Raw genomic sequence first — 115,343 nt, 5'->3', positions numbered from 1 at the left:
GTCAACTTCGAGGTGTTCGGGCAGTTCAACAGGGTGGTCGAGAACCGCGAGGTGTTCTTCCGCCACGCGGCGCACGGGCTCGCCCACCACGTGGGACTGACGGGCGTACTTCGCGGGGAGTAGCCGGGACCACCTCGCTCGGCCGACGTCGTGCCCGGTGGGCGGCGTCTAGCGTGGCCGGTATGGCGGAGCAGGGTGTGGACACGGTCGGCCTCGGGCCGGCACGGCGACGGTGGCACGGGGGCGGGCCCCCGTGGTGGAACCGGGCGGACGGCGACGAGACGCGCCCCCGCCTGCCATGGAGCTCCACCCTCGCGCTCACCGTCGTCGTCATGGTCGGATCCGCCGCGGCCGCCGAGCTCCAGCAGGGCGAACGCGCCGCGCTCGACCCCTTCGCGCGCGTCCTGCTGCTGCTGGGCAGCGTGATGCTGTTGTGGCGGTGGCGGCACCCGGTGCTCGTGGCGTTCGGGACGGCCGCGACCGCCATGGTGTACCTGGGCGCCGGGTATCCGTACGGGCCGGTGTTCCTCACCGTGGCCGTCGGCTGCTTCAGCGCGATCGTCGCCGGGCACCGCCGGGCCGCCTGGACGGCGATGGGCGCGCTGTGGGCCGGGCACGTCCTGGTGGCGCACTGGCTGTACCGGTGGCTGCCGCCGGACGGGGACGACGCCGCGAGCTGGGGACAGGAGATCGTCGTCGTGGCCTGGGGCGTGGCGATCGTCGCGCTCTCCGAGCTGGCCCGGACCCGGCGCGAGCAGTGGGTCCGGGAGCGGGCCGAACGCGCCCGGGCCGCCCGGCGGCGGGCCGACGAGGAACGGCTGCGGATCGCCCGTGAACTGCACGACGTCCTCGCCCACAGCATCTCGGTGATCAACGTCCAGGCGGGCGTGGGGCTGGCGCTCCTCGACTCCGACCCGGAGCAGGCCCGCACCGCCCTCAGCACCATCAAGGCGGCGAGCAAGGAGGCCCTGGGCGAGGTCCGCCAGGTGCTCGACACGCTCCGGACACCCGGCGACGCCCCGCGCGCCCCCGCCCCGGGCCTCGACCGGCTCCCCGAACTCGTCGAGCAGGCGGCCGGCGCGGGCCTGACCGTCGCGGTCGAGGGCGAGCCGCCCGACCTGCCGCCGGGCACCGATCTCGCCGCCTTCCGCATCGTCCAGGAGGCCCTCACCAACGTCGTACGGCACTCGGGATCGCGCCACGCGCGGGTGGGCCTCGACCTCGACCGTGACCGTCGCGCGCTGCGGCTGCGGATCGACGACGACGGGCCCGCGACCTCCGCCGAGGCGGGCGGCGGTGGCAACGGACTCGTCGGGATGCGGGAGCGGGCCGCCGCGCTCGGTGGCACGATCGAGGCGGGCCCGCGCGCCGACGGGGGCTTCCGGGTGCTCGCCGTACTGCCGGTGCGGGCCTCCCGTGAGGTCGAGGAGGACCGGTGATCCGCGTACTGCTGGCCGACGACCAGGCGCTGGTGAGGGCCGGGTTCAGGGCGCTGCTCGACGCGCAGCCCGACATCGAGGTGGCCGGGGAGGCCGCCGACGGCGAGGAGGCACTGCGCGGCGTGCGTGAACTCCGCCCCGACGTCGTCCTGATGGACATCCGCATGCCCCTGCTCGACGGGCTCGCCGCGACACGGCGCATCACCGACGACCCCGGCCTGGCCGGGGTGAAGGTCGTCATGCTGACCACCTTCGAACTCGACGAGTACGTCTTCGAGGCCATCCGTGCCGGCGCGTCAGGCTTTCTGGTCAAGGACACCGAACCCGAGGAACTCGTGCGCGCGGTACGGGCGGTGGTCGAGGGCGACGCGCTGCTGTCGCCCGGTGTGACCCGGCGGCTGATCGCCGAGTTCGCCGCCCGGTCCAAGGAGCCCTCGGCCCTCTCCTCGCTCGACGGACTGACCGAGCGGGAACGGGAGGTGATGGCTCTGGTCGGTATCGGTCTGACCAACGAGGAGATCGCCCGCCGGCTCGTCGTCAGTCCGCTCACGGCCAAGACGCACGTCAGCCGCACGATGGTGAAGCTGGGCGCCCGCGACCGCGCCCAACTCGTCGTCCTCGCCTACGAGTCCGGGTTGGTGCGGCCGGGCTGGCTGGGCTGAGCCGCGCCCGGCCCGCCGGGCGGCGCGGGGGCCTGCCGACCCGCTCGCAGGGCATGCCTGAAGCGGGTCAGCACGATCGAGACGACCGCGACGAACACCACCAGGGTGGTGGAGGCCGCGAGGTGGCGGAGCAGATCCGACCGGCCGCGCAGGGGGCCGACTACGTCCGGCAGGAACTCGGTCACGCCGAAATAGGCCGCGCCCGCCATCACCGCCCCCGCGAAGAGCGCGAACCCGATCTCCGTGGTCATCGCGTCCCGTTCGGCCTGCGTCCGTCTCCCCATGGACCGAGTGTGAGGGCGTGGGACCTGTCGGACAAGAAGGCCGGCGCGCCCGTCGGCCCCGTCTCAGATGCCCGAGGACTCCCGCCACAGCTCGGCGAGTTCGGGGTCGCCGGTGACCGCGGGGAAGGGGATGCGGTTCCACAGGGCCAGGTACAGCCGGGACGCCGGGCCCGTGATCTCGCATTCGGCGTCCGGGGCCTGCGCCGGGTCCGTGCGTTCCGCCGCCGGCGGTTCTGACGACAGCCGTACGGTCCAGACGGCGTCCGTGTCCGTCGCGCGCACCCGCAGGACACGCGGCGTCCCGGTGCGCACCCGGCTCCTGGGGCGGGCGTGGAAACCGAGCAGCAGTTCGTCGATGCCGTCGACGGCGAAGTCCACGGCGAGGCTCGTGCTGAAGTCCGGTACCGGGAAGCCGGACGCGGCGCCGAGTGCGGACTCCGCGTCGGCTCGGTGCACGGCTGTCTCGTGGGCCTGGCGGCGGGCCCAGAAGGCGCGGGGGGAGGGGGCGGGCAGGAAGGTCCAGCAGTCGAGGTCGGCGGGGGCGGCGCGCAGGGTGTCGAGGAGGCGCCGGTGGCCGTCCTCGAACCAGGTCAGCAGGGCGTCCCCGTCCAGTTCCCCCGGTCCGTCAGGGAGGGGGCGGGGCACGGGGTGCCCCTCGGCGACGAAGGCCGTGGCCCAGCGGTGCACCGCTCCCGTGTGGCGTACCAGGTCCCGCACCCGCCACGACGGACAGGTCGGCACCTCCGCGTCCGTACCGGCCTTCCTGGCGGCCGTGGCGAGCAGCCGGCCTTCCTCGTCCAGGGCTCTGATGTGCTCAGCGGTCTCCATGGAAGGAGTCTGCCGGACAGGGCGTGGCCGGGGCGCCCACACGGCCGGACGCGTCCGGCCGACCCGAGCGCCGTACGCGGATACGCCCGCCCGACCCGGAGCGCCAGCCCGACCCGGAGCGCCCGCCCAGGTCGGGCGGGCGCTCGGGGCGCGGCGAAGCCACCGGTGGCGTCAGGGGGCCGCGCGGATCCGGTCGGGGTGGCGTGTGCTCGCCCCCGGTTCGCCCGCGGCCAGCCACTCGGCGACGCTGTGCGCGATCGGCTGGCCGGTGTCCATCTCCACGAACCCGAACTGACCGGACTGGTTGCACTCCAGGAACCACCAGGTCCCGTCCGCGTCCTCCGCGAAGTCGAAGGCACCGTAGGCGAGTTCGGCGTCCCGCAGATAGGCGCGCACCGCAGCGGCGGTGCGCGCCGGGACCTCCACCGGCTGCCAGGGCGCGGTGGAGGGGGCGAAGCGGACGTCGACCTCGTCGGGGTGCGCGTCCGGGGCGACCGCCTTGCGGGCGGCCAGCATGCGGTCACCGACGGCGGTGAGCCGGATGTCCGCGGCCTTGGCGATCCGGCGCTGCAACAGCGTCGGCCCGAAGGCCACGGCGGTGAAGTCGGTGCCGGGCGCGACACGGCTCGTGGGGACCGTGCGGGCCGGCTCCTGCGGATGGGTGCCGGAGACCGGCTTCACCACCAGATCCGGGAAGCGCTCGGCGAACTCCCGTGCGGCCTGCGGGAACGTGGTGATGAGCGTGGCCGGTACGGGGAGCCCGCAGCGTTGGGCGTGCCGGAGCTGCCACGGCTTGTGGCGGGCCCGCCGGGCCGCGTCCGGGTCGTTCATCCAGCGGGCCCCCGTGCCGCGCAGCATGCCGTACAGCGCCTGCGAGGACTCCTCGGTCAGCCAGGCGGACGGCTCGCCCACGCGGCTGGCCGGGACCCCCGGCCGCCGCAGCCAGACGGAGCGCAGTCCGCTCATGCTCACCAGGCGCCCGCCGGCGGACAGATGGCCGCGGAAGGCACCATGGACGTACTCCCCGGAGAGAGCCACCCCGCCGGGCAGGTCGGCGGGGTCCAGGCGGACCACCGGGACACCGGTCCTGTTCAGTTGTGCCACCACCAGGTCCGCTGTCACATCCTGTTCACTGGTGAGGATCAGCACCGTCATCGTCGCCGGTCCGCGTTCAGTCGTCGAAATGGGTCTTCGAACCCGCGGTGGACGTCGTCGCCCCCAATTCCCGCATAAGGCCCTGGTCGTGAGCGGCTATCCGACCATCGGCGAGCACGTTCAACTGCAGCCCGGAGTCGTAGGTGTACGGAGCGCTGAACTCCAACTGCTCAGCGGAGCGAGCGTAGTTGAGCACGAACAGTCGCATCGTTTCTCCTTGTTCGGGACCATCCGGAAAAGCGGATGGTGACGCTCCGGCCGCACTCTGTTCGGCCGGGTCGCAGTGTCTCCAGGGAGTTATACGAATCGAACGACTGATTGGTTGCCTCATGTTCTCGGAGGGCTGACTTCCTGCACCGCGAGAGGTCAAGAGGCAACCCTGAGTGGTCATTTCGCGGCTGAGTGACGGGTGACGAAGGCGATGACGGAGGCGAACGCGGCGAGTACCGCGACGCTGGTGAGCGCGGTGGGCAGGGAGAACCACTCGGCCATGAAACCGATCGCGGGCGGGCCGAGGAGCATGCCGAGATAGCCGAGCGTGGAGGCGGTCGCGACACCGCCCGGACCGGCCAGGGCGCCGGCCCGTTCGATGGCCACCGGGAAGATGTTGGCGAGACCGAGACCGGTGATCGCGAAGCCGAGCAGGGTCGCCCAGACCGACGGGGCGAGGGAGCCGAGCACCATGCCGGCCGTCGCGGTGGCCCCGCCGGCCACGAGCACCGTGGTCCTGCCCAGGCGTTCGAGCAGGGTCGTTCCGGTCAGCCGGCCGACCGTCATGGCGAGCGCGAAACACGAGTAACCGATCGCCGCGATGCCGGGTGAGGCGTCCAGGTCCGCCTCCAGATGCAGGGCGCCCCAGTCGGCCAGCGCCCCCTCGCCGTACGCCGTGCACCCGGCGATGAGGCCGAGGACGATCACCAGCGCGCGTGTACGGCTGTCCAGGCGGCCGGGTGCGGGTGCGGGTGCGGGGCCGGAGCCGGAGCCGGAGGCGGGCGCGGAATCGGCGTCGGGGTCGGGGTCGGTGGCGGCGGGGGATCGCGGGCCGCCGGTCTCCCGGGTGGGCTCCCCGGGGGTGCGGTCGAGGGGTGGCGGGGGCTCGTGGCGCAGCAGGGCGGGCGCGGCGAGGGCGGTCACCAGGAGGCCGATCAGGGTGATGCCGAGCAGGTGGCGGGTCGGGGAGAGCGAGCCCGCGACGAGGCTGCCGAGCCCGGCCCCGACCATGCCGCCGAGGCTGAACGCGGCGTGGAATCCGGGCATGATGGGCCGCCCCAGCGCGGCGACCAGGTCCACCGCCGCGCTGTTGAAGGCGACGTTGATCCCGCCGAAGGCCGCGCCGAACACCAGGAGCACCGCGCCCAGGGCGAGCGCGGAGTGGGTGAGTGGCGGCAGGGCCACGCTGAGGGACAGCAGCACGGCGCAGGCGACCGTCACCGGGTGGCTGCCGAAGCGGCGGCAGAGGCGGCCGGTGAGCATCATCGTGACCACCGCTCCGGCGGACACACCCAGCAGGGCGAGCCCCAGGGCGCCGGGCGAGGCCCCGGTCTGCTCCTTGATCGCGGGGATCCTGACCACCCAGCCGGCGAAGACGAAGCCGTCGAGGGCGAAGAAGGCGGTGATGGCGATACGGAGGGTTCGCAGGTGCGAGGGGTCGGTGGGGTGGCCCGGCACGACGGTGTGCGATCGGGTTTTGTTTATTCGCGGCACAAACCCAGGCTAAGTGGGGGCCGAGGCGGGGGCAAGGTCCCGCCGCCCGGGGCGGGAGTCGCAGGTGGTGAGGGGAGGGCAGCCGTCACGCGGGGCCGACGGCGGGACTCGCGGCGCGGGGCGCGGGGCGTCGGCTCCCGCGTCAGAAGCCCCGGATCTGGGGGGGCGCCCTGCCGTTTGAGGGGCGCCGATGTGGCCCCGTCCTGCCGTACGAGAGGCCCGGCGGTGAGCCGTGCCCTGTGCTGCTCGCGGGAGGCGTGGGGACTCGACCGGGCGCATGCCCTGCGCCGTGCGGGCGACTGCCCGGCCATGACTCCCGCCGACGCCGGCGGACGCGCCGTCATGGTCCTGTGGCACCGCCATGACCGGTGGTGCCGTCATGTTCGTGGCGTCGCCATGGCCGGTGGTGCCGTCATGGCCGATGGTGCCGCCATGCCGGTGGCGCCGCACCCGCGGCGTCCAGGCCCCTGCCCGAGGAGATACCGATGCCCCGTCTTCGCCCGTTGCCCGTCGTCGCGGTGGTCACCGCCGCCGTCGCCCTGCTCGCCGCGGCACCCCGCCGGACGGTGAGCCGACCGTGTCCCGTCCGCGTGTGGTCGCCCACTTCGACATCACCCGCGGGATGACACCGGAGAACATCGCCCTCGAACCCGACGGCTCCGCCGACCTGACCTTCTCGGCCGCCCGCCAGGTCGTCCACATCACCAAGCAGGGACACACCCGCGTCCTCGCCACCCTGCCCGCCGAGCCGAACCCGCAGCTCCAACTCAGACCGGCAGACGCCCCTGCGCGTCCCTGCCCGCCGGGACGGCTCGGCGGGCAGGATCAGACCAGGGCGACGGGACTCGCCGGAGTCGACGACTTCGCCTTCGCCGGGCACGGCGACACCGTTCTCGCCGCCCTGATCTTCAGCAACCAGGTCGCCCTTGTCCGCCCGGACGGCACCCACGCCGTCGTCCTCCAGGACGACGGACTCTCCAACCGTTCCTGTGGGCTGAGTGGGAGTGAGTCCGTTCAGCCGCGCGCCCCGAACGGTCTTGGGCGAGCTGGTCCCCGGCGTACTCGACCCCGGGTGGCGACACGCATCCTGTGCGTGGTCCTGGCCCGGGAGGCCGGTTCCCTACGCGACCTGGCCAGGTGGATACGGCCAGAGGCGACGGGGAGGCCCTGTTCCATCCTCTGGTGGAACAGGGGCCCCGCACGCTGACGCCGTACCCGGTGTCCCAGGTCGCACAGCCACGCTAATCCAAACAGCCCAACGCACCGCAAGCCCGAAAGCCGACCCTCACACGATCGAGCTAACTCGACCTCGCACCCACTCCATGCCGAGCAGCTCCAACCCCACCTCCGCGGCCGTACGCCACCGGACGGTCTACGTCCCGAGCGGCGCCTTCTTCACCCTGCGGGACCCGAACCTGCTGCTCGCCCGGCCCGACGGCCATCACGCTCAGTGATCGTCCGCGTCGAATTCGATCAACGTTCCTGACGGCTTTCCGACGACCGGAGTCGGGAATTCGCCAAGGGCGCCGGTATTCAAAAGCGATCACCCGAGGCGGCCTCTGTGATTTACGGCACAGTTCCGGGATATCCGGCCCCGATGAACCGGAACCGGAAATTCGCCGGTGTTTTCGTCGAACGACCGCGGGCGGTGGGGCGAATCGCTCCGCCGCCCCGCTGGCCCCGGCCTCGGCGAATTGGCGAAGGTCACCAATTCACCGAGGCCGGGGCCGGGTGGGGAACGGCCGCGCGACCCGGGCCGGTTGATTCAGTCGGCCGCCCGGAACGTCCGCAGCCGCAGGGAGTTGCCGACGACGAAGACCGAGGAGAAGGCCATGGCCGCCCCCGCGATCATCGGGTTGAGCAGGCCGGCCGCCGCGAGCGGCAGCGCGGCCACGTTGTAGGCGAAGGCCCAGAACAGGTTGGACCGGATCGTGCCGAGGGTCCGGCGGGCGAGGCGGACGGCGTCGGCCGCCGCGCGCAGATCTCCTCGTACGAGGGTCAGGTCGCCGGCCTCGATCGCGGCGTCCGTGCCCGTGCCCATGGCCAGTCCCAGGTCGGCCTGGGCGAGGGCCGCCGCGTCGTTGACACCGTCACCGACCATCGCCACCGAACGCCCCTCGGCCTGCAGCCGCTCGACGACGGCGACCTTGTCCTGCGGCAGCACCTCCGCGATCACGTCCTCGGCCGCGATCCCGACCTCGCGGGCGACGGACTCGGCCACGGCCCGGTTGTCGCCGGTCAGCAGGATCGGGGTGAGACCGAGCGCGCGCAGCCGCACGATCGCCTCGGCGCTGGTCTCCTTCACCGCGTCGGCGACTTCGAGGACGGCGCGGGCCTCGCCGTCCCAGGCGACCACGACGGCCGTGCGGCCGGCCGCCTCGGCCCGGTCCCGCGCCCGCCGCAGGTCCACCGGCAGTTCCATGGCCCGGTCGGCGAGGAGCCGTTCGCGGCCGACGAGTACCGCGTGACCGTCCACGACACCCTGCACGCCGAGGCCGGGCACGTTCGCGAAGTCCTCCGGTGCGGGCAGCGAGCCGAGCCGGGCCAGGGCGCCCTCGGCGACGGCGCGGGCGACCGGGTGCTCGGAGGCGTGCTCCAACGCGCCCGCCAGGCGCAGCACTTCGGTCTCGTCGGTGCCGTCGGCGGGACGCACGGCCAGCAGGGTCATCCGGCCGGTGGTGACGGTGCCGGTCTTGTCGAGGACGACGGTGTCGACCGCGCGCGTGGACTCCAGCACCTCCGGGCCCTTGATCAGGATGCCCAGCTGGGCGCCTCGCCCGGTGCCGACCAGCAGCGCGGTCGGCGTGGCGAGCCCCAGGGCGCAGGGGCAGGCGATGATCAGTACGGCGACCGCCGCGGTGAACGCGGCCGTGAGCCCGGCGCCGTTGCCGAGCCAGAAGCCGAGGGTGCCCAGGGCGAGGGCGATCACGATCGGCACGAACACGGCGGAGATCCGGTCGGCGAGCCGCTGGGCGGACGCCTTGCCGTTCTGCGCGTCCTCCACCAGCCGTGCCATCCGGGCCAGTTGGGTGTCGGCGCCGATCCTGGTGGCCTCGACGACGAGACGCCCGCCCGCGTTCACGGTGGCGCCGGTGACCGCGTCGCCGACCGTGACCTCCACGGGCACGGACTCGCCGGTCAGCATGGACGCGTCCACGGCGGACGAGCCCTCGACGACGGCCCCGTCGGTGGCGATCTTCTCTCCGGGGCGCACCAGGAAGCGGTCGCCGACCCGCAACTCGGCGACGGGAACCGTGCGTTCGCCGCCCTCCTCGGGAAGCACGGTGACGTCCTTCGCGCCCAGCTCCAGCAGCGCCCGCAGGGCGGCGCCCGCCTTCCGCTTGGAGCGTGCCTCGAAGTAGCGCCCGGCGAGGATGAAGGCGGTCACCCCGGCCGCCGCCTCCAGATAGATCGAGCCGGCGCCGTCTCCCCGGACGATGGTCAGCTCGAAGGGGTGCGTCATGCCCGGTGTGCCCGCCGTGCCGAGGAACAGCGCCCACAGCGACCAGCCGAACGCGGCCAGGGTGCCGATGGAGATGAGGGTGTCCATGGTGGCGGCGCCGTGCCGGGCGTTCGTCCAGGCGGCGCGGTGGAAGGGCCACCCCGCGTACGTCACCACCGGCGCCGCCAACGTCAGGGACAGCCACTGCCAGTACTCGAACTGCAGCGCGGGGATCATGGCCATCGCGACGACGGGGACGGCCAGGACCACGGCGGTGGTCAGGCGCTGCCGGAGCGGCCGCAGCTCTTCGTCCGCCGCCTCGTCGGAACCGTCGGAACCGTCGGAACCGTCGGGGCCGTCGGCCTCGGCCTGGGTGGGCGGGGTGGGCGGAGCGGGCTCGCGTGCCGTGTAGCCGGTCGCCTCCACGGTGGTGATCAGGTCCCGCACCGAGACCTCGTCGGTGTAACTGACCTTGGCCTTCTCGGTGGCGTAGTTGACCGTCGCGGTGACGCCCTCCATGCGGTTCAGCTTCTTCTCGACGCGGGCGGCACAGGAGGCGCAGGTCATACCGCCGATGGCGAGCTCCACCTCCGCGGCGGCTGCGGTCCCGGTCCTGGTGACGGTCATGGCTGCTCCCTCGTCGATCGTTCGCGGCGATCTTCACGGATACAGGGTGGGGGTATCCTTGCCACTGCTGCCTGTATACCCCTCAGGGGTATCTATGGCAAGTTGCTCGCAGTGCTTGACTCGATACCCCCTAGGGGTATGGTGAGCTGTGTGAAGACCCGGACCGCGAAGGAGACGGCCATGAACACCGGACTGAGGATCACCGCGTTCGCCGCCGCGCTGGCCGCGACGTTCGGCGCCGCCTACGGCGTGGGCAAGGGCGTCGAACCCGTCGTCTCGTCGGACACCGCCGGCAGCGAGCCCGCGCGCCACGACGACCACACCGAGGAGTCACCGGACCCCGGCAAGGACTCCGGCGCACACGCGTCCGCCCCGGCCGGCGGACTGCAGATCTCCGAGGGCGGCTACACCCTCGACCTGCGCACCCCGAGCGTCACCGCCGGGGACCGCGCCGACCTGCGCTTCGTCATCCGGGACGCGGCGGGGCGCGCCGTCACGGCGTACCAGCGCGAGCACGACAAGGAACTCCACCTCATCCTCGCCTCACGCGACCTGCTCACCTACCGTCATCTGCACCCCACCCGTGCCGCCGACGGCACCTGGAGCACCCCCGTCGACCTGCCCGAGGCAGGCGACTACCGCGTCTTCGCCGACTTCACCCCCGCCGGGGACGACGCCGAGAACCTCACCCTCGGCGCCGACCTCGCGGCCTCGGGGACGTACAAGCCGCACAAGCTCCCGGCGCAGGACACCACCGCCGAGGTCAACGGCTACGACGTCGAACTGGACGGCGGCCTGCGCCCGGGCGCCGCGAGCGAACTGAAACTGAAGGTCTCCCGCGACGGCAGGCCCGTCACCGACCTCCAGCCCTACCTGGGCGCGTACGGCCACCTGGTCGCCCTGCGCTCCGGCGACCTCGCCTACCTGCACGTCCATCCGAACGGCGAGCCCGGCGACGGCACGACCGAGCCCGGCCCGGACATCTCCTTCACGGCCACCGCCCCCAGCGCCGGCACCTACCGTCTCTTCCTCGACTTCAAGCACGACGGCGAGGTCCACACGGCGACGTTCACGGTCCACGCCGGGGAGGCGGCGGAGCCGGGCCCGGCTCAGGAGCCCCCGGCCGGACACACGCACTGACGGCGGCAGTCGGGCCCTCAGCCGGCGCCCGTCACGACCGGCGGCCGCCGCTCCCCGACCCGCGTCGCCCGCTCGAAGGCGTACCCGGCCTTCAGCACCGACCAGTCCCGCCGGTGCGGGCCGACGAGCTGGAGCCCGACGGGCAGTCCCCCCGGAGTGAACCCGGCCGGGACGGACAGGGCGGGACAGCCCGTGACGGAGATCAGATACGCCGAGCGCATCCAGTCGAGGTAGGTCTCCATCGGCGTGCCGTCCACGACCGTCGGGTAGGCCAGGTCGATGTGGAAGGGCGCGACCTGACTGACCGGCAGCAGCAACAGGTCGTACCGCTCGAAGAACTCGCGGACCCGGTGGAAGAGCGCGCCGTGCAGCACCTGGGCACGCCCGAGGTCGGGGCCGCCGAGCCTGCGGCCCTCCTCGATGTTCCAGACGACGTCCGGGGCCAGGAGGTCGCGGTGCTCGTCCAGCAGTGCCCCGTAGGACAGTTCCACCTGCCAGGCGCGCTGGGCGAGGAACACCTCGTCCGCGCCGGCGAGGTCCGGGCAGGCCTCCTCGACCTCGCAGCCCAGCGCGGCGAACACCTCCGGCGCCTGCCGCAGCGCCTCCCGCACCTCCGGGTCGACGGGCACGGCCCCGCCCAGGTCGGGCGAGAAGGCGACCCGCAACCCCCGCAGATCGCCGTCGAGCTGCCAGGCGAAGGTGGAGCCGGGTGTCTGCAGGGAGCGCGGATCGCGGGGATCGGGGCCCGCCAGCACCGACAGGGTCAGCGCGACGTCCGCCACGGTCCGGGCCATCGGCCCCTTCACCGACAGCTGCCCCCAGGGCGCCTTGTCGGGCCAGGACGGCACCCGGCCCGGCGACGGGCGCAGCCCGACCACGTTGTTGAAGGAGGCGGGGTTGCGCAGCGAGCCGCCGGTGTCGCTGCCGTCGGCGATGGGCTGCATCCCGCACGCCAGGGCCGCCGCCGCCCCACCACTGCTGCCACCCGCGCTGCGGGAGAGGTCGTAGGGGTTGCGGGTGGCGCCGAAGACGGGGTTGACGGTGTGTGAACCCAGCCCCAGCTCGGGGACGTTGGTCTTCCCCAGCGTGATCGCGCCCGCCTTCCGCAGCCGCTCGACGACCAGATGGTCACGGTCGGGCACCCGCTCGGCGAAGACCGGTGAACCGGCCGTCGTCCGGATGCCGGCCGTGTCGTGCAGGTCCTTGTGAGCGACCGGCAGCCCGTGCAACGGACCGACGGGCTCCCCGGCCGCCATCCGGTCGTCCGCCGCGGCCGCCTGCTCCAGCGCCCGGTCGGCGACCAGCGTTACGATCGCGTTCACCGCCGGATCGACGCGATCGATCCGCTCCAGATGGGCCGTCACCACCTCCCGCGCCGAGATCTCACGCCGGGCCAGGGCGACGGCGAGTTCGTACGCGGTCCAGAAGCACAGGTCGTCCGGCGGGTCCGCGTCGCCCGTCGGGTTCACGGGGTACTTGGCGGGCTGGTCGACGAGTTGACGCACGAGGTGGTTCACGCCCCTCCCAGGGACTCCTTGAGCTGGACGGCCGCGAGCACTCCGAAGAGCACGAAGGAACCGCCCAGCAGCGTGTTCGAGATGGTCCGGTTGCGCAGCGCCGGCTCCACGCCCCGGCGGTTGAGCAGCACCAGCAGCGCGCCGGAGAGCAACGGCAGGATCAGTGAGCCGACGGCGGCGTAGGTGAGCACCAGGGGCACCGGCCGGCCCAGGAAGACGACGGCGACCGAGGTGGCGGCGCAGTACAGGAGGAACAGCCGGAAGGGGCGGCCGTTCTGCGCGATGTGCGGCTCCGCCTCGGCGTCCGGGACGCCGCGCAGCGTCCGCAGCGAGTCGGCCAGCAGGTAGCACAGACCGTTGAAGCCACCGACCAGCGCGCTCAGCGTCACCAGGAAGAAGGTGCTCAGGAACAGCACCCGGGCCACCGACCCCAGATCGGCGCCGAGCGGATCGGCGAGCGCGGCCAGCCCGTCGCCGCCGGTGATGCTGCCGCCCGTGCCGTACAGCAGGCCCGTGCCCACCACCGTCGTGCACAGCACGAACAGCAGGGTGACGCCGTAACTCACCGCCGAGTCCGTACGCATCAGCCGCAGCCGGCTCCGGTCCGACCAGCCCTTCTCCCGCACCCAGTAGCCGTACGAGGCGATGCCTGCCGTGCCGCCCACGCCGCCGACGAGCGCCAGCACCGTCACCACGTCGCCCTCCGGCAGCCTCGGGCGCAGGGTGCCGAGCAGGCCGGACAGATCGTCGGCGGTGGCGAGGGTGATCACCGCCAGGACGGCCATGCCGAGGAACTTGGCGAGCATGAAGACACTCATCACGCGCTCGAACACCGCGTACCGCCCGACGTGCACGATCGTCGCCGCCGCGAGCGCGACGGCGACGGCCACGGGCCTGACGGGCAGCACGGGGAAGAGCGTGGACAGCGCCAGGGACGCCACCGAGCCGAGCGCCGCCCCGTACAGCAGCCCGATGACCAGGACGAAGAGCATGAACGCCGCCGGGAGCCAGCGGGCGGCCGACTTCAGTCCGGCGATCACGGTCTGCCCGGTGGCCAGGTACAGCCGCCCCACCGCCTCGGTGAGCGCGTACTTCAGGACGACACCGATGACGAGGGCCCACATCAGCGCCATCCCGTACCCGGCCGCGCCCGCGAGCGACGTCACCATGTCCCCTGCACCCACACTGGCGGCCGCCAGCACCAGCCCGGGGCCCAGGAGGGCCGGTCGGGCGCGGCGGGCCCGCGCCGGGTGGAGCGGCACCGGCGTGGGGGCGTGGGCCGCCGGGGAACGCGGGGGACCGCCGGGAGTCACGGTCACGTCGACCATCTCCGTAGATCGGGGAGTCACGGGAGTCATGGGTGCGCGCTGCGCGTGCGGGCCGAGGGGGACGGGGCGCGGTCGCGCACGGCGGGGAGACCGTGCGGGACCGTGCGATTCCACTTCACGGCAGGCTGGGCCACAACGACGGAAGGGAACAAGAAGGCCTGCGGAGTTGACGGAATCCGCCATACTCTGGGGCCGATGGACGCAACCCGGACCGGCCCCGTGACGGATTCACTGGACCGGCGCATCATCAGCGCGCTGCAGATCGACGGCCGGGCCGCCTGGCACCGCATCGCGGCGGCCCTCGGCGAGCCCGAACGCACCGTCGTCCGCCGCGGCACCCGCCTCCTGGAGTCCGGCCTCGTGCGGATCGGGGCGATGGCGATGCGTGGCCGCAGTGTGGTGGTCGGCGTCCGCTGTTCCCCCGGCCGCGCCCGGATCACCGCCACCGCGCTGGCCCGCAGGCCCGACTGCGTGTTCGCCCACGTCCTCACCGGCACCCCGGACTGCCTCGCGGAACTGCGCTGGCCCCGGGAACGGCTGGCGGGACTGGTGCTCGACGAACTCGCCGGTCTGCCGGGTGTGGAGGAGACCCGCACCCTGCCCGTCCTGCGCCACGTCCGCACGATCCGGGAGTGGCACGCGGGCCTCCTCACCGAGGCCGAGATCGCCGCCCTGAAGGGCTCCGACCAGGCCGACGCCGGGTCGGCCCCGGTGACCGATCCGCTGCCGGCCGGCGAGACACCCCCCGAACTCTCCCGCGCCGACCGCCTGTTGCTGCACGCCCTCGCAGACGACGGGCGCCGCACCTACGACGAACTCGCGCGTGTCTCGGGCGTGTCGGAGGCCACGGCGCGTCGACGCCTCGGCGCGCTGCGGCGCGAGGGCAAGGTCCGCATCCGTGCCGTGATCGAGCCCGCGGTGCTCGGACTGCCCGTCGAGGCGGTCCTCTGGGTGCACACTCCACCGGCCCGGGTCGACACCGTGACGGCGGCCCTCGCCGAGTCCGCCCATGTCCGCTACGCCAGCTTCGTCACCGGCGCACGCCAACTCCTCGTCCTCACCGCGTTCCCCGACGAGAACGCCCTGCACGACTTCGTCACCCGCTCCCCGTGGCTCCCCGAGGTGGCGTCGATCGACGTCTCCCTCGTCCTCACCACCCTGAAGCGCGGCGGCATGCCGGCGCCCTGGCTCCAGGACTGACCGGCAGCCCTGGCTCCAGGACCGGCCGGCACCCCGCCGACTCGGGCCGGCGGGCCTCAGACGGCGACGACCCGCACGCCGGACTCCTCGAACCGCCGCAGCGTCCCGGGTGCGGCGGCCGCGTCCGTGACCAGCGTGTCCACCGCCTCCGTCGCGCAGATCCAGGCGAAGGCCCGCCGGCCCAGCTTGCTGGAGTCGGCCGCGACGACGACCCGCTCGGCCCGCTCGCACAGCAGCCGGTTGACGGCGGCCTCCGCCTCGTCGTGCGCGGCGGCGCCATGGGTGACGTCGAGCGCGACGACACCGAGCACGGCCACGTCCAGGGTGATCCGGTCCAGCACCCCGTCGGCGAGCGGACCGACCAGCTCGTACGACTGGGCGCGGGCCACCCCGCCCGTCACCACGATCTTGAACTGGGGCCGGACCGCCAGCTCGCTCGCGATGTTCAGCGCGTTCGTGACGACCGTCAGCGCGGGCGCGCCGGACGCCAGATCCTCCCGCACGGCCAGCGCCCGGGCCACCTCGGTGGTCGTGGTGCCGCCGGTCAGCCCCACCGCCTCGCCCGGCGCGACGAGCTCCGCCACCGCCGTCGCGATGCGCTGCTTCTCCGTGGCCCGGCGGGCCGTCTTGTAGCGCAGCGGCAGCTCGTACGAGACACCGTGCACGACCGCCCCGCCCCGGGTGCGGACGAGCATCTGCTGTTCCGCGAGGCGGTCGAGGTCACGCCGGATCGTCGCGGCGGACACCCCCAGCTCGACGGCCGCCTCCTCGACGTCCAGCCGACCCCGTTCGACGAGCAGTTCGAGCAGGGTCTGCCAGCGTTCGTCGCGGGACATCCGTCTCCTCGTGCTTGAAGTTGCGCGAAAGGCGACTCTATCTTGCAGGAGTAAGCATGAGCCTCGCGTATCCCGGGGAGGGTTTCCGTATGACCCATGTCGAGGACGAGCTGAACAGCCAGCCCGAGTGCTGGGCCCGCGTCGCAGCCGCCGCGCCGGAACACGCCGGGGTCCTGCCGAGGCCGGGGGAGCGGGTGGCGCTCGTCGGCTGCGGAACGTCGTACTTCATGGCGCGGGCCGCCGCCGGCCTGCGCGAGCGGGCCGGGCAGGGGGAGACCGACGCCTTCGCGGCCTCGGAGTTCCCCCACGGGCGCTCCTACGACCGGGTCGTCGCCCTCACCCGCTCCGGCACCACCACCGAGGTGCTGGACCTGCTGGGCGCGCTGCGCGGCCGCACCCGGACGACGGCGATCACCGCCGACCCGGACACCCCCGTCATGACGGCCGCGGACGACCTCGTGGTGCTGGACTTCGCCGACGAGAAGTCCGTCGTCCAGACGCGCTTCGCCACCACCGCCCTCACCCTCCTGAGCGCTCACCTCGGTCTGTCCGCCGAGACCGCCGTCACCGACGCGCGCGCCGCGTTGGAGGCGCCGCTGCCCGAAGGGCTCGTCGGGAGCACCCAGTTCACCTTCCTCGGCCGGGGCTGGACCGTGGGCCTCGCCCAGGAGGCCGCGCTGAAGATGCGCGAGGCCGCCCTGGCGTGGAGCGAGGCCTATCCGGCGATGGAGTACCGGCACGGCCCGATCAGCGTCAGCACCCGGTCCACGGCGACCTGGATGCTCGGCGAGGCGCCGGAGGGTCTGGCCGAGCAGGTGGGGCGGACCGGCGCGACCTGGGTGCCCGGCGTGCTCCACCCGCTCGCCGAACTGGTCCGCGCCCAGCGCCTCGCCGTCGCCGTGGCCGCCGCCCGCGGCCTCGACCCCGACCGTCCCCGCCATCTGACGCGCTCGGTGATCCTCGACGCCGACGCCAGCCGGACCGCCCCGAGCCACGACGACCACTGAAGCAGGAGGAGCCGTGCCCCTCACGACGACCGGTGCGCTGATCACCGAGGCCGCCGCCGCGCGCTCCGCCGTGGCCGCCTTCAACGTCATCACCCTGGAGCACGTCGAGGCGATCGTCGCCGGCGCCGAGTCCGCCGCCGCGCCGGTGGTCCTCCAGGTCAGCGAGAACGCCGTCGGGTACCACGACGGGGACCTGCTTCCGCTGGCCCGCGCCGCGTCCGCCGCCGCCGAGCGGGCGGCCGTGCCCGTCGCGCTCCACCTCGACCACATCCGCGACGACGACCTGCTGCGCCGGGCGGCCGACGCCGGCTTCAGCTCCGTGATGTACGACGCCTCGCGCCTGCCCTACCTGGACAACCTCGCCGCGACCCACGCCGCCGTGCAGTGGGCGCACAGTCAAGGGCTTTGGATCGAGGCCGAGTTGGGGCAGGTCGGCGGCAAGGACGGCGCGCCTGTGCTCGACGCGCACGCGCCCGGCGCCCGTACTGACCCCGAGGAGGCACGGGCCTTCGTGGCCGACTCGGGCGTGGACGCGCTCGCGGTCGCCATCGGCAGCTCCCACGCGATGACCACGCGCACCGCCGCCCTCGACCACGTCCTGCTGAAGCGGCTGGCGGCCGCCCTGGACGTCCCCCTCGTCCTGCACGGCTCCTCCGGAGTCCCGGACGACGAACTGCGCGCGGCCGTGGCGGGCGGCATCGCCAAGGTCAACATCGGCACCGCACTCAACATCGCCCTGACCGGCGCGGTCCGGGACCACCTCGCCGCCCGCCCCGACGCGGTGGACCCGCGCACCTACCTCGCGGCCGGCCGGACGGCGATGGCGGGGACGGTGGCCCGGCTGATCGGCGTCCTGCGCACGGAGGAGCCCCTTCCGCCCACGTAGAAGGCCCGTACGCGCCCGTCCCGCGTGGGAATGTGACCGTCTCGCCGAGCACGGCCCCCGGGAGCGGAGTGTGACGCCCGTCACTGATACGTTTCCGGTCATGCGGGAGACGGAGATCCACCTCGGTGAGCCGCCGTACGTCGCCCTCATCGGCGTCGGCGTGCACGGCGTCGCGAGCCGCACGGACGTGTTCCGGCTGCCGGAGCTGTGGCAGCTGCACCTCTACCAGTACGAGGCCGAACTGACCGTCGGCGGCACCACCCACACCATCCGCCCCGGCCGGGTCAGCCTCGTCCCGCCAGGCACCACCGTCCGCTACCGCTACCGGGGCCGCTCCGAACACCTCTTCGCCCATCTGCGCGTCCCCCCGTCCGGACCACCCCGCACGGTTCCGGTGGTCCAGGACACCGGCCCCGAACTGCCCGCGCTCACCGGCCTGTTGCTCCAGGCGGTGGCCGCCGCGCCCAGCGAGCCGGACCGCACCCGGGCCGAACTGTGGACCGCCCTGTGGCGGGTGGCCCAGCTGACCCCGCCGGTCACGGCCGCCCCCGGACCGCACCCGGCGGTCACCGCCGCCATCGCCCACATCGAGGCCCACCTGGCCGCACCCCTCACCATCCCGGAGGTGGCGCGCGTGGCCGGCGTCTCCCACAACCATCTGACCCGGCTGTTCCACACCGAGACCGGCGGCACGGTCGTCGCCTACATCCGGCGCCGCAGACTCGAACGCGCCCACCATCTGCTCCGCGCCTCGACCCTCTCCATCCCCGCCGTGGCCGCCTCCGTCGGCATCCCCGACCTCCAGGCCTTCAACAAGGCCTGCCGCCGGGAACTGGGCGCCTCCCCGCGCGCCCTGCGCGGGGCCGGCCTCCCGGCGGGTGTCGCTAACTCCGCCTGACCGCCCTCAGCACCACGAACTTGGCGTCGCTCGCGACGAGTTCGCTGTTGCCGAAGATCCGCCGCAGCGTCACGTGATAGCCCAGATGACGGTTCCCGACCACCCAGAGCTCACCACCGGGCCGCAACGCCCGCCGCGCGCCGGTGAACATCCGCCGCGCCGTGGCGTCGGTCGTCGCCTGGTGGGAGTGGAACGGCGGATTGTTCAGGACGAGATCGACACTCCCCGGCGCGAACCCCTCCAGCCCGTCACCGACCCGGAACTCGGCCGCACCGGCTGCCGTCCCGTCGGTCTCCGGGCGGTTCGCCCGGTACGTGGCCTCCGCCGATGCCACCGCCTGGTACGACTCGTCGACGAACACCACCTCGGCGTCCGGGTCGGCCAGCGCGACCGCCGTGCCGACCACGCCGTTGCCGCACCCCAGATCGACGACCCGCCCGCCGCGCGGGACCTTCGGCAGCTGTCGCAGGAAGAACCGGGTCCCGATGTCGAGCCGGTCGGCACAGAACACGCCCGCGTGGTTGACGACGCTCCGGCCGGCCGCCACGCCGATGTCGTCCGGCAGCCGGTAGGTGTACGGCCACGGGTCGTCCCCCCTGGCCTTGAGGGTCCCCGCGTCCGGGGCGCAGTGGATCAGGCGGGCCTTCTGCCGGGCGAGCGAGGTGCGGGTCGGGCCGAGGATCCGCTCGAAGAGCCTCAGCGTCGAGGTGTGGATCTCCTTGACCATCCCGGTGCCGATCACCACCGTGCCCTCGTGCGCGGCGGGCGCGAGCCGGTGCAGCTGGTCCTCCAGGAGCGCGAGGCTCTTGGGGACCCGCACCAGGAGCACGTCGACACGGTCCGGGGGCGTGTCCCGGGTGGTGAGCAGCCGTACGGAGCCCTCCTCCACGCCGTTGCGTTCCAGGTTGGCCCGCGTCGCCTCCCGGCTCAGGAAGGAGTCGGTGATCTGCGTCGGCCGGTGCGCGGCGAGCGCGGTGGTCAGCGCGCCCCAGCGGTCCCCGACGACCACGAGCGTCCCGTCCAGCGGTGTCCCGCTCTCCGCGAGGTGGCGCAGCAGATACGCGTCGGACGCGTCCCAGGCGCGCAGCAGGTCACGGGGGTCCTCGGGAAAGCGGGCCAGGGCGTACTCGCCCCCGGGCACGGTCATACGGTCGCTCATCGTGCGCCCAGGCTAACCGAGCACGGCCCCGCCCCCGTCCGCCGAGCAACCGAGCACAGCCCCGTCCCAGTCCGCCGAGCGGCCGTGCGGGACGATGGGGGCATGGACGCCGAGCTGTTCCCCCGGGACCGGACGGAGATCGCGCCCGGCGCGGTCCACGTGCCGGACTGGCTGGACGCGGAGCAGCAGCGGCACCTCCTGGACGCCTGTCGTGCGTGGGCGAGGCCGCCCGCCGGGCTCCGCACGGTCCGCACCCCGGGCGGCGGCACGATGACCGCCCGGCAGGTCTGCCTCGGCCGGCACTGGTACCCGTACGGCTACGCCCCTACCGCCGTCGACGGCGACGGCGCGCCCGTGAAGCCGTTCCCGCACTGGCTGGGGGAGCTGGGCCGGCGGGCGGTCGCGGACACCCTCGGCGCGCAGGCGGCGACCGACCCGTACGACATCGCCCTCGTCAACTTCTACGACGGCGACGCGCGCATGGGGATGCACCGCGACGCCGACGAGAAGTCGGACGCGCCGGTGGTGTCGCTGAGCCTCGGTGACAGCTGTGTCTTCCGCTTCGGCAACACCCGGACCCGGACGCGGCCGTACACGGACGTGGAGCTGCGCAGTGGTGATCTCTTCGTGTTCGGCGGCCCGGCACGCTCCGCCCACCACGGGGTGCCCCGGGTGCACCCGGGGACCGCGCCGCCCTGGCTGGGGCTGACCGGGAGGCTGAACATCACCCTGCGGGTCGGCGGCCTCGACGACTGCTGAGGCCCCTCGCACGGGGTCCGGCGCCGAGCGGATCATGGGAGACTCGCCCTCATGGACGGGAAGGCGGCCCCCAAGGCGGCGGGCGAAGGGACGACGGCGCGGGCTCGGCTGGACCGGGGGAGGGGCGCGCTCGGTCCGGCGCTGGAACTGGTGCACACCGGCCGTGCTCCGACCAGGGCCGTGCTCACCGCCGAACTGGGCGTCACCCGCGCCACGGCCGGTGCCGTGGCCGCCGAACTGGAGGCGCTGGGGCTGATCCGGGTCGACGCGCACCCGGGGGCCGCCGCCGGCTCCCAGGGCCGGCCCTCCCACCGCCTCGACGTCGCCGAGGAGGGGCCCGTCGCGCTCGCCGCGCAGGTGCACTCCGACGGCTGGCGTGCCGCGCTGGTCGGGCTGGGCGGGCGGATCGTCGCCACCACGCCCGCCTGCGAGATCGTGGACGCCGACCCGGCGAAGGTGCTCGGCTCGGTCGTCGACGCGGGCGCCGAGCTGCTGGCGCGGACCGGGCGGCGGTGTGTCGGGTCGGGCCTGGCCGTGCCGTCGGCCGTCGCCGAACCGGCGGGGCTGGCGCTGAACCCGCTGCACCTGGCCTGGCCCGCCGGGGCGCCGGTCCGGGAGATCTTCGCCGAGCGGGTCCGTGCGGCCGGGATCGCGGGGCCCGCGTTCGCGGCGAACGACGTCAACCTCGCCGCCCTCGCCGAGCACCGGCACGGCGCCGGGCGCGGCTCCCGCGATCTGCTGTGCGTGGCGACCGGCCACCGGGGCGTCGGTGGCGCGCTGGTCCTCGACGGGCGGCTGCACATGGGCAGTTCGGGCCTGGCCCTGGAGGTCGGCCATCTGACCGTGAACCCCGAGGGCCGCCCCTGCCACTGCGGCAGCCGCGGCTGTCTCGACGTCGAGGCCGACCCGCGGGCCTTCCTCACCGCCGTGGGCCGCGACCCGGGCCCCGAGGGTTCGCTGCTGCAACAGGCGAACGAACTGATCCGCACCCGGTACGACGACCCGGGCGTCCGCACGGCCGCCGAGGCCATCATCGACCGCCTCGGCCTCGGGCTCGCGGGCCTGGTGAACATCCTCAACCCGGACCGCATCATCCTCGGCGGCATGCACCGCGCCCTGCTCGACGCCGACCCCGACCGGCTGCGGGCCGTCGTCGCCGATCGCAGCCTCTGGGGCCGGCACAGCGGGGTCGCCCCGATCCTGGCCTGCACCCTGGACCACAACAGCCTGGTGGGAGCGGCCGAGCTGGCCTGGCAGCCGGTGCTCGACGACCCGCTGGGCGCGCTGGTCTGACGAGGCTCACCCGGTCCGGGGACCCCGCAGCATGATCGCGCGGGACACCAGGAAGGTCACCGGGATCGCCGCCCCCGACGCCAGCAGGGGCGCGAACCGGTTGCCCGCGTGCAGCACGTCCACGACGACGTACACACCGGCCGTCGTGACCAGGAAATTGGTGGCGTTCGTCAGCGGGAACAGCAGGAATTTACGCCAGGTCGGACGGATGCGATAAGTGAAGCGCGCGTTCAGGAAGAACGAGCCCGTCATACTCAGCGCGAACGCGAGAATATGCGCGGCGAGATAAGGAAGCACCTGGAGGAACAAGAGGTACAGGCCGTAATAGACCCCGGTGTTGACCACCCCGACCAGGGCGAAGTTGATGAGCTGTCCCGATATGCGCCGCTCCGGCGCCGGGCGTCCCGCGGGGCGCGGCTCGGTACGTGTCGCCGTCCCCATCAGCGCATGAGGTCCTTCGTCGTGCCGCACGCGGCGTGCCCCTCCGTCTGTTCCGCATTGGTCGCCTGCACCAGGAAGTGCGGGCGGCCCTTCACCTCGTAGTAGATCCGGCCGGTGTACTCCCCGATCACCCCGAGCATGATCATCTGTACTCCGGCGAGGGCGGTGACGGCCACGACGATGGTGACATAGCCCGGTGTCTCCACGCCGTTGACGAGTGCGTCGCCCACGATCCAGGCCGTGTAGAGCCCCGCGCACACCAGCAGGCACAGGCCGAGGTGGAGGGCGGCCCGCAGCGGACGGTTGTTGAAGGAGAGGAGCCCGTCCAGCCCGTAGTCGAGCAGCGCCCGGAAACTCCAGGAGCTGCGGCCGTGTTCGCGCACGGCGTTCTCGTACTCGAAGGTCGTAGCGGGGAAACCGACCCAGGCGAAGAGCCCCTTGGAGAAGCGGTTGTACTCCGTCAGGTCCAGGACCGCGTCGACGACCCGGCGTGACAGCAGCCTGAAGTCCCCCACGCCGTCGACGAGTTCCACGTCGACGAGCCGGTTGACCAGCCGGTAGTACAGGCGGGCGGTGGCCGTGCGCAGCAGACCGTCGCCGGCCCGGGTACGGCGGGCGATGACCTGGTCGTAGCCCTGTTCGCGCAGGTCGACCATGCGGCGGATCAGTTCCGGCGGGTGCTGCAGGTCGGCGTCCATGACGATCACGGCGTCGCCCGAGGCGTGCCGCAGACCCGCGAGCAGCGCCGCCTCCTTGCCGAAGTTGCGGCTGAACGACACGTACCGGACGCGTGCGTCGAACTCCGCCAGCTGTCTCAGGACGGCGAGCGTACGGTCCCGGCTGCCGTCGTCGACGTACACGAACTCCATGTCGTGGCCGAGCGGCAGCAGTTCCTCCGCGACCTTCTGGATCTCCTCGTGGAAGCGCGCGAGGACGGCTTCCTCGTTGTGGCAGGGTGCGACGATCGAGATGAGCATGGAACTCCCCCAGGGGTGCGGTTCACGGAGCGGTGGTCACGCGCTCGCGTACGGTCGGGTCGTCCGGCGCGGGTGGTGCGGTGGCGGAGGTCACGGGGACGGGCCTGTCCCGTGCCCGGCGGCGGAGCCGGCCCGCCGCCGCGAGCGCGAGGACGGCGGTGAGCGAGAGCGCCCCGACCGCCGTGCCCAGGCGCAGTCCGGGCGGATGGAACGTGCAGGTCACACTGCTGACCGAGCCGTACAGCGGTACGGCGATCAGGCCGTGGTGGCTCTTGGCGGGCAGAGCGGGGGCGTTTCCGGCGGCACAGCGCCAACCGGAGATCCGGGGCGCGGCGACGACCGCGATCCCCGTGCTGTGGGCGGGCAGTTCGGCCCGTACGGTGCCGTCGTCCACGCTCACGCGGGTGGCGCCGGTGGCCCTCAGCTCTGCCACGGCGTGGCGCAGCCGCGCGGTGTCCAGACAGCCGACCGCTCCCTCCGGGACCAGGCTCGTCCTGTTCGGTGACAGCTCGACGCGGAACCGTCCGGAATGCCCGACCGTGCCCAGCCGCTGCATCGGGGCGATCTTGGTGACGGGCTGGTCGGAGCGGTACCGCCCGGTCGGCTCCACACCGGGCCCGATCCCGGAGGGGGCGCCGTCGGCGAGCCGCGCGGTGCCCGACAGGTGCGGCGCCCACAGGAACAGCTCGGACCCGGCCGGACAGCTGCCCGTGATCGTCGGCTTCAGCGGCGCGCTCGCGTAGGGCAGCGGGCCCACCCGCACCCCCGGCCGCCCGTCGTCGCTCGGCGACGGCGGCCTCCCGGCGGCGGTGCGCACGGTGAGCCGGGGCACGGTGTACACCCTCGACCCCAGCAGCAGCTCCTGGTTGCGGTACGGCGACGGCCCGAAACCGGAGAGGTCCGTGGGGCCGTCGGCGCGGTCGGGGTGCGGCCGCACCGTGACCAGCGGCGGTACGTCCTGCCGGGTCACGGTCACCCCGCTGCCGTCCTGCGGGAACCAGTTCTGGTGCGGGTCGGGCGGGGAGTGCACCCGGGCGCCGACCGAGAAGATCGCGTCCGTGACCGGGTTGTCCAGGCTCTGCACACTGCGGCCGCGCGAGGTCCAGCCGCCCCCGAAGGCGGTCAGCGTCCGGCTGAGCACGTCCGAGGTGAGACTGCTGTAGTACTGGGCGCCCTGCCCGCCCACCAGCAACGGGTCGTTGCCGACCGTCTGTTCGCGGCCCGGGTCGGTCCGGTGGCGCGGCCAGCCGTCGGCCCCGGCGATCGCGGCCGCCTGCTCCCGCTGCCGCGCGCCCCAGGGCGCGTAGTCGTCCAGGTGCCCGAGCCGCAGCCGGGTGTCGGCGGCCGAGGTGACGGCCGACTCGCCGAACTGCGTGCACACGAGAAGCGCCACGGCGAGCACGGCGAGGGGCCGGCCGTTCCTCCGCCTCCGCCCGAGCAGCAGCAGACCGCCCAGCGCTCCGACGGCGGCGAGCAGGGCGAGCGGCAGGGTGAAGGCGCGGGTGGTCCGCTCGCTGCCGCTCGCGACCACGATCACCAGCGCGAGCAGCACCCCCGCCGCGCCCAGCGCGCGCGGGCCCGGAACGCCGTACGACAGGGCGTGCCAGGCGGCGATCACCAGCAGCGCGCAGAGCACGAAGGCCTGACGGTAGGAGCTGCCCTGCGGGGTGGCGAAGGCGTGCCAGAGCAGATGCGTCGGGCCCCACTGCATCGACAGGGCCACCGCCACGACCAGCAGCGTCCACCCGGCGCGCACCCGTGCCGGGGCCGCCCGGTGGAAGGGCAGGGCGAGCGCCAGCAGCAACGCGGTGGTGCCCACGAACACGGCCGGGGTCCCGTAGCTGTAGGTCCCCGGCAGCAGCCGGGCGAGCAGGTCCTCGGTGGGGACGGGCGTGAACTGCCGGACCCGGCCCGGGTGGGCGTGCCGGGTGCCGAAGTACACGACGGTCACCAGGGGCGCGGCCAGACCCATGCCGAGGACGGTGATCAGGGCCGCTCGCCCGGCGGCCCGGGTCCGCTGCCGGCGTGTGAGGTCGCCGAGCCACAGCCGGAGCAGGAGCACCAGACCCGCGGCGAGGGTGGCCATGTACGCGGTGTAGAAGTTGGCGGTCCAGGCGAGCGCCACGATCAGCACTCCGAGGAACGGCCGCCGCCCCCGCCGCGCCCACTCGCCGACCAGGCAGAGCAGCGGCAGGAAGACCAGACCGTCGAGCCACATCGGGTTGGGGACCGCGTCCGCCAGGGTCCAGCCGCACAGCGCGTACGACGAGCCGAGCAGCCCCGCCGCCCACCAGCGCCCGGGACGCAGCGCGAGCAGCAGCCAGGCCGCCGCGGCGGCGGCCGACGCCACCTTCAGCAGGGTGACCACGTACACCGCGAGGTCGATCTCGTCGCGCGGGAACACCGCCACGAGCGGGGCGAAGGGGCTGCTGAGGTACGTGCCGAGGTCGGGCAGGAAGCTGGAGCCGTAGCCCGACCGCCAGTTGACGTACAGCCCGCCGTCCGCCCTGCCGTGCAGCAGGTCCCACAGGTGCGCGTGGAACGGTACGTACTGGTTGCCGAGGTCGTTGACGCTCCGCGTGCGCGGGCCGAAGGGCCGGCTGCGGGCCATGACGTCGCCGGCGCAGAGCACGGCGACCGTGAACGCGGCGGCGAACAGCGCGGCCTTTCCCTGCGGCCGGATCCCCGCCACGGAACGGGTAGTCGGATTCACACCCGGTCCCTGTCCGTTCTGCACACCGAGTTCCGTTGTACTGCCTGCTTCATTTTCGACGGTCCCCCCATTTCGGTTCGCCGAATTAGAGGCCCGGGACTCGTTGAAGGTTGTGCCGCCCACAAGAAATGAAAGCGCCAATTCCGAATAGCGCGGGAGAAGGCGAAGAGGTAATTGCCGGGGGCGGTACGGAAGTCGTCCTCAGGGTGATCGGAAGGTGAACTCCGCCGTCAGGCTCCACAGGGCCGCCACATGAGGTCGCCGCAGATCCGCCCTGCGCACGCACAGCCCGATCGGGAACGGCGGCGGAGGGTGCTCGGTGGGGATCACCGTGAGCCGGTCGCGGACGGCGCTGTGGTCGAGGACCAGCCGGGGGACCACCCCCGTGCCGCAGCCGAGTGCGACGAGGGTCAGCAGAGCCTCGTGGCCCTCCGGTTCGGCCGCCGGGTCGGGGGAGAGTCCGTGGGAGCGGAACCAGCGGTCGGCGGCGTCACGGACCAGGCCCCGGTGGGGGAGGACGAAGGGGCCGTCGAGCCCGGGGTCGGGGCGTTCGCGGGCGGTGACGAACACCAGGTCCGTGGTGGCCACCGTCCGGCTGACCAGCGACTCCGGCAGCCGCGCCGGGACGCCCGCCACCGCCACGTCCGCCTCGCCCTCGTCCAGCCGGGCCAGCGCGGCCGCCGCGTCACCGGTGCGCAGATCGATGCGGACCTGGGGATGGGCCGCGCGCAACGGCGCCAGCAGCGTGGGCAGCAACGCCTGACACGCGGTCACAGTCGCGAACACGGCCAGCCGCCCGGTGAGTTCGGCCGGGTCCGGATGCTCCTCGCGGTAGGCCTGCCACAGCTCCAGGGCCTCGGCGGCATAGGCACGGAAGCGGTGCCCCTCGGCCGTCAGGGCCACACCCCGCGGCCCCCGGTCGAGCAGCCGGTGCCCCAGCTCCGCCTCCAGCCGCTGCACCGTCCGCGTCAGGGTCGCCGGGCTGACATGGCACTCCAGGCTGGTCCGGCCGAAGTTCAGCGTCCCGGCCAGATGGAGAAACAGCCGCAGGTCGCGGTGATCGTCCCGCATGGTCGCCCACCAGGGCCTTTCTGCTCCTGCAACGCTCCGCTGCAAAGGTTGCGCTTGTCGCAACGCTCGCCCGGACCCTACAACTCCTCCATGACCACCACTTCCACGGCCGCCTCCACCGTCTTCGCCCTCGAACCCCTGGACATGCCCGGCGGCACCGAGACCGTCCTGCGCGGCGGCCGCCATCTCTTCCCGCTGCTCCCCGAGGCCTTCGCCGGGGTGCGTCGCATCGGGGTCGTCGGCTGGGGACCGCAGGGCCGGGCCCAGGCCCGCAACCTGCGCGACTCCCTCGCCGGCACCGGCATCACGGTCGCCGTCGGACTGCGCCCCGGCTCCGCCTCGGCCGCCGACGCCCGCGCCCACGGCTTCACCGAGGCGGACGGCACCCTCGGCGACTGGCTCGCCGTCACCGCCGAGAGCGACCTCGTCATCCTCCTGATCGCCGACGCGGCCCTCGCCGCCCACCACCGGGAGATCTTCGCCGCCCTGAAGCCCGGCGCCACCATCGGTCTCTCCCACGGCTTCCTCCTCGGCCATCTCCGGGAGACCGGCGGCGACTTCCCGCCCGGCCACGGTGTGATCGCCGTCTGCCCGAAGGGGATGGGCGACTCGGTCCGCCGCCTCTACGAACAGGGCGCCGAGATCAACGGCGCCGGGATCAACAGCAGTTACGCCGTCCACGCCGACCCCGACGGCCGTGCGACCGACCGCGCCCTCGCCTGGTCGGTCGCCCTCGGCTCCCCGTACACCTTCCGCACCACTCTGCGTGGCGAGTACCTCTCCGACATCGTCGGCGAGCGCGCCATCCTGCTCGGCGCGGTCCACGGCATCGTCGAGAGCCTCCACACCCGCCGCCGCCTCGCCGGTGACGACGAGGTGACCGCGTACGAGCGGTCCTGCGAGAACATCACCGGCCCGATCGCCCGCACCGTCTCCCGCGCCGGACTCCGCGCGGTCCGCGAGGAACTCGACGCGGCGGGGCGGGACGTCTTCGACCGCGCCTTCACGGCCACCTACGCACCCGCCCGTGAGATCGTCGCGGAGATCTACGACGAGGTCGCCGACGGCACCGAACTGCGCAGCGTCGTCCTGGCCGAACGCCGGCTCGGCGCGCGCCCGATGAGCGGCATCGGCGGCTCGCCGATGTGGTCGGTCAGCGCCCGTGCGCACGCCCGCCGGGGCGACCGCGACCTGCCCGTCGACCCGTTCGCGGCGGGAGTCTTCGTCGCCACCATGACCGCGCAGATCGACGAGTTCGTCGAGCGCGGCCACCCCTGGTCGGAGATCGTCAACGAGTCCGTCATCGAGGCCGTCGACTCCCTGCTGCCCTATATGCACGCCCGGGACGTGGCGTACATGGTCGACAACTGCTCCCGCACGGCACGCCTCGGCGCCCGCCGTTGGGGCCCCCGTTTCCAGGCCGCGTACGAGCAGATCGCCTACCCGGCCGCCGAACGCCCGGCCGACCGGGAGCTGTTGGCGTCCTTCGCCGCCCACCCCGTGCACGAGGCCCTGGCGGCGGCTGCGAAGCTGCGGCCGCCGGTGGACATCTCGGTGGGCTGACCCCGTTCGTCCGGGGCGGGCCCGGTGGGAGGGTCACCGCCCGGTCAGCCTGCGACGGCGGACCGGGCGGGAGCGTGTTCGGACCTGCGCCCGCGCACGGCGGGCCTGCGTCCGGTGTCGTACGGCTGTGCGGTTTCGAGCGTCAGGCCGGTGTCGTACGGCGAGATCTTCGGCACCGCGGCCGAGGAGGCGGGCAGGGTGAACCACACGACCTTCCCGGTCTCGCCGTGCGGCCGCACACCCCAGCTCTCGCTGACCGCGGCGACCATCGCGAGCCCTCGGCCGCAGGTGGCGAACGGGTCCGCGTCCTGGACGACCGGGAGACGGGGGTCGTGGTCGTGCACCGAGACCGTGAGCCGGCCGAGGAGCAACTCCATCTCCACGGTGCACATCTTGTCCGGTTCCGCGTGCCGGTGGACGTTGGACAGCAGCTCGGTCACCCCGAGTGCGGCCCGCTCTATCAACGGATCCAGATGCCAGTAGCGCAATTGCGCAGATACGATTCTGCGGACCTGGCCGATCCGCGACGGCAGGGCTTGGAGCTCCACCGTGCAGTGCCTGCTTTGCTGGCTGATCACGGCTGCGACTCCCCGAAGTTGAGTCCGGAAGAAGATCGGAGTACGGATCCAGCGAGGTGGCTGGGCGAAAAACGCCGCCTGCTGTGGTGCGGCCGCCTACGACTGCCGCCTGTGGGCGGAGGCCGGAGCCGCCGCCTGCTCGTGGGGTGGCTGTCGGCGACCGCCGCCCGCTGACGTGGCCGGCGGGCTGGTTCGCAGCGTTATCGCCGGTAAACCCAGAGTGACGTGAGACCAGAGTGACCCAGGGGGCCCGGTCCCGCAACTCGCGATTCGTCAGCCGCCGCGACCGGCCGCCCTGCGCACCGCCTCTATGAACCGGCGCGCGGAGGGTGGACCGGGCTTCCCCGGAGCGGGGTCGTGCTCGTTCAGTGTGAGCGTGTAGCGGGTGCCGTTGACGTCGGCCAACGCCCGGTCCTCGTTGGCGAACCAGGGCCTGGAGGCCCGGACCGCCTGGACCGGCGCGCTGTCGATCTCGCTGCCATAGCTGGTGAGCAACTGCAGGCGGCCGTCCTCGATCCGGACCTGCCCCGCCCGGGTGAGCTGCCGCAACCTCTTCCCGATCCGCACGCCCGTGGCCGTGAACTCCGGCTCGGCCATGTACCCCGCCCCCTAGTGCGCTTCGGCTGTGCCCTGTCGTCTGATCCGTCGCGGACCGTGATCCAGTGTGCCCGAGGTCGCCTTCCCCTGGACGGCCCCGGCGGTGTCGACTCGGCCCGTGCGGTGAAGTCTGCCCGTCCCCCGCGTCGAGCACCAGTGCGCACGGTGGACCGGGGGCGGGGTTCCGGCGCATGCGCGGCATGCGCCCCCCATGCGCCCCGCGCATCCTCGCCACAGGAGAGTCTTTGAGGGGCCCAAAGGCATGTTTATGCAGGTGAGAAGCGTGCGGAAGGTGTCTATCATCGGGACGTCCGACGCCGCGATCCGCCGTCGGCGCGATGCGTGAGGAGCACGCCGTGAGCACCGCCCGCCCCACCCGTCCTGGCGCCACCCTCGACGTCGATCACAGCGACACCGAGTACCGCGGCTGGCTCAAGGAAGCCGTGCGCAAGGTCCAGGCCGACGCCAACCGCTCCGCGGACACCCACCTGCTGCGCTTCCCGCTGCCCGAGAGTTGGGGCATCGACCTGTACCTGAAGGACGAGTCGACCCATCCCACCGGCAGCCTGAAGCACCGTCTGGCCCGCTCCCTCTTCCTCTACGGCCTGTGCAACGGCTGGATCCGGCCGGACCGCCCCGTCATCGAGGCCTCCAGTGGCTCCACGGCCGTCTCCGAGGCGTACTTCGCCAAGCTGATCGGCGTCCCCTTCATCGCCGTCATGCCCCGCACGACCAGCGCCGAGAAGATCCGCCTGATCGAGTTCCACGGCGGCAGCTGCCACTTCGTCGACGACTCACGGAAGATGTACGAGGAGTCGGCCCGGCTCGCGGTGGAGACCGGCGGCCACTACATGGACCAGTTCACCTACGCCGAGCGGGCCACGGACTGGCGCGGCAACAACAACATCGCCGAGTCCGTCTTCCGCCAACTCCGCCTGGAGCGCTTCCCCGAGCCGGCCTGGATCGTCGCCACCGCCGGCACCGGCGGCACCTCCGCGACCATCGCCCGCTACGTCCACTACATGCAGTACGACACCCGTATCTGTGTCGCCGACCCGGAGAACTCCTGCTTCTTCGAGGGCTGGACCACCGGCGACCCCGACGTCACCTGCGACTGCGGCTCCCGTATCGAGGGCATCGGCCGGCCCCGTATGGAGCCCAGCTTCGTCCCCGGGGCCGTCGACCGGATGATGAAGGTCCCGGACGCCGCCAGCGTCGCCGCCGTCAGAGCCCTGGAGAACGCGATCGGCCGCAAGGCCGGCGGCTCCACCGGCACGGGCCTGTGGAGCGCCCTCAAGATCGTTGCCGAGATGGTCGCCGAGGGACGCCAGGGCAGCGTGGTCACCCTCCTGTGCGACCCGGGCGACCGCTACCTCGACAAGTACTACTCGGACGAGTGGCTGAGCCGGCAGGGCCTGGCCATCGAGCCGTACGCGACGGCGATCGAGAGGCTCCTGACGACGGGCGAGTGGACGGACTGAGAGCGCGTTCCCACCGCTGGGCCCCGCAGCGCCCCTTCAGGGGCGCGGGGCTGTGTCGCTATGCGGCTCCGCCGCGTGGGCGCGACCAGCCACCATCAACCCGCAGCCGAAAGCCGTCCCCGCACACAACGCGCTCAGTCGTCCGAGCCGTCGTCGAAGTCTTCCCCCGCCACCACCAACCGTCGCAGATGCTCGGAGATCTCCGCCCGCGCCTGCGCGGGCAACCCCGCGTCGGTCACCAACGTGTCCACCTGCTCCAGCGCGGCGAACGAACTCAGGCCCACCGTCCCCCACTTGGTGTGGTCGGCCACCACCACGACCCGTCGCGCCGACTGCACGAGGCGCCGGTTCGTCTCGGCCTCCGCCAGGTTCGGCGTCGACAGGCCCGCCTCGACCGATATCCCGTGCACACCCAGGAAGAGCACATCGAAGTGGAGCGCCGCGATCGCCTGGTCGGCCACCGGCCCCACCAGCGAGTCGGACGGCGTCCGCACCCCACCGGTGAGCACGACGGTCGCCGCACCCTGCCGGGGGCCCGTCGTGCGCTGAGCGGCATGGAAGACGTCGGCGACCCGCACCGAGTTGGTGACCACGGTCAGATCCGGCACGTCCACGAGACGGTGCGCCAGCGCGTACGTCGTCGTACCGCCCGACAGCGCGATCGCCGAGCCCGGCGCCACCAGCTCGGCCGCCGCCCGCGCGATGTCCTCCTTGGCGGTCAGCTCCAGCCCGGACTTCGCCTCGAAACCCGGCTCGTGCGTGCTCGCCTCGGCCACCGGCACCGCGCCGCCGTGCACCTTCTCCACCGCGCCCTGCCGGGCCAGCGCGTCCAGATCGCGACGCACGGTCATGTCCGACACACCGAGTTTGCGTGTCAGCTCGTTGACCCGGACCCCGCCCCGTCGTCGTACCTCGTCGAGGATCAGGGCTCGGCGCTGCTCCGCGAGGAGGTTCTGGTTCTCACTCACGCTCGCTCCGGTCCTCTCGCCCCATCACGCCCGACACGCCTTCCCTACCCCCTCCGACATGGACATTCCCCCGTCCCCGGTCCCGGGGACGACCCATATTCGCACGCCACGCCACCGGCGACGCCATTCCCCGCACAGTCGCGCGCACGTCACGCTCCGTTCCTCGCGCCCGCCACTATCACATGGATCGGGGAGATTCGGTGATCACAGGTGTATGACGTCCGATCAGGGGCGATCATCTCTGCCTGCGCATCACATCTGACTTGCGGAGCGTCTCGGGGGAAGCGGAACAGTGGATCGTGCGAGGGAACATACGGCACATACGGAACCCAGGGAACAGCCGGCGCCGCGCGACGGCGGCCCGCCCCCTGATTCCGGCCGTTCCACGACCGACGCGCCCGCCCTCGAACTGCTGGTCCACGGCGTCGGCGGCACCACCCCCGAACGCATGCTCGACGATCCGCGCACGGTCCGTGTCACCGGCGACGACACCGCCGCGGTCTTCCGGCGCATCGACGACGCCGACGCGGAGACACGTCCCGCCGACTACCGGGGCAAGCCCGTCCCCGAGGCCTACGTCTGGTGCAACCTCACCTCCGGGAACAGCTCGCGTGCCCTGTGGCTGTTGCTGCTGCCGTTCATGGTCGTCAACCTCGCGCACTGGATGCGTCCCACCGCCCGCGGTCGCCGCGGCACGGTACGTCTCTACGGACTCCTCGTCCGCCTGGCCGGACTGACCCTGACCGTGCTGCTCGTCGCGGCGGCCTGTGAGGTCGCGCTCGACCTGACCGCCTGGCAGTGCGCCGGCGCACGCGCGTGCGCGCAGGCGCACACCTGGCTCGGTTTCCTCTCCCCGGCCGTCTCCGACGGCGGCTGGTGGAGCCAGCCGGGCCGCCGCCTCGCCGTGGCGGCCGTGGTCCCCACCGCGCTGACCGGCCTGCTGTGGTACCTCTCCCACCGCACCTGGAGCGAGTACGAGTCCCAGCGCCCCATGGACCGCGACGACGGCCGCCCCGACGACGCGAAGGCGACACCCGAGGCACCCGGCGTACCCGATGCACCCGGCGCATCCGGCAGTGGTGCCGCGCCGCGCCTCGCGCCCGACGTCGAGGACACGGCCCGTGTCGCCCTCGGCCGGCCCGGCTTCTGGTACGGCCGCCGGCTCGTCGCCAGGCTCCGCGCCGCCCACGCGGCGGCCGGGTTCCTCACCGTCGCGGCGGCCGTCGGCACCTCGGCGGCCCGCCACGACCGCCGGGCGGGCGGACCGGCCCTCCTGGAGCTCCTGGGCTGGCTGCTGAACTCGGCCCTCGTGCTGCTGGCGGTGGCCGTGGTCTGGGTGGTCTGCCGCCGGGGCCGCAGCGAGCGCCGCCTCGACAAGGGCCTCGACGAGAACCTGGTCCGCCGCCTGCCCGCCTGCGCCGTCGCCGTGCTCGTCCTGGCCGTGGTGTACGCGGGTTGGTCGCGCCCCGGCTGGAGGTCGACGGGCCGGCTCCCCGGCGACCTGACCTTCGGCGGGATCACCCTGGTGCAGGGCCTGCTCGTGGTCGCGCTCGGCGTGGTCGCCCACACCCTCCACCGCTCCCGCCCCGACGCACGCACCGCCATGTACGGTCTGGCCGGCCCCGCCGTCGCGATGCTCGCCTGCGCGCTCGGCGGGGTGATGTCCGCCGGTGTCGCCCAGCGGGTCGCCGACTGGCTGGGCGGCACCGACGACGCCCTCGCCGGCCCGCCCGTCCTCCTGACCTGGCAGGCCTCCGTCATCCCGCCCCTCCTCCTGGTCCTCCTCGGGCTCCTCGGCTGGCTCACCCGCCGCACCCTGGTGCTGCGCCGGGCGGAGACGGAGGCGGTGGAGCGGGAGTACGGCCTGACAGGAGAGGAACCGCACCAGCACGGGGAGGGACTGCCGAGCCGGCAGGGGCTGCCGGGCTCGGAGGGATTGGCGGGCCGGGAGGGACTGCCGGGCCGGGAGGGGCTGGCGGGTCGGGAAGGAAAGTCGCACGCGACGAGGCCATCGGGCCCGGAGTGGGCGCCGGGATCCGGGGCGTCGTCCGGCTCGGGAGGGCCCTCGGAGCCGGTGACGTCGCCGGGCCCGGGCCGAGCGTCGGACTCGGTGGCAGGGCCGGGCCCGTGTGAAGCGGCCGTGCCCGGGGATTCCGGTGTGCCGGGGGACGAGGAGCGCGAGGCACGGGACTCCGGGCGTACGCGGCGCATCGCGCGTACGCGCGCCATGGCGGCCCTCACCGACCGGGCACCCCGCATCGTCGCCGTCATCTCCACCGTGACGCTGCTGCTCGGTGCCGCCGCCCTCACCGGCGCCCTGGTGACGGGGGAGACCCCGGCGCGGGCGGCGCAGGGCTCGTACGACTTCGTCGAGGGAGCCGCCCAGACCGCGCAGGCGCTGGGGTCCTGGCTGATCGGCGTGGGCTTCCTGCTGTTCGTCACCTGGGGCCGACGGGCCTACAAGGACGCCTCCGCGCGGCGCACGATCGGCATCCTCTGGGACGTGGGCACCTTCTGGCCCCGCGCCGCACACCCGTTCGCACCGCCCTGCTATGCCGAGCGGGCCGTCCCCGACCTGACCTGGCGCATGGCCACCTGGACCCGCACCACCGGCGGCCGGCTCGTCCTCTCCGGCCACTCCCAGGGCAGCGTCCTCGCGGCGGCCGCCGCCTGGCAGCTGACCCCGTCGGTCCGCAGCCGCGTCGCACTGCTCACCTACGGCTCACCGCTGGAGCGGCTGTACGGCCGCTGGTTCCCCGCCCACTTCGGCCCCGAGCCCCTCGCCGCCCTGCACCGCGAGGTCGACTGCTGGCGCAATCTGTACCGCCGCACCGATCCCATCGGCGGCCCCGTTCGGCTGACGAGCCGGCACGGTCCGCAGGTCGACGCCGAGCCGTTCAGCGACCCCCTCGCCTACGGCCGCACCGGCGCCCACCCCCTGCCCGCCCCGATCCTCGGCCACTCCGACTACCAGGCGGACCCGGCCTTCGTGGCCGAACGCAGACACCTGCTGGACCGGCTCGGCACCGAGCTACCGGGCCCGCGGGCCTCGCCCTAGTCCGGACACGTGACATCCCTCGCGGGACGCTCGCCCGTGGTCAGGAACGTGGTCACGGCGCGGTCGCCGCAGGCGTTGCCCGTGCCCAGGTAGACACCGTGACCGCCCCGCTCGACCGTGACGAGCCGCGCCCGGTCACCGAAGGCGCGCCGCATCCGCAACGCGCCGACGTACGGGGTGGCCGGGTCGCGCCGGTTCTGGATCATCAGGATGTTGGACGGGCCCCGGTCGGTGAGCCTGGTCGGCTTCTCGGCGGGGGTGTCCTTCCAGAAGGCGCAGGGGAAGACGTTCCCCGGCAGGCCGGCCGTGAGCGGATAGCGCGCCCGGTTCGCGGCCACCGCCCGCTCGTACCCGGCCACCGAACGCGGCCAGCGCACGTCGTTGCAGATCACGGCCATCGTGACGGCCGCGTCCTCGTCGCCGAGCGGCCCGGCGACCTCCGGCGGCAGCACGGGGGTCGCGCCCGGCGTCATGGCCGCCCGCATCAGCCCCGCCAGCCGGGGGAAGGCGGCGTCGTTGTAGAGGGAGTCGTACATGACCTGCCTCAGCACGTTGCCGGTGAGCGGCACACCCGGTGTCGTCGACTCCCTCGGCGCGTGGTCCAGCTCCGCCGCCAGGGAGAGGAACAGCGGCCGGATCTCCTCGGCCCGCCGGGCGAGCCGTAGACCGTCCACGTCCCGGGCCGGATCGGCGGCCCAGGCCGCGAAGTCCGGGAACCGGTCCTCCGCGCCGACCGCCATGTTCACCACCCAGGCCCGTTCCACCCGCCGGGGATCGGGGTCGTCGTTGCTGTCCAGAACCCAGCGGTCGGTGCGCTCCGGGTACTTCTGCGCGTACACGGCACCGACGTAGGACCCGTACGAGATGCCGTACGCCGACAGCTTCTCCTCGCCCAGGGCCTGCCGCAGACGGTCGATGTCGCGTACCTCGTTGGCGGTGCTGAAGCTGCGCAGCACCGCACCGCCGTTGCGGGCGCACGACTCGGCGGTGCGGCGGGAGCGGGCGACGTTCTCCGCGATGCCGCCGTCCGGCGCGGGCCAGGGCCGAAGGGTCACCAAGTATCGGTCGGCAGCGGGGAGTTGACACGACGCCCGGGTGCTGGCGCCGACGCCGCGCGGATCGAGGCTCACGATGTCGTAGGTGGCGCCGAGCTCCCGGCGCAGTGCCTCGCCCTGCCGGGTGAGCCGGGCGATGCCGGAGCCGCCGGGCCCGCCGGGGAGCACGAGCAGGGTGCCCCGCCGGGCCTCGGGGCGCTCACTGGGCAGCCTGGACACCGCGAGGCTCAACCGGGGGCCGTCGGGGTTCCGGTGGTCGACCGGTACGGCCAACTCGGCGCACTCCTGCCCGGCCGGACCGCCCGGCTGGGCACAGGGGCGCCAGGAGAGCGCGGGTAAGGACGAGGAGGCGAGGGCCTGGGTCGTGGCCGTCAGCGCGGTGCCGACGACCGAGGCGGTCAGTGCGAGGACCAGGACGTTTCGTGTGCGAACTGTCATGGCCCCATCGTGTCCGAGGGGCCACTGCCGCCCCATCCGGCAGCCCGGTCACCCGGGGGTGGGGATTGCCCCCGGCCCGCACGCCCGCCGGCCCCCGACCTCGCCTACGGCAGCTGCGGCAGGTCCTCCGCGAACAGCAACGTCAGGTCGTCCGTGCTCGGTTCGTCGACCTGGGCGACCCGGCTCGCGTGCCGCTCGACCATCGCCTCGAAGGTCTGCCGCGCGGTCCGGCCGTTGCCGAAGGCCGGGCCCTTGGGGAGGGCGGTGAAGTACGTCAGCAGGGCGTCGCCCGCGCCCGGCGCCAGCCGGTACTCGTGCTCCTCGGCCTGCTGCTCCACGATCCGCAACAGCTCGTCCGGGACGTAGTCGTCGAAGGTGATGGTCCGTGAGAAGCGGGACGCCACACCGGGGTTGACGGTGAGGAAGCGCTCCATCTCGGCCGTGTAGCCCGCGACGATCACCACGACCGCGTCGCGGTGGTCCTCCATCAGCTTCACCAGCGTGTCGATGGCCTCCTTGCCGAAGTCCCTCCCGGAGTCCTCCGGCGACAGCGCGTACGCCTCGTCGATGAACAGCACACCGCCATGGGCCCGTTGGAAGGCTTCCTGGGTGCGGATCGCGGTGGAGCCGATGTGCTCGCCGACCAGGTCCACCCGGGACACCTCGACGAGGTGCCCCTTCTCCAGGACGCCGAGAGAGGCCAGGATCTCGCCGTAGAGGCGGGCCACCGTGGTCTTGCCGGTGCCGGGGGAGCCCGTGAACACCAGGTGCCGTTTGACCGACGCCGCCTTGAGGCCGGCCTGCTGGCGGCGACGGCCCACCTCGATCATGTCGGTGAGGGCGCGGACCTCGCGCTTGACGCTGTCCAGGCCGACCAGCGCGTCGAGTTCACCGAGGACGGCCTTCGAGGTCCGTGCCGGCGGCTCGGGCTCGGCGGCGGGAACGGCGGCCGGCGGCTGTTCGGTGGTGCGCTGCCCGGGGATCGAGCCCAGCAGACCGGGCGACGGGGCCGCGGTCTGGGTGGCCGTCTCCCGGGATACCGGGGGGCGTACGCCCGCGCTCTCGTCGCTCGCGCAGTCCTCGACCACCGGGCCGCCGCCGACGGCGCCGGTGCCGCCGTCCGCGAACTCGTAACCACCGCGCGCGCAGCGCTCCGTACGGCATTTACGCAAGGTCGCCCGGCAGCCGTCGATGATGTGGAAGCCGTAGCCGCCGCTGCCGGTGACCCGGCAGTCGAGGAAGCTGCCGCGGCCCTCGGCGGAGACGTAGAAGCCCGCCTCGGCGGGCGAGGTCACCGTGCAGCGCTCGATGGTCGGGTCGGCGCCCTTGGTGACGATCACGCCGGTCTGGGTGCCGTCCACCGTGCAGCCGTTGAGGGTGCCGCCGCTGCCGTGGTCGCGGAACCAGGCGCCCGTGGCGGCGTCCCTGATGCGGCAGTCGTCGAGCTGCGCGGTGGCGCCGTCGCTCACGGACACCGCCGTGTTGCGCACCTGCGACAGGTCGCTGTCGACGACGTCCGCGCGCGAGCCCCGGTCCAGGACGAACAGCGCGTCCGGCACGTCGTGCACCCGGCAGGACTCCAGCACTGCCGTCGCGCCGTCGCTGACCCAGACCGCCGGGTAGTCACCGGTGCTGTCGAAGATCTCGCACTGGTTGGCGTCCACCCGGGTGCCCGGGTCCCACACCGACAGGCCGTTGCGCCCGAACTGCCGGACCGAGGTGCGGGTCAGGGTGAGGACGGAGCGCGAGCGGAGGTCGACCGCGTTCTCCGGGATGTCGTGGATGCGGCAGTCCGCGAGGGTGAGCACGGCGTCCGTGTCCAGGGTGACCCCGTCGGCGGTGGTCCGGTGCACGTCGCAGTCGGTGAGATGGGCCGTGGCACGGCCGGTGATCTGCACGCCGCTGCCGCGGACCTCGTAGACCTCGCAACCGACCGCCTCCAGGGAGGAGTTCTCCCCGGTCGCCGTCAGGCCCGAGCCGGAGGTGTGGTGCACCCGGCACCGCTCCAGCCGCGGACGGCCGCCGCCGCGCACCGCGACACCGGCCTGGCCGGCCGCGACGACCTCGCACTCCTCGAACACACCGCCACCGCCGTCGACCACGGCGATGCCGATGCCGGCCGGGTTGTCGACGGTGCAGCGGCGGACCGTGGGGCGGGCGCCGCCGCGCACCTCGATACCGGCCGCGGAGCGGGTGACGATCCGCAGATCCAGCAGCTCGGGGGTGCCGTCCTCGACGAGCAGCGCGGGCGCCGCCGCGTCCTGCCCCTCCACATGCAGGTCCTGCACGACGGCCGAGGCGGCGACGGTCAGCGGTACGCCGTCGGCGGGCGCGATGCGCACCGAGCCGGGCGAGCCCTCCGGGCCGCGCAGCGTGACTCCGCGCCGCACCACGAGGTTCTCCCGGTACGTGCCCGGAGCGACGATGAGCACGTCGCCGTCGCTCGCGGCCTCCAGGGCCGCGGCGAGCGACGAGTACTCACCCGTGCGGCGCCGCCACCGCGATGTACCGGTGTGCGTCACCTGGACCGTGCCCTGTGCCATGGCGTTGCTGTGCCCCCACCTCGTGGAACGCGGGTCGATGCCGAACAGTTCGGCTGGTCGGTCCACCGTAGCGTGCGCGGGCAGGGGGAGTTGACCGGAGTGGGAAGGCGGTCAGCTGCCCGTGCCCGTCCTGCCCCAGTCCGGCCCGGCCTTGTCCCATGCCTGGTCCCAACGGGTGTAGCGGTGGCGGACCATGCGCCAGACGATCAAGCGTCTGGCGCCCTCGACGAGTCCCGCGGCGAGCACGGTGGCGCCGAATCCGGCCAGCACCGCGTGGGTCGTGGCGGTGGCGGTGTCCAGGGGACGTCCCACCGTCCGGCCCTGGTCGTCCGTCCACAGGGTGAAGTGGTCGCCGGGCTGCGGGGTCTTGAGGTTCGCCATGACCGTGCCGTGGCGCGGCGTGCCGTCCGGGCCGGTCCAGTCGGCGACGACGCGGCTCTGCCGGTCGCGGGTCGTCGCGGTCTCCGGATCCGGGTCCAGCGGGGAGCCGTCGACCTTCTTGACGACCGTGGCCGTGACCCGGTGGCGGCTGTGCTGCTGGTCGCGCACGGCCTGCTGCAGGGCGCTCTGGGCGGCGCCGCCGACGACGGCGCCGATCAGCGGCGCGGCGACGAGGATCAGCACGAGGGCCGCGAACGCCAGCCAGGCCTCGACCAGATCGGTCGTCCGCCGCAGCGGGTTGTGACGCCAGCGCCACAGGCCACCGAACGCCCGCAGTCCACCGATTGCCCGCACCGCCCCACACCCCCTTACGCGTCCGTGATAGCCCCGGGCGGAACCGTCCACGCGCAGTTCCGGTCGAGAGAGAGGGAAATCACCCTCCCGCCGGCCTTCTCATGAAGTTCTCACACAAAGACCCAACGGCCGGACCCGGGGCGTGTGTTCCCTGGACACGGACCGAATCGTAGGAGATTGAATTTTCAAGGGCGAGCGGGGGGTTCTCCCAGGACCGCTCAGAACTCGTCGGGACCGAACTCGCTATTCGAGCACCCGGACCGGATCGCCGACCCGTACCGTGCCCGCGGATTCCGGGACGAGGTTCTGCCCGAAGACCAGCTTGTCGCCGAAACGGCGGTGGCGGGCGAGGGTGCGCAGCGGCTCACGACCGCGCTCGGCGGTGTCCTGGTCGGTGGTGGTCACCACGCACCGGCCGCACATCTTGGCCACCCGGAAGCTCACTTCGCCGATGGCGACGCGTCGCCAGCCGTCCTCGGCCCAGGCGTCCGTGCCGTCGACGACCACGTTGGGCCGGAAGCGGCTCATGGGCAGGGGGCTCTCCTCGGCGTGGTCGCCCCGCGCGACGAGGTCGTTGAGCGCGGCCAGTGAGGCGAGCGTGGTGAGCAGCAGCGGATAGCCGTCGGCGAAGCTGACGGTCTCGCCGGGGCGGGCGTACTCGGGGTCGATCGGGCGCCGGGTCGCCGGGTCGTCGAGATGCACCAGGCGCACCGGGAGGCCCAGGTAGTCACTGAACCAGGTGTGCGCCGCGTCGTCGGCGGGGACCGCCTCCACCTTGTCCCGCCAGATCTCCACGGTGGTCGTGCCGGTGGGCGCGGGCACCGGGACGGTGAGCGGCTCGCGGCCGGGCGCGGACAGCACGAGACCGCCGCCGGGCAGCAGCCCGGCGGCGGCCAACGCCATACGCGGATGCGGACGTTGAGTGATGACCTTGCCCGAGTCGTCGACCAGCACCCAACGGCGGTCGCCCGCCAGCCCCCAGGGCTCCACGACGGCCTCGTCGGGGGCGAAGCCCCGGGCCGCCTTCAGCGGGTGGACGTGGATCGAGTGCAGTGACGGATTCCCCATGGGGTCATCCTGCCAGCAGGCTGTGACAACCCCACGCGAAACGTTCCAGAAGCCTCAGTACCCGCGGTACTGCTGGCCGTTGTACGGGTCCTGCTGGTACGGGGCCGCGGGGGCCGGGCGGGGTGCCGCCGGGCGCATGGCCTCGTAGCCCGCCATGGGGCGTTGCTGCTGCTGCTGCGGCTGGGCGCCCGGGTAGCCGCGCGGACCCGCGGACTGCTGCGGGATGTACGCGTTCGGCGCCTGCTGGAGCGGCGAAGGCTGCTGGGCCTGCGGATAACCGTAGGCGGGCTGGGAGGGACCGGCCGGCAGCGCGGGCAGCGCCGACGGGAGCGCGGGCAGGTTGCTGCCCGGGATGTCGTACGCGGCGGGTACCCGGATCGGGGCGATCTGAGGGGTGCCCCGCTCGGCGACGAGAGAGTCGTAGATCGGGGTGTCCGCGAAGGACGAGGCGGAGTAGTAACCGCCGCCGTAGGTGGAGCGGGGGGAGGTCATGGCACATAAGTTAAGCCCACGATGTGCTGGTTGGGGAGACCGATAAGAGGGTTGTTTTCCGTGTCGGCAGTGACGCTGGATCCCCAATGCGAGCGAACTCGGCGAAAAAGGGCAGCAAAGAGTCTTCTGATCGTGTAAAGGCCGAGTTCCTGGCGGGTTACCGGCGGTTGGCCGAGGATCTTTCGGTACGGGTTCTGGGGGTTCGGGGGGCCGGGGGAATAGGTTGGGCCGACAACGGACCCGGCCGGATCCGACGGACAGCGCGGGACGCGGCCCGGTGACGACCTTCTGGATGACCTTCTGATGGGGGCGGACATGTCAATGCCGAAAGGATCGAACACCGCGGTACCGACGGCCGCGCTGCGCGTCGAACTGGGCTGGCGCTCCGGACCGGGCGTGCCCGACGCGGACGCCTCGGCGCTGCTGCTCGTCGGCGGAAAGGTGCGCTCGGACGCCGACTTCGTCTTCTACAACCAGCCCGCGCACTCCTCCGGCGCGGTCCGCCACGAGGGCAAGCGCGACGCCGCGGGACAGGTCACCGACTCGCTCCTCGTCGACCTCGCGCGCGTGGAGCCCGCCATCGAGACCGTCGTGGTGGTCGCCTCGGCGGACGGCGGCACCTTCGGGCAGGTGCCCGGACTGTACATCCGGGTGCTCGACGAGCGGGCGGGCACGGAGGTCGCCCGCTACGACAGCGCGGACGCCGGCGTCGAAACCGCTTTCGTCCTCGGTGAGTTCTACCGCCGCCAGGGCGCCTGGAAGTTCCGCGCCGTCGGCCAGGGCTACAGCACCGGCCTCGAAGGCCTCGCCACCGACTACGGCATCACGGTGGACGAGCCCCAGCAGGCGGCGCCGCCGGTGGCCGCGCCCGCCCCCGTCGCCCCGCCCGTCACCGTGCCGCCGCCGGTGACGACCGCCCCGCCGCCGCCTCCCGCCCCGCCCGCGGCGGCCCCGGCCCCCGTCCGCCTCACCAAGGTGACGCTCACCAAGGAGGCCCCGGCGGTCTCCCTGACCAAACAGGGCGGCACATCCGGCGCCATGCGTGTGAACCTCAACTGGGAGGTGCGCAAGCAGTTCAAGGGCTGGGGCAGCAAACTGGGCCGGGCCGTCGCCATGCACGCGGACCTCGACCTCGACCTGTGCGCCCTGTTCGAACTCTCCGACGGCAGCAAGGGCGTCGTCCAGGCACTCGGGAACGCCTTCGGCTCACTGGGGCAGCCGCCGTTCATCCATCTCGACGGCGACGACCGCACCGGCGCCGTCAGCAGCGGCGAGAACCTCACCGTCAACCTCGACCACAAGCAGTACTTCCGGCGCATCCTCATCTTCGTCACCATCTACGAGGGCGCCCGCTCCTTCGCCGACCTGCACGCCACGGTCACCCTCCAGCCGCAGCACGGCGCAGCCATCGACTTCTCGCTCGACGAGTGCACGGTCCCCTCCACCGTCTGCGCCCTCGCCCTCATCACCAACCAGGGCGGCGACCTCATCGTCCAGCGCGAGGCCCGCTACCTCGTCCCCGAGCGCGGAGTGAGCCCGCAGCGCACGGTCGACTACGCCTACGGGTGGGGCATGAACTGGACCCCCGGCCGGAAATAACCGGCCCCGCGGCACTAGCTCTCGTCCGGGACCGCCTCCGGGCGGGCGTAGGTGCGGCCCTTCCAGGCCGCACCGCGCCCCCGGTGGTGCCGCACCGCCGAGTCGACCGTCATCAGGAGGTACAGCGACGCGGTGAACGGCAGCAGGGGAGCGAGACCCGGCGGCAGACCGTAGTGGCGGAGCATCGGCACGTAGGTCGCCGCCATCAGCAGCCAGGCGAGCCCGCCGAGCAGCGCCGCCGCCGGGTCGGCCGTGACCAGGCCCGCGACGAGCGCGACCGGCGGGACCAGGTAGACCAGGGCCAGGCCGAGGACCGTGCCGACGAGCAGCAGCGGGCTGTGCAGCAACTGGGCGTAGGCGCTGCGGGCGACCATGTGCCACAGGTCGCCCAGCCGGGGGTAGGGCCGCACGCTGTCCACGCGCTCCGCCAGCCCCAGCCAGATGTGGCCGCCGCTCCTCTTGACCGCCCCGGCCAGTGCCACGTCGTCGATGACGGACTGCCGGATCGCGTCCGGGATCCGCGCCCGCTCGGCGGCCTCGACGCTCAGCAGCACACAGCCGCCCGCCGCTGCCGCCGTGCGCGCGCCCCGTACAGCGATCCGCCGGAACGGATAGAGCTGGGCGAAGAAGTAGACGAAGGCGGGCACGACCAGCTTCTCCCACCCGCTCTCCACCCGCAGCCGCGCCATCTGGGAGACCAGGTCGAAGCCGCCGGTGCGCGCGGCCGCCACCAGCGCGCGCAGGCTGTCGTGGCGATGCGCGATGTCCGCGTCCGTCAGCAGCAGGAACTCGGGTCCACGCGCGCGTGCCAGCGTGATGCCGTGCCGGACGGCCCAGAGCTTGCCGGTCCAGCCCGCGGGCGGCTCCCCGGGCGAGGACACGGTGAGGGGGAGGCCGCCGAACCGGCGGGACAGCTCACGGGCCAGGTCGCCGGTCCCGTCCGAGCTGCCGTCGTCGACCAGGAAGACCTCGGCCCGCCCCGGATAGTCCTGGGCCAGCAGCGACGGCAGGCTGTCCGGCAGTACGGCGGCCTCGTCACGGGCGGGGACGACGACACAGACGTCCGGCCAGTCCGCGGGGTCCCGGCGGGGTGGCAGACGCACATCCGTGCGCCAGAAGAAGCCCTGGCCGAGCAGCAGCCACAACCAGGCGGCGAGTGATCCGGCGGCGGTCCACGCGATGGCGCTCACGTCCGCAGTCTGCCCCACGGCGGCGGCCCTACCGAGGCCATCGTCTATCGTGGCCGGGTGAAGATCGCGCTCATGGACTCCGGTATCGGTCTGCTCCCCGCCGCCGCCGCGGTACGGCGGCTGCGGCCCGACGCGGATCTCGTGATCTCCTCGGACCCCGACGGCATGCCCTGGGGCCCGCGCACGCCCGAGGATCTGACCGAGCGTGCTCTCGCCGTCGCCGAGGCGGCGGCGGTCCACTCGCCCGACGCGCTGATCGTCGGCTGCAACACCGCCTCCGTGCACGCCCTGCCCGCCCTGCGGGCCCTCCTCGAACCGGGCCTGCCGGTGATCGGCACGGTCCCGGCGATCAAGCCGGCCGCGTCCGGCGGCGGCCCCTTCACCATCTGGGCGACACCCGCCACCACCGGCAGCCCCTACCAGCGCGGCCTCATCGAGGAGTTCGCCGACGGTGTCCCGGTCACCGAGGTGCCCTGCTGGGGACTGGCCGAAGCGGTGGAGCACGCCGACGACGCGGCGATCGACGCCACCATCGCCGCGGCCGCCGCGCTGACGCCCGACGACGTGACGACCGTCGTCCTGGGCTGCACCCACTACGAACTCGTCGCCGAACGCATCCGCGCGGCCGTTCAGCAGCCGGGCCGGCCGCCCCTCGTCCTGCACGGCTCCGCCGGAGCCGTGGCCGCGCAGGCGCTGCGCCGCATCGGTGAACTGCCGAAGCCCGAGGCCGACTGGACCGGGTCGACGCTGACCGTCCTGCTCAGCGGCCGTGAGGGCCCGCTGCCCGCGCCGGCCCTGGCCTACGAGGAGGGCCGGCTGCTCGCGACGGCCGGTGCCGCGCCGGCCCTCAGGGCGGATCGGTAACGCTCCGCGACCAGGTGCCCGCGCAGCGGAACATGAGTAGTCTCAAAGCCATGAGGGACCACCCCCACGGCGAGACGGGCACCCCCGAAGGCCCGCACCCCGAGGTATGGACCGGCCGTGCGACCAACCGCGGCCAGTGGCTGCTCGCCCTCGGCGGCGCCGCCTGCATGGCACTGGGCATCGAACTCGCGGTCGACTCCGCGTGGGCGTCCGGTGTCGCCCCGCTCGTCATGTCCGTCGTCGGCTGCATCGCGGCCGGGCTGCTCGTCCTCTTCGGCACGCTCGCGTTCGTGCATGTCTCGGTGAAGGTCGACGAGGACTTCCTGGAGGTCCGCTGCGGCCACATCGGTGTGCCGCGCCGCCGCATCCCCCTGTCCCAGGTCGCCGACGCCGCCTTCGCGCCGTGCGTCACACCCCATCAATGGGGCGGCTGGGGCTACCGCTGGCGGCCCGAGAAGGGCACCGCCGTCGTCGTACGCCGGGGTGAGGCGGTGGTGCTGCGCCTCTGGGACGGGCACACCTTCACGATCACCGTGGACAACGCCGAGACCGCCGTGAGCGTCATCCGCGCCCGGCTGACCCCGAAGGCGTCCGACGCCGCGCGCTGACCCCCTCGGCGTCGGCCGGTCCCGTCCGGCCGACCGCGTGGACAGGCCCTGGCTAGCCGTCGCCGAGGTCCGGCGCCGTCTCGCTCTCCCCATCCGTCAGGGGCCATGCCGTCGCCATCCCCGCGAGCAGACCCGCGCCCGCCGTCACCGTGGTGAAGCTCAGCGCGTTGCCCACGGCGGCGATCGCGGCCATCGCGGTCAGGGCCGCGCCCGCGGTGAGGACCACCGGAGTGGAGCGCGGGGTCCGCCACAGGACATAGAGGACCCAGCCGAACACGGCCGCGAGCAGGGCGACACCGGCGAGGCCCTGTTCGGCGGCCAGCTGCAGCGGCGCCGAGTGGGGACGGTCGTCGGCCGACAGCGACTCGGCGACCGTCGGGCTCAGCTCCCCGAAGCGGCCCGGTCCCGCGCCGAGCAGCGGTTCGTCGTGGACCAGACCGAGCGCGTCGTGCCACAGCAGGATCCGGTGCGGGGTGAGCTGCCCCTCCAGCGAGTCGGTGAGTCCGGCCGGCAGGGCGTTCTCGGCGACCGCCCAGACCGTCGTCGTCACCAGGCCCGTGGCGAGGGCCAGCCCCACGAGGCCCGGGCCGCGGCGCATCCGGGCCGCCGCGAGCGAGCACAGCAGCACCCCGGCGCACGCGGCGAAGCCGGTGATCGAGCCGAGCGCCGCCGCGGTCACGGCGATCCCGCAGGCCAGCAGCCGCAGGGCCAGCCTCGGGCCGGGCGCACGGGCCGCCCAGGCGGCACAGCAGGCGGCGCCGGCGGACAGCACCAGCAGCGCGGCGGTCGCACCGGTGTGCCCGAGCGGCGAGACCAGCGGCGAGCCCGTCATCGTGTGCGGGTCGGTGACCGCCAGACCCAGACCGGCCAGCGCCCCGGCGGACGGAGCCACCACCGGCAGCACGGCCCCGCAGATCCGGCCCGCCGCGTAACCGGCCGCCACCGCGAGAACCGCCAGCAGCACACCCTCCGGGCGGCCGCCGCGCGCCGCCGCCGTGATCAACGACCAGGCCGCGCACGCCCCGAGCAGGAGCACTCCCGTGACATCGGAGACGTTCCGTCTCTCGTGCGAGGCCGACGCTCCGGCCGCGGACTCCGTCCCCGTGGACCCCAAGGTGTCGCCCCCCGACTGTGCCGGGCCTCGACCGCCCGGACGACATCTCGCCGCACGTCAGAGGCTCGCGCACACCGTAACGGGTGATGCGCCGGTTTGTGGACGAGTTATGCAGGAACGATGCGTCAGGTGTGCGACAAAAGCCTCACCCGGGACGCGTGGACCGCGCTGTCGGCGCCGGGGTGACGCGCCGTACACTCCCGGAGTGACCGTCACCGCCACTCCCGTAGACGAGCCGGAACAGCTCGAACCCCAGGCCACGCCCGTCTCCCGGGCGTCCCGATGGGTCGCTCGACTGCTGCCGGCCGCCGCCGCGGCCCTCTCCGGGGTGCTGCTCTACGTCAGCTTCCCGCCCCGCACCCTGTGGTGGCTGGCCCTGCCGGCCTTCGCGGTCTTCGGCTGGGTGCTACGCGGACGCGGCTGGAAGGCGGGCCTCGGTCTCGGCTACCTGTTCGGCCTCGGATTCCTGCTGCCGCTGCTGGTGTGGACCGGCGTGGAGGTCGGCCCCGCCCCGTGGCTCGCGCTCGTCGCGATCGAGGCGGTGTTCGTGGCCCTCGTCGGCGCGGGCGTCGCCGCCGTCTCCAAGCTGCCCGGCTGGCCCGTGTGGGCCGCCGCCCTGTGGATCGCCGGCGAGGCGGCACGCGCGCGTGCCCCGTTCAGCGGTTTCCCCTGGGGCAAGATCGCCTTCGGCCAGGCGGATGGTGTCTTCCTGCCGCTGGCCGCTCTCGGCGGCACACCGGTCCTCGGCTTCGCGGTCGTACTGTGCGGCTTCGGGCTGTACGAGGCGGTCCGGCTGCTCGTGGCGAACCGCCGCACCGGCGAGGCCGTACGCCGGGGCACCGCGGCCGTGGCCGCGCTCTCCGTGGCCGTCCCCCTGGTGGGCGCGTTCGCGTCCCGCGCGCTGGTGAGCGACGAGGCCGAGGCCGGCACCGCCACCGTGGCCGTCATCCAGGGCAACGTCCCCCGCCTGGGGCTCGACTTCAACGCCCAGCGGCGGGCCGTGCTCGACTACCACGCCAGGGAGACCGAGCGGCTGGCCGCCGAGGTCGCGGCCGGCAAGGTCGCCCGGCCCGACCTCGTGCTCTGGCCGGAGAACTCCTCCGACATCGACCCCTTCGCCAACGCCGACGCCCGCACGGTGATCGAGCAGGCCGCCACGGCCATCGGTGCCCCCATCTCCGTCGGCGGCGTGGTGGAGCGGGACGGCAAGCTCTACAACGAGCAGATCCTGTGGGACCCCGAGAAGGGTCCCGTCGACACCTACGACAAGCGGCAGATCCAGCCGTTCGGCGAGTACCTGCCGCTGCGGTCGCTGATCGGGGCCATCAACAGCGAGTGGACCTCCATGGTCCGCCAGGACTTCAGCCGGGGCACCGAGCCCGGCGTTTTCACCATGGCCGGGGCGAAGGTCGGACTCGTCACCTGCTACGAGGCGGCCTTCGACTGGGCCGTGCGCTCGGAGGTCACCGACGGCGCACAGCTGATCTCGGTGCCGAGCAACAACGCCACCTTCGACCGCAGCGAGATGACCTACCAGCAGCTCGCCATGTCCCGGGTGCGCGCCGTCGAGCACAGCCGCACCGTCACCGTCCCGGTGACCAGCGGCGTCAGTGCGATCATCATGCCGGACGGCAGGATCACCCAGAAGACCGGAATGTTCGTCCCGGACTCGCTGGTGCAGAAGGTGCCGCTGCGCACCTCCGAGACGCCCGCCACCCGGGTCGGTATCGCGCCCGAGATGCTGTTGGTGCTGGTCGCGGCAGGTGGCCTCGGCTGGGCGATCGCGGCCGGTGTGCGCGGGAGGCGCGCCGGTGGCGTGTAGCCGTACGCCTCGCGTGCGCGCCTGGATGAGGCGGGGTTGAGGAGACCGGCCCGTTAGGGTCGGCTCCATGGCTACCCCTGATTTCATCCGCACACTCCGTGCGTCCGCCGGCAAGCAGCTCCTCTGGCTCCCCGGAGTCACCGCCCTCGTCTTCGACGACGAGGGCAGAGTGCTGCTGGGCCGTCGGTCCGACAACGGCAAGTGGTCGCTGATCGGCGGCATCCCGGACCCGGGGGAGCAGCCGGCGGCCTGTGCCGTGCGGGAGGTCGAGGAGGAGACGGCGGTCCGGTGCGTGGCCGAACGGGTCGTCCTCGTACAGGCGTTGGAACCGGTCCGGTACGACAACGGGGACGTGTGCCAGTACATGGACATCACGTTCTACTGCCGGGCCGTGGGCGGAGAGGCCCGGGTCAACGACGACGAGTCCCTGGACGTCGGCTGGTTCTCGCTGGACGCCCTGCCGGACCTGAGCGAGTTCGCGCTGTTCCGCATCAAGCAGGCCATGTCCGACTCGGTGACGTGGTTCGACCCGACGGTCTGAGAACCGGGACGGGCGGCTGAGCCCGTGTGCGCCGAGTGGGCGGGTGCGGGTGCGGGTGCGGGTGCGGGCGTGTGCGGGGAGCGCGCGCTCCCCGCGCCGGTGTGCGGCGCCGACCGGCTCCGTCGCCCCGCCGACCGTCGGCGTTGACGTGATCGACAAGCGCCCCCTACGGTTGCCGGAACGTTCCGGCATGGAGTGGTGGAGTCCCCGATGAGCCATCCCCCGCGCTGTCCCGTGGTCGCCGAGGCGGAGTTGACCGCCTTCCTCGCCACCCGGTTCGGAGTACGCGGCGCCCTCAAGGACCTGGGAAGTCAGCAGGACCGCAACTACCGGGTCCGGACCGACACCGGCGACCGGGTGCTCAAGATCGCCCACCCCGCGACGGACGCCGCGCTGCTCGGGGCCCAGGACGCGGCGGTCGACCATCTGGCCGGAGTGCTCCCGGACGTGCGGCTGCCCCGGGCCCGGACCGGAGTGGACGGCGCGGCGGTGCAGTGGCTCACCGCGGACGGGGTGGAACTGGCCTGTCGGCTGCTGGACTTCGTCCCCGGCGAACCGATCATGGACAGCCGCTATCTGGCCCCGGACGTCGTCGCCCGGCTCGGCGGACTCGCCGGACGGGTCGCGGCCGGGCTCGCCGGTTTCGAGCGCGCCGGTCTGGAGGCGGCCGCCCCGGACCCGACCCGGATGTGGGACCTGCGCAACGCGCCCGCCGTCATCGAGGCACTGGCCCCGCACCTGCCCGACCGGGCGCGCGCCCGGCGGATCCTGCGGGCGTCCCGCGCCGCGCACGCCCTGGTGGAGCCTTACGCCGACCGGCTGCCGACGCAGATCGTGCACGGGGACGTGACCGACAACAACGTGGTCTGCGAGACGGCCGGCGACGGGCGGCCCGTCCCGGTCGGCGTCATCGACTTCGGTGATCTGGGTCCCGGCTGGACGGTCGCGGAACTGGCGGTCACCTGCACCTCCGTGCTCCACCACCACGGCGCGGGCCCCGCGTCGGTGCTGCCCGCCGTACGGGCCTTCGACGCGGCCCGGCCGCTCGGGGACGAGGAGGTGGCCGTGCTGTGGCCGCTCGTCGTGCTGCGGTCGGCCGTCATGGTGGTCAGCGGGCAGTACGACACCCTGCTCGACCCGGACAACCGGTACGCCACGGCCGCGCTGGACCGCGAGTGGGCGATGTTCGAGGCCGCCGTGTCGGTACCGGCGCAGGTGATGACGGCTCTCTTCCGGCAGGGACTCGCCCGCCCGGCAGCCCGGTCCGGATCCGCCGCCGGACCGCTCCTGCCCGCGAACCGGCTGCTGCCCGCGAACCGGCTGCTGCCCGCGCTGACGGGCGAGGTGCGCCTGCTCGATCTGTCGGTGGGGAGCGACGATCTGCACACCGGACGCTGGCTGGACCCCGGCATCGAACGCGCTCTCGCGACGGAGGCGTTGGAGGCGGGGCGGACGGCCGTACGGACCCGGCACGGTGAGTTCCGGCTGACCCGGGCGTCCGTCGCCGGCGGGGGCGTCGCCGAAACCTGTGCGCTCGGGGTCGAGCTGTACCTCACCGGGCCGCTGGAGGTCCACGCGCCTTGGGCCGGCACGGTCACCAGGACTCCGGGCGGCACGCTGACCCTGAGCACCGGCGACGGGGTCGACCTGATCCTTGACGGTGTCAGGGGCGGGGTCGGTGGCGGGGTCGAGGCCGCCGACGCGGAGGAGTCCCCCGCTCCCGTCGAGGCGGGCCGGTCGCTCGGCACGGTGGCCGAGGACGACGGGGTGTACGTGCTGGGCGTCCAGCTCTCCGCGCTGCCCGGTGCCGCGCGTCCGCCGAGGTTCACCACACCCGAACTCGCCGTCGGGTGGCTGTCGTTGTGCCCCGACCCGGGCCCTCTGCTCGGCGACGGAACACCCGAACCCGTGGGCGAGGGCCGGGACGGGCTCGGTTCGGTCGCCGTCGACGCGGAGTTGCTGGAGCGGCGCGAGAACTCCTTCGCCACCGTCCAGGAGCACTACTTCGAGGAGCCGCCGCGCATCGAGCGCGGCTGGCGGCACCACCTGGTCGACACCCGGGGCCGCGTCTACCTCGACATGCTCAACAACGTGACCGTGCTCGGCCACGGCCACCCCGCGCTGAGCGACGCCGTCCACCGGCAGTGGCGGCGCCTCAACACCAACTCCCGTTTCCACTACGCGTCGGTGGTCGAACTGTCGGAACGGCTCACCCAGTCGCTCCCCGACGGCCTGGACACCGTCTTCCTGGTGAACAGCGGCTCCGAGGCCGTCGACCTCGCGCTGCGGCTCGCCTGGGCGACGACCGGTCGGCAGGACGTGGTCGCCGTCGAGGAGGCGTACCACGGCTGGACGTACGCGAGCGACGCCGTCTCCACCTCCGTCGCCGACAACCCGGGCGCCCTCGCCTCACGCCCGCCGTGGGTGCACACGGTCGCCGCGCCCAACTCCTACCGTGGCCGGCACCGGGGAACCGAGGCCCGGCGGTACGGTCCCGAGGCCGCCGAGCGGATCGCCGAACTCGCGGCGCGCGGCAGCCCGCCGGCCGCGTTCCTGTGCGAGCCGTTCTACGGCAACGCCGGCGGCATGCCCCTGCCGGACGGCTACCTCGCACAGGTCTACGCCGCCACCCGGGCCGTCGGCGGACTCTGCCTCGCGGACGAGGTGCAGGTCGGCTACGGCCGGCTCGGCACCCACTTCTGGGGGTTCGAGCAGCAGGGCGTGGTACCGGACGTGGTGACCGTCGCCAAGGCGATGGGCAACGGGCATCCGCTGGGCGCGGTGGTCACCCGGCGCGAGATCGCCGAGGCCTACCGCGGCCAGGGCTACTTCTTCTCGTCCGCCGGCGGCAGCCCGGTCAGCTCGGTGGTCGGGCTCGCCGTCCTCGACGCACTGCGCGACGAGGAACTCCAGGCCAACGCCCGGGACGTGGGCCGCCACCTGAAGCACCGGCTCCATGAACTGGCCCACCGGCACGAGCTGATCGGCGCGGTGCACGGCTCCGGTCTCTATCTGGGCGTGGAGTTCGTGCGCGACCGTACGACGCTGGAGCCGGCCACCGAGGAGACGGCCGCGATCTGTGAGCGGCTGCGCGAACTCGGTGTGATCATGCAGCCGACCTCCGACCGGCAGTGCGTGCTGAAGATCAAGCCGCCGCTGTGTCTGACCAGGGACGGCGCTGACGGCTTCGTCGCCGCCCTGGACGACGTCCTGACGCACGGCTGGTGACCTCGGGGATCACGCGGGTGTGTCCGCCCGTGTGCTCCGCAGGCTCGGGAACAGGGCCTGGACACGGGCGGGGTCGGGCGTGACGAAGACACCGTCCGCCGTCACCGCGGGGGCCGCCGGGTCCGCCTCGGCACCGATCGAGCCGTGCACGAGGATCTTGCGGCCCTCGGTGCCGGTGACCCGGGCGAAGAGCCGCAGCGGCGTCTCCAGCGGGACGGGCCGGTGGTAGTGGATCTGGAGGGAGACGGTCATGGCGTGCAGCCCTGCCGCGCCGCAGGCCCGGCCCATCAGCTCGTCGAGCAGCATCGCGCTCATCCCGCCGTGCCCGTAGCCGGGCGGCCCCTCGTGGGTGACGCCGAGGGTGCACCGGCCGACGAGGCCGCGGTCCGCCGGCGCCACCCGCAGGGGCGGGGCGAAGGGGCTGCCGACGCCCGTGACGGGGCTGAACATCCGGGTGCCGCCCGGGAATTCGTCCACGTCCGGGATCTCCGCCCTGCGCCGGAGTCGACCGGTCAGCCGCCCGGTGATCCGGCGGACCTCGTCCGCCACCGCGTGCAGGACCTGCGCGGGGGCCGTCGTGCGGACCGCCGTCTCCACCAGGGCCCGTGGTTCCAGGCCGAGTGCGGCGGTCGCCGCCCGGCGGTGTTCGAGCTCTGCCGCGTCGTGCGGGGGAGGGCCACCTGGGAGCGGCGGCGTGGGCGGGGGACGGGGATCAGGTGTCGGCGCGGACGAAGACCGGCTTGAGGTGCTTCTCGGGGAGCGCGTCGGGAAGCTGCTCCCAGTCGAGGACGTGCGAGACGACGCGCGCCGGGTCGACCTTCCCCGAGCCGGCCAGGGCGAGGGCGTCGGGGATGTGGGCGCGGACGTTGTCGCGGGCGACGCGCAGGGTGACACCGGTGAGGTACATGTCGAGCAGGGGCAGTTCGCCGGGGCGGAAGTGGTTGCCCGCGGACTCGCAGACGCCTTCCGGGGCGAGGCACTTGACCGCGAGGGCGAGCTGGTCGACCCGGCCGGTGGCCTCGACGGCGATGTCGAAGCCGTGCGGGACGGGCTCGACCGCCTCGGCGGTACGGGCACCGAAGCCCTCGGCGAGCCGCCGGTGCGCGGGGTCGGGGTCGACGTACAGCACGTCGGAGGCGCCGAGCGCGCGGGCGATGTCGCACACGTACAGGCCGATGCTGCCCCGGGCGACGACCAGGACGCGGGCGCCGGGACGGTTCGCGAGGTGGGGTGCGACCAGGCGCCAGGACAGGGGCCAGTTGTCGCTCGCGGAGGCCATGGCGACGGGGTCGAGGCCGGCGGGCAGGGGCACCAGCATGGCCTCCGCGTACGGCACGCGGACCAGGTCGGAGAAGAGTCCGCCCCAGGTGCCGCCGATCGGAGCCCCGTACATCGCCATGTGCGGGACGGCCGTGCAGTGCGCCGTGAGCCCGGCCCGGCAGTGGTCGCAGGCGCCGCAGTTGACGGACCAGGGGACGACGACCAGGTCGCCGGGGGACACCGTGGTGACGGCGTCGCCGGTCTCCACGACGCGGGCCACGCATTCGTGTCCCAGGGCGAACGGCGGCTCGACGAAGCCGTGACCGGCGAGGATCGCGGAGTCCACGTCGCAGGGGGTGGCGGCCACCGGGGCGACGATCGCCTCCGCGTCGGAGCGGAGGCGCGGGTCGGGGGCCTCGCGCCACTCGACGGTGCGGCGGGCCACGTAGGTCAGTTCACGCATCGGTCCGCTGCCCCTTCGCCAGGGCCACGAGGTCGGCGAAGCGCACGACGGAGCCGCCGGCGCCCCAGGTGCCGTCGGGTTGCTCGTGCACCAGCACCCACACCCGCGGGGCCTCGGCCGGGGGCAGCCCGGCGGCTTCGAGGACGGTCCTGGTGGCGTCCTCGACCAGCCCGGCCCGGCGCCGCTCGGACAGCGCCCCCTGCGGAACGGTCACCTCCACGAGATAGCGCGGCGCGTCGTCCTCGGCCGTGGTCTGTGCCCCTGCGGGCAGCTCGATCAGATAGCTCCACGCCTGGGCGCGGAAGAACGCGGTGTCGGGCGCGCCCTCCCAGCGCAGCAGCACGGCGGCGAGTTCGCGCTGGACCTTCTCGCGGCCCGCGTCGGTCAGCGAACCGGTCGGGGCGGTGAGCCGGATCATCGGCATGGCGAAGTCCCTTCGGGGGTCGGGTCGTCGGGATGGATCGAGACCTGCGCACGGTCCACGACGAGGGCCGTGACGAGGTCTATGACGATCGTTATAAGCGGAGGTCACGCTAGACTATGACGAGCGATATAGCCAGAGGGGAGCACGGTCTTGGCGCAGGAGGGCACACCGTCGCGGGAACGCATCGTGGCCGGGGCGGCCGATCTGATCAGCAGGCGCGGGTTGAACGCCGCGAGCATCCGTAACCTGGCCAAGCACGCCCGGGCGCCCCTCGGCTCGACCTACCACTACTTCCCCGAGGGCAAGGGGCAACTGGCCACCGAAGCCGTGCGCCACGCCGACGCGGCCATCGCCCGCAGGCTGGGCAAGGCGCTGGAGGCGGGCCCCGTCGCCGGGCTGCGCGCGTTCCTGGCCCTGTGGCGCGGCGTCGTCCTCGACAGCGAGTTCCGTGCCGGCTGCCCCGTGCTCGCGGTGTCCGTGGAGGAGCCTCCGGCCGACGAGATCCCGTCGGCCCTCATCGCCGCCGCCGAGGCCTTCGACGGCTGGGAGCGCCTGCTCGCCGACGCGCTGCGCGACCACGGTGTCGACCCGGAGCGGGCCTCCGGCCTCGCCGCGCTCGTCGTGGCGTCGGTCGAGGGCGCCATCGCCATGTGCCGTGCCAAGCGCGGCATCCAGCCCCTCGACCGGGTGGCGGAGCAGTTGGAGGCGCTGATCGCCGGGGCGGTCGCGCAGCGGCCCTGAGGGAGACCGGGCTCAGTCCGTCCGCCCGAGCACCGTCTCGACAAGCTCCCGCCGGTAGGCCGTGTACGCGGTCCGCAACGCGGGTCCCGGCCAGTTCGCCGGAAGCAGGTCGGCCGGCAGGACGGGGTCGGCGAGCAGATGGCGTACGGCCGCCGCGAGCGCGGTGAAACGGTCCGCGGGCTCGCGGGTCCGCTCGATGTGGCCGAGCAGCGCCTCGGCGGTGCCCGCCCAGTCGTCCAGCGGCCACAGGCTCGCCGCCAGGTCTGCCGCGGGCTGCTCGGGGCGGCTGTCGAAGTGCTGGACCGTGGGGCCGAGGCCCGGCGGCCGGGTGTGCCGCAGATTGGCCGGGCGGAGCCAGACGCCCTCCCGGAGCTCGGCGAGCCGCAGCGCCGTCAGCCGCGCGCGCAGATCGGCGCGCTCGGCGGGGCTGCGGCCCGTCGCGGTGACCACGACCATCTCCCAGTCGCCCCGCCATGGCCGGGTCTCGGGGTGCACCGACTCGTCCTGGCGTCGCTGACGGTCCAGGAGTCGGTCGCTGAGCCGGTACACGGCGTCCGAGCGCCGCAGGTCCCCGGCCGCCACCATCCGGCTGAGCGCGGCCCGCAGCGTGGACCCGGCGACCCCGAACGCCTCCACGTGGCGCACCAGTTCGCGCACCGGCAGCTCGGGTGGATGCATGCCCAGCAGCAGGCTCAGGACCACCGACCGCGCGGAGAGCGGCCGCAGTTCCAGCTCGGCGGGCCGCCCCGGCGCGTTCGTCTGCATGACCCGTACTGTACGGGGCGTTCGATCATTGTTACGTCATAGCTGCGACCGTAGAAATAGTGTAATACTCGCGGCATGGTCTCGATACTCGCGCACACGCGGCCGCGCTCCGCCGGCGCCACCCACGACGTCACCAACCAGCCTCCGCCGCTCGTCCCCTACGACGCCTCCGAGGACGCGGCCCTGCTGGAGGGGCTGCGCAGGGAGGGCGCGGAGTGGGCCGAGAAGGACGTCCGGCGGCTCGGGACGGTCGCCGGTGGTGCCGAGGTGCAGGAATGGGCCGAACAGGCCAACCGGTACGAGCCGGAACTGCGCACCCACGACCGCTACGGCAACCGGATCGACGAGGTCGACTTCCACCCCGGCTGGCATCAGCTGATGCGGACCGCCGTGCGTGCGGGTCTGGCGGGCGCGGCCTGGGCGGACGACCGGCCCGGCGCCCATGTCGCGCGCATCGCCGGAGCCCTCGTGTGGGGGCACACGGAGGCCGGACACACCTGCCCGACCTCGATGACGTACGCCGTCGTGCCCGCGCTGCGCCGGCAGCCGGAGCTGGCCGCCGTGTACGAACCCCTGCTGACCGGACGGGAGTACGACCCGGTCCTGCGGGTGCCCACCGAGAAGCCCGGGCTGCTCGCCGGGATGGGCATGACCGAGAAGCAGGGCGGCAGCGACGTACGGGCCAACACCACGACGGCCACGCCGAGTTCCGAGCCCGGTGTGTACACCCTGCGGGGGCACAAGTGGTTCACGTCGGCGCCCATGTGCGATCTGTTCCTGGTGCTGGCCCAGGCGCCCGGCGGGCTGAGCTGTTTCCTGGTGCCGCGTGTCCTGCCCGACGGCAGCCGCAACCCCTTCCGGATCCAGCGGCTCAAGGACAAGCTCGGCAACCGTTCCAACGCCTCCTCGGAGCCCGAGTTCGACGGCACCGTCGCCTGGCGGGTCGGGCCCGAGGGGCAGGGCGTGAAGACCATCATCGAGATGGTCAACTGCACCCGCCTGGACTGTGTGATGGGCTCCGCGGCCCTGATGCGCAGGACACTCGTCGAGGCGGGCCACCACGCGCGGCACCGCAGCGCCTTCGGGGCGCGGCTGCTCGACCAGCCGCTGATGCGCAACGTCCTGGCCGACCTCGCGCTGGAGTCCGAGGCGGCCACGGCACTCACCCTGCGGCTGGCCGGCGCCGCCGACCGCGCGATGCGCGGGGACGAGGGCGAGCGGAGGCTGCGCCGGATCGCCACCGCCGTCGGCAAGTACTGGGTGACCAAGCGCGGCCCGGCCTTCGCGGCCGAGGCGCTGGAGTGCCTGGGCGGCAACGGCTACGTGGAGGACTCGGGCATGCCCCGGCACTACCGTGAGGCGCCGCTGCTGTCCATCTGGGAGGGCTCGGGCAATGTCAACGCCCTCGACGTGCTGCGGGCGTTGACCCGCGACCCCGACACCGCGGAGGCCCTGTTCGCCGAACTCGCCCTGGCCCGGGGCGCGGACGCCCGGCTCGATACGGCCGCCGCCGGGCTGAAGGACGCGGTGCGCGTGGCCGGCCAGGCGGGTGCCCGGCGGCTGGTGGAGCGCATGGCCCTCACCCTCCAGGCGTCCCTGCTGGTCCGGCACGCGCCGGGCGCGATCGCGGACGCCTTCTGCGCGACCCGGCTCGCCGGGGACTGGGGGCATGCCTACGGCACGCTCCCGAACTCCGCCGACCTCGACGCCATCCTGAACCGGTCCCTGCCGGCCGGCTGAACAGGTGCGGGTCGAGGCGGGGGCGTGTGTCGAGGCGCGGGCGCGGACCGAGGCGCGGAGCTCGGGCGTGGTGGCGGAGGCGGGGTCCTCGGGTTTCTCAGGCGCCGAGGGCCGTGCGGATCGCCTCGGCCTTCTCCCGTGTGAACACTCCGCTGTCGAGCAGGGAGAGGACCGACAGCACCCCGCCGCCGGAGCCCCAGCTGCCCTCGTCGACGACCCGGAAGGTGACCCACCACGACGGCGAGGGCCGCGCGACACCGCACGCCTCGGCCAGCGCGGCCAGGATCCGTTCGACGACCTCGGCCCGGACCTCTCGACGCCAGTCGCCGTCCATCACGGTCACATCGACCACCATGACGTCGGCCGCCTGCTCGGCGTCCACCAGCAGCCGCCCGCCGATCGCCATCATGTCGGCGGCCCGCTCCGTGAAGTGGACCTGGAAGCCGGCCCGCGCGGCCGGGGCGAACTGTCCGACCTCGGGCACGAGGACCGCGTCCGTCAGGGTCTCGGCCAGCGTCCGACGCTGTTCGAGGCTCAGACGGCCCTGCGGGGTGTTCACGGTGATGACGGTCATGACGGCCTCCTATGGCGATCGTTATAGAAGGACGGTACACGGGGCTATGACGACTGTTCTAATCGACGGCGAGCGCGTCCAGCAGTACGTCCGCCCCGAACGGCACGGCCAGGGCCCGGTCCCCCAGGTCGGCCGGAACTTCCGGACGGGCGGGGTTCACCCGCACCAGGCGGGCCCCGGGGGTGTGCCGGACGAGGTTCTCCACGGGCCACCGGATCACGCCGGGTGTGTTGAAGCCGGCCCCGATCTCCAGCACGAGCAGGCGGGCGGTGCCGGGCGCCTCGCCCAGCCAGCGGTTCAGCCGGTCCCCCGCGGGCATGTGGGCGGCGTCGACGAACTCAGGACCCACCCGCACGTTCGGGAACACGTCCGCCCCGCAGTTCGGGCAGACGGGCAGGGCGGCCGCATCGGTCACCCGCCCCGTCTCCCGGTCGTAGGCGGCGAGGACGCGATCGAGGAACGGGCGCGCCGCCCAGGTCTCCTGGACGCACGGCACGGTGCACTGCAGACGGCCGTAGTCGCCCTGGGGCGCGAAGACCCGGTCCGGGGCGAAGCCGTTGCGGGCGAACAGCGCGTCCACGTTCGACGTCATCACCCAGTGGTCGCGGTCCCCGATCAGGGAACGCAGCCGCCGGTACAGCGGGTTGGGCTCGGAACCGAAGCGGATGTCGTCGATGTGCACGGCCCAGTAGCCCCACATCATGTCCGCCGGCAGCGGCACGCCCAGTAGATACCGGGAACGCAGGCCCAGCCCGTACAGCGCCGGGAGCAGCTCCTTGAGGCGTGCGGTGTCGCCGTAGTCGTACCCGGCGGCCGCGCTCAGCCCCGCGCCGGCGGCGACCAGCACACGGTCCGCCTCGTCGAGCCAGGTGCGCAGGGCCTGGGCGGCGGCCGTGAGGGAGGCGGGTGACGTCACGTCGTCCGTGGCGCCGTTATGGACGGTCATCTCCAGGGGTCCTTTCGAGCGTCCCGCCCACCGTAGGGCGGGGACCCGACGGGGCCAGGGTCGGATCGGGACCGCTGATGGTCCGAATCCGACAGACGCCGCCCCGGCGGCCCCCCCTCGGGCCCCGTCATTCGTTGTGCAGCACCTGCGCGATCGTCAGCCCGGCCGCGCGCCGGGCCGGTACGTACGCGCCCAGGACGGCGATCAGCACGCCCGCGAGAGCCGGCCCGGCCAGGGCCGGGGCGCTCCAGACGTCCGTCATGTACGACGGCAGGGTCATGTCCACCGCGTCCGCCATACGCGGGACGACCAGCTGGTGGCCCGCCATGCCGAGCGGGATGCCCAGGAGCGAGCCGAGGGCGCCGAGCAGCGCCATCGAGGCCACCGTCATCGCCGTGACCTGGCGTGGTGTCATGCCGATGGACTTGAGCATGCCGAGGTCGCGGCGACGGTCACGGGTGTTCAGGACGACGGTGTTGAAGACGCCGAGCGATGCGACGACGGCGAGCAGGAGAGTGAGCGCGGTGGCGGAGCCGACGATGGTCCGGGTGACGGTATTGGCGCCGGTCGCGGACGGGCTCAGCCCCGGATCCGCGGCTTCGGTGGCGCGGGCGTAGGCTCCCGCGTCGGCCCCGTCGCGGAGCTTGACGTGGTAGGCGATGGGTTTCTCCTCCGGTGCCACTGCCCGCATGGTCGCCCAGTCCGTGACGACGGCACGGGCGTTCGTCTCCATGTACTCCCCGACGACGACCACGTCCGCGCCGCGATCCCCCTTCTCGATCCGGACGCGGTCGCCGACGTCCAGGCCGTGGCCGCGCAGGAAGGCCGATCCCGCCACCACCTCACCGGTGCCCCGCAGCCACCTGCCCTCGGTGAGCACACTGCCCATCACAGGGCGGTCGCCGCGCCGCGCTTCCAGCCACAGCTTCTCCGTGGACCCCGCGAGCCGGACCTCGGTGTCCGCCCTGGCGGTGACCTCGCGGGCGTCCGGCAGCGAGCGCAGCAGGGCGTGCAGGGCCAGGTCGTCGTGGACGGGCTTGATCTCCTTGCCGTCGCGGTACTTCCCCACGTAGACCGTGACCTGGTAGGCGTCGCGACCCGCGTTGCCCACCCGGTCCATCGTCGTGGCCAGGCCCGTCGCGAACGTCACGGTGGTCACACCGAGGACCACGGCCGCGAGCGTGAGGGCGCTGCGCCCCGGCCGGGCGAACGGCAGGCCCAGCCCGAGGCTCACCGAGCGCGGCAGCCGGCTGCCCGCCAGCCGGCGCTGGACGCCGAGCGCCCGGCCGGCGCGCGGTGCGCTGCCCGCGCTGATCGCCCGCGCGGCGGACAGCCGGTGGGCGCGCACCGAGGGCGCGAGCGCGGCGAGGAGGCACACGGCCGGCATCCCGGCCAGAGCGAGGACGTTGACCCAGGGTGCGAGCGAGACGGTGTCGTGGAACACTCCCGCGTCCGGCCCCGTGAACGCGAACCGCAGCAGGGGCCGTGCCGCGAGATTGCCGGCCACCGTCCCGAGGACACAGCCCAGCACGGCCGGGACGGAGATCATCACGAGGTACACGGCCACCACCTGCCCCGGCGTGAACCCCAGCGCCTTGAGGATGCCGATGTGCCGGAAGCCGGAGATCACCGCGCCGCTGACCACATTGGCGACGATGAGCACGGACACGAGGACGCCGAGGATCCCGAAGGCGAGCAGATAGGGCGCGTACGCCCGCGCCGCACTGCCTATCTGCTCCTTGAGGGTGAGGTACGACCGCGAGCCGGCGAGCGCGCCCGACGGCAACTCCCGCGTCACCGCGGCGAGTCGGGAGCGCAGCACACGGTCCGACGAGGCGTCCGTGAAGCGGAACAGCACCTGCGTGGCCTTGGGGTGCAGGGCCTCGATGTGCCCGGGGGCGACCCAGGCGTCGGCGGTGCGGCTCAGATCGAAGGCGAAGCCGACGACGGTGAGTACGGGCCCGGAGGGCAGCCGCAGCTTCTTGCCCAGGTCGTCCGCCGTCCAGTCGGACTGCCGGTTGAGGACGACCTCACCGGGCCCGGTGGCCCAGCGGCCCGCCCACAGGTCCAACCGGCCCACCGGCCCCCCGGGGCCGGGCCGGCCCACGACGGTGAGTTCACTGCCGAGGCCGTAGTCCATGACCGCTCTCGGCAGCTCGACGGTGGCCTGGGGGAAGGGACCCGCGGTCGCCGCGACCCCGGACTGCCGGGCCGCCCGCTCCAGTTCACCGTCCGCGACCTTCGCGCGGTCGAAGGCGGCGACCACATGCGGCCCGCGCTGCCGCGCGAAGGCCTTGTCGAACGGCGACGAGGCCGCGTCGACCAGACCGAGCGCCACCACGATCGCCGTCGTCGAGGTCAGTGTGACCAGCGCGATCACCAGCGTCTGGAGCCTGCGCCGTCGTACCGCCGCACGCGCCGTCCGCCACACGGCCCTCATACGGACGGCTCCAGGGTGTGTTCGCCGCGCACCCGGCCGTCGGCGAACTCGACCAGCCGGCTGGCGCAGCGCCGGGCGAGACGCTCGTCGTGCGTCACCATGATCAGCGTCTGGCCGATCTGGTTGAGGTCGAGCAGCAGGTCCATCACCTGCTCCCCGGCGCGGCTGTCCAGCGCCCCGGTCGGCTCGTCCGCCAGCAGCAGCGCCGGACGGTTCATCAACGCCCGTGCCACGGCGACCCGTTGACGTTCGCCGCCGCTGAGCACCGCCGGATAGGCATGGCGCCGGTCGGCGATGCCCAGCTCGTCGAACAGCTCCAGCGCACGACGGCGGGCCTGCCGGGCCGGAGTGCCCGTCAACTGAGCCGCCAGTGCCACGTTGTCGAGCGCCGACAGGTCGTCGATGAGGTTGAAGAACTGGAAGATCATGCCGATGCGGCGCCGCCGGTACAGGGCGAGCCCCTTCTCGGTCAGTTCCCCCACGTTCTCGCCGTGCACCACCACCGTGCCGTCCGACGGACGGTCCAGTCCGGCGATCATGTTCAGCAGCGTGGACTTGCCGCACCCCGACGGACCCATCACCGCGACCGCCTCACCGGCCCGGATCTCCAGCGACACCCCGTCCAGAGCCGTCGTCTCCCCGTACTCCTTGCGCACACCGTCGAGTCGTACGACGGCCTCCGCGCTGTTGTTCTCGTTCTCCTCGGTGACCATGCACCGGACGCTAGGCGAGTGGCGCCGCCGGGACATCCCTCCCCGGACGGCACCGTGGCCCGCGTCTCATCCCGCAGATGCAGGGGACCGCATCCGGGGGTGGATGCGCGGCGGCCGGCCGGTCTGCGAAGGTGAACCCCATGTGGGAGTGGGGGATGAACGGGCCGGTGGCGGCGCTGGGGGTGGTGACGGCGGTCGCGGGGGGTCTCGCGGTGGCCCTGGTGCGCACCCGGCGCCGGTGGCGGAGGGCGCTGGGGGAGCGCGGCTGGTTGCTCGAACGGGAGCGGGAGAGCGCCGCGCGGGCCGCGATCGCGGCCGAACGCGACCGTATCGCCCGGGAGTTGCACGACATCGTCAGCCACAACGTCAGTCTCATGGTGGTCCAGGCGGGGGCGGCGCGCGAGGTGCTGGGCACCATGCCGGACGAGGCGGCGGCGGCCCTGCTGGCCGTCGAGGACGCGGGCCGCGGCGCGATGACCGACCTACGGCATCTGCTGGGGCTGCTGGCGCCGTCGCAGAACGGGGAGGAACCGGAGGAGGACCCGGACGCGCGGGAGACGTCGGGCGCGCAGGAGGGTGCGGACCGGGATGCGGACATGGCGGGTGCGGACGCGGCGGACGCGGGTGCGCCTGTGAGTGCGGAGGCGGTTGCGGGGGCCGGGTCCCGGGCCGAGGGTGGGGTCGGGGCCGGCCGTGGGGCGAAGGGCGGGGCTGTGGACGAAGCGGGGTGCGTGGAGCGAGGGGCGTGGCCGGAGTCGGCGGAGCTGACGCCCCAGCCCGGGCTCGACCGGCTGGGGCCGCTCGTCGACCGGGTCTCGTTCGCCGGCCTGCCCGTCGAGGTACGGATCTCCGGCGAACCCCGTCCGTTGCCGCAGGGCATCGACGTGACCGCGTACCGGATCGTCCAGGAGGCACTGACCAACGCGCTCAGACACGGTGACGGCGGCAGGGCCGAGGTCACCGTGCGCTACGCCGACCGCGCGCTGCGCGTGGAGGTGCTGAACACCGGCCCCAGCGTGCTGACCGGCGCCGCCCCCGCCCCGTCGCCCCCCACGCGTCCCGCCCCGCGCCACCCGCGCGGCACCGGGCGCGGACTGCTGGGCCTGCGTGAGCGTGTCGCGGTGTACGGCGGCGACCTGGACGCCCGGCGCCGCCTCGGCGGTGGCTACCGGGTCCGCGCCCGCATCCCGCTGGACCGACCGTGACGCCGGCCGGGACGCAGGCCGCGCCGCGCGTGCTCGTGGTCGACGACCAGACGCTGATCCGGACCGGGTTCCGGCTGATCCTCACCGCCCGGGGCATCGAGGTGGTGGGCGAGGCCGCCGACGGCGCGGAAGCGGTGACGATGGCACGCGACCTGGCACCGGACGTCGTGCTGATGGACATCCGGATGCCGAACATGGACGGGCTGGAGGCCACCCGACGCATCCTGGCCGCGAACCCGGAGTGCCGGGTGCTGATGCTCACCACGTTCGACCTCGACCGCTATGTCTACGCGGCCCTGTCGATCGGTGCCAGCGGCTTCCTGCTGAAGGACGTCACCCCGCAGCACCTCGCGGCCGCCGTACGCCTGGTCGACACCGGCGACGCGCTGCTGGCCCCCTCCATCACCCGGCGACTGGTGGAACGCTTCGCCACGGAAGCCGCCGGGCCGCCCGCCGTCTCCGCCGACCTCCAGGTGCTGACCCCCCGCGAACTCGAGGTCCTGACCCTCCTCGGCCGTGGCCTGTCCAACACGGAACTCGCGGCCGAGCTGATCCTGAGCGAGGCCACCGTGAAGTCGCACGTGGCCCGTATCTTCGCCAAGCTCCACCTGCGCGACCGCTCCCAGGCCGTCGTGGTCGCGTATGAGAAGGGGCTGGTCAGAGCCAGGGAGTCCTGACGCGGCGGGCGGCGCCGCGCCGGCTGCGGGGTGATCGCGATCGGGAACGAAGATCCGGTCGGAATCGTTCACGAGTCGCACGCCGATCGAAGGAGCAAGCCCTTGTCCGCCAGACCGACGGACCCTCCGAGCAGACCCTCGGATCCCCCGAGCAGACGCTCGCAGCCGAGGAGCGGGCCGGCCGACTCCGGGAGCGCCCCCTCGCACTTCACGAGCACGCCCGCTGTTTCCGTGAGCGCCCCCTCGGACTCCGCGAGGTCTTGGCGATGAGCGTCCTCAGCGCCGTGCTCGGAGTGCTGGCCGTGCTGGTCCTCACCGCCGGTACCGGCTATTTCGTCGCCCAGGAGTTCGCCTACGTCTCCGCCGACCGCCTCGCCCTCGCCCGTGAGGCGGAGGCGGGCGACCGGAGGGCGGCCCGGGCCCTGAAGGTGCTGGGGCGGCTGTCGTTCATGCTCTCCGGCGCCCAGCTCGGCATCACCGTCACCGGCCTGATCGTCGGCTTCATCGCCGAGCCGTCCGTCTCCGCCCTCCTCGAACCCGCCCTGACCGGTGTCGGCGTCCCCGAGGGCGCGGTCGGCGGCATCTCCGTGGTCGTGGCCTTCGTCGCGGCCACCGTCGTCCAGATGGTCTTCGGCGAGCTGGCCCCGAAGAACCTCGCGCTCGCCGTCCCCGAGCGGCTGGCCAAGTCACTGGCCGCCTCCACGCTCGCGTATCTGAAGGTCGTGGGCCCCGTCGTCCACATCTTCGACGGCGCCGCGAACAAGCTGCTGCGCAAGGTGGGTGTGGAGCCCGTCGAGGAACTGCACCACGGCGCGACCCTGGAGGAGCTGGGCCACCTCATCGGTGAGTCCCACGAACAGGGCGAGCTGCCCACGGACACCGCCGAACTCCTCGACCACGCCCTGGAGTTCTCCGAGCGGACCCTGGACGAGGTCATGGTGCCGCGCGCGGGCGCCGTCTTCGTCCACAAGGACGCCTCCGCCGCCGAGGCGGTCGAACTGATCGCACGCCACGGCCACTCGAACTACCCGGTGCTCGGCGACCACCCGGACGACGTCGCCGGAGTGCTCGGCGTGCGCGAACTGATGCGGCTGCCCGCGCAGCCCCTCACCGCCACCACCGCGGGTGCCCTCGCCCGTCGCCCGCTGCTGCTGCCGGACACCCTGCCGCTGCCGGACGCCGTGACCCGGATGCGGGAGCGCGACGACGAGTTCGCCGTCGTCCTGGACGAACACGGCGGGGTCGCCGGCATCGTCACCTACGAGGACATCGCCGAGGAACTCGTGGGCGACATCGCCGACGAGTCCGACACCGTCGTCGAACTCGCCGTCCCCGACGGGACCGGCTGGCTGGTGGACGCCGGGCGCCGCCTCGACGAGGTCGCCGACGCCACCGGTGTCGCCCTGCCCGAGGAGGAGGACTACGACACCGTCGCCGGCCTGGTCGTCGACCGGCTCGGCCGCTTCCCGGCCATCGGCGACCGGCTCACCGTCGACCTGCCCGACGGGGGGAGCGCGGTCATCGACGTACGCACCCTCGACCGCCACGTACCGGACACGGTCCGGCTGGAGCGGCTGCCCGCGCGCGAGCGCGAGGAGGAACAGGCATGAGCTTCCCCATGGCCCTCTTCGTCACCGTCCTGCTGCTGATCGGGAGCGGCTTCTTCGTCGCCGCCGAGTTCGCGCTCGTCGCCGCCCGACGCCACCGTGTGGAACAGGCCGCCGCCTCGGGCCGGAGGGGCGCCCACGCCGCCCTGGCCGGCATGCGGGAACTGTCCCTGATGCTCGCCGGCGCCCAACTCGGCATCACCGTCTGCACCCTGGGCCTGGGCGCCGTCTCCAAGCCCGCCATCTCCCATGAACTCGACCCCCTGCTGCACGACCTGGGCCTGCCCAGTGCCCTCAGCTACGGCGTGGCCTTCATGGTCGCCATGGTCGTCGTGGTGTTCCTGCACATGGTCGTCGGCGAGATGGCCCCCAAGTCCTGGGCCATCGCCCACCCCGAGCGATCCGCGATGCTGCTGTCCCCGCCCTTCCGGGCCGTGGTCCGCACCGTCCGCCCGCTGATCGGGCTGCTCAACCGGGTCAGCAACGCCCTGGTACGACTGTGCCGGGTCACCCCGCGCGACGAACTCGCGTCCGTCCACAACCGCGAGCAGCTCACCCACCTCGTCGAGGAGTCGCAGCGTCTCGGCCTGATCAGCGCGGCCGACTCCGAGCTGATCACGCGTTCGCTGACGGAGCCCGAGACCCCGGTGCGCGACCTCGCGGTCCCGGCCGCCGAGATCACCTCGGTGGACGCGGACGCCGATGTCGAGGCCGTCCTCCGGGCCGCCGCCGACCACGACCGCACCCGCCTCCTCGTCCGCGCCCCGGACGAGACGGTCCTCGGCTCCGTCCACGCCCGTGACGCCCTGGTCGCCCGGACGAGGGGCCGCGCGGTCACGGCCCGGGCCCTCGCCCGTCCCGTACCCGTGCTGGGGCACGACGCGACCGTGGCCGACGCCATCGACGTCCTGCGCCGGCACCGCGCCACACTCGCCGTCGTCCACGACACCACGGGCCGCCTCACCGGCCTGGTCAGCCTGGACGATCTGCTGGCCCGCTATCTGCAACCGAGGCGGGTCTGACACGGGGCGGACAGCCGAGGGGCCCAGGGGCCGGTGGGCGCCAAGCGGTGCCGGGCGGGCCGGTCGTGGGCGGGGTGTGTCGAGGCGATGTGCGACCGTCGCCGGTCGTGTTCAGGCGGTGTGCGACGGGTGCCGCCATGTGGACTGGATCAGGGCGCGTTCGGTACCGGTCAGGTAGATCGCGGTGGCCAGCCACGCGCGGGCGTAGCGGTCCGGGTCGGGGTCGGTGATGCGGCCGAAGACGTCCCGGGAGCGGCGGTCCGCCTCCGTGGCGAGCGCGGCCGCCAGGTCGGCACCGGCCCGGAACCCGCTGCGGCGCAGGGCCGCGCCCCCTCCGTCGCGGTCCCCGTCCCGAGCCGGCTCGGCGACCGCGCGGCGGCCTCCGGAGACGGCGACCTCGACCAGTCGGCGCAGCCGCCACAGCGGCGCCTCGGCGAGCGGGTCGGCCGGAACCCCGCCGGGACCGTCGACCGCCGGCAGGGCGTCCGGCGGCGGGAAGTGCGCGCCCTGGAGGCGGTCGTAGCCCATGTCGGCGTGGCCCTGCCACTCGTCCGGGAGCCGCAGGGTCGCCTCCGTACCAGGGACCGGGCCGATCGCGAGCGGGCGGAGGGTCGCGGCCCGATCGGGTTCCAGGCGTCCGAGCACCCGTATCCGCAGCCCGGGACGGGCGGCCAGCTGACGGAAGTTGGCGGTGTGGGCCAGATCGGGGTGGCCGCCCGCCGGGGTCAGCCGGACGAGGAGACCGCCCTCGGCCGACTCCCCGGTACCGGACACCTCGCGGGCGTACAGATGGTCGCCCGCCGCGCCGACGAGGACGAGGTCGCAGCCGATCGGTCTGCGCGCCTCCTGCTGCACCTGCTCGGGGTCGGCGCCGGGGCCGCTCATGAGCCGTTCCGCGACCGCCTCCGCCAGGGGACGTGCGAACAGGGCGGCGAGCGGGCCCGACGTCCAGGAGAGACCGGCGAGCGGAGTGGCGCGCACGCCCTTGCCGGAGCCGAGGCGGCCGTCCGGCGAGACGGTGGCGCCGGAGATCAGCAGTCCGCCACGGGAGAGCTGAGCGTGGTCGAGGGTCCCGGAGCCGAGGGCGACCGGGGCCCGGGCGGCACCCTTGGCACGGGCCGGACCGCCCGGCTTGACGTCGGCGATCGAGTACCAGCTCCCGTCGTCGGAGACGAGATGGGTGACGACACCGCCGTACCCGGTGGCCGAGATCACCGGTTCCCGGCACACCCCGTGCACCCGCAGACTCCCGCCCGGCCGGTAGGCGCGCCGCGCCGTGCCGACGAGGGCGGGGTCGGGGTCGGCCGCCGACAACTGGCCGGTGGTGAGCAGCAGTTCGCGCACGCCGGCGACGAGGTCGGCCAGCCGGTGGCCGTCGTGCCGGGCGCGGGCCCCACGCAGTCCGCGTACGACCCGCAGGGCCGCCGCCTCGGCGCGGTGCAGTCCGGCGAGCCGGGCGGTGTGCGCGGCCCGCAGCAACTCCGCCTGCGGCACGGCTCCCGCCGCCGGGACTCCGGCGGCGAGCACGGCCGCGGTGGCCGCCCAGAGACCGGCCGCGGCGGCGACCTGGGCGGGGGTGGGCGCCTTGCCGCCGTCGCCGAGGCCTCCGGTCTTGCCGGTGGGGTTGGCGGGGCCGGTGGTGTCGCTGATACCCGCGCTGCCGGTGTCGCCGCTGCCGCCGTCGGCCCCGGCCGGTGCTGTCGCGCCGGCGGCGGTGGTGGTGCCCGGGGCGGAGCCGTCGGCTCCGGACGGGACGGGACCGTCACCCGCCGCCGAAACGGCTTCGCCCACCGTGCCGGACGGACCGGCCTCCGGCTCGGTCGCGGTCGCGGGCATGGCCTCGGCGTCGGCCACCGGGCAGGCGCTCAGGACGGCGGCGCGGTGCAGACAGCGGGGTGCGAGCAGGCATCCGCACACCGCCCGCTCGGCGTCGGTCACCGCGCCCGAGGGTCCGGGCGTCAGCGTGACCTCGGCGTCCTCGCCGCACCGGACGCGCACGGCACCGCCGTCGACCGTGACGGGCAGGGCCGCGTACGTCTCGACCGCGGCGTCCAGCTTCTTGCGCAGCCGGGAGGTGAGGCTCTCGACGGCGGCGGCCACCACGTCGGGTGCCACCGGGGGCAGTTCGGCGTTCATCGGTTCTCTCCGCGGAGGCGGTCCCCCACCCAGCGGGCGAGGGCGAGGGGACTGAGGGCGGCGACCGGCATGCCGGCCGCGACGAGCTGCTGGGCGACGGGCACCGAGTAGCGGGGCGTGCCCGTGTCGTCGAGGGCTGCACAGCCCATCAGGTGCACCCCGGAACTCGCGAGGGCCCGTACCTCGCCGAGGAGTCCGCCCAGCGAGTAGCCCTCCTCGAAGTCGCTCACGACGACCACGAGGGTCCGGCTGGGCACGGTCACCAGGGAACGGGCGTGCGCGAGCCCCGCCGCGATGTGCGTGCCGCCGCCGACCCGGACCTCCAGCAGCAGCGACAAGGGGTCGTCCACCCGGTCGGTCAGGTCGATCACCTCGGTCGAGAACGCCAGGAAGTGCGTCGACAGCGTGGGCACGCCGCCCAGGACGGCAGCGGTCAGCGCCGACCAGATGACGGAGGCCTCCATCGACCCGGACACGTCGACGACCAGGATCAGCCGCCAGTCCGCCTCCTTGCGGGACCGGGTGCTGAACACCGGCCGCTCCGGTACGACCATGGTCCGGCCGTCCGCCGTACGGTGGGTGCTCGCCAGGTTGGCCCGCAGGGTGCGCGGCAGGTCGAGCCGGCCGCCGGGGCGACGGGTCGGCCGCGGGGTGGCCAGGCCGGTGAGCGCGGGGCGCATCCGGGTGGCGAGCTCCTTGGCCAGTTCGTCGACCAGCCGCCGTACCAGCGGGCGCAGTCTGGCCAGTTGCTGTTCGGGCATGCCGCCGGCGAGGTTCAGCACGGAGGTCAGCAGATCGACCGAGGGGCGGACGGCCTCGGGGTCCAGCTCGGCCAGTACGTCCGTACGGCCCCGGTCGGCGGCCCGGGCCAGCACCTCCTCGCGGACCTCGGCGCCGAACAGGGCGTCCAGTTCCTCGCCCCACTCCCGGGCCGTGGGGAAGGACGCGTCCTGACTCCCGCCCTGACCCGGGGCGCCCCGGCCGAGGTCCGAGGAACCCTCGCCCCGGCCGGTGCCGTACAACTCGTCCAGGGCGTGTGCGTATCGCCGGGCGTCCTGCGGGAGCTTCTCGCTCTCCCGCCCGAGGAGCAGCCGCCAGCGGTCGGTGGGGGAGAGGTGGAGCAGGGAGACCGGCGCCCGGCCGTCGGAGTGGGGCGTGGCGGCGGGCACGGGAGCGCGGGTGGCCTCGGTCGCGGACCGGGCGCGGGTGGTGTCGGCCCGTCCCGCGGCCCCGGGTGCCGTCCGGGTGACCGGGAGGGCGGTCGAGGCCTGAGGCCCGGCCTCGGGTGCCGTCCGGGTGACCGGGAGAGCGGTGGTGGCCCGCGGTCCGTCCTCGGGTGCCGGGGGCCGTGCGGTGGCGTTGGCCTCGGGGGACTCCGCCGGTGCCGTGCCGAGCGACAGCCGGAGGGAGTCGACCGCGGTCAGGCCCGCCGTGTCCGCCGCCGTCCACAGCGCGAGGAGCTCCGGGGAGGCGGTGAGGGACAGATCGAGGCGGTCGCCGAGGCGTTCGGTGACCGTACCGAGCAGCCGGTCGCGACCGGCCGGGGTGAGCGTGTCGAAGCCGCCGCGCAGGGCGGGCAGCCGGTCCAGGAACCCCTGGTCCGTCAGCGTGTCGATGCGGTCGAGCAGCGGGTCCAGCGCGGTCGGCGCGGACTGCAGCAGCGGGGCCGCGCCGCTGAGCAGACCGGTGAGGCGACGGGCGAGACCGAGGCGGCTGTCGGGACCGGTGGCCGTGTCGATCCACCCGGCCGCACGCGCCCCGACGGTGTCGGCGCCGTCCAGGTCGAGCAGGACCCGGGCGGCGAGGGCGGCGCCCTGGATCAGCGGGGAACCGGAGAGGGCGAGCGTACCCAGGGCGTCGTCCATGCGCAGACCGAGGCGGTGTTCACCGGCCCGGGAGGCGAGCGCGACGAGCGCGGCCGCGTCCTCCGGCTCGTCGCTGCCCGCGAGACCGGGCAGCGCGCGGACCGCCGCCTCCAGGAGGTCCACGGCCAGGTCGGCGGCCGACGACCTGCCCTCGGGTGTGGTGCCGGGCAGATGGCCCCGGCGCAACGCCTCCAACAGGTCGAGCGCTTCGAGCAGTTCGGGCAGGGTGGCGGCGGCCGGGAGCACGGCGGCGGCGTCCGCCAGCCGGTCGGCGACCAGTGCGGGCAGGTCGCAGCGGGCCGCCGCCCGGAGCCCGGCGAGGACCAGGGCACAGGTGGGCCCGCCGTCCGCCGACTCCCGCCGGAAGGTCTCCCGCAGCGTGCCCTCGGCGGCCAGGGCCGCGGTCACCCCGCGTATCCCGGCCAGGTCGAGCCGGACGGGCACCGCCGGGCTCCACGACACCCGCCATCGGGTGGTGAGCGCCGTGCCGTCGCCCGTGCCGGCCACCTCCACGGACTCGCCGTAGCCCGCACCGCACACCGCGAGACGCTGGAGCAGGATCTCGCGGCGGCCGTCGAGGGCGGAGCGCAGCGGGTCGAGCCGGAGTTCGCGCGAGGCGGGGTCCTCCGGGCCGGGCAGCCGCACCGCGGCCAGTTCCGCTTCCACGGACGGGCCGAGACCCGAACGCGGGGTGCCCGGTGCGATCCGGCCCCGGTCGGTGCCGACCAGCACCACTTCGAGCGCGCGGGCGAGGGCGCGACCACGGCCGAGCGGCTCGCCCTGCCCCATCACCGTCGTCAGCGCCTCCAGGACCTCGCCCCGGCCGGGGGCCGCGAGCCCCCGGATACTGGCCAGGTCGCCCGCCATCCGCAGGGTCTCGGTGGCCTCGCCCGTGCCCGCGGTGTGCCCGGCCGCGCGCAGCTCCCGGCACACATCGGTGATCGCCCGCGCGGCGGCGCCGTGCAGTTGCCCGGGGTCGCCCCCGGCTGTGAACACCGCCTGCTGCCAGCGCGGGTCACGGATGCCCGCCGGGTAACCGGAGCGGGAGTCCAGCAGGTCGAAGGCGTACGGGACGAGCGAGGTGACGACCGGCGGGTGCTCCCCGACGAGGCCCGCTCCCCGCGCCCCGGCCGGGTCGGTGTCCCCGTCGGCCGGGTCCGTCAGCGCCGGGGCGTGGAAGGCGCCGATCACGGCCGCGACCCGGCGTCCGCCCGCGGCGGCGTGGGCGATCGTGTCGCGCATGTGCGCCTCACGGGCCAGGTCGACCGACGGCACACCACCCGCCGACTCGGCGTCGCGACGCAACGCCCACCCCACGCCGAGAGCCGCGCGACGGATCGCCTCCGGCGTGCAGCCGGGAGCGAGCACCTCCACGCACCGGTCCCACAGGTCGTCACCGTCCCGACCGGTGCCGGCGGCGGTGAGCGCCGCCGCGAAGGCGGTCGGTGAGACGAGGGCCGTCGACCTCGGGGCGTCCGCGCCCGTCTCCGCCCGGTCCGCGTCCGTCGGCCCGGAGCCGGCCGCGCCCGTCTCCGCCCGGTCCGCGTCCGTCGGCCCGGAGCCGGCCGGGTTCATCTCCGCCCGGTCCGCGTCCGTCGGCCCGGAGCCCGCCGGTTCCATCTCCGCCCGGTCCGCGCTCCACGCCGGATGCGACATCGGCAGGTCGCAGCACACCACTTCCTTGCCCCGCTCCCGGGCCCAGCGGAGGGCGGCGAGCTCGGGGGAGAAGTCGGCGAACGGATAGAAGCCGAGGCGGCCGCCCTCGCTCGCCCCGGCCAGGGCGACCGGCGCCAGGGTGCCCGGGGCGGCGAGATGGGGAAGCCAGTGCTGGAAGTCGGCCGGCAGCTCCACGCAGACGACGTCGGCGCCGGAGGCGTCCAGCAGGGCGGGCACGGCCGCGGCCAGGGCCGGGCTGTGGTGCCGTACCCCCAGCAGGTACGGCACCGCCGAGTCGGCGAGGGCCGTGACGGCGGCCCGCGGGTCCTGAGTGGTCGTCACCGAAGGTTCTCCCGCAGGTCCCAGAGGCGGCGCCACATCGCCGAGCCGTCCTCGGCGCGACGGCGCACCGGGCCGTCCCAGTAGCCGAGCAGCCGGGCGTGGTCGGCCGGGTCGTCCTTGCGGACCACGCCCAGCAGGTGCCCGGGGACGAGGTCGAGCGCGTCCCCACCGGGCAGATAGGCGGCGGCCACCCCGAGCGAGGCAGCCACCGACACCGCCTCGGCGGTGGACATCACCGTGCCCGGACGCTCCACGTCCCAGCCCTCGGCGGAACGCCCCGCGCGCAGATCACGGAAGACGGTGACCAGCACGTCGAGCACCGCGTCGTCCACGCCGAAGGCCGCGCCGGCCCGCTGCACCGCCGCCTCCGCCTGCCGCCGGACCAGCGCCGTCTCGGCCTCGACGTCGGCGATGGGGTGCACGGTCTCGAAGTTGAAGCGGCGCTTGAGCGCGGCGGACATCTCCGAGACACCCCGGTCGCGCAGGTTGGCCGTGGCGATGACCGTGAAGCCGGGCGCGGCCGGGACCTGGGCGTCGTCCGTGCCGGACAGCTCGGGCACGCTCACCCGGCGGTCGGACAGGATCGACACCAGCGCGTCCTGCACCTCGGGCAGACAGCGGGTGATCTCCTCGACCCGCGCCACCCGGCCGGAGCGCATCGCGCCGAGCACCGGCGAGTCGACCAGCGCCTGCGGGGTCGGGCCCTGGGCGAGCAGCAGGGCGTAGTTCCAGCCGTAGCGGAAGGCGTCCTCGGTGGTGCCGGCGGTGCCCTGCACGGTGAGCGCGCTGGTGCCGCACACGGCGGCCGACAGCAGCTCGGAGAGCATCGACTTGGCGGTGCCGGGCTCGCCGACGAGCAGCAGGCCGCGCTCACCGGCGAGGGTGACCACGCACCGCTCGACCAGGGCGCGTTCGCCGACGAACTTGGGCGCGATCACCAGCTTGTCCGGCAGCGTCTCGTGCGGCTTGGGCAGCTTCAGCGCCTCGCCGCCGCTGCCGCAGACGAAGGTGACCACGGCACGTGGCGTCAGGCGCCAGCCGGGCGGGCGCGGGCCCTCGTCATGAGCGGCGAGGAAGTCGAGTTCGGTGGCGTGGCGCTCCTCGGCGGGCAGGATCTGCCGGGCCGGAAGGGCCGTCGCCGTGTCGGTCGGGGTCATGAACGTCCTTGCTCAGTAGGGCAGTTGGTCAGTCAGAAGTCAGAAGTCAGGAGTCAGGAGTCAGGAGTCAGGCGGCGGCAGGCAGGCGGCGTGTGCAGGTCTCGCGGGGTGACGCGAGGCCGGGGGTGCCCGGTGGCCGGGGCGCCCGGACCGACTGCTCGCGGTCCGGGCGCCCCCTGCCCCTGCCGTCCGCTCAGCGGCGGCGGCCCCGCCGTACCTTCAGCTCCTCGAACCGGGGCATGTCGCCGTCCTGGATCCGCTGCCAGGCCCTGCGGTACAGCTCGGCGGCCGGTTCGGACGGCACGATCACGCCGAACGTGGCGTGCTCGTCGGTCATCAGGCTGTCGAACAGCGGCAGCTTCCACCGCTCCAGCGGCAGCCGCGGGGCCTTCGGGTCGACCCACGCGCCCGGCAGGAAGAGCGAACGCCCGGCCCTGGCGCGGCTGGCCTCCACCACCAGCTCGCCCCCGGCCAGTTCGGCGCGGGCCGCCTTGAGTCGGGCCGGCTTCCAGCCCGTCCAGCGGGCCGTCGTCCGGTCCGTCGGGTCGGGCATGGCGAGCAGCATCAGATAGAGCGTGGCGGCGTCCTCACCGATGCCGTACTCCTTCGCCACCTCCGTGACCAGCTCGGGCACCGAACGGCTCGGGTCCTGCGGCCACCAGGTGCCGTCCTTGCCGCGCTCGCCCGCCACGGGGTCGCCCGGGTCGGCCAACAGCGCGGCGTACGGCGCGGAACGGGCCAGGCGCAGCGCCACCTCGGCGGCGTAGGGCCGCTGGGCGTCGACGCGCAGCGCCGGCAGGTACGGGTCGTGGCCGGCCTCGTCGAGCAGCGCCACCCGGATGCCGGGCGACGGCTGGTCGTCGTGGGTGGCCAGGATGACGGCGCCGTACCGCTCGAAGCCCTCGCCGACCTCGGTCGGGGTGCCCGCGGTCTTGCGGAACTGCGGCAGGCCGATGTACCTGTCGAGGTCCAGGACGAGCCCGGGGTGCGCGAGCCGCTCGCGCACGGCGGTGAGCGCGGCGGGCAGCGCGGCCCGCAGCGGGTCGCCGGCGGGCAGCCGGTGGGCGAGCCAGGCGGCCAGGCCGACCGAGCCGACGAGGGTGTCCGCCGTGAACCCGACCGCGCCGTCGTCGACGGGCCGGACCCGGTCGCCCTTGACGGCCCATTCCAGGTCCTGGGTGAGCCGGGGTTCACCGGCCGGGTGCAGCAGCGCGGGCAGGGCGCCGCGGAGCTCCCACGGGGAGTGCTTGACGGCGCGGTTCGCGTCCGCGAGCAGCTCCTCGGGAACGGCCGTGCGCCTGCCCACCTTGCTGTTCCAGACCTCGGCCGCGGCCGCCGCGTCGGGCCCGTCGGTCCACAGCCGGGCCGGGTCGGCTGGCAGCAGCGCGGCCACCACCGCGGCGCGGATGTCGCCGTCGACGCCGCGCAGTTCGTCCTTGGCGACGGCGGCGGGTGCCAGCTTCACACCGATGGCGTCGCGGGCCTCCGTGGACAGGAAGGAGCGCTGGTAGACGTCGACCTGGGGAAGGCCTGCGACGATCAGCCGGGACATCGTCTCGGTGACACCGGTGCGACGCGCGAACTCCTCGGCGGCCTCCGGGAACCAGGGGGCGGGTCCGCGCGCGTCCAGCTCCGCGAGGAACGCCCCGAGCCGGGCCGCGTGCCTCGCCCCGGTCACCGGGCAGGACTCGCGCAGCGTGTACGGCTCGGGAACCTCGAAGCGTTCCGCCGGGTCGTGGAAGAAGGCGGTGAAGACGGCGCCGTCGTCGTTCAGGGACAGGCGTCCCACGATCGCGAGGAAGGCGTCGTCGCCCAGCGGCAGCACACCGTTCCACGAGCCCGATCGCCACTCGCCCGACGTGGTGCGCAGCTGGTCGGCCGACAGGCTCACGATCACTCCGCGCCACCGCTCGGCATGGGCACCGATCCCCAGCCCCAGCGTCTCGAACCGGTCGAGCAGGGTGCGCAGCGCCTCCCGGTGCTCCGGCGAGGTGGTGGCGGCCGTGGCGCGGAGGACGACGGCGCTCGTGCGGTCGGCGAGCGACCACAGATCCGGCTGCCCGGTGGGCAGTTCGGGCCCGTCGAGGTGGAGACGTACGGCCGGTGCCTTCGGGGCGGCGCCTGCGGGGAGGAGTCCGGCGGCCCTGCTCAGCGTACGCAGCGAACGGAAGACGGTGTCGGCCTCCTCGTCGCGGTTCCACCAGTGGTTCGCCGGCTGGCCGAGGCCGCTCAGCGCGCCCTGGAGGACGGTGTCGGCGGGGCCCGCGGGCCCCGCCGGCTCGTCCACTCCCTCGTCGAGCGCCCGGGTGAGCCGGGCCGCCGCGGCGTCGAGGACGGCCTGCTGGCCGGCGGCGTGGCGGACGACGCCGGCGATGCCCGCGACGAGGGCGTCGTGCGTGACCGGCAGCAGCGCGCGGATCGCGTCGGGCAGCGCGTCCTTGTCCTTCTGGGCGGCGGCGGCCAGCAGGGCCGTCGACGTGGCCGCGTCGATGCGGCGCAGCGCGGCGGAGCCCTCCGGGTCGCGCGGTGTCATGCACTCCCAGAACTGCACCGGAGGCAGCAGCAGGGTGCCCTCGCCGTAGATGCCCGGGGTGCGGTCCGTCTTCGCGACGGAGGTGACCACGCCGTCGTGGTCGACGATCTCCAGCTGCCAGCCGTTGCGGACGACGGCGCGGGCCCGGTCGTCGCCCGGGAAGACGACGAGCGCGGACGGCCTGCCCCGGCCGGCGGGCAGGGTGACGGTGTGTCCGGCGAGGTCCTGGGAGCGCCAGGAGCCGTCGGGCAGTTGGACCGTGCGGATGCCGACCACGCCGTCCACGGGGGCCGAGGCCGGTGCGTGGCCGACGGTCGGGGAGGGGCCGAGCCAGCCGCTGTCGTAGACGCTGCCCTCGGGGGCGTCGCGCAGCGCGTCGGCGAGGAAGGCGGGCATGCTCATGCGCCCGCGCTTGTCCGTCGCCGGGTCGTACTCGTAGAACCCGTGGGTGTCCCGCTCGCCCTCCGCGTGCCAGACCCAGTACGAGGCGCCGTCGAAGAGCAGCCACCGCTCGCCGGGGATCGTGGTGTCCCCGGCGTGCAGCACACCCGCGCCGGTGGCCCGGCCGCCGCCCGGCAGGGGCAGGGTGAGCCTCAGGTCGGCCTTGTACCAGTCCATCTCGGTGCCCCGGGTGCCGCCCGGGCCCTCCATGCTCTGGGGGCTGTCGGCCCGGGTGTGCCAGTAGCCGCGCAGGCCGCTGTCGCGGGACCGCCAGTAGACGAGCAGCTCGCCGTCCACGTGGTGGAAGCCCGGGTCGCCCCACTTGTCGTCCGCGGGGATGCGCAGGTCGTGGGTGAGGAGGGTGCCCTCCGCGCCGATCACGCGGGCCTGGGCGGCGCCCGCCACGACGAGGTGCGGCCAGGCGTCGGCGACGATGATGTCCTCGACGTCGTCCTTCGGGACGAGCGTGGCGGTCGCGTCCTCCCAGGCGGGCCAGCCGAGTTCGTCGAAGAGGCCGGCGCGCAGGGTGCGCGTGAGCACCGGGGCCAGGTCGGTGGAGACGGCGGAGCGCACCTCGTCCTCGGCGAGCGCCAGCGCCTCGGCCGGCAGCCACTTCAGACGGGTGAGCGCGTCGGGCAGCTGGGGCAGACCCACGGCGGCGAACCGCCGGACGACCCCGCGCACCCACTCGGCCAGCAGCGGTCGCCCGCCCGGCGAGGCGGCCAGCACCCGGATGGCGCGTCGCCCCGAGTCGTCGTCGCCGAACCGGTCCGCGCCGCGGCGGAACGCCTCGTGGAAGCGGGCGTCGGCGGCCAGCGACAGCAGCTCGCGGTGTCCCTCGCCCGGGGCCCACTGCTCCAGCGGCAGCGACCCGTCCTTCATCGGGGCGGCCACGGGCACGTCCAGGGACAGCAGCAGATCCATCAGATCGACGTCGTGCGTGACCCTCAACTCACGTCCGGCGGTGGCCAGTTCGGCGCGGAGCCGGTCCGCCGTCCGCTCGACCAGCGGATACATCTCGGGCATCCGGGTGGAGCCGCGCCAGGACCGGGCCCGCTCCCGGTAGGTGAGGAAGCGCTCCAGCCAGCCCGCCGTGCCGTCGTGCGGACGCTGATTCTCGGGCAGGGAGTCGTCCCACAGCCCGGCCGTGGCGCCGGACGCCTCCAGCATGTCCAGCCACATCGCGGGCGTCTCGTCGTCGTGGGACGCGGGAAGCATGTCCAGCAGGGTGCCCCGCACCTCGGGCGCCCGTGCCGCCAGCGCCACCAACGCCGCACGGTGCCCCTTCCACCAGCCCGCGGCGGCACGTGCCGTGGACGGCAGGGCCAGCAGCTCGGCCAGATAGTCCTGCTCGGTCAGACCCGCGTCCCGGCCTGCCGCCCGTGCCAGCCGCCGCAGGTCGTTCGCCATCTGCGCCGAGGGCGGCAGACCGCCCGCCGTGCGGCGCAGGCACAGCTTGGTGAAACGCCCGAGCGCCTCCTCGGCCGGGACCCGCGCGGCCAGCTCCTTCGCGTACGCCGACAGCACCTTCACCGGGAGCGCCCCGGCCAGCGCGAACTCCAGGAACACGGCGTCCAGCCGGTCCTCCTCCACGACCAGCCCGTGCTCCGCCTCGGCCTTGCGGGCGCGGGTGAACAACTGGGCCGCGTACGTGGCGTTCTCCTCCGCGAGGAACACCCGGCCGGCCTGCTCGAAGAAGGTCGGCAGGAAGTGCGGCACCGACGCCGCCAGCCGCTCGCCCAGCTCCAGATAGGCGTCCATGGCCGTCTTGGGCTTCGACTTCGCCTGCCGTGCGGCCCGCTCCAGGTCCGGCACGATGCCCAGCGCGTGGTGCCCGTCCGCCGGGTGGTGCACCAGCACCCACTCGGGGAAGCCCAGCGACTGCCGCAGTCCCAGCCCCACGACGGCCGGTTCCGCGTCCTGCTCCAGGCCGAGGAACCCGGCGGCCAGATCCTCCGCCGCGCCCAGCTCCCCGGCGACCAGCCGCACCACCACCCGGTCCTCCAGGCCCGGATGACGATACGTCCGCGCGGTCAGCGGCACCGCCCGCTCCCCGGCGTCCTCGGTGTCCGGCGGCAGCACCCCGCCCGCTGCCAGCACGTCCTCGTACGACACCCGCGTCCCCCCGCTCATGCGTCCTTGCCTTCCTCGATCACGCGCCCGGCGTACAGCGCCGCGGCCATCCGCATTCCCTCCGACCACGCCACCGGGCCCACCTCGCCGAGCGGCAGGGCGCGGCCGTCCTGGTCCTGCCAGGTGAGACCGCCGGTCTCCACCTCGTCGTCCCAGTACGGTTCTCCGATCCACACGCAGGCCTCGACGGTGCGCCCGCCGTCCCGGACCCGGGCGGTGGCATGACCGCCGGAGACGCGGTACCCCAGGGAGGTGGCGCGCGCGGCGAGAGCGAAGCGGGAGCGGTACTGGCCGCCGGTGAACTCCCGCACCTGGGTGGCCTTGGCGGCCAGGTCGTCCGGTCGCCGCCAGGTGGCCCGGTGTATCTGCTCGACGCGCTGGACGATGCCGAGCTCCGCCGCGAACTCCCGGATGTCGTCCAGGTCCGGCAGCAGAACCGGGTGCGGCAGCGTCACCGTGCGCGGGGAGAGGCGGACCGTCTCACCGTCCAGGTTCACCACCCGCAGTTCGCCGGCGTCCGTGGCGCCCCGCAGGAAGCCGACCTCGTCCGGGTCGTCACCGACCACCGCGAGGTCGCGCAGCGCGGCCTGCCACGCCTCGTCCGGCCACACCCGGGCCAGCAGACCGGTGGGCACGGGCAGTGACGACACCATCCAGGCGTCCACCTGTTCGACGCACGCCGTCGCGTGCCGATCCAGCCACTCGGCGAACCGGCGCAGCCGGTCCACCTCGGGGTGGTCCTTCAGCGCCTTCGGCAGCGACTTCAACTGCCGCCCCGCAGCCCTGCCCGAGGTGGCCCGAGCGGCCACCCGCCCCTCCACAAGAGCGACTTCGTACCCGTCGCCCGCCGACAGCCAACCCACTAACCCCAGCCCCTAGCGTCAGATCCACACGAAGAAAGCACAGTTCAGCCGGGGAATCCCGGCCCAAGTGCGACCATGTGCGGAACGCTAGCGGCAGCCACTGACAATCGGTCCGGCGCCTCCCCACGAAGCCCCCTCCGGCACGTCGGGAACCCCGACGGCACGGCGGGCACGCGGGACGACCCCTCCGGCGTCCGGCAAGCCAATCGAAGCGAACAGGGGCGGCGCATCCGTAGACCTACGTAACCGGAGTACGTATTACCGGCCAGTCGCCGTAGGCGGCCCCGCGCCGGCGCGGCGCTCACCCTCCGCAGTGACACGTGCCCGCCCGCCGGCCGGCCCGGCACCGCCCCTGTCCGCCTCGGACTGATCCCCCTAGCGCGTCGTCGCCCCGGCCGAACGCGCCGCGGCCCCGCAGCTTCCGGCCGGGCGGGCGCGCGTCACCACGTCGCTGACACCGGTGGTGGAGTCGAGCCAGACCACCCGGGTGCCGGCGGCCGCAGCGGCGGACAACTGCTCGCCGCGGTTGCACGAGACGCGGGCGCGCCGTCCCGTGTCACCGGGGAACTGCCAGAGCTTGGCCAGGGACTCGTTGCGGATCGCGGTGTCGCCGGTGCGGGCCGTCGCGGTGACCGTGTCCTCGGACGCCGTCACGTCGGAGACGTTCAGGGAGGTCGGGCCGCTCTCCGGGCTCAGGTCCACCACACCGGAACCGTCCAGGGCGGAGCGCCTCAGCAGTGTCCTGCCGTCGCCCCGGACCTCGTTGGCGAGCCAGTAGGCGTACCGGCCGTTCACGGCGGTCGGGCCGAGGCTCGTGGTCGCCTCCGACCCGTGCAGCAGCGTGTCCTCACCGGTCGCGACGTCGATGATCCGCGTGGAGTACGCGTACGACGTCCGTACGCGCCGGTAGTCCTGGTAGACGACCCGTCCGTCGCTCAGCGAAGGGAAGGACGCCCGGCGGTAGGTGCCGCCGCCGATGGAGACCTTGGCCGCCGGGTCCTTCAGACTCAGATACGTCACGCCCCGGCGCCCGCCGTGGTTGTGGTGCTCGAAGGTCACGGTGTCGCCCTCGACGTCGATCGAGGAGCCCACACCCCGGCCGGACCACAGCTTGCGGACGGGACCGCCCGCGATCGGCCGGGCGAGGACCTCCACGGGGCCGGAGCCGTAGGCCGTCCACACCACCGTCCTGCCGTCCGTCGCCGGATCGACGTGGTAGCGGCCGTCGTTGGGACTCATCAGCTTCAGCCGGCCGGAACCGTCGGTGCGCCCGGCCCACACCGAGTACGCCTCGGTGCCCGACTCGTTCGACTGCGAGGCCACCCACCAGTCACCGCCCGCGCCCAGGCGGGAGTCGGTGGTGTTGACGCGCTCCAGCAGCGGATCGGAGTCGACGCCCAGGGCGAGCTCCCAGTTGGCCACGATGCCATGGGCGTTGAAGGCCCGCTGCACCGCGGTGAGGTCCTGCCCCTGCACGCCGAGGGCCCTGGCGGCGGCGACCACCGCGTCCCGGCCCTGGGTGAACCCGTCGAGCGGAGTGAGGTACTCGGTGAGCGCCTTGTACACGACCCGGTCGGCCAGCGTGGCGCCGAGGTCCTCGCGGATGTCCCACAACGCCCCGGAGAAGATGGTGGAGTTGAGGTGGACACCGCCGTTGTCCGTGCCGAATCCGACCCCGAGGAAGGACTTGGCCGTGGTCCGCCCGTCGTTCAGGTCGCGCACCGCGCACTCGGCGGGCGCCTTGGTACGGCACAGCCGCTCGCCCAGGAGCCCGGCGTCCGGGTCGTCCATGGGCACGCCGTACACGTCCGTCTCGATGGCGTTGCCGAAGTAGTCCGCGATCGCCTCGTTCAGGGCGCCGGACTGGCCGGCGTAGACGAGGTCGGCCGAGTGGTCGACGACGCCGTGGGTCATCTCGTGCCCGACGACGTCCAGCCCGGCGGAGAGCGGCCGATACTCGGCGTCGCCGGTGCCGTACACCATCTTCGTGCCGTCCCAGAAGGCGTTGACGTACGGCTCCCCGTAGTTCGTCACGCCCACCAGGGAGTCGACCGACATGCCGCGCCCGTCGAGGCTGTTCCGGCCGTGCCTGCCCTTGAACCAGTCGAAGACCTGCCCGGCGGCCCAGTGCGCGTCCACCGCGCCCGCCTCGGTCGCCTCCGTCCCGAAGTCGGCGGTGGGCGAGGCGAACTGCGCCAGGTCCGGGGGCCAGGCGCCCGCCACGTCGGTGACCTGTCTGCCGCGCGCGTCCCAGGTCGTGAGGACGGGACGCCCGGTCTCCTCGTCGACCCGGGAGGTGTCGTGCAGGACGTGCGTGCCACGGACCTCGTCGAGGGTGACCTCCAGGGCCACGGTCCGACCGTCCAGCCTGACGCCGGAGCCCGCCGCGGCGGCCCGCCCGGAGAGCCGTCCGGCCGCGACGGCCCGCCCCGAGGACCGACCCTCCGCCTTCGGCACCGCGTCCGGTCCGGAGGTCGCCCCGGGCGCGCCGAACGTCCTGATCCCGCTGTACTGCAGGACCGGATACCCGGCGTCGGCGTCGACGTAGACCTCGCGCAGCACCGGCTCTCCGCCCACCGGGCTCTCGCCCCGGACGGTGATGTGCCGGGTCAGCACACCGGTGCCGGCGGGCAGGACGACCAGGCCGTTCGAGGTGCCGGTGAGCGGATGCAGGGCCTCCGCGCTGCCCTCCTCGCCGCTGTCCTCGCCGCTCTCCCCGCCGTTTTCCCCGTACGCGGTGAAGTCCCGCTCACGCAGCTCGGTCAGTACGGCGTCGACGGCCCGTTCGACGGCGAGCGCGTCGTCCACCGCGGGGGCGGCGGTGTCGGCCCGCAGACCCGTGAAGTACCTGCCGGACGTGCCGGTGACGACCCGTTCGCCGTCCCGCTTCTCCATGCGGACGACGTACTGGCCGCCCAGCACCGGCACCCCGCGGTGCTCCTGCCGCAGCCGTACGATCTCGTGCCCGTCACCCGTCGTGAGGGTGCCCGCCGCCTCGAGGTCGCGCCCCGGATCCGCGATCCGGTAGCGGTCCTCCTGTTCGGCGAGGTGGGCGCGGGCCGCGGCCACCGCGTTCGGGGCGTCCGGGGCCCGCTCCTCAAGGCCCTCCACCAGTGCCGGTGTCGCCGTCCGCTGCCCCGGTATCAGCTCTCCCGGGCTCGGTGGCGGTGCCGTCGCCCCCGTCGCCGCGCCGGCCGGCGCGGCCGGCACGGCCGACACGACGAGTGCGGCGACGCCGATCAGCGCCGCCGCACCCGGCCTGCCGTACCTGCGTGCCCCCGGTAACCCCGACCGTCTCTCCGAACTCGCTCTGGAACGGCCCACGGTGCCCCCATTTCCCCAAGAATCGGAAACCGGCGGTGGTCGACCGCCGGGCACGGCCATGGAACAGGCGATGCTCCGACTCATCAACGGGGCGGCGGTTTCCACAGATGACTTCCGGCCCCGTGACCGCCGGCGGAGGGACCGGGGGCCGGAAATCGGCGGATGGCCGAGATCTCGCGCACCGCGCGGTGGCGGGGGAGCGGGCCGCGAGGTGCGATACGCGCCAATGCCGTCCCCTCCGTGTGGTGGCCAGCGCGTGCCGTCACTACACCGCCCGCACCCCCTGTCACATCGCGGTTACCGTGCGCTGACGCGGGCCTGCGGGTCGCCGTCACGGGTCCACCGCATCGCCTTCACCCTGCGCACACTTTTGGCCGGGCGGCGGTCGGCCGCCGCTCGTCGGGGCAGACTTCGCGGCGGTCGGATGCCTAGCCTCCCGGCCCATGCGATCACCACTGATGAGACGCTTCGGCCTCGGTGCCGTACTGGCCCTCGCCCTCGCCGTGTTCGGCATGGCCCCCGGCGCGAGCGCGGCGCCCGCGGCATCCGCCGACCTGACGTTCGCCACCGACAGCGCCACCACCACGCCCGGCGGCACGGTCAACCTGTCGATGACGATCAAGAACAACCACACCTACGACGTCTGGTTCGTGTACCAGACCATCGAGCCCACCTGGCTGACCAACCAGCGCCCCGACCTCAAGTACTCCTTCACCGGTTGCAGCCTCGCCACGGCCGCCGGCGCCGCCCCCTGCTCCGGGACCGGCCCCGCCAACCTGGGCGCCAACTACGGCGCCACGATCCCGCCCGGTCAGAGCCGTACCGTCACGCTGACGCTCCAGGTCGCCGGCGACTCGGGCTGCAACGGGAACATCGGCTTCTACTCGTACTACTACTCCGAGTTCAGCGACAGCACCAGCGTCAGCGGCGGTCCGGTGTTCACCCCCGAGACCCGGGTGCTCTGCGCCTGACGGCCCGTCGACGAGGTGGGCGGTCGTGACGGGAGTGACCTGAAATGATCTGCGATCAGGCTTCCGTCATGGTCTGAACCACTGGCGAACGGTCGGACGGGTCCGAACGGTTCACCGACGCACCCCGCAGGGCCCGGACCAGCGCTCCGGGCCCTCGCGGTCGCTGCGGGTCCCCTTCGGGGGTGGATGAGAAAACGTTCAATTCGGTTCCAGGTTCGCCCAGTTGGACACCTGCACTTTTCCGTCATGTTTCGCAGCATGACCACGAAAGCCACACACAGACACCACTATGTGACGCGACGGATGCGTCGACGACTGGGTTCTGAGGGGGACGCCGGCGTCACGCAAGGGGGTGCGTCCGCTCCAGGAGAGGCGTGCTCACCCCTGCCCGGGGAGGGGACTTCACCGCATGAAGCGGACTTTACGCACCACCGTGCTCACGGTGGGCGCGCTCATCGCCGCGCTCGGCCTGCCGGCCGGCCCGGTCCACGCCGACGACACCGCGCCCCGCGTCGATCTGCGGGTCCTGGTGGTCAGCGACGGCGGCCCGTCGACCGACGCGATAGCCGCCGAACTCACCACCGTCGGCACTCCGTACACCGAGATCGACCTGACGAGCGCCGACCGGCCGGTCATCGACGCCGGCTTCCTCGCGGACACCGTCGACGGCCGCCCGCGCGCCAAGTACCAGGCGGTCGTGCTGCCCAACGACAACCCGTTCCCGGCCGGCTCCGCCGAGATGACGGCGCTCGCGGAGTACGAGCGCACCTACGCGATCCCCCAGGTCGACGCCTACACCTACGCGCGTCCGGAAGCCGGTCTGCAGTACCCGGTGTACGGCGGCTACTCCGGCAGCCTCGACGGCGCCGAGGCCCGGGTGACCGACGCCGGGAAGGCCGGCCACTTCGGCTACCTCGACGGCGCGGTGCCCTTCGAGGACAACGACCCCGCCATCGGCGAGAGTTACGCCTACCTGTCGAGGCCCGTCGCGGGAGCCGACTTCACCCCCTACGTCGACGCGGCCGTCCCCGGCCAGTCCACCCGCGGCACACTCGTCGGCGAGTACCGGCACGACGGGCGCCGCGAGCTCGTCGTCACGTTCGTCTACAACCGGTACCAGCAGCAGTTCCGGCTGCTGGCCCGAGGCATCGTCGAGTGGATGACCGGCGGGGTGCACCTGGGCGCCTCACGGAACTACTTCGCCGTGCACGTCGACGACGTGTTCGCCGCCGACGACCGCTGGAACACCCAGCTGAACTGCACCCCCGGCGACGTCGACTGCGCCGACCCGAACATCGAGCCCGACCCCATCCGTATGACCCCGGCCGACGTCGACCACGCCACCGCCTGGCAGACCGAGAAGAACTTCACCCTCGACCTCGCCTACAACGGCGCCGGCAGCGTCGACCACCGCGAGGACAACAACGGCGACGACGCCCTCGCCGACAAGTTCATCGCGGACCGGAACCAGTTCCGCTGGATCAACCACACCTACTCCCACCCCTTCCTCGGCTGCGTCCAGGACACCAGCGTGGTCCCCTGGAGATGCGCGACCGACGCCGCCGGCTCCACCCGCTGGGTGAGCCGCAACGACATCTCCGACGAGATCGCCACCAACCGCGTCTGGGGCGAGAGGGCCGGACTCCCCCTGGAGAACGGCGAGTTGGTCACCGGTGAACACTCCGGCATGAAGGTGCTGCCGCAACAGCCCGAGGACAACCCCAACCTGGCGCTCGCCCTCGACGACAACGACACCACTTGGCTCGGCTCCGACAACTCCCGCGAGCCCGCCCAGCGTCAGGTCGGCCCCGCCACCACCGTGCCCCGCCACCCGATGAACGTCTTCTACAACGCGGGACGCGCGGCCGAACAGGTCGACGAGTACAACTGGATCTACACCAGCCGCGCCCAGGGCGGCAGCGGCATCTGCGAGGACAACCCCGCCACCACCACCTGCCTCACCGCGCCGCTGGACACGGCCACCGGGTACGCGGAGGTCATCGTGCCGCTGGAGAAGCGGATCGCCCTCGGCCACGTCCTCGCGGGCGACCCGAAGCCGCACTTCATCCACCAGTCGAACCTGGCCGAGGACCGCATCGCCTACCCGGTGCTCGACGGCGTCCTCGACGACTACGCGGCCCTGTTCGCCGAGAACACCCCCGTGGTCAACCTGCGGATGAAGGACATCGGCGCCGAACTCCGCCGCAGGGCCCTCTGGCAGGCCGCCCTCCAGGCCGGCGAGGTCACCGCCCACCGCATCGGCAGCGCCGTGACCGTCGAGGCACCGGACGGCCTCGCGGTCACCGTCACCGCGCCCACCGGCACCACCCTGGCCGGTGCCGCCTTCGGCGACGCCTACGCCGGCGCGGTCTCCGGCTGGACCCCCTCCACGGGAGCTCCCCTCGCCCTCGCCCTGCCCACGCCGGCCGGTTCCCCGGCGGCCGACGCCACCGGATCCGTCGAGACCACGGACCCCGCGCCGGACACCCGTGTCCCCGCGGGCGTGAGCGAGAGAGTGCCGTACACCGCGGACACCGACTCGACGGACACCGACACCGCGGACGACTGAGCCGCGGAACCCGCCCATCGAGCCGTCCCGGCCGCGTCACCCGCGGCCGGGACCGGCCGGAACCACCCCACACCACGGCCGTGGAGCACACCGATGCCCGTTCCCCACGACGCGCGCCGACTCGGCGCGACGCGCGTCACCCTCCTCACCGAAGGCACCTATCCCCACAGTCACGGCGGCGTCAGCGTCTGGTGCGACCAACTCGTCCAGGGCATGCCGGACCTCGACTTCGACGTCATCGCCGTGACCGGCACCGGACGCGAACCCCTCGTCTGGGACCTGCCCGCCCACGTCTGTCGTGTGCTGTCCGTCCCCATGTGGGGCGACCCGCCCGAGGGCCGCGCGCCCCGGGGCCGCGCCCGTCACCGCCTCGCCACCGCCTACGAACGGTTCCTCACCGCCCTGCTCGACCCGGGCGCCGAGGACGGCTTCGCGCCCGCCCTGTACGAGCTGGCCCGGGCGGCGGCGGACGGCACACTCAGCCCCTTCCTGCGCTCGGACCGGGCGATCGCCCAGCTGGCCGCCGTCTGGAACCGCCCCGGACTCGCCGTCCGCGAGGCCCGGCCCACCCTGCACGACGCGCTCACCGCGACCTCCCTGCTCGAACACGCCCTGCGCCCGCTCGCCGCGCCGGCACCCGAGACCGGCGTCGCGCACGCGGTCAGCGGCGGTGTCGCCGTCCTCCCGGGCCTCGCCGCCCTCGAACGACACGGCGTCCCCCTGCTGCTGACCGAACACGGCGTCTATCTGCGCGAGCGCTACCTCGGCTACCGCACCGCCCCCTACCGCTGGCCCGTCAAGGCGGTCGTCCTCGGCTTCTTCCGCCTGCTCGCCGAGGAGACCTACCGCCGGGCCGCCCTGATCACCCCCGGCAACCGCTACAACCGGCTCTGGGAGGAACAGGGCGGCGCCGACCCCGAGTCGATCCGCACGGTCTACAACGGCGTCGACCCCGCCGCGTTCCCGCCCGCCGGGCCCGAGCCGGAGACGCTCACCCTCAGCTGGGCGGGCCGCGTCGACCCCATCAAGGACCTGGAGACCCTCATCCGGGCGTTCGCCCTCGTCAGGGCCGAACTCCCGCACGCGCGACTGCGGTTGTTCGGCGGGACACCACGCGGCGGCGAGGCCTACCGGGAACGCTGCGAGGCCCTCGCCGCCGAACTGGGCCACGGCGACGCCGTCACCTTCGAGGGCCGGGTCGACGACATCAAGGACGCCTACGCGGCCGGCAACGTCGTGATGCTCTCCAGCATCAGCGAGGGCTTCCCGTTCACCCTCATCGAGGCCATGTCCTGCGGGCGGGCCACCGTCTCCACCGATGTGGGCGGGGTGCGCGAGGCCGTCGGCGACACCGGGCTCGTGGTGCCGCCGCGCGACCCGGAGGCGATGGCCCGGGCCGCGCTGGAACTGCTGGGCGACCCGGCACGCCGCCGGGCGATGGGGGAGGCGGCCCGGCTCAGGGTGATCGAACAGTTCACCCTCCGCCGGACCATCGACACCTTCCGCGCCATCTACCTCGAACTGCCCACGCTGCGGCAGCGGCCGGCGACCGTCGAGATCCCGGCGCCCGCGCCCGCCCCGATCAGCACGGTGGCCGGATGAGCGGCCCCCTGTCACTCGAACCCGGCGGCGCCGAACAGGACACCCTCGCCATCCGGCTGGCCGACCGGCGCCGCCCGCGCCGCCGCCCCAGCTGGGCCCTCGGCGACGACACCACCCTCACCATCCGCCTCCCGCACCGGGGCCCGGACGAGGAGGCGGTCAACGAACTCGCCGCCGAACTCGCCGACCGCGTCGGCCCGGCCGTCCACCCGTACGAAGTGGCCGCCCTGCTGGAGGCGGAGGGCCTGTCCGCCTCCCTCATCAAGGAACGCTACGGCCATCCCAGCCTGTTCTCGCTCGCCGCCGCCCTGTACGAACGCGTACCGAGGACGTTCCCCGAACCCGCGCGGGGCGCCGACCCCTGGCGCCCGGACACCGTGCGCTGCCTGCTGCGAGGCGTCCTCTTCGCCCTGCCCGGCCTCGCCTACCTGCTGACCGCCCCGCTGTGGAACCCCGGCGCGCACGCGCCGGCCCTGATCGTGGCGGGACTCGTCTCCTGGGCCTGGGGCCAGGCCCTCGGCCACCGCGCCCACCTGCGGATGGCGACCGGGCGGCACGAGGCCGGCCGTACGCTCCTGACCGGCGCCCCCGTCGGAGCGCTCGTCGCCACGGCGAGCGCGGCACTGCCCGCGGGCGGCGGACCTGTGACCCTGGTGGCGGCCGCCCAGTCGCTGTACCTGGGGGCGGCCGGCATCCTGCTGGTCCTCGGCAAGGAGCGCCAACTGCTCGCCGCGCTCAGCCCGTTGATCGCCGGAGCCGCCGTGCTGCCCTGGTGGGAACCGGGCCCGTGGCCCCGCGCCGGACTGCCTCTGCTCGCGCTGCTCGCCACCCTCGCCGTCACCGGCCGGACCCTGCGGGACGTCCTCGCCACCCCGGCCGTCCCCGACGCCCGCCGCCCCCGCCCGCTGTGGTCCCTGCCGTACGGCCTTTTCGGCCTGGCAGCCGGTGTGCTGGTACTGCTGGAGGGCCGGCAGGAGCCGTACGCGGTGATCGTGCTGACGGTGAGCATGGGCCCGGCGGAATGGCTGCTCTACCGCTACCGGGGACTGTCCGTCGCCGCGCTGCGCGCCGCCGCCACCCCCGCCGGGTTCCTGCTGCGCTCGGCCGGGATCCTCGGCCTCTGCCTGCTCGTCTATCTGCTGCCGCTGCTGCCCGCGGCCCTGCTCACCGGCGCCGCCCCCGCCCCGCTGCTGCTGCTCGCCGCCGTCCTGTGGACCGCGCTGCTGCTGCAGGCCTTCGGGGCGGCCTGGCCGTCCGCCGCGATCTGCCTGGCGGCGGCCGGCGGCGCCGGAGCGATCACCCTGCTGCGCCTGCCACCGGGCGACCTGGCGCTGCCCCTGTGCTGCGCCGCCGCCGCGCTCTGTCTGGTGGCGTGCGCGCTGCGGCTGCTCGGCCGGCCCGCGCCACACGCCTGAGCCCCGTGCCCACCCGACCACCGCACACCCCCCACGTGCCACCCCCCACACCACCGACCGGAAGGACACACCAGTTGACCTCCGCACCGCTCGCCGCCGTCACCGGAGCCGAGGGTTTCATCGGCTCCCACCTGACCGAGGCGCTCGTCGCCTCCGGACACCGGGTCCGGGCCATGGCCCAGTACAACTCCTTCTCCTCCTACGGCTGGCTGGAGACCCTGCACCCCGACGTCCTCGACCAGGTCGAGATCGTCCTCGGCGACGTCCGAGACCCCGGCTCGGTCCGCGGTCTCCTCGACGGCGCCGACACCGCCTACCACCTGGCCGCCCTCATCGCGATCCCGTACTCCTACCAGGCACCCCACAGCTACGTGGACACCAATGTCACCGGCACCCTCAACGTCCTGGAGGCCGTCCGCGCCCTCGGCACGCCCCGTCTGGTCCACACCTCCACCAGCGAGACCTACGGCACCGCCCGGACCGTGCCGATCACCGAGGACCACCCCATCAACACCCAGTCCCCGTACGCCGCCTCCAAGGCCGGCGGCGACCGGCTCGCCGACAGCTACCACGCGAGCTTCGAAACCCCCGTCGTGACCCTGAGACCCTTCAACACCTTCGGGCCCCGCCAGTCGATGCGCGCGGTGATCCCCACGGTCATCGGCCAGGTCGCCGCGGGGGAGCGCACCATCACCCTCGGCGATCTGCGCCCCACCCGGGACTTCACCTTCGTCAAGGACACCGCGCAGGCGTTCCTCACCGTCGGCACCGCGCCCGCCGAGCAGGTCGTCGGCCGCACCTTCAACGCCGGCACCGGCGGCGAGATCTCCGTCGGCGACCTCGTCGCGCTGATCGGCAAGGTCATGGACAGCGAACTCGACGTCCGTGAGGACGAGGCCCGCATCCGGCCCGCGAACTCCGAGGTGATGCGGCTCGTCGCGGACGCGAGCCGACTGACCGCCGCCACCGGCTGGCAGCCCGCACACACCCTGGAGCAAGGCCTCGCGCACACCGTGGAGTTCTTCCGTGACCCGGCCAACCTCGCCCGCTACAAGACCGGCATCTACAACATCTGACTCCCGTCCGGCAGAAGCACATCGACCAAGGAGGAGCACCATGCACGCAGTGATCCTGGCGGGAGGCAAGGGCGTCCGGCTGCGGCCCTACACGACCGCGCTGCCGAAGCCGCTCGTCCCCATCGGCGACCAGCACGCCATCCTGGAGATCGTGCTGCGCCAGCTCTCCACGGCCGGCTTCACCCATGCCACCATCGCCATCGGCCACCTCGGCGAGATCATCCGCGCCTACGTCGGCGACGGCTCCCAGTGGGACCTGACCGTCGACTACGCCCCCGAGGAGAGCCCCCTCGGCACCATGGGCCCGCTGCTCAACCTGCGCGAGAAGCTGCCCGAGTCGTTCCTCGTGATGAACGGCGACATCCTCACCGACCTCGACTACGCCGACGTCCTGCACCGGCACCGGGAGTCCGGGGCGCCGCTCACCATCGCCACCTACGCCCGCAAGGTCCACATCGACTTCGGTGTCCTGACCACCGACGACACCAAGGTCGTCGCCTTCACCGAGAAGCCGAGCATGGACTACCGCGTCTCCATGGGCGTCTACGGCGTGTCCCGCTCGACCCTGGAGGGCTACACCCCCGGACTGCCGCTGGGCTTCGACGAGTTGGTGCTCGACCTGATACGGGCCCGGAACCAGCCGCACGCCTACGACTTCGACGGGTACTGGCTGGACATAGGCCGTCCGGACGACTACGACCGGGCCAACGCCGAGTTCACCACCCGCAAGTCGCTTCTGCTCAAGGGAGCCTGAGCACCGCATGCGCATTCTCGTCCTGGGTTTCACCGGCTATCTGGGCGCCCATGTCGTCGAGGGGCTGCGTGCCCTGCCGGGCGCGCTGGTCCTCGGCGGCGGCCGTGCGCCCACCGCCGACCACACCGTCGACCTCGCCACCGTCCGCCCCGCGGACCTGGCGAAGACGCTGGCGTCGGCCGCGCCCGACACCGTGGTCAACTGCGCGGGCGCGACCGGCGGCGATCCCGTCACCCTCGCCGAGGTCAACGCCCGGGGCCCGGCCGTCCTGTGCGCGGCGCTCCGGGAGGCCGCCCCCGGCGCACGGCTGGTGCACCTGGGGTCGGCCGCCGAGTACGGGCCCGGCGTCCCGGACGTCCGGGTGACGGAAGCGGCGGCCACCCGTCCGCTCGCCCCCTACGGCGCGACCAAGCTCGCGGGCACGGTCGCCGTCACCACCTCCGGCCTGGACGCGGTGGTCCTGCGGATCGGCAACCCGGTCGGCCCCGGTGCACCGCGCACCAGCCTGCCCGGCCGTATCGCCGCCCTGCTCCGCACCGCGGGCCGGGACCCCGAGGCCGTGCTTCCGCTCGGCGACCTCTCCGCGTACCGCGACTTCGTCGACGTACGCGATGTCACCCGGGCGGTCGTCCTCGCCGCCACGGCCCCCGGCCCCCTGCCACCCGTCCTGAACATCTCCGGCGGCCGCGCCGTCCCGGTCCGCGAGCTGGTCCGCCTCCTGACCGACAAGGCGGGCTTCCGAGGCCGGATCACGGAGAACGCGACGGGGACGAGGGTTTCGGCGACGAGACCGTCGGACGCGAGGACATCAGGGGACGGGGGCACGGTTGTGGGCGCGGGCCCGGATGCGGTCGAGGCCGGGCGGGGGGCCGGTGGGGCCCGGGCGGGCGGGTCGGTCCGGTCGGCGGATGTGTCGTGGCAGTGTTCCGACATCACCGCCGCGGAGGCGGCCCTCGGCTGGCGGCCGGCCCACAGCCTGGACGACGCGCTCACCGCGCTGTGGGAGAGCGGCTCGGACGACGCCGGACACGGGGGCGACGAGGAAGGTGCCCGTACGCCGTGAGTCTGCTGATCCCGCTGTACGTCCACCCGGCCGAGGACCCGGGCGCCTGGCACCGTCTGATCCGGGCGGCGCCCCGTACCTACGCCGTCGTCCTCAACCCGGCGAACGGCCCCGGCGACGTCCCCGACCCCGCGTTCACCGCGGCGGCCGGGGCGCTGCGCGCGGCCGGGGCCCGGCTGCTCGGCTACGTCGACACCGACTACGGGGTGCGCGACCGCGCCGAGATCGCCGACGACGTACGCCGTCACCAGGAGTGGTACGCGGCCGACGGCTGCTTCCTCGACCAGGTGACGGCCACCCCGGACGGCCTGCCCGCCTGCCGCAGGCTCGTCCGGGCCCTCCGCCGGCTCGGCGCCGCCACCGTCGTCCTCAACCCCGGGGTCCACCCGGCCCCGGGGTACGCCCGCCTCGCCGACCTGACCGTCACCTTCGAGGGCCACTGGTCGACGTACGTGTCGGCGTTCAGCAGACCCGCCTGGGCCGAGCGCCACCCGCCCGAACGGCTCTGCCACCTCGTCTACGGCGTCCCCGAGGCACTCGTACCGCTCGCCGTGCGCACCGCGCACGACCGGGGCGCCGCCGTCTGCGGCCCGGTGACCGGTGAACCACCCAACCCCTGGGCCCAGTTGACGCCCGCGCTCACCGGGACGGGCCGATGAGGAGGCCGACGCTCGGGTACGCGGCGCTGCTGGCCGCCCTGCTGGCCTCGACCCTGGTGGGCTGCGGCGGCGACCCCGCCCCGGATCCCGACCCCAGGTCCGGGCCGCGTTGGCGACCCCGGCCCGGTCTCGCCTGGCAGTGGCAGCTGGACGGGAAGGTCGACCCCTCGGCGGACGTGCCCGTCTACGACATCGACGGCTTCGAGAACTCCGCGCGGGACGTGGCCCGGCTGCACCGGGACGGCCGCAAGGTGATCTGCTACATCAACGTCGGTGCCTGGGAGGACTTCCGGCCCGACAAGGACGACTTCCCACGCGCCCTGCTCGGCGAGAAGAACGGCTGGGCGGGTGAACGCTGGCTGGACATAAGGCAGTTGGACGTCCTGCGGCCCCTCATGGAACGCCGCTTCGACATGTGCCGGGACAAGGGCTTCGACGCGGTGGAACCCGACCTGATGGAGGGCTACGGCGACGACACCGGCTTCCCGCTCACCGCGCGCGATCAGCTCACCTACAACCGCATGATCGCGGACATCGCCCACGAGCGTGGCCTGGCGGTGGGCCTGAAGAACGACCTGCCCCAGATTCCCCAACTGCTTGCCGACTTCGACTTCGCCGTCAACGAGGAGTGCGCCCAGTACGACGAGTGCGCGCGGCTCTCGCCCTTCATCGAGGCCGGCAAGGCCGTGTTCCACGTGGAGTACACCGAACCCAGGAGCAGCTTCTGCGCCGAGTCGCGCCGGCTGAGGCTCTCGTCGATGGTCAAACGACTGGAGCTGGGAGTGTGGCGACAGCCATGCTGAGCGGCGGCCCCGCACGGCCGCGTACGCCACGCGGACCGGCGCCACCGCGACGAACTCCTCACCCTGCGTGACCCGGCTCCGGTGGCTCCCGCCGGACCCGCGACGCTGTGTCCCCATGCACACAACAGTGCGTGACCCGGCCTTTTTCCTGAACACGGAACCGCGCCCGTGTGCCTCCGGGATCCTATGGTGGAGATCACAGCACGACGGACGCTGAGGCGGCGACCATGGCGGATACGGCGAACGACTACGCGGCGGTGTTCCAGGCGCTGCCGGGCATGGTGGCGCTGCTGACACCCGATCTGGTGTACGCGGACGCGAACGAGGAGTTCCTGCGGATGTCGGGACGCACCCGCGAGCAGGTGGTCGGCCGGTATCTCTTCGATGTGTTCCCCGACAATCCCGATGACCCGTCCGCGAACGGGATGCGGAACCTGGCGGCCTCCCTCGGCAGGGTGGTGGAGACCGGCGAGCGGGACGCGATGGCGTTGCAGCGCTACGACGTGGAGTCGGTGCAGTGCCCGGGGGAGTGGGAGGAGCGGTACTGGAGCCCGGTGAACGCGCCGGTCCTCGGCCCCGACGGGAAGGTGGTGCTGCTGATCCACAAGGTTGAGGAGGTCACCGAGCTGATCCGGGCCCGCGAGCGCGCGCCGGGCGACCGGGCCCGCGTGCTGGAGGCCGAGCTCTACACCCGCGCCCGGGAGCTGCAGGAGGTCAACGAACGGCTGCGTGAGGCGCACGCCCACGAACGGGAGGTGGCGCTCGCTCTGCAGAAGGCGATGCTGCCCGCGCCCAACCCGCTCGGACACCACCGGGCGGCCGTCCGCTACCAGCCGGCGACGGAGGCGCTGAACGTGTGCGGCGACTGGTACGACCTGGTCGACCTGGAGGGTGTGGACCGTATCGGGATCGCCGTCGGTGACGTGGTCGGGCACGGGCTGGCCGCCGCCTGCGTGATGGGCAAGCTCCGCAGCGCGCTGAGCGCCGCGTCCCTGGTGGCCGACGGTCCCGCCCAGGCACTGGACGCGCTCGGCCTGTACGCCCGCTCCGTCGAAGGCGCCGAGAACACCACCGCCGTGCAGACCTGCGTCGACTTCGACAGCCACACGATCACCTACAGCAGCGCCGGCCATCTGCCGCCCGCGCTGCTGCGCCGCGACGGCTCGGTCGTCTTCCTCGACGGCGCCACCGATCCGCCGCTCGGCGCCCGTCCCGAGCACACCCTCCGCCCGGAGGCCACCGTCGGCTTCACGGGGGGCGACACCCTCGTCCTCTACACGGACGGTCTGATCGAACGCCGAGACGAGGACATCGACGTCAGCCTCGGCCGGCTGGCCGAGGCGCTCACCCGCCATCGCCGCTCCACCCCCGAGCTGCTCGCCGACGCCCTGCTCCTGGACCTCCTCCACCACGGCAGTGCCACCGACGACACGGCCCTCGTGATCATTCGGCTGTGAGGAAGTCGGCCACCAGCGCGGCGAACTCGTCGGGGCCGGCCAGGCGGATGCCCAGCGTCTCGGCCTTGGCGCGCTTGGAGCCGGCGTTCTCACCCGCGACGACCAGGGACGTCTTCTTGGAGACGCTGGAGGAGGCGCGGCCCCCGGCCCGTTCGATGAGTTCGTTCATCTGGTTGCGGCTGAGCTTCTCCAGCACCCCGGTCATCGCGCCCGTGACCACCACGGCCATCCCGGCGAGCGGCCCGCCCGCGGCCTCGGTGCCCTCCTCGGCGTCGGCGGTGTTCTCGTCGGCAGGCGCGGGAGGCGTGGCGCCCGGCTCGGTCATGTTCACCCCGGCCGCCACGAGCTTGTCGATGAGCGGGGCCAGTTCGGCCAGCTCGGCCACGATCGACGGGGCCTTCTCGGTGCCGATGCCCTCGACCCGCTGGATCGCCTCGGCGTCCGCGCCACGGAGGTTCTCCATGGTGGCGAAGTACCGCGCGATACGGCGGGACATGGAACGTCCCGTCCCCCGCACCCCCAGCGCGCACAGCACCCGCGACAACGGCCGCGCCTTGGCCGTCTCCAGCGCGGCGAGGAGGTTGTCGGTGCTGGTCTCCCCCATGCGCTCCAGGCCGAGGAGCTGCTCCCGGGTGAGGGCGAAGAGATCCGCGAGGTCGGTCACCAGGCCCGCCTCGACGAGCTGGACGACCCGGGTGTGCCCAAGCCCCTCCACATCGAGCTGGTCGCGGCCGACGGCGTACGACAGGGAGGCCACCAGATGGCAGTTGCGGCCGTTCTCGCAGCGCCAGCGCTGTTCTCCGGTGTCGATGCCGGAGCCGCATCTCGGGCACACCTCGGGGAAGACGATCGGCTGTTCGTCGCCGGTGCGCAGATGGGCGACGGGCGCCTCCACGCGCGGGATCACGTCACCGGCGCGGTGCACCATGACGTGGTCGCCCAGCCGCAGGTCGCGGCGGGTGATGTCGGCCGGGTTGTGCAGGGTGGCGTACGTGATGGTGGAGCCGTCGATCTCGACGGGCTCCAGTACGCCGCGCGGCGCGATGATGCCGGTGCGGCCGACGTTCCACTGCACCTCCAGCAGCCGGGTGATCTTCTCGACGGCGGGCAGCTTGTAGGCGATCGCCCAGCGCGGGGCGCGGGAACCGGACCCGGCGGCCTGCTGGTCGGCGGCCAGGTCGGCCTTGACGACGATCCCGTCGATCCCGAAGGGCAGCTCGGCCCGCAGCGCGGCGATCTCCGTCACCCGGGCGAGGACCTCCTCGACGGAAGCGGCGGTGACACCGGGAACGGCCGTACCCGCGGTGGTGTTGACGCCCAGCTCGGCGGCGCGGGCCATCAGGTCGCTGTGGGCCAGTTCGGCGAGGCGGGCGGCATCGGCGGCGTCCGTGCCCGGCAGCGCCAGCAGCCCGTACCCGAAGAACGTCATCGGCACGGTGTAGGCGCGGTCCTTGGCGCGCAGGGTGCCCGCCGCGGCGTTGCGCGGGTTCGCGAAGGGCTGCCCGCCGTGCTCGGTGCGTATCTCGTTGGCGTGCTCGAACTGGGCGGTGGTCATGAGGACTTCGCCGCGCACCTCCACCGTCACCGGCTCGGCCAGCTCGCCCGGCAGCCCCTCGACGGTGCCGATGGCGTGCGAGACGTCCTCCCCGGCCGTCCCGTCGCCCCGGGTGATCAACCGGGTGAGCCGCCCCTGGGTGTAGCGCGCGGCGACCGCGAGCCCGTCGAGCTTGGGCTCCACGCTGAACCGCTCCACGTCGTGCCCGATCCGCCGGGCCAGCGACGCCGTCCACACGGTGAACTCCTCGCCCGAGAACACGTTGTCCAGGCTCAGCATCGCCACCGTGTGCGGCACGTCCCCCTCGACCGCGCCACCGGCGACCTTGCCGGTGGGCGAGTCGGGCAGTGTCCCCTCGGGATGCTCGGCCTCCCATGCCGCGATACCGCGCACGAGCCGGTCGTAGGTGTCGTCGTCCAACGCCGACGTACCCCCGGTGTAGTAGGCGGCCGAGGCCCGCACGGCGTCCTCCACGGCCTGCGCGTAGGCGGCGGCATCCACGATCACTGCAGCTGATGTCGTCATGCCCCCATCCTGCCGCCCACCACTGACAATGCCCCCGCGGCCGGGGAGCGACCGGGCTCGGCTCAGCCCTTCGGCTGGGTGAAACGGATGCTGTTGCCGAACGGGTCGCGCAGGCCGCAGTCGATGCCGTAGGGGCGTTCGGTGGGCTCCTCGGTGAACTCGACGCCCTTGCCGAGGAGGGTGTCGTAGGTCTTGCGGCAGTCGTCCGTGCTGAAGATGAGGTGGCCGCCCATGGCCCCCTTGGTGAGCAGTGCGCGGACCTGTGCCGCGGTGTCCTCGGAGAGCGCCGGCGGCCCCGGCTTCTCCAGGAGGATCTGGCGCTCCGGCCGGCCGGGCACCTGGACGGTCAGCCAGCGCATGAAGCCCAGGTCGACATCGGTGTTGACCTCCAGGCCGAGCTTGCAGACGTAGAAGTCGAGGGCCTCGTCCTGGTCGAGGACGTAGATCTGCGAGTGCGTGATGGCGGTGAACATGGGTTTCACGCTACCGAGCGGGCCGGTCGGAAACTTATCCAGAACTGCTCAATCGCTCGGCCGTGTCCACGCCTTCGTGAAACACGTCGGGACGGGCAGCGGCGCCGCCTCCTTGCGGTACTGCCGCGGTGACGTGCCCACGATGTCGCGGAAGGTGCGGCTGAAGGTCCCCGGGCTGCCGAAGCCCACGTCGAAACAGATGTCCGTCACAGCGCGGTCGGTCTCCCGCAACAGGAACATCGCCCGCTCGACCCGACGGCGCTGCAGATAGCGGTGGGGCGTCTCTCCGAACGTGGCCCGGAACGTGCGCGTGAAGTGCGCCTCGGAGACATGGGCGATCCGGGCCAGCGCGGGCACGTCCAAGGGCTGCGCGTACGCCCGGTCCATGGCGTCCCGGGCCCGCAGCATACGGCGGTTGGACTCTTCGGAGGCTCGGCTCACGACGCCATCACACCATGCCGCGGCCCGGGCCTCGCCGATGCGGTAGCCGTCGCGCGGAACAGCGCCAGGGCCACTGCGCATCGCACCCACATCAGGTCACGTGAGACACCGTCGCATCCTTGATCGGTGCGGCCGACCTGGCGGCCCGCTCGATCTTCGCGCGGTAGGCCGCACGGGCCTCCTCGTCGATCCGCTGCTCGTGTTCGGCACGCAACCCGGTCCGGCCGTCGAGGCCCTCGCGCAGGATATCGGCGTGCCCGGCATGCCGGATGGACTCGCCGAGGACATGGACCATGACAGCGAACAGGTTGGTGTCGGCATGCGGCTCCGCCCACCACGGCACGTGGCCGGGGGCGTCGAGAGGAAGCTCGCTGATCGTCGCGTCCGAGTGTTCCCACGTGCGCCGGTAGAATCCGATGATCTGATCGCGGGTCTCTTCCTCGGCCGCCCATAGATCGCTGCCGTCGGAGTCCTGCCACCGGGGCAGCGGTTCCGGGGAAGGGCGGCCGAAGACCTCCCCGAAGTACCTGGCCTCGACGGTGGCCACGTGCTTGACCAGGCCGAGGAGGTTGGTCCCGGTCGCTGTCAGAGGCCGGCGGACGTCGTATTCGGACAAGCCGTCGAGTTTCCAGAGCAGCGCCCTGCGGTCCCGCCGCAGTCTCCCGTGCAGGTTGTCCTTCGCGAATGCGTCGATCATGCGCCATGAGCCTGCCACGGGCGGCTCATGCCCTCAAGATCCGTACAACGCTCACTCAGTGCTCAGTGCTCAGTGCTCAGTGCTCAGTGCTCAGTGCTCAGTGCACCGCCCGGATGATCCCCACCGTGCGCGCCAGGTGCGGCTCGGCGCGGTCTGCACGGTGGGCGACGGCCAGCTCCACGCGTGCGTCGGCGCCCGCCAGGGGCAGATAGGTGACGCCGTCGAGCGCCAGCGCTGTCACCGGCTCGGGTACGACGGCGACACCCAGCCCGCCGGCCACGAGCGTGACCAGCGTCGAGGTCTCGCCGACCTCGTGGCGGATGTGCGGTTCGACGCCGGCGTCACGCAGCAGGCGCAGGACGACGTCGTACATCACGGACCGGCGGTCGGCGGAGTGCACGATCAGGTCGGCGCCGGCGAGGTCCGAGGCGCGCAGTCGTTTCCGGCGGGCGAGGGGATGGTCGACGGGTACGGCGACGACGAGCCGGTCCCGGCGCAAGGTGTGCACGGTGAGGGAGAGGTCGGCCGCGGGAGGGCGCAGCAGCGCCACATCGATCGCGCCGGTGCGCAACGCCTCGACCTGGTCGGGTGCGAGCATCTCGCCACGGAAGGAGAAGTCGACGCCGGGCAGTTCCTCGGTGAGCCGCCGCGAGAGCGCGGGCAGCAGGCTGTACGTCGCCGAGCCCACGCACCCGATCGCGAGGTGCCCGACCGAACCGGACGCGACGAGTCGAGCGTGGTGGCCGGCCTCGTCGACGTCGGCGAGGATCGCGCGTGCCCGCTCCAGGTAGGCGCGGCCGGCCTCGGTCAGGTCCACGCGCCGTGTGGTGCGGTGCAGCAGCTCGACGCCCAGCTCCGCCTCCAACTGCCGGATCTGCTGGGACAGCGGGGGCTGGGCCATGTGGAGCCGCTCGGCGGCCCGGCCGAAATGCCGCTCCTCCGCCACCGCCACGAAGTACCGAAGGTGCCGCAGATCCATATGCTGTCCATATCAATCGGCTTCGATATGCGTACTTCAGAATATCGCGGCCCGGGATTAGCGTCCCTGCCATGAGTGCTTTCCTCTACGCCGCGACACGGACGCCGTTCGGCCGCTTCAATGGTGCGCTGGCCGGCGTGCGCCCCGACGACCTCGCCGCCGCCGCGATCACCTCGACGCTCGCCCGGGTGCCCCGCTTCGACCCGGCCGCCATCGACGACGTGGTGTGGGGCAACGCCAACGGCGCCGGCGAGGAGAACCGCAACGTCGGCCGCATGGCCGCGCTCCTCGCCGGCCTCCCCGTGAGCGTCCCCGGTACCACCGTCAACCGCCTGTGCGGATCGAGCCTCGACGCGGCGATGACGGCCAGCCGCACGATCGAGTCCGGGGACGCCGAGGTGGTGCTGACCGGAGGCGTGGAGTCGATGACGCGTGCGCCGTGGGTGCTGCCCAAGTCGGCCAAACCCTTCCCGGCAGGCGACGTCACCGCCGTCTCGACCACCCTCGGCTGGCGGCTGGTCAACCCGCGGATGCCGAAGGAGTGGACCGTCAGCCTCGGTGAAGCCAACGAGCAGCTCCACGAGCGCTTCGGGATCTCCCGCGAGCGCCAGGACGAGTTCGCCGCCCGCTCCCACCAACTCGCCCACGCCGCCTGGGAGTCCGGCTTCTACGACGACCTCGTGGCACCGGTCGACGGCATCGACCTGACCCGCGACGAGGGCATCCGGCCCGGATCCACAGCCGAGGTGCTGGCGGGGCTCAAGCCGGTCTTCCGCACACCGGATCAGGGCGGCACCATCACCGCGGGCAACGCCAGCCCCCTCAACGACGGTGCCTCCGCGGTGCTGCTGGGCAGTGAGCAGGCGGCGTCCGCGATCGGCGCCGACCCGATCGCCCGCATCGCAGGGCGCGGGGTGATGGCGCTGGAGCCGCAGGCCTTCGGCTACGCCCCGGTCGAGGCCGCGAACCGTGCGCTGGCCCGGGCCGGGATCGGCTGGGACCAGGTGGGTGCGGTCGAACTCAACGAGGCCTTCGCCGTGCAGTCGCTCGCCTGCGTCGACGCCTGGAAGATCGACCCCGGAATCGTCAACCGTAAGGGCGGCGCCATCGCCATCGGCCACCCGCTCGGCGCCTCTGGCGGCCGCATCCTCGCCACGCTGGCCAAGGTGCTGCGCGAGACACGGCAGCGCTACGGCGTCGCCGCGATCTGCATCGGGGTCGGCCAGGGGCTGGCCGTCGTGCTGGAGAACTGCGACGTCACGGGGGCGGCCCAGTGAGTCGGGCGGAGATCGTCGAGAGCGCCGACGCGGCGGTCGCCGGCATCGAGGACGGGGCGACCGTCCTGGTCGGCGGCTTCGGTCTGGCGGGGATGCCGTTCGACCTGATCGACGCGCTCATCAGGCAGGGCGCCAAGGACCTGACGATCGTGTCCAACAACGCCGGCAACGGCGACGTCGGGCTGGCCGCGCTGCTGGCCGCCGGCCGGGTGCGCAAGGTGTTGTGCTCCTTCCCGCGCCAGGCCGACTCCTGGGTCTTCGACGGCCTCTACCGCGCCGGGAGGATCGAGCTGGAGGTGGTGCCGCAGGGCAACCTCGCCGAGCGTATGCGGGCGGCGGGTGCGGGCATCGGCGCCTTCTACTGCCCGACCGCCGTCGGCACGCCGCTGGCCGAGGGCAAGGAGGTGCGGGAGATCGACGGCCGGACGTACCTGCTGGAGTACCCCATCAAGGGCGACTACGCGCTGATCGCCGCGCACGTCGCGGACACCATGGGCAACCTCGTCTACCGCAAGACCGCCCGCAACTTCGGACCGGTCATGGCGACGGCCGCGACGACGACGATCGTCCAGGTCGGCGAGGTCGTCGAGCCCGGGAAGCTCGACCCCGAGGCGGTCGTCACCCCGTCCATCTACGTCGACCGGGTCGTCCAGGTGCAGGCCCGGCACTACACCGTGCAGGGGGCACGATGACCACCACGTCCACCGAACACCGTCTCTCGATGGACGAACTGGCCGCCGTGATCGCACGCGACATCCCGGCCGGCTCCTTCGTCAACCTCGGCATCGGGCAGCCCACCAAGATCGCCGACCACCTGCCGTCCGACTCCGGGGTGGTGCTGCACACCGAGAACGGCATGCTCAACATGGGCCCGAAGGCCGAGGGCGACGCGGTCGACCCCGACCTGACCAACGCCGGCAAGGTCCCGGTGACCGAACTGCCGGGAGCGGCGTACTTCCACCACGCCGACTCCTTCGCGATGATGCGCGGCGGGCACCTCGACGTCTGCGTCCTCGGCGCGTACCAGGTCGCCTTCGACGGCGACCTCGCCAACTGGACCACCGGTGGGCCCGACGACATCCCCGCCGTCGGCGGCGCGATGGACCTCGCCATCGGTGCCAAGGACGTCTACGTGATGATGACCCTCTTCACCCGCTCCGGTGAGCCGAAGCTCGTGCCGCGGTGCACCTACCCGCTCACCGGCCTCGGCTGCGTCAGCCGCGTCTACACGGACCACGGCGTCTTCGACGTCGGCACCGAAGGCGTACGGATCCGCGAGACGTACGGCGTCGGCGCCGACGAACTCGCCGAGCGACTCGGCATCACGCCGCTCTAGCGTTCTCGGCGCAGCCCCGTACATGGCGACGGCCTCGGTGCCACCCCAAGGGGGCGGCACCGAGGCCGTCGACTGTTCGGAGTCGGTGCACACCGATCCGCGGATCCCGAACCGGTGGATCAGACGGCCGGAGCCGGGTACGTCGGATACTCGACCCCGGAGACGTGCTGGACGACCCGGATGACCTGGCAGGAGTAGCCGAACTCGTTGTCGTACCAGAGGTAGAGGATCGCGTTGTCGCCGTCGACCTTGGTCGCGCCGGCGTCGACGATCGACGCGTGGCGGGAGCCGATGAAGTCGCTGGAGACCGAGTCGGGCGCGTTGGTGAAGTCGATCTGGCGCTTCAGCGGGGAGGTCAGCGAGACACCCCGGAGGTAGTCGAGGACCTCCTCGCGGTCGGTCTCGCGGCCGAGGCGCAGGCTGAGGATCGCGATCGAGACGTCCGGGACGGGGACGCGGATCGAGCTGCCGGTGATCGGCGCCTTCAGGTCGGGCAGCGCCTTGGCGACGGCCGAGGCGGCACCCGTCTCGGTGATGACCATGTTGAGCGGCGCGGAGCGGCCACGACGGTCCGACTTGTGGTAGTTGTCCAGCAGGTTCTGGTCGTTGGTGAACGAGTGGACGGTCTCCACGTGACCGCGCAGCACACCGAACTCGTCGTCCATCGCCTTCAGCGGCGGCACGATCGCGTTGGTGGTGCAGGACGCGCAGGACAGGATCTGCTCGTCCGGCTTGATCGTGTCGTGGTTGACGCCGTGCACGATGTTCGGGACGTCGCCCTTGCCGGGCGCGGTCAGTACGACCTTGTCGATGCCGGGACGCAGATGGTTCGACAGCCCCGCGCGGTCGCGCCACTTGCCGGTGTTGTCGATGAGGATGGCGTTCTTGATGCCGTACTCGGTGTAGTCGACCTCGGACGGGTCGCCGGCGTAGATCACCTTGATCTCGTTGCCGTTGGCGTTGATCGTGCTGGTCGACTCGTCGACGGTGATCGTGCCCTGGAACTGGCCGTGGATGGAGTCCCGGCGCAGCAGGGACGCCCGCTTGACGATGTCCTGTTCACCACCGCCGCGCACCACGATGGCGCGCAGGCGCAGCCCGTTGCCCGAGCCGGCCTTCTCGATGAGCAGGCGGGCCACGAGGCGGCCGATGCGGCCGAAGCCGTAGAGGACGACGTCGCGTCCCTCGGCGCCCTCGATCTTGTTGGCGCCGGTGGCACCGGCGACGGCCTCGGCGGTGAACTCCTCGATCGACAGGCCCCGGTCGTCGGCCTGGTAGGCCTCGGCGAGCAGGCCGATGTCGATCTGGGAGGGGCCGAGGTCGAGTGTGGTGAGGGTCTGCAGGAACGGCAGGGTGTCGGTGACCGACAGCTCCACGCCGGCGATCTGGCGGGCGAACCGGTGGGTCTTCAGGATGCTGACCACCGACTTGTTCACCAGGGAGCGGCTGTGCAGCAGGACCGTCACGTCCCGCTCGCGGTGCAGCTTCCCGATGATCGGGATCATCGATTCCGCGATCTCCTCGCGGTGCTTCCAGACGGTGAACGAGTCCTCGTTGAGAGTCACAGATTTGTCTTTCGAGCTAGGCGGCGCTCATATGCTAACCACCCCGCTCGGAGGAGACGCATCGAGGGGTGCACATCGCACCCATTCGTTGACATCCCACCGGCTCACGCGCCGCCCTCGCGCAGCTCGTCCCGGGTCTGGAGGGCCGCCAGCGCGGCCCGTGACGTGAGGCCCGTCTTGCGGTAGATGCGGGAGAGGTGGGTCTCGACCGTGCGCGGGCTGAGGAAGAGCCGCTCGGCGATGGCGGGACTGGTCAGGCCCTTCGCCACGAGGGCGGCGATCTCCCGCTCCCGAGGGGACAGCGCGGCCAACTCCACGAACGCCGCTTCCCGCGACGACGCGCCGGACCCGGACCCGGACCCGGAGCCGGTACCGGGCACCTTGCCATTGCCCGCACCCGGCACGTCGCCCTTGACCGTCCCCGTCCCCGTCCCCGTCCCCGCGCCCGTGCCCGGGTCGGCCCCGCCCGGCCCGTTCGTCTCCTTCGCCGTTTCCTTCTTCACCGTCGCCGCAGGCGCCTCCGCCTCCCCCTCCACTGCCGGTTCCGCCGCCGTGAAGACCACCGGACGGATCGCCTCCGCGAGGCCGGTCAGCAGGTGGGCCCCGGCGTCGGTGCTCAGCTGCACGGCGCGCTCCCACATGACGCGGGCGCGAGCCGGGCGCCCCGCCGACGCGGTCAGGGGTGCCCCCATCAGCAGGGTCTGCGCCTCCCACAGCCCGCCCCGGCCCCGGGCCGCCTCCTCGGCGGCCCGCTCGAACAACGTCGCGGCGGCGGCCGGATCGCCCTCGGCCAACGGCACATGCGCCAGGCTGCGCAGCGCGGCCGCCCGCTGCGCCACGAGGCCCAGCCGCTCCGCCTCCTCGTGGGCCTGCTCGGCCCACCGCCGGACCTCGTCGTGGTCTCCGGTGAGCAGGGAGGCGGAGACGAGGATCTCGGTGAACAGCGGCCGCATGCTGGGCTGAAGACCGGACAGATCCTCCCCGCCCGCCCGCAGCACCGCCGCCCGCGCGCGCACCGGATCACCGGCGTGGAGCGCGGCGAACCCCAGCACGGCCCACGCGATGGACGCCCACCAGCCGGTGCCGGCGCCGGCCCGGGCGACGGCTTCCTCGGCCACGGTCAGCGCACCACCGTCACCCGGCGGGAGCGCGGGGATCAGCGCCTGGGCCTTGGACGCCAGGACGAAGGCGAGCAACTCGTCGCTGCCGATGGCCCGGGCGATCGTCTCCGCCTCCTCCGCGAGTTCCAGGGCCGATCCCAGTCGCAGCGTCATGACATGGAGGTGGGACCGGCACAGCAGCAGATGCGGCACCACATAGAGCAGACCGCCCCGGCGGGCGATCACCAGGCCGCGCTCGGCGTGCCGTTCGGCGTCGGCGTACCGTTCCAGGAAGGCCTCCGCCCAGCTGAGCCGGGCCAGTGGCTCACACAGGCCCGCGAGATCCTGGTCGGTGAGGGAGTCGATGAGCGCGGCCGCCCGGTCGGTCGCCTCGGCGGCGGCCTCCGTGTCGCCCTCGTACGCCGCCCCGAGCGCGGCGACGGCGAGCGCGCCCGCCTCCGCGATCTCGTCGCCCAGCGACCGGGCCAGCTCCAGGGTGCGGGCCACGTCGTCGCGTACGTCCGGGTAGGAGCTGGCGTGCGGTGCGGACGAGCCCAGTTCCAGGCCGAGTCGGACGGTCTCGGCGGGGGAGAGCCCGGTGCCGCGGGCCAGTTCGCGGCGGAGCAGGGCCACGGCCTCGGTGTACCGGCCGAGATGACGTTCCATCACCGCGCACAGGGTGACGGCCAGGGCCCGTGCGCCGTCGTCGGTGCCCGGCGGCGACAGGCTGATCACCTCGTGCAGCAGGTCCCGGCTCTCGCGCAGCCCGCCGCAGGCGCCGAGCGCCTCGGCCCGGCGGAGCATCAGATCCCGGCGCAGCACGCTGTGTTCCGGCCGCTCGGGCAGATGGGCGAGGGCGACGCCGAGCCAGTGCGCGCTGCTCGCGGGCGCGGTGGCGGCGGCCTGCCGGGCGGCCTCGGTGAGCACGGTCACGGCGTGCGGGTCCCAGCCGGTCAGCGCCCGCTCGACGTGGTGCGCCCGCTCGCTGACCGGCGCCCCGATCCGGGCCAGTTCGACGGCGGCGAGGTGGTGCATCCGGGTGCGCAGGGTGGGGTCGGTGGTGTCGTGGACGAGGGACCGCAGCACCGGATGCCGGAGCGTCCACCGGCCGTCCGGCCCCGGACGCGCGAGGTCCCGGGCGGTCAACTCGCGGAAGTCCGGGTCGAGTTCATGCTCCGGGCGGCCGGTGACGGCGGCCACCAGGGCGGGCGTGGCGTGGTCGCCGAGGACGGCCACGGCCTGGACCGTCCGGCGCTGGCCGTCGGTGAGCGGCGTCAGTTCGTCCAGCAGCAGCGAGCTGAGCCCGGCGGGCCTGCCGGCCTGGAGCAGGGCGAGGAAGTAGAGCGGGTTGCCCTCGCTGGCCGTGTACAGCTCGGCGGCGAGGTCGGCCGGACGGCCGGGGGCCAGAGCGGCGAGGCAGGCGTCGCGGTCCAGGGGGCCCAGTTCGAGGCGGAGCACGGTCCCCGCCTCCACGCCCCGGGTGAGGGAGGCGACGAGCCGGGGCGCGGTCTGCCGTTCCCGCCGGGCCACCACGATCACCACGGGTGCGCGCCGGGGAGGATGCCGGACGAGGTGGTCGAGGAGTTCCAGGGACGCCGGGTCGGCCCAGTGCACGTCGTCGAGGACGACCACGAGGCCGTTGCCGGTGTGCGCGATCCGGGTCAGGAAGGCCGCTGCCGCGCGTTGCAGGGCGAAACGGTCCATGGCGCTGGCCTCGGCGAACGGCGACGGGATCCCCGTCCCGGTGTCGAGATCGGCGAGGGCGTCGGCGAGGGGCTGGTAGGGGAGGTGCCGCTCGTACTCGGTCGCCCGGCCGCGCAGCACCGTCATGCCCTTCTCCCGCGCCCGGGCGCAGAACTCCGAGACCAGCCTGCTCTTGCCGATGCCCGCCGCGCCGGTGACGTCCACGACGGCCGGGCCGTGGCCGGGCCCGGACAGTCCGTCGAGTACGTCGGCGAGGCGAGCGAGTTCCGTCTCCCGGCCCACCAGCGGAGCCACGTCCCACGGCAATGCGATTCCCCCTGAAGCGGGCCCGGGGCCGTCCCGGGCCGACCGGGAGGTTCATGAAAGCGAACCCACGGTCGATTCCCCGAGGATTGTACGGAGGTCCCGACATGTCCCCGGCCCGCCCGGCTGTCACAGGGGGCCGGGGTGCCGGGTCAGTCGCGGCCCGAGCCCCGGTAGAGGTCCAGCTCTCCCTCCAACTCCACGGCCAGGACGGTCGCGTACGGGTCGAGGTCGGCCTCCGCAGGCGCGTCGATCCAGGTCACGCCGGGCACCGCGTCGAGGCCGCCGATCACCCGGTGCCCCAGCTCGGTGCCCGTACCGAGGACGGTGACCTTGGTGACGGGATTGCGCAGCCCCCGTACCGCCACGGACTCGCGCGGCACGTCGAAGCACATCAGATACAGGGTGCGCCGGTCCGCGGAGAGGGTGCTCGGACCGTAGTGGTGCCCCGCCGGCAGCCCGGCGACCGTGCCGTACACGGCGTCGGAGTGCCGCCCGATCCACGCCCCGAGCCCTTCCAGCCGCTCCACCTGCTCCGGAGGGATCGACCCGTCCGCCCTCGGCCCGACGTCCAGCAGCAGATTGCCGCCCATGCCGATCGTCTCGGCGAAGTAACGCACCAGCTGCCGCACGGACTTGTGGTTGTGGTCCGCGTGCTGGAAACCCCACGAGTCGTTGATGGTCAGGCACAACTCCCAGGGCCCGGAGGGGGCTTCGAGCGGCACGCCCTGTTCCGGGGTGGCGTAGTCGCCGTAGGAGAGCATGCGGGCGTTGAGCACGGTGTCGGGGTTCTCCCGGAGGATCAGCTCGGCCAACTCCCGCATCCGCCACTGCTCCTCGGTGCGCTCCCACTCGCCGTCGAACCACAGCAGATCGGGGCGGAACCGTTCGACCAGCTCGCCCACCTGGCCGTCCCGGTAGGCGAGATAGCGCTCCCAGGCGGCCGGGTCCTCCTCGCCGGGTGCGGCGTGGGAGTAGGGGTTGGCGTCGTTGCCACCCGGGTGCTGGTTCGTCCACCGGTCGATGTCGGGGTGGCGGACACTGGCGTAGTCGGGATGGTTCCAGTCGGAGTGCGAGTAGTAGAGGCCCACCTTGAGGCCCCGCTCGCGCAGCGCGTCGACGTACCCGGTGATCAGGTCCCGGCCCGCCGGTGTGCGGCGGACGACGTCCAGATCGCCGCGGGTCGTGTCCCACAGGGCGACGCCGTCGTGGTGGCGTGCCGTGAGCACCGCGTACTTCGCGCCCACCCGGGCGAACAACTCGGCCCAGGCCGTGGGGTCGTAGGCGGACGCGGTGAAGCCGTCGAGCTGTTTCATGTACCGCTCGTGCGTCACCTCGCCCCAGTAGAAGGCCCAGGACTCCGGCACCCCGTCCACGCCGTAGATGCCGTAGTGGATGAAGATGCCCAGCTTGGCGTCGGGAAACCAGGGTTGCATGGTCATGCGGCCACGCTAGGTCCGGGCTCCCGGCGGGCGCGTGGGCGCCGGTCACCACTGCTGGTTCATTTTCACTCCCGGCCGCCTCGGCGCGGTGCCGGTCGAGCGACGCGTTCCGCCGACCGACGTGCCCCTGTGGCTTCCGCGCCGCGAGGGCGCGGCCCTCGTGACCGCACCCTTCGTGACCGCACCCCTCGTGACCGCACCCGTCGTGACCGGGCCCTCGGGCCCCGGCGGCCCCTCGCGCCTCATATGCATCGCCCAGGTAGAGGAATGCCCGCCTCCACGTCGGGTACGCGAGGGGCGCAGCGCCCGGGACGGACGCCGTCCCGGGCGGCCCTTCCGCTACTACCTGGGATCTTCCGATGGACATACCCGTCAATGGTCACAACCCGCCCCAGGCCGCCTCGCCGGCCCAGCGCGCGCTGACCGCGCTCGCCTTCGACACCCATGACACGGCCGCGCTCCACACGCTCGCCGACACCGACGTGCTGATCCCGGTCCCGGACGACGCCGACGAGGCGGCCGTGAACGATCCGACGGCCGTGGCGCTGCCGGTGCTGGAGCAGCCCGGCGGCGAGCAGATCGTGCCGGTCTTCACCTCGGAGCCCGCGATGGCCGAACTGCTGCCCGACGTGTCGCGCTACCGCCTGGTACCCCTGGGCGCCCTGGCCTCCCAGTGGCCCGCCGACGCCGACCTCTCCCTCACCATCGACGCCGGCTCCCCGCACGGCCTCACCCTCGACGCCCACGACGTGGGCACTCTCCTGGGCGGCCAGGGGATCTGACCCGCGGGGACCTCTCGCCCGACGGCCCCGGGGACGGCCGCCACGCCGTTCCGGGAGCCCCGAGGGCGGGGCCGGTCCTGCCGCAATGCAGGCAGGGTCGGTCCTGCTTCCTGCCGCAGAGCGGCGGAGTCAGTCGTGCCGCAGCATGCGGGCCAGGACGTCACGCTGGAGCGGCTGGACCTCCGCGTGCAGCGCACGGCCCTTGTCCGTCAGGGTGACCCACACCCCGCGCCGGTCCTCCGCGCACACGGACCGCTCCACCAGGCCGTCCTTCTCCAGCCGGCCGATCAGCCGGGACAGCGCGCTCTGGCTGAGGTGGACCTTCTCGGCGATGTTCTGCACCCGGCACAGGTCCCCGGCCGCCGTGGCCGCCGCCAGCCCCGACGCGAGGATGTCGAGCACCTCGAAGTCGCTGGCGCCCAGCCCGTGCGGATGCAGCACACGATCGATCTCGCACATCGTGCGCGCGTGCACGGACAGGATGTCCCGCCACTGGTCCTCGAGCCGGACACCGGTCGTGTTCGCTGCCATATGTGCACGGTAACAGAGGGCCGACCGATCGTTGTCCGTGCAACTAGTGCAGCTGCAACGACCGCCGCGCCCCTACTCCTCCGCCGTGTCCTGGAGCAGCCCGATCAGATTGCCGTCCGGGTCCTTCACCGAGGCGATCAGCCGGCCGCCGCCCACCTCATGGACGTCCTCCAGCGTCTGCGCCCCGGCCACGAGCAGCGCCGCGAGCGTCGACCGGATGTCGCCGACGTGCCAGTACGGCACGGGCCCCGTCATCCCCTTGGCATGGCCGTTCGGGTCCAGTCCCACGTCCTGCCCCGCGTCCTTGAAACCGACGTAGTACGGCGTGTCCGCGTACGGCTCGACCTCCAGCAGGGTCCCGAACAGGGCCTTCGCCCGGGCCAGGTCCTCGACGGGGTAGATGACGGTCTTCAGTCCGTCGGTCATGGCGCACTCCTTCGCGGTGCTCTCGGGTCACTGGGCTCCCCGCGGCCGGGAAGCCGCTCCGGTCGGAGCCACACCGTGGCCAGCGGGGGCAGGGTCAGACGGACACTGGCCGGCCGCCCGTGCCAGGCGTGCGGCTCGGCCACGACGGGCTGGGGACGGGTCACTCCGCTGCCGCCGTAGGCGACCGCGTCCGTGTTCAGCACCTCGCGCCACGCCGTGACGTCGCCCGGGACCCCGAGGCGGTAGTCCTCGCGCACCACCGGGCCGAAGTGGGAGACGGCCAGCAGCGGTGTCCCGTCCGCGGCGAACCGCAGGAACGCGAAGACGTTGTCCTCGGCGGCGTCCGCGCTCACCCACTGGAAGCCGGCCGGGTCGGTGTCCCGCTGCCAGAGGGCGGGCGTGTCCCGGTAGATCGTGTTGAGGTCCCGGACGAGGTCCCGCACCCCCCGGTGGTCGGCCTCGGCGCCGTAGCCGGGATCGAGCAGCCACCAGTCCGGCCCCTGGGACTCCACCCACTCCCCGCCCTGGGCGAACTCCTGTCCCATGAAGAGGAGTTGCTTTCCGGGATGGGCCCACATGAAGCCGAGGTACGCGCGGTGGTCGGCGCGCCGCTGCCACCAGTCGCCCGGCATCTTCGACACCAGTGCCCGCTTGCCGTGCACGACCTCGTCGTGGGAGATGGGCAGGACGTAGTTCTCGCTGTACGCGTACACCATCGAGAACGACATCTCGTCGTGGTGGTACTTGCGGTGCACCGGCTCGTGCTCCATGTAGCCCAGCGAGTCGTGCATCCACCCCATGTTCCACTTCAGCCCGAAGCCCAGCCCGCCGCTGTCGGTCGGACGGGTCACGCCGTCCCAGGCCGTGGACTCCTCGGCGATCGTCACCACACCCGGAGCGCGCCGGTACACGGTGGCGTTCATCTCCTGGAGGAAGGCGACCGCGTCCAGGTCCTCGCGTCCGCCGAACACATTGGGCGACCACTGCCCGGAGTCCCGCGAGTAGTCCAGGTAGAGCATGGAGGCGACCGCGTCCACCCGCAGCCCGTCGACATGGAACTCCTCGCACCAGTACACGGCGTTCGCCACGAGGAAGTTGCGCACCTCGGCGCGGCCGAAGTCGAACTCGTACGTCCCCCAGTCCGGATGCTCCGCCCGCCGGCTGTCCCCGGGCTCGTACAGCGGCTCCCCGTCGAAGCGGCCGAGCGCCCAGTCGTCCTTCGGGAAGTGCGCGGGCACCCAGTCCACGATCACCCCGATCCCGGCCCGGTGCAGGGCGTCGACGAGGTGCTTGAAGTCGTCCGGGGTGCCGAGCCGGGCCGTCGGGGCGTAGAACCCGGTGACCTGGTAGCCCCAGGAACCGCTGAACGGGTGCTGGGCGACCGGCATCAACTCGACATGGGTGAACCCCAGATCGGAGACGTACCCGGGCAGTACCTCGGCGAGCTGACGATATGTCAGCCCCGGTCGCCAGGAAGGCAGATGGACCTCGTACACCGAGAACGGCGCCTCGTGCACCGGGACGTCACCGCGCCGGGCCATCCACTCGTCGTCGCCCCACGCGTAGTGCGAGGCGTGCACGACGGAGGCCGTCGCGGGGGGAACCTCCGCCCGGCGGGCCATCGGGTCGGCCTTGAGCAGCCGCCGCCCGTCGCGCGAGGTGATCTCGAACTTGTAGAGGGCGCCCTCGCCCACCCCGGGCAGGAACAGCTCCCAGACCCCGGAGGAGCCGAGGGACCTCATCGGGAACGCCGTCCCGTCCCAGCAGGCGAAGTCCCCGACGACCCGCACCCCTCGGGCGTTCGGCGCCCAGACGGTGAAACGAGTGCCGGTGACACCCTGATGGGTCATCGGCTCGGCCCCGAGCGCCTTCCACAACTGCTCGTGCCGCCCTTCCCGGATCAGATGCAGATCCAGCTCGCCGAGCGCGGGCAGGAAACGGTACGGGTCGTGGACCACGTGGTCGGTGTCCTCGTACGACACGAACAGCGTGTACACGGGGACGGCGTCGAGCGGCAGGAGGACGGAGAACAGCCCGTCGCCCTCCGAGGCGAGATAGGTGCGCTCGCCCTCGATCACGACACTCACGGCATGGGCGTACGGGCGCAGGGCCCGCAGCGCGATCCCGCCGCCCGGCACCGGATGCGCACCCAGCAGGGCGTGCGGGTCGTGATGCGTGCCGGACAGCAGCCGCGCACGCTCCTCGGGGGGCAGGGGAGGGGCGGCCACGGTCAGCCGGGGGCGGCGCCGGGGCGGGCCCGCCGACTCGGGGGGCGTGGTGTCACGCAGGGCCACGGGTTCAGTCTCCTCTCACGGCGAGACGCTCGATCGCCGCCATCGGTACGGGGAGCCAGTCGGGACGGTGCCGGGCCTCGTAGAGGACCTCGTACACGGCCCGGTCGGTCTCGTAGGCGCGCAGCAGACCGTGCTTCTCGCGCGGGTCCCAGCCGGCGCGGGCCGCGTAGCCCGCGCAGTACGCCTCCCGGCAGCGGCGCGCCCACTCCGGGCGCCAGGGCCGGCGCTGCCGGGCGGCGTAGTCGAAGGAGCGCAGCATCCCGGCGATGTCCCGCACCGGCGACTGGGTGCCGCACCGCTCGGCGAGCGGACGGGACGGCTCGCCCTCGAAGTCGATGACGAACCACTCCGGGCCCGCCCGCAGTACCTGCCCCAGATGCAGATCGCCGTGCACGCGCTGTGCGGGCGGCCCCGCGTCGCAGGCCAGCAGGGCGCGGAAGGCCGCGCGCAGTCCGGGGACATGAGGCCGCAGGGCCGGTACGGAGCGCGCGGCGGCGTCGAGTCGTTCGGTCATCGCGGCCGCCGTCCGCGCGTTCTCGCCGTGGGCCCCGGCGGGGAAGGCCGACGCCAGCGCCAGATGCACCTCCGCCGTGGCCCGGCCCAGCTCACGGGCCTCCTCGGCGAAGTCCTGGCCGGCGGCGAGCGCGCCGAGCGCCAGCGTCCAGCCGTCCGACGCGTCGGGCAGGAAGGGCTGCAACACGCCGAGGGTCGCCGGGAACGGATCGGTCGTCCGGAACCAGGCGACCGGGGCCGGCACCCGGCCGCACCCCTGCCCGGCCAGCGCGCCCGGCACCTCCAGATCGGGGTTCACCCCCGGCTGAATGCGCCGGAAGACCTTCAGGATGTACTCGTCTCCGTACACCAGCGAGGAGTTGGACTGCTCGGCGTCCAGCAGCCGCGGCGCCAATCCGGCCGGCACCCGTGCCCCGGAGTCCGCCTCGAAACGCAGCGGGCCCGCCGAGCCGGGATGCCGCAGCCGTTCGAGGAGCAGCTCGGCCGACCGGGGGTCGTACAGCGCGTCGTACACCGTCAGACCGGCGAGCGGCCCCTCGTGCGCCTGCCCGATCAGCGCCCGGCCCAGACGCGGCACCGGATGCTCACGCACCCCGAGCAGAAGCTGGTAGCAGTCGCCGGCCGGAGGAGTCCCGCCCGGCGCGGGCACCCCGCCGTGACCGGGGTGGCCCGCCTGACCGGTGTGCACGAGCAGATGCAGACAGCCCGGATACAGCTCGGTCATCGACAGCAGCGCGAGGTCCGTGACCGGCCGGTCCTTGCCGGCGAACCAGCGTTGCCGTGGCAGCCACTCGCGCAGCAGCCCCGCCAACGAGGTCATGAGGCCGACGGCGACCTCCTCGCCGCTCGGCCGGAGCAGTGCGGATGCGGTCTTCGACATGGTGACGCGTCCTTTCGCCGGCCCGCGCTTCAACGCCCTAGGGCAGCGCGGGAGAGGACTCGGGAGAGCCGGAACCAGTAGAAGCCGTGGCCCGCGAGGGTGAGGAGGTAGGGCAGTTCGCCGATGGCGGGGAAGCGGACTCCGCCGATGAGTTCGACGGGGTGGCGTCCCTCGTAGGCGCGCAGATCGAGTTCCGTGGGCTGGGCGAAACGCGAG

92 protein-coding genes (1 of these 92 running past the window's edge) are annotated in these 115,343 nt (G+C 73.4%); 41 read left to right on the top strand and 51 right to left on the bottom strand.

What is annotated here, in order from left to right; all coding sequences use genetic code 11:
* The 3 genes in view from HW837_RS39810 to HW837_RS39800 are tightly spaced (at most 59 nt apart) and all read left to right on the top strand, a layout consistent with a single transcriptional unit that may run on beyond the window.
* On the top strand, positions 1-123 hold the end of the coding sequence (locus tag HW837_RS39810; RefSeq protein WP_093790597.1) for a TetR/AcrR family transcriptional regulator. It extends 582 nt beyond the left edge of the window; 123 of the gene's 705 nt are visible here — the last part of the coding sequence; its start codon lies off the left edge, out of view; the stop codon is at positions 121-123.
* 59 nt (positions 124-182) lie between these two features.
* Complete coding sequence (locus HW837_RS39805; RefSeq protein ID WP_093790596.1) at positions 183-1,439, top strand: sensor histidine kinase; 1,257 nt, start codon at positions 183-185, stop codon at positions 1,437-1,439.
* Positions 1,436-2,101, top strand: a complete 666-nt coding sequence (locus tag HW837_RS39800) for a response regulator transcription factor (protein WP_093790595.1) — start codon at positions 1,436-1,438, stop codon at positions 2,099-2,101. The genes HW837_RS39805 and HW837_RS39800 overlap by 4 nt, the downstream gene beginning before the upstream one ends.
* On the opposite strand, the gene HW837_RS39795 is transcribed toward HW837_RS39800, so the two are convergent.
* The 5 genes from HW837_RS39795 to HW837_RS39775 form a co-directional block, all read right to left on the bottom strand.
* Entirely contained in the window at positions 2,062-2,385 is a 324-nt protein-coding gene (locus HW837_RS39795; protein WP_045561754.1) for a DUF6332 family protein, read from the bottom strand. The two genes, HW837_RS39800 and HW837_RS39795, sit on opposite strands and share 40 nt — an antisense overlap.
* A 63-nt stretch (positions 2,386-2,448) precedes the next feature.
* Positions 2,449-3,213 carry a maleylpyruvate isomerase family mycothiol-dependent enzyme gene (locus HW837_RS39790; protein ID WP_045561755.1) on the bottom strand — a complete coding sequence of 255 codons (765 nt, stop codon included), beginning with the start codon at positions 3,211-3,213 and terminating at the stop codon, positions 2,449-2,451.
* A 171-nt stretch (positions 3,214-3,384) separates the two neighbouring features.
* Positions 3,385-4,368 (bottom strand): ATP-grasp ribosomal peptide maturase, encoded by a 984-nt coding sequence (gene tgmB / locus HW837_RS39785; RefSeq protein ID WP_045561756.1) that lies wholly within the window; start codon positions 4,366-4,368, stop codon positions 3,385-3,387.
* Positions 4,369-4,384: 16 nt separating this feature from the next.
* On the bottom strand, positions 4,385-4,576 hold the full coding sequence (tgmA, locus tag HW837_RS39780; RefSeq protein ID WP_033525738.1) for a putative ATP-grasp-modified RiPP: 192 nt from the start codon (positions 4,574-4,576) through the stop codon (positions 4,385-4,387).
* Positions 4,577-4,755: 179 nt separating this feature from the next.
* The gene (locus tag HW837_RS39775; protein WP_045561757.1) at positions 4,756-6,036 is read right to left on the bottom strand and encodes an MFS transporter; all 1,281 of its coding nucleotides are present in this window, start codon (positions 6,034-6,036) and stop codon (positions 4,756-4,758) included.
* A 613-nt stretch (positions 6,037-6,649) separates the two neighbouring features.
* Here HW837_RS39775 and HW837_RS39770 point away from each other — a divergent pair.
* The gene (locus HW837_RS39770; RefSeq protein ID WP_177261976.1) at positions 6,650-7,279 is read left to right on the top strand and encodes a hypothetical protein; all 630 of its coding nucleotides are present in this window, start codon (positions 6,650-6,652) and stop codon (positions 7,277-7,279) included.
* Between the two features lie 115 nt (positions 7,280-7,394).
* Positions 7,395-7,526: a hypothetical protein gene (locus HW837_RS49775; RefSeq protein WP_256255094.1), complete on the top strand. Its 132-nt coding sequence runs from the start codon at positions 7,395-7,397 to the stop codon at positions 7,524-7,526.
* A gap of 311 nt (positions 7,527-7,837) precedes the next feature.
* Here HW837_RS49775 and HW837_RS39765 read toward each other — a convergent pair whose 3' ends face one another.
* Positions 7,838-10,141, bottom strand: a complete 2,304-nt coding sequence (locus HW837_RS39765; RefSeq protein ID WP_193381646.1) for a heavy metal translocating P-type ATPase — start codon at positions 10,139-10,141, stop codon at positions 7,838-7,840.
* 180 nt (positions 10,142-10,321) lie between these two features.
* Between HW837_RS39765 and HW837_RS39760 the strand changes: the two genes are divergently transcribed.
* Positions 10,322-11,281 (top strand): hypothetical protein, encoded by a 960-nt coding sequence (locus tag HW837_RS39760; protein ID WP_045561845.1) that lies wholly within the window; start codon positions 10,322-10,324, stop codon positions 11,279-11,281.
* A 17-nt stretch (positions 11,282-11,298) separates the two neighbouring features.
* Here HW837_RS39760 and HW837_RS39755 read toward each other — a convergent pair whose 3' ends face one another.
* A complete protein-coding gene (locus HW837_RS39755; RefSeq protein WP_313895652.1) occupies positions 11,299-12,798 on the bottom strand; it encodes an amidase in 1,500 nt (499 codons plus the stop codon).
* Positions 12,795-14,126 carry an Nramp family divalent metal transporter gene (locus HW837_RS39750; RefSeq protein WP_193381670.1) on the bottom strand — a complete coding sequence of 444 codons (1,332 nt, stop codon included), beginning with the start codon at positions 14,124-14,126 and terminating at the stop codon, positions 12,795-12,797. The genes HW837_RS39755 and HW837_RS39750 overlap by 4 nt, the downstream gene beginning before the upstream one ends.
* Before the next feature lie 195 nt (positions 14,127-14,321).
* On the opposite strand from HW837_RS39750, the gene HW837_RS39745 reads away from it, so the two are divergent.
* On the top strand, positions 14,322-15,326 hold the full coding sequence (locus tag HW837_RS39745; RefSeq protein WP_045561762.1) for an Lrp/AsnC family transcriptional regulator: 1,005 nt from the start codon (positions 14,322-14,324) through the stop codon (positions 15,324-15,326).
* 56 nt (positions 15,327-15,382) lie between these two features.
* On the opposite strand, the gene HW837_RS39740 is transcribed toward HW837_RS39745, so the two are convergent.
* Positions 15,383-16,162, bottom strand: coding sequence for a DeoR/GlpR family DNA-binding transcription regulator (locus HW837_RS39740; protein ID WP_045561763.1), 780 nt, complete (start codon positions 16,160-16,162; stop codon positions 15,383-15,385).
* Positions 16,163-16,251: 89 nt separating this feature from the next.
* Between HW837_RS39740 and HW837_RS39735 the strand changes: the two genes are divergently transcribed.
* The 3 genes from HW837_RS39735 (at position 16,252) to HW837_RS39725 (ending at position 18,953) form a co-directional block, all read left to right on the top strand.
* Positions 16,252-17,169 carry an SIS domain-containing protein gene (locus HW837_RS39735; RefSeq protein WP_093790635.1) on the top strand — a complete coding sequence of 306 codons (918 nt, stop codon included), beginning with the start codon at positions 16,252-16,254 and terminating at the stop codon, positions 17,167-17,169.
* 13 nt (positions 17,170-17,182) lie between these two features.
* Entirely contained in the window at positions 17,183-18,055 is an 873-nt protein-coding gene (locus HW837_RS39730) for a class II fructose-bisphosphate aldolase (RefSeq protein WP_093790592.1), read from the top strand.
* A 100-nt stretch (positions 18,056-18,155) separates the two neighbouring features.
* Entirely contained in the window at positions 18,156-18,953 is a 798-nt protein-coding gene (locus HW837_RS39725; protein WP_093790591.1) for an AraC family transcriptional regulator, read from the top strand.
* On the opposite strand, the gene HW837_RS39720 is transcribed toward HW837_RS39725, so the two are convergent.
* Entirely contained in the window at positions 18,940-20,112 is a 1,173-nt protein-coding gene (locus HW837_RS39720) for a methyltransferase (protein ID WP_193381647.1), read from the bottom strand. The two genes, HW837_RS39725 and HW837_RS39720, sit on opposite strands and share 14 nt — an antisense overlap.
* A gap of 102 nt (positions 20,113-20,214) precedes the next feature.
* Between HW837_RS39720 and HW837_RS39715 the strand changes: the two genes are divergently transcribed.
* A complete protein-coding gene (locus HW837_RS39715) occupies positions 20,215-20,871 on the top strand; it encodes an alpha-ketoglutarate-dependent dioxygenase AlkB family protein (protein WP_045561767.1) in 657 nt (218 codons plus the stop codon).
* A gap of 51 nt (positions 20,872-20,922) precedes the next feature.
* The gene (locus HW837_RS39710) at positions 20,923-22,164 is read left to right on the top strand and encodes an ROK family protein (RefSeq protein WP_045561768.1); all 1,242 of its coding nucleotides are present in this window, start codon (positions 20,923-20,925) and stop codon (positions 22,162-22,164) included.
* 6 nt (positions 22,165-22,170) lie between these two features.
* Here the strand turns inward: HW837_RS39710 and HW837_RS39705 are convergent, their stop codons facing one another.
* From HW837_RS39705 to ilvY, 4 genes are all read right to left on the bottom strand, one after another.
* Positions 22,171-22,605, bottom strand: coding sequence for a GtrA family protein (locus HW837_RS39705; protein WP_078853830.1), 435 nt, complete (start codon positions 22,603-22,605; stop codon positions 22,171-22,173).
* A complete protein-coding gene (locus tag HW837_RS39700; protein WP_045561769.1) occupies positions 22,605-23,582 on the bottom strand; it encodes a glycosyltransferase family 2 protein in 978 nt (325 codons plus the stop codon). Before HW837_RS39700 ends, HW837_RS39705 begins: the two co-directional genes overlap by 1 nt.
* A 22-nt stretch (positions 23,583-23,604) precedes the next feature.
* A complete protein-coding gene (locus HW837_RS39695) occupies positions 23,605-26,295 on the bottom strand; it encodes a YfhO family protein (protein ID WP_313895651.1) in 2,691 nt (896 codons plus the stop codon).
* 201 nt (positions 26,296-26,496) lie between these two features.
* Positions 26,497-27,366: an HTH-type transcriptional activator IlvY gene (ilvY, locus tag HW837_RS39690; protein WP_045561771.1), complete on the bottom strand. Its 870-nt coding sequence runs from the start codon at positions 27,364-27,366 to the stop codon at positions 26,497-26,499.
* A gap of 90 nt (positions 27,367-27,456) precedes the next feature.
* Between ilvY and HW837_RS39685 the strand changes: the two genes are divergently transcribed.
* Complete coding sequence (locus HW837_RS39685) at positions 27,457-28,929, top strand: ketol-acid reductoisomerase (protein ID WP_045561772.1); 1,473 nt, start codon at positions 27,457-27,459, stop codon at positions 28,927-28,929.
* 44 nt (positions 28,930-28,973) lie between these two features.
* Here the strand turns inward: HW837_RS39685 and HW837_RS39680 are convergent, their stop codons facing one another.
* Together HW837_RS39680 and HW837_RS39675 are read right to left on the bottom strand one after the other, a co-directional pair.
* Positions 28,974-29,507, bottom strand: a complete 534-nt coding sequence (locus HW837_RS39680; RefSeq protein WP_193381648.1) for an ATP-binding protein — start codon at positions 29,505-29,507, stop codon at positions 28,974-28,976.
* A gap of 273 nt (positions 29,508-29,780) precedes the next feature.
* On the bottom strand, positions 29,781-30,104 hold the full coding sequence (locus HW837_RS39675; RefSeq protein WP_045561774.1) for a hypothetical protein: 324 nt from the start codon (positions 30,102-30,104) through the stop codon (positions 29,781-29,783).
* Positions 30,105-30,460: 356 nt separating this feature from the next.
* On the opposite strand from HW837_RS39675, the gene cds1 reads away from it, so the two are divergent.
* A complete protein-coding gene (gene cds1 / locus HW837_RS39670; RefSeq protein WP_045561775.1) occupies positions 30,461-31,585 on the top strand; it encodes an L-cysteine desulfhydrase Cds1 in 1,125 nt (374 codons plus the stop codon).
* Between the two features lie 134 nt (positions 31,586-31,719).
* On the opposite strand, the gene HW837_RS39665 is transcribed toward cds1, so the two are convergent.
* Entirely contained in the window at positions 31,720-32,553 is an 834-nt protein-coding gene (locus tag HW837_RS39665) for a DeoR/GlpR family DNA-binding transcription regulator (RefSeq protein WP_045561776.1), read from the bottom strand.
* 292 nt (positions 32,554-32,845) lie between these two features.
* Between HW837_RS39665 and HW837_RS49180 the strand changes: the two genes are divergently transcribed.
* Positions 32,846-35,611, top strand: coding sequence for a hypothetical protein (locus HW837_RS49180; RefSeq protein ID WP_390623619.1), 2,766 nt, complete (start codon positions 32,846-32,848; stop codon positions 35,609-35,611).
* Here HW837_RS49180 and HW837_RS39650 read toward each other — a convergent pair.
* From HW837_RS39650 to HW837_RS39630, 5 genes are all read right to left on the bottom strand, one after another.
* Positions 35,608-37,104, bottom strand: a complete 1,497-nt coding sequence (locus tag HW837_RS39650; RefSeq protein ID WP_193381649.1) for an alpha/beta hydrolase — start codon at positions 37,102-37,104, stop codon at positions 35,608-35,610. The genes HW837_RS49180 and HW837_RS39650 overlap by 4 nt on opposite strands.
* Before the next feature lie 104 nt (positions 37,105-37,208).
* On the bottom strand, positions 37,209-39,647 hold the full coding sequence (locus HW837_RS39645) for a right-handed parallel beta-helix repeat-containing protein (RefSeq protein WP_045561778.1): 2,439 nt from the start codon (positions 39,645-39,647) through the stop codon (positions 37,209-37,211).
* A 111-nt stretch (positions 39,648-39,758) separates the two neighbouring features.
* Positions 39,759-40,382, bottom strand: coding sequence for an Rv1733c family protein (locus HW837_RS39640; protein WP_045561779.1), 624 nt, complete (start codon positions 40,380-40,382; stop codon positions 39,759-39,761).
* Positions 40,383-40,625: 243 nt separating this feature from the next.
* A complete protein-coding gene (locus tag HW837_RS39635) occupies positions 40,626-41,450 on the bottom strand; it encodes an MOSC domain-containing protein (RefSeq protein WP_045561780.1) in 825 nt (274 codons plus the stop codon).
* 54 nt (positions 41,451-41,504) lie between these two features.
* Positions 41,505-41,942, bottom strand: a complete 438-nt coding sequence (locus HW837_RS39630) for a DUF6643 family protein (protein WP_045561781.1) — start codon at positions 41,940-41,942, stop codon at positions 41,505-41,507.
* A gap of 315 nt (positions 41,943-42,257) precedes the next feature.
* On the opposite strand from HW837_RS39630, the gene HW837_RS39625 reads away from it, so the two are divergent.
* On the top strand, positions 42,258-43,541 hold the full coding sequence (locus HW837_RS39625) for a TerD family protein (RefSeq protein ID WP_234442752.1): 1,284 nt from the start codon (positions 42,258-42,260) through the stop codon (positions 43,539-43,541).
* Between the two features lie 14 nt (positions 43,542-43,555).
* Here HW837_RS39625 and HW837_RS39620 read toward each other — a convergent pair whose 3' ends face one another.
* Positions 43,556-44,749, bottom strand: coding sequence for a glycosyltransferase (locus HW837_RS39620; protein WP_045561783.1), 1,194 nt, complete (start codon positions 44,747-44,749; stop codon positions 43,556-43,558).
* 39 nt (positions 44,750-44,788) lie between these two features.
* Between HW837_RS39620 and HW837_RS39615 the strand changes: the two genes are divergently transcribed.
* Complete coding sequence (locus HW837_RS39615; RefSeq protein ID WP_193381650.1) at positions 44,789-45,595, top strand: glutamate racemase; 807 nt, start codon at positions 44,789-44,791, stop codon at positions 45,593-45,595.
* Between the two features lie 50 nt (positions 45,596-45,645).
* Positions 45,646-46,203, top strand: a complete 558-nt coding sequence (locus HW837_RS39610) for a hypothetical protein (RefSeq protein ID WP_093790582.1) — start codon at positions 45,646-45,648, stop codon at positions 46,201-46,203.
* A gap of 52 nt (positions 46,204-46,255) precedes the next feature.
* On the opposite strand, the gene HW837_RS39605 is transcribed toward HW837_RS39610, so the two are convergent.
* Positions 46,256-47,239, bottom strand: coding sequence for an O-antigen ligase family protein (locus HW837_RS39605; RefSeq protein ID WP_234442759.1), 984 nt, complete (start codon positions 47,237-47,239; stop codon positions 46,256-46,258).
* Between the two features lie 283 nt (positions 47,240-47,522).
* Between HW837_RS39605 and lnt the strand changes: the two genes are divergently transcribed.
* From lnt to HW837_RS39590, 3 genes are all read left to right on the top strand, one after another.
* Positions 47,523-49,139: an apolipoprotein N-acyltransferase gene (gene lnt, locus HW837_RS39600; protein ID WP_045561787.1), complete on the top strand. Its 1,617-nt coding sequence runs from the start codon at positions 47,523-47,525 to the stop codon at positions 49,137-49,139.
* 67 nt (positions 49,140-49,206) lie between these two features.
* A complete protein-coding gene (locus tag HW837_RS39595) occupies positions 49,207-49,680 on the top strand; it encodes an NUDIX hydrolase (RefSeq protein ID WP_045561788.1) in 474 nt (157 codons plus the stop codon).
* A gap of 210 nt (positions 49,681-49,890) precedes the next feature.
* Positions 49,891-52,908 (top strand): aminotransferase, encoded by a 3,018-nt coding sequence (locus tag HW837_RS39590; protein ID WP_193381651.1) that lies wholly within the window; start codon positions 49,891-49,893, stop codon positions 52,906-52,908.
* A 9-nt stretch (positions 52,909-52,917) separates the two neighbouring features.
* On the opposite strand, the gene HW837_RS39585 is transcribed toward HW837_RS39590, so the two are convergent.
* The 3 genes from HW837_RS39585 to HW837_RS39575 form a co-directional block, all read right to left on the bottom strand.
* On the bottom strand, positions 52,918-53,505 hold the full coding sequence (locus HW837_RS39585) for a PaaI family thioesterase (RefSeq protein ID WP_313895650.1): 588 nt from the start codon (positions 53,503-53,505) through the stop codon (positions 52,918-52,920).
* Between the two features lie 115 nt (positions 53,506-53,620).
* Positions 53,621-54,631, bottom strand: a complete 1,011-nt coding sequence (locus tag HW837_RS39580; protein WP_193381652.1) for a zinc-dependent alcohol dehydrogenase — start codon at positions 54,629-54,631, stop codon at positions 53,621-53,623.
* Positions 54,624-55,055, bottom strand: coding sequence for a tautomerase family protein (locus tag HW837_RS39575; RefSeq protein ID WP_045561791.1), 432 nt, complete (start codon positions 55,053-55,055; stop codon positions 54,624-54,626). The genes HW837_RS39580 and HW837_RS39575 overlap by 8 nt, the downstream gene beginning before the upstream one ends.
* 150 nt (positions 55,056-55,205) lie before the next feature.
* On the opposite strand from HW837_RS39575, the gene HW837_RS39570 reads away from it, so the two are divergent.
* Positions 55,206-55,796, top strand: a complete 591-nt coding sequence (locus tag HW837_RS39570) for a TetR/AcrR family transcriptional regulator (RefSeq protein ID WP_193381653.1) — start codon at positions 55,206-55,208, stop codon at positions 55,794-55,796.
* 12 nt (positions 55,797-55,808) lie between these two features.
* On the opposite strand, the gene HW837_RS39565 is transcribed toward HW837_RS39570, so the two are convergent.
* Positions 55,809-56,561, bottom strand: coding sequence for a PaaX family transcriptional regulator C-terminal domain-containing protein (locus tag HW837_RS39565; RefSeq protein WP_045561793.1), 753 nt, complete (start codon positions 56,559-56,561; stop codon positions 55,809-55,811).
* A 75-nt stretch (positions 56,562-56,636) separates the two neighbouring features.
* Between HW837_RS39565 and HW837_RS39560 the strand changes: the two genes are divergently transcribed.
* Entirely contained in the window at positions 56,637-58,301 is a 1,665-nt protein-coding gene (locus tag HW837_RS39560; RefSeq protein ID WP_193381654.1) for an acyl-CoA dehydrogenase family protein, read from the top strand.
* A gap of 97 nt (positions 58,302-58,398) precedes the next feature.
* On the opposite strand, the gene HW837_RS39555 is transcribed toward HW837_RS39560, so the two are convergent.
* From HW837_RS39555 to HW837_RS39540, 4 genes are all read right to left on the bottom strand, one after another.
* Positions 58,399-58,875, bottom strand: coding sequence for a tautomerase family protein (locus HW837_RS39555; RefSeq protein WP_193381655.1), 477 nt, complete (start codon positions 58,873-58,875; stop codon positions 58,399-58,401).
* 58 nt (positions 58,876-58,933) lie between these two features.
* Positions 58,934-59,821, bottom strand: a complete 888-nt coding sequence (locus HW837_RS39550; RefSeq protein WP_196789997.1) for an SIR2 family NAD-dependent protein deacylase — start codon at positions 59,819-59,821, stop codon at positions 58,934-58,936.
* A 127-nt stretch (positions 59,822-59,948) separates the two neighbouring features.
* On the bottom strand, positions 59,949-62,261 hold the full coding sequence (locus HW837_RS39545) for an ABC transporter permease (protein WP_193381656.1): 2,313 nt from the start codon (positions 62,259-62,261) through the stop codon (positions 59,949-59,951).
* On the bottom strand, positions 62,258-62,974 hold the full coding sequence (locus tag HW837_RS39540; protein WP_045561798.1) for an ABC transporter ATP-binding protein: 717 nt from the start codon (positions 62,972-62,974) through the stop codon (positions 62,258-62,260). The genes HW837_RS39545 and HW837_RS39540 overlap by 4 nt, the downstream gene beginning before the upstream one ends.
* A 155-nt stretch (positions 62,975-63,129) precedes the next feature.
* On the opposite strand from HW837_RS39540, the gene HW837_RS49770 reads away from it, so the two are divergent.
* The 4 genes from HW837_RS49770 (at position 63,130) to HW837_RS39520 (ending at position 67,485) form a co-directional block, all read left to right on the top strand.
* Positions 63,130-64,179 (top strand): sensor histidine kinase, encoded by a 1,050-nt coding sequence (locus tag HW837_RS49770; protein ID WP_193381674.1) that lies wholly within the window; start codon positions 63,130-63,132, stop codon positions 64,177-64,179.
* Positions 64,176-64,856: a response regulator gene (locus HW837_RS39530; protein WP_045561799.1), complete on the top strand. Its 681-nt coding sequence runs from the start codon at positions 64,176-64,178 to the stop codon at positions 64,854-64,856. Before HW837_RS49770 ends, HW837_RS39530 begins: the two co-directional genes overlap by 4 nt.
* Positions 64,857-65,122: 266 nt before the next feature.
* Entirely contained in the window at positions 65,123-66,466 is a 1,344-nt protein-coding gene (locus tag HW837_RS39525; protein WP_045561800.1) for a hemolysin family protein, read from the top strand.
* Positions 66,463-67,485, top strand: a complete 1,023-nt coding sequence (locus HW837_RS39520; RefSeq protein ID WP_045561801.1) for a hemolysin family protein — start codon at positions 66,463-66,465, stop codon at positions 67,483-67,485. The genes HW837_RS39525 and HW837_RS39520 overlap by 4 nt, the downstream gene beginning before the upstream one ends.
* 111 nt (positions 67,486-67,596) lie before the next feature.
* Here the strand turns inward: HW837_RS39520 and HW837_RS39515 are convergent, their stop codons facing one another.
* From HW837_RS39515 to HW837_RS39490, 6 genes are all read right to left on the bottom strand, one after another.
* The gene (locus tag HW837_RS39515; protein WP_193381657.1) at positions 67,597-69,621 is read right to left on the bottom strand and encodes a hypothetical protein; all 2,025 of its coding nucleotides are present in this window, start codon (positions 69,619-69,621) and stop codon (positions 67,597-67,599) included.
* Positions 69,618-73,484 (bottom strand): DUF5682 family protein, encoded by a 3,867-nt coding sequence (locus tag HW837_RS39510; RefSeq protein WP_193381658.1) that lies wholly within the window; start codon positions 73,482-73,484, stop codon positions 69,618-69,620. The genes HW837_RS39515 and HW837_RS39510 overlap by 4 nt, the downstream gene beginning before the upstream one ends.
* Complete coding sequence (locus HW837_RS39505; RefSeq protein WP_045561804.1) at positions 73,481-74,641, bottom strand: ATP-binding protein; 1,161 nt, start codon at positions 74,639-74,641, stop codon at positions 73,481-73,483. Before HW837_RS39505 ends, HW837_RS39510 begins: the two co-directional genes overlap by 4 nt.
* Positions 74,642-74,834: 193 nt before the next feature.
* Positions 74,835-79,748, bottom strand: coding sequence for a DNA-binding protein (locus HW837_RS39500; protein WP_193381659.1), 4,914 nt, complete (start codon positions 79,746-79,748; stop codon positions 74,835-74,837).
* Positions 79,745-80,611, bottom strand: coding sequence for a DUF4132 domain-containing protein (locus HW837_RS39495; RefSeq protein WP_045561806.1), 867 nt, complete (start codon positions 80,609-80,611; stop codon positions 79,745-79,747). Before HW837_RS39495 ends, HW837_RS39500 begins: the two co-directional genes overlap by 4 nt.
* Before the next feature lie 375 nt (positions 80,612-80,986).
* Positions 80,987-83,935, bottom strand: a complete 2,949-nt coding sequence (locus HW837_RS39490) for a M4 family metallopeptidase (RefSeq protein ID WP_313895649.1) — start codon at positions 83,933-83,935, stop codon at positions 80,987-80,989.
* 443 nt (positions 83,936-84,378) lie between these two features.
* On the opposite strand from HW837_RS39490, the gene HW837_RS39485 reads away from it, so the two are divergent.
* The 10 genes from HW837_RS39485 to HW837_RS39440 all read left to right on the top strand — a co-directional run bounded on the left by HW837_RS39485 (position 84,379) and on the right by HW837_RS39440 (position 96,304).
* Positions 84,379-84,906, top strand: a complete 528-nt coding sequence (locus HW837_RS39485) for a COG1361 family protein (protein ID WP_193381660.1) — start codon at positions 84,379-84,381, stop codon at positions 84,904-84,906.
* A gap of 409 nt (positions 84,907-85,315) precedes the next feature.
* Positions 85,316-87,475, top strand: a complete 2,160-nt coding sequence (locus tag HW837_RS39480) for a hypothetical protein (RefSeq protein ID WP_093790573.1) — start codon at positions 85,316-85,318, stop codon at positions 87,473-87,475.
* Positions 87,476-87,568: 93 nt separating this feature from the next.
* Complete coding sequence (gene pelF, locus HW837_RS39475; protein WP_093790572.1) at positions 87,569-89,077, top strand: GT4 family glycosyltransferase PelF; 1,509 nt, start codon at positions 87,569-87,571, stop codon at positions 89,075-89,077.
* Positions 89,074-90,492, top strand: coding sequence for a hypothetical protein (locus tag HW837_RS39470; RefSeq protein WP_045561810.1), 1,419 nt, complete (start codon positions 89,074-89,076; stop codon positions 90,490-90,492). The genes pelF and HW837_RS39470 overlap by 4 nt, the downstream gene beginning before the upstream one ends.
* Positions 90,493-90,566: 74 nt before the next feature.
* Positions 90,567-91,568 (top strand): GDP-mannose 4,6-dehydratase, encoded by a 1,002-nt coding sequence (locus HW837_RS39465; protein ID WP_193381661.1) that lies wholly within the window; start codon positions 90,567-90,569, stop codon positions 91,566-91,568.
* Positions 91,569-91,608: 40 nt separating this feature from the next.
* A complete protein-coding gene (locus tag HW837_RS39460; protein ID WP_045561812.1) occupies positions 91,609-92,322 on the top strand; it encodes a nucleotidyltransferase family protein in 714 nt (237 codons plus the stop codon).
* Between the two features lie 7 nt (positions 92,323-92,329).
* Complete coding sequence (locus HW837_RS39455; protein ID WP_045561813.1) at positions 92,330-93,385, top strand: SDR family oxidoreductase; 1,056 nt, start codon at positions 92,330-92,332, stop codon at positions 93,383-93,385.
* The gene (locus tag HW837_RS39450; protein WP_045561814.1) at positions 93,382-94,044 is read left to right on the top strand and encodes a spherulation-specific family 4 protein; all 663 of its coding nucleotides are present in this window, start codon (positions 93,382-93,384) and stop codon (positions 94,042-94,044) included. The genes HW837_RS39455 and HW837_RS39450 overlap by 4 nt, the downstream gene beginning before the upstream one ends.
* Positions 94,041-94,847: an endo alpha-1,4 polygalactosaminidase gene (locus HW837_RS39445; protein WP_193381662.1), complete on the top strand. Its 807-nt coding sequence runs from the start codon at positions 94,041-94,043 to the stop codon at positions 94,845-94,847. The genes HW837_RS39450 and HW837_RS39445 overlap by 4 nt, the downstream gene beginning before the upstream one ends.
* Before the next feature lie 227 nt (positions 94,848-95,074).
* Positions 95,075-96,304, top strand: a complete 1,230-nt coding sequence (locus HW837_RS39440; RefSeq protein ID WP_045561816.1) for a PP2C family protein-serine/threonine phosphatase — start codon at positions 95,075-95,077, stop codon at positions 96,302-96,304.
* Here the strand turns inward: HW837_RS39440 and ligA are convergent.
* The 5 genes from ligA to HW837_RS39415 form a co-directional block, all read right to left on the bottom strand.
* Complete coding sequence (gene ligA / locus HW837_RS39435; RefSeq protein ID WP_093790570.1) at positions 96,291-98,384, bottom strand: NAD-dependent DNA ligase LigA; 2,094 nt, start codon at positions 98,382-98,384, stop codon at positions 96,291-96,293. The two genes, HW837_RS39440 and ligA, sit on opposite strands and share 14 nt — an antisense overlap.
* A gap of 62 nt (positions 98,385-98,446) precedes the next feature.
* Complete coding sequence (locus HW837_RS39430; RefSeq protein ID WP_193382695.1) at positions 98,447-98,857, bottom strand: VOC family protein; 411 nt, start codon at positions 98,855-98,857, stop codon at positions 98,447-98,449.
* A gap of 48 nt (positions 98,858-98,905) precedes the next feature.
* Positions 98,906-99,298 (bottom strand): helix-turn-helix domain-containing protein, encoded by a 393-nt coding sequence (locus HW837_RS39425; protein WP_177261971.1) that lies wholly within the window; start codon positions 99,296-99,298, stop codon positions 98,906-98,908.
* A 91-nt stretch (positions 99,299-99,389) separates the two neighbouring features.
* A complete protein-coding gene (locus HW837_RS39420) occupies positions 99,390-99,995 on the bottom strand; it encodes a DinB family protein (protein ID WP_193381664.1) in 606 nt (201 codons plus the stop codon).
* 97 nt (positions 99,996-100,092) lie between these two features.
* Entirely contained in the window at positions 100,093-100,974 is an 882-nt protein-coding gene (locus tag HW837_RS39415; RefSeq protein ID WP_045561821.1) for a LysR substrate-binding domain-containing protein, read from the bottom strand.
* Between the two features lie 71 nt (positions 100,975-101,045).
* On the opposite strand from HW837_RS39415, the gene HW837_RS39410 reads away from it, so the two are divergent.
* Genes HW837_RS39410 through HW837_RS39400 form a run of 3 tightly spaced genes read left to right on the top strand, consistent with a single transcriptional unit; the run spans position 101,046 to position 103,587 of the window.
* Entirely contained in the window at positions 101,046-102,251 is a 1,206-nt protein-coding gene (locus tag HW837_RS39410; protein WP_060888441.1) for a thiolase family protein, read from the top strand.
* Complete coding sequence (locus tag HW837_RS39405; protein WP_045561823.1) at positions 102,248-102,943, top strand: 3-oxoacid CoA-transferase subunit A; 696 nt, start codon at positions 102,248-102,250, stop codon at positions 102,941-102,943. Before HW837_RS39410 ends, HW837_RS39405 begins: the two co-directional genes overlap by 4 nt.
* Positions 102,940-103,587: a 3-oxoacid CoA-transferase subunit B gene (locus HW837_RS39400; RefSeq protein ID WP_045561824.1), complete on the top strand. Its 648-nt coding sequence runs from the start codon at positions 102,940-102,942 to the stop codon at positions 103,585-103,587. Before HW837_RS39405 ends, HW837_RS39400 begins: the two co-directional genes overlap by 4 nt.
* Before the next feature lie 119 nt (positions 103,588-103,706).
* On the opposite strand, the gene HW837_RS39395 is transcribed toward HW837_RS39400, so the two are convergent.
* The 3 genes from HW837_RS39395 to HW837_RS39385 form a co-directional block, all read right to left on the bottom strand.
* On the bottom strand, positions 103,707-105,152 hold the full coding sequence (locus HW837_RS39395; protein ID WP_045561825.1) for a glyceraldehyde-3-phosphate dehydrogenase: 1,446 nt from the start codon (positions 105,150-105,152) through the stop codon (positions 103,707-103,709).
* Between the two features lie 104 nt (positions 105,153-105,256).
* Positions 105,257-108,262, bottom strand: coding sequence for a helix-turn-helix transcriptional regulator (locus tag HW837_RS39390; RefSeq protein ID WP_196789996.1), 3,006 nt, complete (start codon positions 108,260-108,262; stop codon positions 105,257-105,259).
* A gap of 149 nt (positions 108,263-108,411) precedes the next feature.
* The gene (locus HW837_RS39385) at positions 108,412-109,701 is read right to left on the bottom strand and encodes an alpha-L-fucosidase (protein ID WP_193381665.1); all 1,290 of its coding nucleotides are present in this window, start codon (positions 109,699-109,701) and stop codon (positions 108,412-108,414) included.
* A gap of 359 nt (positions 109,702-110,060) precedes the next feature.
* Here HW837_RS39385 and HW837_RS39380 point away from each other — a divergent pair, with 359 nt between their 5' ends.
* A complete protein-coding gene (locus HW837_RS39380) occupies positions 110,061-110,483 on the top strand; it encodes an SseB family protein (protein ID WP_193381666.1) in 423 nt (140 codons plus the stop codon).
* Positions 110,484-110,612: 129 nt separating this feature from the next.
* Here HW837_RS39380 and HW837_RS39375 read toward each other — a convergent pair whose 3' ends face one another.
* The 5 genes from HW837_RS39375 to HW837_RS39355 all read right to left on the bottom strand — a co-directional run.
* A complete protein-coding gene (locus HW837_RS39375; protein WP_045561828.1) occupies positions 110,613-111,014 on the bottom strand; it encodes a MarR family winged helix-turn-helix transcriptional regulator in 402 nt (133 codons plus the stop codon).
* Between the two features lie 72 nt (positions 111,015-111,086).
* Positions 111,087-111,440 carry a VOC family protein gene (locus HW837_RS39370; protein ID WP_045561829.1) on the bottom strand — a complete coding sequence of 118 codons (354 nt, stop codon included), beginning with the start codon at positions 111,438-111,440 and terminating at the stop codon, positions 111,087-111,089.
* Entirely contained in the window at positions 111,437-113,734 is a 2,298-nt protein-coding gene (glgB, locus tag HW837_RS39365) for a 1,4-alpha-glucan branching enzyme (protein WP_045561830.1), read from the bottom strand. The genes HW837_RS39370 and glgB overlap by 4 nt, the downstream gene beginning before the upstream one ends.
* 4 nt (positions 113,735-113,738) lie before the next feature.
* Positions 113,739-115,127, bottom strand: a complete 1,389-nt coding sequence (locus HW837_RS39360) for a maltokinase N-terminal cap-like domain-containing protein (RefSeq protein WP_045561831.1) — start codon at positions 115,125-115,127, stop codon at positions 113,739-113,741.
* Between the two features lie 29 nt (positions 115,128-115,156).
* Positions 115,157-115,343, bottom strand: a 187-nt coding sequence (locus tag HW837_RS39355; protein WP_193382694.1) for an alpha-glucosidase C-terminal domain-containing protein, incomplete at its 5' end; no start/stop codon positions are given.

The organism is Streptomyces caniscabiei, assembly GCF_014930365.1.
GTDB classification, from domain to species: Bacteria; Actinomycetota; Actinomycetes; order Streptomycetales; family Streptomycetaceae; genus Streptomyces; species Streptomyces caniscabiei.
Note: the sequence above shows the minus strand (reverse complement) of the source record. Positions and strands in the feature narration are given on the sequence as shown.

Coding starts and splice junctions, on each gene's coding strand:
- HW837_RS39590 (WP_193381651.1), top strand. CDS start 49,891: ATGAGCCATCCCCCGCGCTGTCCCGTGGTCGCCGAGGCGGAGTTGACC.
- HW837_RS39380 (WP_193381666.1), top strand. CDS start 110,061: ATGGACATACCCGTCAATGGTCACAACCCGCCCCAGGCCGCCTCGCCG.
- HW837_RS39485 (WP_193381660.1), top strand. CDS start 84,379: ATGCGATCACCACTGATGAGACGCTTCGGCCTCGGTGCCGTACTGGCC.
- HW837_RS39765 (WP_193381646.1), bottom strand. CDS start 10,141: ATGACCGTCACCAGGACCGGGACCGCAGCCGCCGCGGAGGTGGAGCTC.
- HW837_RS39610 (WP_093790582.1), top strand. CDS start 45,646: ATGAGGGACCACCCCCACGGCGAGACGGGCACCCCCGAAGGCCCGCAC.
- HW837_RS39410 (WP_060888441.1), top strand. CDS start 101,046: ATGAGTGCTTTCCTCTACGCCGCGACACGGACGCCGTTCGGCCGCTTC.
- HW837_RS39635 (WP_045561780.1), bottom strand. CDS start 41,450: ATGGGGAATCCGTCACTGCACTCGATCCACGTCCACCCGCTGAAGGCG.
- HW837_RS39360 (WP_045561831.1), bottom strand. CDS start 115,127: ATGTCGAAGACCGCATCCGCACTGCTCCGGCCGAGCGGCGAGGAGGTC.
- HW837_RS39790 (WP_045561755.1), bottom strand. CDS start 3,213: ATGGAGACCGCTGAGCACATCAGAGCCCTGGACGAGGAAGGCCGGCTG.
- HW837_RS39540 (WP_045561798.1), bottom strand. CDS start 62,974: ATGGTCACCGAGGAGAACGAGAACAACAGCGCGGAGGCCGTCGTACGA.
- HW837_RS39480 (WP_093790573.1), top strand. CDS start 85,316: ATGAAGCGGACTTTACGCACCACCGTGCTCACGGTGGGCGCGCTCATC.
- HW837_RS39630 (WP_045561781.1), bottom strand. CDS start 41,942: ATGACCTCCCCCCGCTCCACCTACGGCGGCGGTTACTACTCCGCCTCG.
- HW837_RS39685 (WP_045561772.1), top strand. CDS start 27,457: ATGACCACCACTTCCACGGCCGCCTCCACCGTCTTCGCCCTCGAACCC.
- HW837_RS39520 (WP_045561801.1), top strand. CDS start 66,463: ATGAGCTTCCCCATGGCCCTCTTCGTCACCGTCCTGCTGCTGATCGGG.
- HW837_RS39555 (WP_193381655.1), bottom strand. CDS start 58,875: ATGACCGTCATCACCGTGAACACCCCGCAGGGCCGTCTGAGCCTCGAA.
- HW837_RS39750 (WP_193381670.1), bottom strand. CDS start 14,126: ATGGTCGACGTGACCGTGACTCCCGGCGGTCCCCCGCGTTCCCCGGCG.
- HW837_RS39735 (WP_093790635.1), top strand. CDS start 16,252: ATGACCCATGTCGAGGACGAGCTGAACAGCCAGCCCGAGTGCTGGGCC.
- HW837_RS39545 (WP_193381656.1), bottom strand. CDS start 62,261: ATGAGGGCCGTGTGGCGGACGGCGCGTGCGGCGGTACGACGGCGCAGG.
- tgmB (WP_045561756.1), bottom strand. CDS start 4,368: ATGACGGTGCTGATCCTCACCAGTGAACAGGATGTGACAGCGGACCTG.
- HW837_RS39710 (WP_045561768.1), top strand. CDS start 20,923: ATGGACGGGAAGGCGGCCCCCAAGGCGGCGGGCGAAGGGACGACGGCG.
- HW837_RS39400 (WP_045561824.1), top strand. CDS start 102,940: ATGACCACCACGTCCACCGAACACCGTCTCTCGATGGACGAACTGGCC.
- tgmA (WP_033525738.1), bottom strand. CDS start 4,576: ATGCGACTGTTCGTGCTCAACTACGCTCGCTCCGCTGAGCAGTTGGAG.
- HW837_RS39720 (WP_193381647.1), bottom strand. CDS start 20,112: ATGAGCGACCGTATGACCGTGCCCGGGGGCGAGTACGCCCTGGCCCGC.
- HW837_RS49775 (WP_256255094.1), top strand. CDS start 7,395: ATGCCGAGCAGCTCCAACCCCACCTCCGCGGCCGTACGCCACCGGACG.
- HW837_RS39430 (WP_193382695.1), bottom strand. CDS start 98,857: ATGTTCACCGCCATCACGCACTCGCAGATCTACGTCCTCGACCAGGAC.
- HW837_RS39705 (WP_078853830.1), bottom strand. CDS start 22,605: ATGGGGACGGCGACACGTACCGAGCCGCGCCCCGCGGGACGCCCGGCG.
- HW837_RS39745 (WP_045561762.1), top strand. CDS start 14,322: ATGGACGCAACCCGGACCGGCCCCGTGACGGATTCACTGGACCGGCGC.
- HW837_RS39625 (WP_234442752.1), top strand. CDS start 42,258: ATGTCAATGCCGAAAGGATCGAACACCGCGGTACCGACGGCCGCGCTG.
- pelF (WP_093790572.1), top strand. CDS start 87,569: ATGCCCGTTCCCCACGACGCGCGCCGACTCGGCGCGACGCGCGTCACC.
- HW837_RS39725 (WP_093790591.1), top strand. CDS start 18,156: ATGCGGGAGACGGAGATCCACCTCGGTGAGCCGCCGTACGTCGCCCTC.
- HW837_RS39415 (WP_045561821.1), bottom strand. CDS start 100,974: ATGGATCTGCGGCACCTTCGGTACTTCGTGGCGGTGGCGGAGGAGCGG.
- HW837_RS39650 (WP_193381649.1), bottom strand. CDS start 37,104: ATGACAGTTCGCACACGAAACGTCCTGGTCCTCGCACTGACCGCCTCG.
- HW837_RS39445 (WP_193381662.1), top strand. CDS start 94,041: ATGAGGAGGCCGACGCTCGGGTACGCGGCGCTGCTGGCCGCCCTGCTG.
- ilvY (WP_045561771.1), bottom strand. CDS start 27,366: ATGCGGGACGATCACCGCGACCTGCGGCTGTTTCTCCATCTGGCCGGG.
- HW837_RS39500 (WP_193381659.1), bottom strand. CDS start 79,748: ATGAGCGGGGGGACGCGGGTGTCGTACGAGGACGTGCTGGCAGCGGGC.
- HW837_RS39740 (WP_045561763.1), bottom strand. CDS start 16,162: ATGTCCCGCGACGAACGCTGGCAGACCCTGCTCGAACTGCTCGTCGAA.
- HW837_RS39565 (WP_045561793.1), bottom strand. CDS start 56,561: ATGCAGACGAACGCGCCGGGGCGGCCCGCCGAGCTGGAACTGCGGCCG.
- HW837_RS39455 (WP_045561813.1), top strand. CDS start 92,330: ATGCGCATTCTCGTCCTGGGTTTCACCGGCTATCTGGGCGCCCATGTC.
- HW837_RS39470 (WP_045561810.1), top strand. CDS start 89,074: ATGAGCGGCCCCCTGTCACTCGAACCCGGCGGCGCCGAACAGGACACC.
- HW837_RS39580 (WP_193381652.1), bottom strand. CDS start 54,631: ATGCGTGAACTGACCTACGTGGCCCGCCGCACCGTCGAGTGGCGCGAG.
- HW837_RS39575 (WP_045561791.1), bottom strand. CDS start 55,055: ATGCCGATGATCCGGCTCACCGCCCCGACCGGTTCGCTGACCGACGCG.
- HW837_RS39805 (WP_093790596.1), top strand. CDS start 183: ATGGCGGAGCAGGGTGTGGACACGGTCGGCCTCGGGCCGGCACGGCGA.
- ligA (WP_093790570.1), bottom strand. CDS start 98,384: ATGACGACATCAGCTGCAGTGATCGTGGATGCCGCCGCCTACGCGCAG.
- HW837_RS39440 (WP_045561816.1), top strand. CDS start 95,075: ATGGCGGATACGGCGAACGACTACGCGGCGGTGTTCCAGGCGCTGCCG.
- HW837_RS39560 (WP_193381654.1), top strand. CDS start 56,637: ATGGTCTCGATACTCGCGCACACGCGGCCGCGCTCCGCCGGCGCCACC.
- HW837_RS39760 (WP_045561845.1), top strand. CDS start 10,322: ATGAACACCGGACTGAGGATCACCGCGTTCGCCGCCGCGCTGGCCGCG.
- HW837_RS39370 (WP_045561829.1), bottom strand. CDS start 111,440: ATGACCGACGGACTGAAGACCGTCATCTACCCCGTCGAGGACCTGGCC.
- HW837_RS39460 (WP_045561812.1), top strand. CDS start 91,609: ATGCACGCAGTGATCCTGGCGGGAGGCAAGGGCGTCCGGCTGCGGCCC.
- HW837_RS39515 (WP_193381657.1), bottom strand. CDS start 69,621: ATGAACGCCGAACTGCCCCCGGTGGCACCCGACGTGGTGGCCGCCGCC.
- HW837_RS49770 (WP_193381674.1), top strand. CDS start 63,130: ATGAACGGGCCGGTGGCGGCGCTGGGGGTGGTGACGGCGGTCGCGGGG.
- HW837_RS39675 (WP_045561774.1), bottom strand. CDS start 30,104: ATGGCCGAGCCGGAGTTCACGGCCACGGGCGTGCGGATCGGGAAGAGG.
- HW837_RS39795 (WP_045561754.1), bottom strand. CDS start 2,385: ATGGGGAGACGGACGCAGGCCGAACGGGACGCGATGACCACGGAGATC.
- HW837_RS39700 (WP_045561769.1), bottom strand. CDS start 23,582: ATGCTCATCTCGATCGTCGCACCCTGCCACAACGAGGAAGCCGTCCTC.
- HW837_RS39550 (WP_196789997.1), bottom strand. CDS start 59,821: ATGACCGTCCATAACGGCGCCACGGACGACGTGACGTCACCCGCCTCC.
- HW837_RS39525 (WP_045561800.1), top strand. CDS start 65,123: ATGAGCGTCCTCAGCGCCGTGCTCGGAGTGCTGGCCGTGCTGGTCCTC.
- HW837_RS39375 (WP_045561828.1), bottom strand. CDS start 111,014: ATGGCAGCGAACACGACCGGTGTCCGGCTCGAGGACCAGTGGCGGGAC.
- HW837_RS39420 (WP_193381664.1), bottom strand. CDS start 99,995: ATGATCGACGCATTCGCGAAGGACAACCTGCACGGGAGACTGCGGCGG.
- HW837_RS39715 (WP_045561767.1), top strand. CDS start 20,215: ATGGACGCCGAGCTGTTCCCCCGGGACCGGACGGAGATCGCGCCCGGC.
- HW837_RS39505 (WP_045561804.1), bottom strand. CDS start 74,641: ATGACCCCGACCGACACGGCGACGGCCCTTCCGGCCCGGCAGATCCTG.
- HW837_RS39595 (WP_045561788.1), top strand. CDS start 49,207: ATGGCTACCCCTGATTTCATCCGCACACTCCGTGCGTCCGCCGGCAAG.
- HW837_RS39645 (WP_045561778.1), bottom strand. CDS start 39,647: ATGGCACAGGGCACGGTCCAGGTGACGCACACCGGTACATCGCGGTGG.
- HW837_RS39385 (WP_193381665.1), bottom strand. CDS start 109,701: ATGACCATGCAACCCTGGTTTCCCGACGCCAAGCTGGGCATCTTCATC.